This window comes from Marinoscillum sp. 108, assembly GCF_902506655.1.
Taxonomy (GTDB): domain Bacteria; phylum Bacteroidota; class Bacteroidia; order Cytophagales; family Cyclobacteriaceae; genus Marinoscillum; species Marinoscillum luteum.
In genome coordinates this window covers 1,787,815-1,903,157 of the sequence record NZ_LR734808.1, presented here as the reverse complement: position 1 = coordinate 1,903,157, position 115,343 = coordinate 1,787,815, and the positions used below count along the sequence as shown (strand labels likewise).

Genomic DNA, 115,343 nt, shown 5'->3' with positions numbered 1-115,343 from the left:
TGAGGTACATCACCAGTGAGTATTTCCGGCCTTTGTCACTCTTAAACTGGTCTAAATGCCGCTTGTAGAAGCTGCCCTGCTCATAGTAGGCATAGTGAAATTCAAAATCATTGATGGCCGTATAGCAGGTTCTGTTGAGGTAGGTGATAAAGGCCTGAATCCTGGAGAGCACCAGTAATTCAAATACGTCCGAGGTGTCATTTTCGATCCACCTGATCACATCACCTCGCACTTCGGCGTTTCGCTGATAATCAAACTGCCGGGAGATGCCCGCCGGGCGCATGTCGCCACTTTGTTTGTGGCCGAGGAGATTGCTTCGGAGGCCGTTGGCGGTGAGGGAGTCTATGAAATCAGCGCATGTGCCATGACCTTCAGAGAGTAAACCTTGGATAAGTGCTTCAAATCGGGCTTCCTCTTCGGTAAGCACCAGGTCGTTGGTCATGTGCGATATGTAAACTGCGGCGAAGCTAGATGAAAGGAAGGAGAGTTGAGCAAGTATTTTTCCGGGCAGATGAGGCTGCTGCGGGGGTGAAATAAGCCGGGGGAGTGGGTGGAGAGAAGGTGCTGCTCACCCTATAGCCGATAATGGTTTGTTTGGGTGTGAAAATCTGCTAGATTTGGTAGGCCGCTGGCAGCCAGGTGGTTGTTGGGCGGTTGTTACATGCAAGGATCACACAATAACGTAATATTATGAATGGAGATGAATTTGATGAAATAGACGAGCCAATTATTGATGTGGAAGATTCTGAAGAATCTGCTGCTCCAATGATTTATGACATTTCAAGTTATGGTGCTGATCTTGATGTTGAAGGATTAGTTAAAAGATTAAAAAGAGGGGATATTTTTATTCCACCATTTCAAAGAGACTATGTTTGGAATCAGGCAGAAGCTTCAAGGTTAGTTGAATCTCTTCTTCTTGGCTTACCTGTGCCAGGTGTTTTTCTTGCTAAAGAAGGTGAATCCAATAAAATGTCTGTAATTGACGGACAACAAAGACTCAAATCTCTCCGATTTTTTTACGATGGCTTTTTTAATCCCAAAGATGGAGATACTAGAAAGAGAGTTTTTAAACTTAAAAACGTTCAACCTCAATTTGAGGACAAAACATATGAAACCTTAGAAGAGGAGGATCGCATAAAGCTTGATAATTCAATAATTCACGCAACCATAATCAAACAAGAATCACCTAATGACAATAACACAAGTATCTATCATGTATTTGAAAGACTGAACACCGGAGGTCGAAAATTAACTCCACAAGAAATACGATCTGCAATATACATTGGCAAGCTAAACGAGATGATTTCTGAATTGAATGATCATCCTTCATGGAGAGAACTCTTTGGTAAAAAGAATAATAGACTCAAAGATCAGGAAATGATTTTAAGGTTTTTTGCCATGTATTCGTTACAAAATGAATACAGCAAACCACTAAAGGAATTTTTAAATAAATTCAATGGTCGCTACCGTAATCCAACAGAGTCCGAAATTGAAAGACTGTCCGATATTTTTAAGCAGACAACTGACCTTATTTTGGACAAACTAGGAAAAAATGCTTTCAGACCAGATAGAGTCTTTAATGCAGCAGCCTTTGAAGTCCTTATGGTCGGAATAGCGAACAGACTAGATCAAAACATAAACTTTGATTCTTTAATCCAGAACCTTGAGACTTTATATAAAACTCAAGATTTTATCGATTCAATAACGAGAGCAACCTCAGATGAGAAAGTTGTAGAGCAAAGACATAAGTTGTTCAATGAATTTGTAGAAGAGTATGTTCAATAATGCCGAGCTAAATAAGCAATACAATCGAATTGAGAAATTAATAAAAAAAACAAAGCAGTTCGAACCAGATGATGAACTCAGGTCACATCTAACGAAATACATCTGTGTGCTTTGTTCTGGGTTTATTGAAAATTCAGTTTACCATGCATTTTGTGATATAGCGGATAGGTCTTGTGCACCATCTGTAGTACTGACTTATTCAAAGGCTCAATTGTATAAAATACAAAACGCCAATGCTGAAAAAATTAGAGACCTAACAAAGTCATTCAATCCTGATTGGCACGATGGTATCCGTGATTTTCTACAAAAAGATAACCGAGGTTCTGCCATAAATTATATACTGAAAGACCGCCATAATATTGCTCACGGGAGGGATTCTGAAATTACAATTGGTAAACTTGAGGACTATTTGAAGAAAACTGTTGAGGTTATTATCTACCTCGAAACACAAATGGATAGAACCAGTGCCTAACAGATGCTATGAATGAATGGGGTTTTAGTAGGTAAGGAAAGTGTTGTAGCCGTTGGAAAGTCCGCCACAATTTATAATTTTAAAACGAGGTGTGGCTATGTGTGAGTAGAAAGGTTAGCTCTTTCTAATCCCCTCTCATCATAGCGGGTCGTTGTAGAGCATTTCCGAAACGAAAAAATGGATTTAACCAAACATTGCCAACTTTGCGAACGCCAACTCTATGATATTCAGAGTGGAACTAAATGCGGTCTGACAAACGAGCGCCCAAACTTCTCTGGGAAGTGCCCAGACATCAAATTCGAAACAAAATACGAGGATAAAATCAAGGAGATTAACATTGAGTACGAACTTGTCAAACGGACAAAGGTTATTTCCATTGGCAATTTCATTTTCTTCATTACAATTAGCATTGCCGTAATTGTCGGAGGTTACCTTTTGGGAACATATGCATTCGACAAAGGAGTAATTTCAACTGTCCCGCTTATTATTATGGGAACTGGAGTATTAATTCTCCCCTTGGCATCTGGCCCACTTAACAAGTATAGATGGGGAATGAAAATCGCAAGGAACAAGAAGAACGAACTGGATGAACTTCTTGCGAACTACAACATTCAATATTCCATTGAGGTGATTGTCAACAAAGACCTTCATGGCAACCAAGATATTACCACGAACCTGACTTTCCAACGAAAACACTACCGATAGATACGCTCTACAGCAAGCGCTAGCGGCGAATGCACCTCCCGATGGCTATCGGGAGCCACTTGACAGATTTTTGTGAGAACATCACCATGAATCAGCCGCTGGGTTCTTTGCCCACATGTCCTATCTTTAAAGAGCATCCATGAGTTTCCTTGGAATGGTCATATGAAGGGAGCTAAAGGTGAGCCGGTTACATAGCCGTACTTTTTACCATATGTTAAATCATCAAAATTGAAGTTTGATCAACTTGCCATTATGGAAGAACTGATGGAATATATCTTGCAAATTGGTAACCTGAATCAACAACAATTAAACCTTGTAACACGAGGTGCAATTGAAATTGATCTTCAAAAAGACAAGTATTTCTCAGAGGCAGGAAAAGTCCCAAGACAAGTTGGTTTTGTAGTAGGGGGTGTCATAAGAGGTTGTTATTACAACAAAGATGGAGAGGAAATCACTCGATGTTTTATAAGCGAGAATAGCCTGGTGGTAGATTATGTCAATTTTGAAGCAAACACGGTCTCTACTGAATATTTGCAAGCATGTACCGACTGTAAGCTCATTGTTTTTCCTAAGCAACACTGGGATGAACTGTCACAGATTATTGTGGGGTGGGATAACATTAAAAACAAAATGGTACAATTATGTATGTACCAAAAATCCAGAAAAGGCCCGGTGGTGTCACAAGATGCGACTACTCGCTATTTAGCATTTATGGAGAACTATCCTTCACTCATTAATCGCATTCCATTGACTTACGTCGCTTCTTACTTAGGCGTCACACAGCAGTCCTTAAGCAGGATAAGAAAAAACATCCGCTGATTGCTTTTTACCATATGGTAAAGCAGTTCATTTCTCATCCAGCGAATTTTGTTTCAGAAATTTAAAATGGAAACAAAATGAAAAAAGCACTCATTACAGGAGCGAACAAAGGAATAGGTTTTGGAACAGCAAGACTTTTATTACAAAACGGGTTTTACGTCTACATTGGGAGCAGAAATGTACAAAATGGAGTCAATGCTGTTGAAAAATTAAAAGCTGAAGGGTTGGACAATGTCGAAGTGATACAGATGGATGTAACCGATGAATCTTCAGTGCAAAAAGCCCGTGAACATATCGGGAAAAGGACGGATGTTTTGGATGTCTTAATAAACAATGCTGGCATCAACGGAGGAAACAGCCCCTATACGGCTCTTGAAGCTAAATCTGATGAGTTTCAAGCAGCATTTGATACCAATGTGATCGGCACAGCAAGAGTGACAAATGCACTTATTGATTTGCTAAGAAAATCGGACGAACCAAGGATTGTGAACCTGAGTACGAGTGTAGGCTCTCTTACCTTGCAAAGTGATCCCAACTGGCAAGCCTATGATTATGCCAAATATGCGGTCTATGCGGCCTCAAAAGCAGCACTGAATATGTATACCATTCATTTAGCGTATGAACTTCGTGATACCAAGTTCAAAGTCAATGCTGTTTGTCCAGGATTAACGGCAACTGATTTTACTTTTGGCCATGGAGGTGATGTGGAAACTGCTGCCAAAAGAGTCGTTAAGTATGCAACCATAGGCGAAGACGGTCCAACTGGTAAATTCTTTAGCGAAGAAACCAATCCTGAAACAGGGATAGTTTCCTGGTAAAAGAAATAACAAACCGCGAACAAGCACTATCATCCATAAGCCTGGCCGGCCGCACTCACTGAGCTATTTGCAAAGGCCTGTGCCATGAGGTACTTTTATAGTCCCGATAGCTTTCGGGTGAACAGTCCAGCTTACGGATGATCGTTGGGTTAAAATCCGTTACATTTGGTTGGTTTCTAGGCCGGTAACAACCATTGGTGGTTGTTGGGCGGATGTTACTTGCCATAATCGCTACTAGCCAGTTTATGAGGAATTTTCAATATTTTCTGCTCCTAACCCTTTTAACAACCTTTGGATGCAACTCTCAATCACAGAAATCGACCCCACAAAGAACGACCTACTCGAACGTTCCCGAACTATATGCACGGGTCAACGATTATGCGGATATATTAAGTGATGATGAAGAAGCCAACCTAAATCAACTTCTCAAATCTCTGGAAGACTCTATTGGTTCGCAACTCGTCATTTTATCCATTGTCTCATTAGACGAACGAACAATTGAAGAGTACTCAATAGATGTAGCTGATAATTGGAGAATTGGACGAGCAAACTACAATGATGGTATCATCATAACTCTGGCAATGAAAGATCGAATGATTCGCATTGAAGTCGGATATGGCCTTGAACTAATTATTAGAGATGAAATAGCAAAAAAGATAATTGATAGTACCATGATCCCTGAATTCCGAACGGGGAACTTCAACGCAGGACTAACCAAAGCGTCTGAGAAAATTATCAACTTGATTTACAGCAATCCTGAACTGGTGGGAAAGAAATGGGAACCGAATAACAACGGCAAGTAACAGGCAATATGGCGAATGGCCAAACTGCCTATCTGATACTTCTGTGCAACTCGCCTGTGAATCTGCCCATTCTGCAGGCTTTTGTGCTTCTAGCAACTTTCTTCTTTCTGGATTGAGACTTTCAGAACGCGGTGCATTGTGGATACTGTTGCGGGGGTTGGGCAGTTTCACTACTTTAGTGCTCTTTACAAGCCTAGGGCGCACAAACTGCTAGCTAGGTTAGCCATAATCAAATCTCCATGAAACATATATTACTGCTGTTTGCTTTTGTTGCGTTCGTAGCAACTGCGGTTCAAAGTCAAATACCTGTTGAGCTTTTCGAACTGCTTGACGACAAAGACACTACTAACTTGTATTTTGGCGCGGATAAGAACCCAGAATTCCCAGGAGGATATGAGAAACTTGTCAGATTCTATCAGAACAATTTGTACTACCCAACTTCTGCACGAATTGACGGATCAGAAGGTACAGTTTACGTAATGTTTATTGTCGAACTGAACGGTAAACTAACCAACATCAAAGCAACTAATTCAATCAGTAAAGACATTGATAAGTCTGCAGAACGCTTAATCAAACGAATGCCCAAATGGATACCCGGTGAACAAGATGGTAATCCAGTAAGGGTTTTGCACGTGCAACCTGTAACATACAAGCTGGAATGAAAATGTGGCTAACATAGCGTGATAGTGCATGTGCGAACTGAGGTTAAACATTGGCTTATCCTTAAATTGGCAATGTCCAATTATCTTATCCTTGTCTAATTCTAATGCCAATAATTCTATGTATTCACAAAGATTTTTGACTTGATCTTCAATTCGCCCATCTTTCCATTTTGGTATCTTTCCATCGTAATTAGATCGTAGCTGTGCGTACACACCATAGGCAATGAGGGAATTTCTCACAATTTTTTTATACTTATTAACCTACAACATATATTCTCAGTGTGCTGAAAAGAGCTTCATTGGACCAAATCACAGAGCCACATATCTTTTGAAGTTAGCTGACTCACTTCATGAAGCACGTGGACAAAGTAAAACGAAATTTGAACACGATTTTTTTTGCTCATTTCCAAAGAATTCCCAAGAATACGAACAACTTTTTGGATATGATTCTGCTAACAACACCATTGGCCCTTTAAATGGAATGAACTCATTAGATGGGCTAAAGGTATATTCCGCTTTCTTCAACTTAACTAAAATTAATCGGACAGAATACTATGATAAATTCCTTAACATTTTTCAGGGCTTGCCTCTTCAAGACTGGCAGAACAACTGTGATCCTTCCGGTCTATCGATAAAAATTATCGAGGAACCAAAAATAATCTCTCAACTACTTGAAGAAAGAAAGGATGATCAAATCGCTCACCTTTTTGGACATATGTTAACCTGCGAACACGCAAACAGCGTCACTGAACAATACTTGATGATTTGGGAGACAACACAGGAATATCCTAAACTTCAAAGGATTTTGAATTCAATATATCCAGAGCTAGTGAATAAAGCTCCAATAGTAGACAGATAAACGGTGTGTAACAAATGCTGAAAACTCGCAGTCCAACATTAACAGCCTATCTTCTGTCCTTTTTTTGTAGTCATAATCAAACAGGTCAACCCGATGAACTTCACAGTGGCGCGCTGGCCGGAAAATGCGGAAGGATGCGCACAGTGCCGTGTTGCTGCGGGGCGTAATGGCTTTGAGCGACGGGTGCGGGATGGCCGTGGGATCCATTCATTTTCCAATGTCTTTTGCCTACTTTTTGACCAAGAAAAAGTAGGGGCGGGGCCGCCTAGGCCCTCCGACCTGAGGAGGTGGGTAAACCAACGGTGTGTCAGAACGAATCATAACACGAATTCAGTATTACCCGCCAGAGCTTCTTTTATCTCCCTTGCCTCACTCAAGTTCGGCATGCTTAGTGTACCTGGACTTCTCGCCAAGTTTTCCAGACTTGAACGGAAGCTCAAAAAGCGCTAGATTGGTGGTAACCTATGTAAGGTGGCACACACACTTACACGGGCGTTAGACACCATCGCGTAAATGGACGATTCAGATAAATTAATAAGAACAGAGATAAAGAGACGGGTTGTCATTACCATTCACATTTACTTGCAACGATCATAACAAGTCAGTGTTGATCATTGAAGGAGTGCGTAACAACTGGAAACCAGACCCTGTTCAAGTGGTGGATTATAGCTTTGACTTTTTGAACAGATCAGCATTCAATACAGCGAAACTCGCTAGTACTTTTGAGGTTAGAAATATCCCATATCATTGGAAAAAAGGGAAACTTGAAACATGGCAGTAGGAAGAAGTCCATTTCAGGGTGTTTCAAACGTATTACGCTTTAACTGGCATTTCTATGTAGTTGCAGCAATTGGAATAATGATTTCGCTTCTTTCAACTCAATACTTAATCAAAGACTGGATTTGGATTCCATTAGCCGCTGCAGGTTTAATATTACTATCCACACTAGTATCATTATTCGTGACATACTATATCTATGATCTTTCTACACTCTATGAATTTACATGGCTTGATGGAACCGTAACAAATAGTAAAATAAAAATACTTAACATCAATGCTGGATTTGATGAGACCAGCCAAATCTTAGCATCTAAGTTTAAGGATTCCGAACTACATATTTGTGATTTCTATGACTCAAAGAATCATACTGAAATTTCCATAAAACGGGCAAGAAAAGTTTACCCACCGCACCCCAACACCTTAGAGGTCAAAACTAACTCCTTGCCCTACCCTGATGGAGCATTTAATGTGGTGTGCGTGTCATTTGCTGCCCATGAGATTAGAAACCTAGAGGAACGAATTCGATTTTTTCAAGAACTTGCAAGAGTGACAAGCCAAGAAGGAAAAATCATTGTAACAGAACATTTAAGAGATACTTATAACTTCTTGGCTTATACAATCGGATTCCTCCATTTCTATTCGAAAAAGACTTGGATGAGCATTTTTAAATCTGCGAAGCTGAACCTCATTCAAGAAAGGAAAATCACTCCCTTCGTTAGTACATTTATCTTAGCATCAAATGGAACTACATCTTAAAATCATTGGAATGCTGTTGATCGCTTTGGGCTTGGTTCATGTGATCTTCCCAAAGTACTTTAACTGGAAAGCTGAGCTGAAGTTTTTGTCATTAATCAACAGACAAGTAATGATGGTGCATACTTTTTTTATTGCCTTAACTGTGATCCTAATGGGTCTGCTTTGTTTGACCTCAGCTAATGAACTTGCACAAACATCACTAGGAAAAAAAGTCTCGCTCGGTTTTGGGATTTTCTGGAGTTGTCGACTTCTTATTCAACTTTTCGGCTACTCATCTCAACTATGGAAGGGTAAGAAATTCGAAACGTTAGTTCACATAGTCTTCACATGCACCTGGATATATCTGAGCGTTGTATTTCTAGCTGCTGGACTATCGGACTAACTAACAAGAAAGTAGGTGACAGGCGCTAAGCCCAATCGGCTAACTTAGTTACTTGCAAAGGGCATCTGGATAAGATACTTTTGAGATATTTGAAAGGCTGAGCCGACTGTGCTTAGCTGATCGGTATGAGCAAATGTGCTAATCGGAGAATTATGAGATACCTGAACTTTATTACGATTATTTGGCTCATGAACTCTTGTGGTAATCCGAACTCCAGAAACATCAACGAAGAAACTCCTGTAGATACGGTAAAAGTTGAACAGATAACTCCGACCGAACCAACGAGGGAATTTGATACGATAACCGAGCAAGAAATCGAAGAGGAACTTGTAACTGATGTGGAACCACTAACATTCGATTCAGCCGGAAGACCAAGCCGTCCTATTCTCAGAAACCTTCAAGTCGACACCTCTCTACTGTTTGGAGTTTGGGCGAACGAACATAGTGCTCCAAACGCCGCATTTCTAATTGACAAAGACAAGTATTACATCGCTGATTTTGACGGGGATCCATATGTTCCTTACATTCTTGAGGGTGACTCTCTAACTCTCTTTTTTGAGTGGGGCGAACAAACAAGCCGAATATCCCTTCCAACACCTGATTTACTGATAATGTCCAGCCGGGACGGTCTAACTTCACAATACGAGCGCTTCGAAAATTAACGCATAACAGACACTGATCGGGCATATGCCTCCTGATGGCTATCGGGAGCCACTTTACAGACTTCAGTGCTAACTTCATCATGAATCAGCCGATGGTTCTTTGCCCACATTTCCTATCTTTAAGTTAATCAATCAGTTTCTTGGAATAGTAATATGAAGGGAAGCTAAAGGTTAGCTCTCATATCTGCATTTACTCATGAACCCGTATCAAACAATCTGGTTAAACCCTAAGAGAACCTTTGAAGATTTCGTAGTGAAGAATGAAACTCAATCTCTTTTTGTCGCACCTATCATTATCCTGGGTTTCATTTTTGGCCTGAATATGACACCAGATATCAACGCTATTATTGACGATGAATTTGTATGGTGGAGTCTGCTAATAACAATGCCGGCAGGAATAGGGATCGCATTTCTTGTATTCGGATTCTTAATGCCAGGTTTGGTCAAGCTTGTCGGACGAATATGGAAAGGGGAATCTACCATGAGGCAAATGGTTAACGTCTACTCAATTTCTTCAATCCCATACGGTTTACTACTCATATACCAGCTTTTACTTTTCGTGTCTGGGGAAGATCCTCTGGTTGAGAAGGTCAATGCTGGATATAGCTATATTCTCTGGTTGTGGTCATTTGCGCTTCTAATCATTGGAATCTCTAAAATTCAGAGATTCAGCTACAAAATGGCACTTCTTAACATTCTATTGAGTTATTTGCCAATCATTATAATAGGAATACTCCGGTCAACTTAAATGAGAGATAACAGGCGCTGAGCGATTGTATGCCAACTTAGCATTCTGCCAGTGACGTGCGAATCGACCATGAACCAGTCGCTGGGTTCTTTACCCACATTTCCTATCTTTAAGTGTATCCATAAGTTTACTGGAATATCATATGAAGGGAAGCTTATGGTTATCAGCAATACTCTCCCATGACTCACGAAGATATCTTAGCAAAACTCAACTCCACCAAATCAGCAGATAGAAAAAGAGGTGCCAGGGAAATAGGCAAGATGAAGAGTACTGCACTAGGTTCAGACCTGTTTGAGGCTTACCTCAAAGAGAAGCGGGATAAACGAACCTGGGAAACCCAGGTGGAGATGATCAGATCTCTGGGGATTATCCAACACAAGGAAGCCATATCTGAAATGGAAGAAACCGTAATGAAGAATAAACCGCATGATATGGTTACTTCTGTGGCATCAACGACTTTCATACAACTTGCCACAGAATCAGTAAATGATGCCCGTAAGGTCATAGAGCTGCTAAAGTTTGGCAGTGTCTCCGTGATTTCAGGTTCTTTGCTAAGTCTGCCAACAGACAGGATGATTCCATCAAGGGAAGAAATAAAAGAAGTCATTGAAAGAAGTTGGGATATTAACAAACACCCTGATAGAATAGGACATGAATTTGGTCTCATCGACTCCCGAATCTATTTGGCTCTGCAATGTGCTGATTGGGACATTGAATTCACTTCAGATTTTCTCAATCACTGTATTGAAACGGCATTTGATATCAGCAGATTTGGGAAACCTGTAGCCAACCAAAACTTGATTGCAGTTTGCGAGAACTCCCTGAAAGGAAAATTCAGCAAAGGCTACATTTAAGAAGCTGGTAACCCGCGACGTGTGAATGGTCTACTCGAACCAAACGGTGATAATGGAGGGGACAGGCAGGAAAACCTATGCGATATGACCATGAATAATATCTTACCTTTTTTGGCCAGCCTACTATATAACCCGTACCAATAATTTACCGTTAGGTTTTGTTAATCCAATTGATCATACCTTCTTTAAGAAGCTGAGCCATGATAACATATCAAATTGAAAAGGACCTGTCACCAGAAGAGTTTATTTCCGTACTGAATCAATCCACTTTAGCAGAACGGAGACCAGTGAATGAACCTGATAGAATTCAGAAAATGTTGGATCACGGTAATTTGATTGTCACAGCACGTGAAAACAACGTCCTCATTGGTGTTGCAAGGTCTTTGACAGACTTTTTGTATTGTACGTACTTGTCGGATTTAGCGGTGGACCAGGCCTACCAAAAACGAGGAATTGGGAAGGAATTAATCAGGCAAACAAAATTGCAAACGCCCAAAGCAAAATTGATATTATTAGCGGCACCCAAAGCCGTGGCATACTACCCAAAGATTGGAATGAAACAGTGGGAACAGTGTTTTTACATGGACGATATCAATGAACTCATTTAAACCGGCCCATTGAAATAGATTTCAAATTCGGCTGCTTTTTGACTGGGAAAAGTAGAGAGCGGGGATCTATTCATAAAACGCAGGTTCCTTTCATTTTCCATAGCTATGGTCTCTCTGCTGGCGTGAAAGTAAAAACTGAATAATGAAAATTTAACTTTGCCCTTTTGCCAAAATACTTCTGTACTTTCACTGGAAGGTGCGATTGGGTGTAGTTTTCATTTGGTGATTATTAACCCCTGCACTTGCTACCCACAGGCAAAAACAAGAGATATGATTAGGTTCTTCAGGCGCATCCGACAAAAGTTGTTAACTGAAAATCAGTTCAGTAAATATCTGCTTTATGCCATTGGAGAAATAGTACTCGTAGTAATTGGGATTCTTATTGCTCTACAGATCAATAACTGGTATCAGCAACACCTGGAGCGCGAACTGGAAGAAGACTACTATTGTCAGTTTTTAGAAGACGTCAATCAAGATCTCATTCAGCTCAATGAACAGGTACAGTACACCCAAGACCGCTTACATCATGCCAATAAATTATTGGGATTGTTGCAGATTGGTGATGGTGATTTTGAGGAAATACTTGAACATACAAAAGGTGCTGTTTCTAAAACGGATGCCATCATTACACCCAACATGAATGCTTTTGAAGACTTAAAGTCAAGTGGTAACCTGAGGCTTATAACTGATAAAAACATTAAAAAGCAGCTGACAGAGTACTATGCATATGAACAAGGTTTGTTAAATGTTATAAACAGTAATGCGATTTCAATCACTACCAGATTTAAGGAAAAAGCTGACAGAATAAATAATGGCTGGGTATATCTTATTGAAAGTCAAAACGGTTTTGACTCTACACTCGTCTCGGTTGAAAAGTTGAAAGCACTCTCGGTGAGCAATGAAGAGATCACTCTTAAGCACATGAACGATGCACTTGCTTATATAGCTTCAAATTCAAGAAATTTGGAACACCTCAAGTCTCTGGAAAGCAATATTTTTTTAATGAAAGCTACTCTGGAGACCAGATGTACTGGCAAGAATTAAAGGCTTTCTAAGTTGCTTCAGGGGAAAGGATTTAGGCGCTCCGTGAGCGCCCTATGGCCAATTATGGTTTTGTTGGGGATAATTATCGCAGTTTTCGTTGCCATAATTCTTGGTGGAATTTTCGCAATCTATAGGTGGGGAAACTGAAAGAGAGCATGTAGCAGCCTTAAAATCCATAGACTTATGAGTTATTTGAAAGGGAAATGCTAACAAGGAAGTTCAGTGCATTTAGCGACTGGGGGCATACTCATGTGAGTTGGTCGTCACCAAAACTGAGAATAAAAGCAAAGGAAAGGGGGCAGAGCCCCCTTTGAAAATATCAGTCCTGACCACCTTCGTCGGTCACACTCCACGGTGGGGTGATGCCATTGGTGCGGCAGTAGGCGATCAACTGGCCCATGTGCTCACTGGAGTGCGAGACAGCGATCAGCGCCGCTGACATAGAGGTAAACTCTCCCGGAAAGGGGAACTCTACCTTCTCCTCCAGATCAGCCTTGGAGCTGTTTTTCACCACGTCAATCACCACTTTATAGGAGTCCTGCAGGGCGGTTTTCAGTTGCTCTTTGGTTTTGAGGGTTTTTTCAATACCCATCATATCCACTGTCTCTGGTATCACGGCGCCCATTTTCATGGCAAAGAAATAATTGGCAGAAACAACATGCGCCAGCACTTCGCCAAACGTGCGAACGCCTTCTTCTGGTGACCAGCTGTATTTGTCGGCAGGCACCGCGTCTGCCAGCTGCATGATCCGGTCAGAGTAAAAGGCCAGTGTGCCTGAAGCTTCATTTTGAAATTGGTTTTGAGCCTGTAAGGATAAGCAGGCCACCATAGCGGACAATAGGAGTAGGGTTTTCATGGGGTCAATAGGTTTAGTGATTAAAAAGTCTGTAATGAATTTAAGCTTTTTGATCCACTTTTCTGAGTGATAGAAACAAATACATGAAGGGCGCTTACCCCGCTGGTACGGATTCCAGTTGCCCTTTTTTGATTTTAAAAGAAAAGTAAAGGATGCTCACCCCTGTGATGCCCAGGATGACAATGGTGGTCCAGCTGGTCCAGTTGGCCATTTCGTTTTGATTGAGCACCAGTATGAGGGCTATGGCCATAAAGGCAGTTCGGAGCACTTCCAAAGGAATAGACCATGTTCGTGCCTGCAGGAGTCCACCCCAGCTAATGATGGTCATAAATACTCCGCTGGATAAAATGAGCCTGTCCAGGGCAGAAAGCGGTGAAGACAAATTGATGACCACCATCAGATAAGCCAGTGTGATGGCCACATGCGCCATCAGGTAGGGTTTGAGGTTTTTGTATTGGGCGCTGTGGTATTTTACCTGTTCGGCTTTGGTGTAGCCTATGCGATCCTTTTTCTCTGTTTCCAGTCCCCGGGGACGCCAGCCCAGCGGCATAAACCACAGCCTGATCTTGTCCCACCAGTAGGGGGCCGCTACTGCATCGTCCCAGAGCTGTTTCCAATACTGAAAGTTGACGAAAATAGGATCCCAGGTGCGTGGCGGGTGGGTCACCCCATAGCAGATCTCTTCATCCTCTTCCTCAAAGGTGCCAAAGAGTTTGTCCCAGATGATGAGGAATTCGGAGTAGTTCTTATCGATGTACTGCGGGTTCACCCCATGGTGTACCCTGTGGTGTGAGGGGGTTACAAAGTACTTTTCGAACCAACCCAGCCGCTTGATGACCTGAGTATGGTGCCAGTAGGCCAGCAGCAGGTGCACGGCTGCTATCGCATAGACGGCTTCAGGAGAAAACCCAATGAGTACCAGTATCCAGTCGAAAAAGACAAACTGGAAGAGGCGCTGGGTAAAGCTGGCACGAATGCCCACGGAAAGGTTGAGCTCCTCAGAGGAGTGGTGTGGCATATGGGCGGCCCAGAAGACGTTGATGGTATGCCCGGTGCGGTGAAACCAGTAGAAGACAAAATCCTGTAGCAAAAGCAGGAGCAGCAGGAAGTACCAGGTGTTGGGAATCTGCCATGGTGCAAACTGATAGAGCCAGCCGTACCATTTGAAGACAAAAAAGGCCACGGCCAGGTTAACACATTGGTTGCCTATGCCGGTGGCCAGATTGGTGATGGTATCCTGAAAGTCGTAATAGGGCTTTTTAGTCCTTACGCTGTAGATGATTTCGGCCAGGAGCAATACCAGCACAATGGGGGTGATGAAGGTATAAACATTCATAGCGGTTTTAGGAGTGTTTGAGCAAAACAAAATCCGCTGAAAATCTGTTCACCACTGCGGAACTTTTTTAGGTGAGTTGATTCATAATCGTTCGGAAGGTGAGATTCACCCTGGGGGTGCTTACTTTTTTGGTGGGTGGCAGTCGGTGCAGCCAGTGTGTTTGTGTGGTGCCGGTCATCACCAGCAGGCTGCCATGCTCCAGGTTCACGTCCACCCGCTGTTTGGTGACTTTATGTTTGAAGGAGAATTTGCGCTCAGCGCCAAGACTTATGGAACCGATGGCCCCGTTTCTTTTCAGGTCTTTTTCTCCATCACTGTGCCAGGCCATGCCCTCCTCACCACTGTGGTAGAGGTTGAGCAGGCAGGAGTTGAAGGTCTCGTGCGTAGCGTTTTCGATGATTTGCTTCAGCGCCAGCAGCTCTTCTGTCCATGGCAGGGCCTGTTTGGTGGTATTGGAGTAGGTGTAATCAAATGGGCGGTCTCCGTACCAGGCCACCTTTCTTTTGGTGGTGATGTGCTTGCCAAAAATGACGGCCTCATCGGGTCGCCACTCGATGTGGTGCAGGAGTTGATGCAGGTAATGATCGGGTTCCGGGATCACCTTTCCGTAGTAGTTCACTGTGCCGTCGTGGGGCAGCAGGTTGCGTTTGGGATCAATCAAATCTTTAAATAACTCCATGTTTCCATTTTTTGAAAGCAGCAGACATACAGTGACCGCATGGGCGATAGCCGAGGGTCAAAGCTTCGGGTTCATGCTCAAAAAAGATCCGGTTTTCACGTTTCATTCGCTTGCCTGAGACACAGCTCAGCTTCCCGTAGATCTTCAATTTACGATTGCCTGCGAGTCCAATCTTCCCGTTTCTGATCATCAGTTTCAGCTGCCTGTCTGTAATGCTGGTATGCAATTCTGGTATCATCTTTCGGTGATTTGTGCTGCCTCCCAGCCGATCATGGCCGTTTTTCGACTGCTACCCCAGTGATATTGCCCAAATCTGCCAGTAGACTGGATCACACGATGGCAGGGAATCAGGTAAGCCACGGGGTTGTCACCAATGGCTGTGCCTACCGCTCGTGAAGCCGTGGGCTTGTCGATTGCACTGGCTATCTGTCCGTAAGTGGATAATCTTCCGGAGGGGATCCTGATCAGGGACTCCCAAACCTTCAGCTGAAAATCAGTGCCTTTGAGGTGTAGCTTGATTTGATCCAGTTGGGTCCAGTCGTGCGTGAAGATGAAGAGGGCATTTTGCTGAATCAAATCCAGACGTTGCTCATAGGAAGCATTCGGGAATTTGCTTTTTAGCTCAGAGAAGGCCAGGCTGGGATCATCGGCAAAGGCCAGGTAACAAATGCCTTTGGCGGTACTGGCCACGAGGATATTTCCAAACAGGCTGTCTGCATAGCTGTAATTGATCTTCAGGTTTTTACCACCATTTTTGTATTCAGCGGGGGTCATGCCTTCGATGTTAATGAAGAGGTCGTGCAGTCTGCCGGTACCAGATAGCCCCGTTTGGTGGGTAGCTTCCGAGAGGGTGGCCTGACCATCTTTGAGAAGCGATCGGGCATGCGCAATGCTGATGTATTGCAGAAATTTCTTGGGGCTTACGCCGGCCCATTCGGTAAAGAGACGCTGAAAATGAAAAGGGCTGAGGTGTACTTGCTCCGCTACCTCATCCAGGTTGGGTTGGTCGCGGAAGTTGGCCTGTATGTAATCGATCGCCTCGGCGATGCGCTGAAAGTTGATGTGATCCTGAGTGTTCATCTTTCTTTGGTTGAGTAAATATGAGGTAAAAGTAGGAGAGTGTAGTGGGCAGTACCACCCGAAAATTGCGGAGTTGATCCCGGCATTGTCCCACTGAGCCTTGTCACGCTGATTCTGGCATTGTCACGCTGAGCCTGTCGAAGCGTAAGACAATGCCATGAAAGGCTCTGATTAGGTGGCTACAAGGCATTTCAAAACCATTAAATTTGCTTCTAAATCTGAACATACCCTGACCAATGACGAAGAAGTCTGAGCTGTCTGTCTCCAATCATGTTTCCAACGAGCGACTGTCTGAGTTGAAAGATCAGATTGATGCCCTCCGGGCAGAACTGGAGCTGATCCGGCAAAGCACTCACGCTTTTGAGACCCAGCTGCGGGCTCACCTGATCAACGAGCTCATAGAAGAGCAGGAGCTCACCGTGCTGTACAAGCAGCAAAAGCTGGCCAAAAAGGAACAACGTCTAGCGCAAAAGAGGAGGGGTAAAAACTATGTGGCTCCTGAAGGGCTGAAACCTGTGGTCAGAAACAATAAGCCCGGCCATAATGAATCTGATCAAAAGGAGATGAAGCGGATCTACCGGGAAGCGATGATGCATGTACACCCGGATAAGTTTTCTATGGATGGTCAGAAAATGGAGGTGGCTACCGACGTGACCGCACGTTTGATCAGCATTTACCAATCAGGAGACCTGGCAGCACTTCGGGCGTATCATGCGCATATCTTCAGTGATCAGGAGTTGGTGTCCATGATGGCGCCAGCAGCTGCATCGGTGCAGCCCACCGCTCCGGCATATGATTATCTGGAGCAGGAAAAGTTGAATGTGGAACAAGAACTGGCTCGAGCCAAAAGCCGACAGACTTATCGGGTGCTCACTACATATGATGACCCAATGACTTTTCTGGAGGAGTTGAAAGTCTATTATGATGATCGAATAGCCAAACTCAGGAGACGAACCAGGAGTTAAACTTGCCCCGTTTATGCTTCTTCGATCTCCATGGTCCAAACGTTTTGCCGGGGCAGTCCACACGCCTTACGGGCCTTGTCTACCACCTGCTGAATGAAGCCTGTCTTGGCGCGGGTGTAATCTTCCAGACTAGCCAGCGGCATGGAAGACAGGTGCTTTTTGAGGCGGTTGTATTCCTGTATTAAGTCGGGGTTTTTTCTGAGGTAATTCCGAAAAAGAATTTCATTTCGAAGTAGAAAATCCGGGCTGTATGGGAGAACATGCAGGTTGTGTGTCCACACTCCTTCGGGAGTATGGCTTGACAGCAGATACCGTTCGGTCATTCCCGTAGGCACATAGTGATAACCCTCAGATTGAAGCCTTTCTTCGTAAAACTCTACCTTTCTGAAAGGAGATACGGCCATGAAAATATCAATGACCGGTTTGGCGATAAGTCCCGGTACAGCAGTGCTCCCAACGTGCTCGATGGCCCGTGCCTCTTCAGGAAAAAGCTGCAAGAGTGCTTCTTTCATGGTTTCGAAATGGGCCGGCCAGGCTTCTGAATAGGCTGAGAGATGAAGAGTCATTTTTTTCAAAAAAAAGTAGACTTTCCTTTATTCGAAATTTCAGGAGCTTGGGTTATTTGATTTAACCAGAAAACACCAACACTCAACGAGTATTCTGAAAAGGCATATTGGAGGACCCTATGTTTGAGGCTTTAACAACAAAAAGATGTTTGAGAAATTATTTGGTAAGAAAAGTGGGACATCTCTAAAGATGAGATATAGCAGTTCTGAAAGACAATGGCAGGTCTATTCAGATGGTAATCTGGTCTTTGTGGGGGATAAGTTGGGATGCGAAAATTTCATCACCAATTCAAATTTCGCTTATCAGCAGAGATAATACCTGGTTAGAATGGGTTCTTATATTCAATGTGAACCCTTATTATGCTGATAGTCGTGCCTTTTCACTAATTTCATCGGGTGAAAAGACAGTTCTATTTTGCACTATGGATGATCTCCTGCTTCGCGTATGGGCAAAGTAGCATTGATCTATTCACCCTTTCCTACAAACATGGCTTTAGCCAACCCGTCTCAGGACAGCAGGCGAATGCTGCAGAAAATGTGGCGCTCCTCAATCTCAAAATACCCATTGTCTTTTCTGAATCCACTATTTGGTATAACGACCTCACCTATCAGGGATTTGTCGTGGACTATGACGGAGCCTCCGGTGTTATTGATCCTACCCGCCTTCATGGCTTGATTTTACAAACGGGTCTGGTGCGAAAGCTCAGCGAAACTACAGGGTTTCAGTTGCTACTGGCACCACGGTTCATGTCTGATTTCCAGCAGCTGGATTGGCAGCATGTTCAGCTGGGCGGAATTGGCTTGTTTGAGAAAAAATACAGCGATCGGTTGCTCATGCGCTATGGGCTCATGTATAATCGGGAGCTCTTTGGTCACATGTTCGTGCCACTGGTTTTTGTGGATTGGAAGATTTCGGAGCGGTGGTCAATCAACGGTCTACTCCCTGTTTTCGGTAAACTCAACTATCAGGCTCATCCCCGATTGGGTATGGGGCTAAGCTTGTTTGGTCTGATCACCTCTTTTCAGCTGGGTGATCCGGTATATGATGGGGATTATATTGAGCGAAAGAGTGTGGATTTGAGCCTGTATGGTCGCTATCGACTAGCTGGAAACCTGCACTTTGAGGCGCGCTTCGGCTATGCACTGGGCAGGAGCTACAGACAGTTTAATGAGGGCGATGAGGTTGACTTTCGCATCACTATTGCGAGCTTTGGTGATGATCGGACTCAGCAAAATGTGGATTTTTCTGCCGGACCTATCTTAGATATCCGGCTGGTATATAATTTACCGTTGGATTAAAAGAGGCACCACTTTCTGACTCAGAATTCAATTTAATAAGTCTCTCGTCCCGTATCTACCCGTTCAGAAGACTTATTGTCCATTCAAAACAGACCTTAGGCTACCTCCAATTATTTCTGTTAATTTTAGAAAAAAAACCATTAACCATGAGAAATTATCTAGTAGCCTCTATGGCTGTATTACTGCTGGCTATGGGGTGTACACCTCAGCCAGACACCCCAAAGGAGGAGGGCATATTCCCTTATCCCATCCAGCAAACCAAACTGGACAACGGATTGAATGTGGTCACAGTACCCTACAATAGCCCCGGACTTGCTTCATTTTTTATTGTAGTGAGAGTGGGTAGTCGTGACGAAGTAGAAGAAGGAAAAACAGGTTTTGCCCATTTCTTCGAGCACATGATGTTTCGTGGCACCGATAAGTATTCCAAAGCAGAATACAGCGAAGCGCTGAAAGCCATAGGTGCAGCAGCCAACGCCAACACCTGGTGGGACCGCACAGTCTATCACATGACAGGAAATGCGGAGATGCTTGACAAGATGTTTGAATTGGAATCGGATCGATTTATGAACCTCAAATATTCCGAGGAAGATTTCAAAGTAGAAGCGGGTGCTGTGAAGGGAGAGTATACCAAGAGCTATACCAGTCCGTACATGAAGTTGTACGAAAAGACGTATAACACTGCCTTTACTACCCACACCTATTCTCACACCACCATAGGGTACTGGGAGGATGTAGTGGACATGCCCAATCAGTATGACTACTCGCTGGAGTTTTTTGATCGCTACTACCGACCCGAATATTGCACGGTACTCGTGGTGGGAGATGTCACCAGCGACAAGGTGAACGACCTGGCGCGTAAGTACTTCGGTGAGTGGGAGCGAGGCACCTTTACTCAGGAGATCACTCAGGAGCCCGAGCAGACCGAAACCAGATTTGCACACGTACAGGAAGCCAATTTCCCCCCGATTCTTAACCTGAATTACAAAGGCCCCGGATTTTCTGTTGAGAATAAAGACATGGCCATTCTGGACGTCATTAGTAGCCTAGCGTTTTCGCAAAAGTCTGACATCTATAAGAAGCTGGTAGTAGAAGAGCAAAAGGTTCGGGAGCTTTCTGCCGGAGGGTTGAACACCGTAGATCCAGGCTTGTGGTCAGTAGATGCCATGCTCGTGGACAAATCGGATATGGCTTATGTAAAAACAGAAATTGATAAAGTGCTGACAGACCTGAAGACCAATCCGGTTGATTCTATAGCGCTCACCCAAACCAAGAGTTTCATTAAGTACAGCTATGCCATGGGTATAGACAACCCCAGTGATATCGCCAATTCGCTATCGTGGTACATATGGCTTACCGGTAATCCTGCAGATGTAAATAAGGCATTTGCCAACTACGATGCAGTGACCGCAGAGGATATCATGCGTGTAGCCAACAAGTACTTTGTGGATGAGCACCTTACTGTAGCTACCATTTCTCCAGATGAGGAATTGCAGGTGTCAGAAGAATTGAACATCAAACTTTAACCCGATCAAAATGAAGAATCTAGTATATATGTTTTTGAGCCTGTTGAGTTTGACTGCTACAGCTCAGAAGGTGGTGGAGTTGCCTATGGCTTCTACCAAGATTGTTGTGAAAATTTCCTTTGAGAATGGGTCGATGAGTGACCCGGTGGGTAAAGAAGGACTCACCAACCTGACAGCTACTGTCCTCACTGAGACAGGGAGTGATCAGTATACCAAATCAGAAATTGATGACCTGCTGTATCCTATGGCCGCTCAATACAGGGCCTTCACTGACAAGGAGATGACCACATTTACCTTCGAAGTACATAAGGATTTTCTGAATGAGTTTTACACCATTTTCAGGAGCCTGCTTCTTAACCCCAGTTTTGCCGAGCGTGATTTTAGTCGCGTAAAGTCCAATACGGAGGTGTACGTGAAGGAAGTGATCAAAGCCAGCTCTGATGAGGACTTTAGTAAAATGGCCCTGGAAGCAAGACTTTTTGCCGGTACCCGGTACGCACATATGAAGCGGGGCTCCATCAACGGGCTTGCAAACATCACCCGAGAAGATGTGGTGAATCACTACAAGGCTTTCTTTACCAGAAATAACGTGACCATCGGGATTGCCGGGGACTACCCAGCTTCTTTTTTGGAGACCCTGAAAGCGGATATCAATAGCCTGCCAGATACTCAGCCTACGGTTCCCGAGTTGGGAGAAGTAGCCATGCCTGATGGCATTCAGGTGCAGTTGGTGACCAAACCTGATAATCTGGGTACGGCTATTTTCACGGGCTACCCCATCAGTATCAACAGAGCTTCCGCTGACTGGCCAGCCATGTTGGTGGTGAACTCTTATCTCGGCGAGCATCGCAAGTCTTATTCCAAACTGTATCAGCTGATCAGGGAAACCAGATCTATGAACTATGGTGACTATACCTACATAGAGTGGTATGAAGCCGGGGGGAGCAATCAGCTTCCGCTTACGGGCTTCCCCAGAAGTCAGAATTACCTGGCCATCTGGATCCGACCTGTACAAACAGCCTATAGCCTGAAAAGCCAGTATCCTGAGCTCGGCGATATCAAAATCGGTCATGCACACTTTGCCATGCGCATGGCACTGAACGAAATAGACCGGGTGAAAAATGAAGGGCTGACAGCCGATGAGTTTGAATTGACCAGACAGTTTCTCAGAAGCTACATGAAGCTATACATTCAGTCACCTGAGCGGCAGCTGGGTTTCCTGATGGATTCACAGTTTTACGGTATGGAAAACTACATCGCAGAGATGGATGCCAAACTGGCTAAACTGACGCTGGAGGAAGTGAATGCCGCGGCTGCCAAGTACCTGCAGACCGAAAATATGTACATCACCATGATCACGGATAGCAATGAAGCTGAGCCACTCAAAAAGAGCCTGATGACCAATGCTCCGTCTCCTATGTCTTATTCAAACATCATCAGAGAGAGTTTGCCTGAGCGTGTTTTTGAGGCTGATAAAAAGGTGGAAGCCTACCCCATGAATGTGAAGAAGGTCACCATAGAGTCACCTGCTTCGCTTTTCGTGGACTGATAACCTCATTTCTTAAAACGTATATGAAAAACGCGGGCCATGCCCGCGTTTTTTTGTTTTGAGGTACAGTATGAGGTGAAACTGATTTATTTAATTAAGACCTTCTTTTTGGTATTCCCAATGGAGAGTACATACAATCCTGCCGGCAGGTCTCTGAGCATCTCTGGCTCATCAGCCGGAGCGGCAGTGCCTTTTCGTTCCAGTTTATTGGTTAGCAGATTATGCACCTGATATTCCATTGGTTCATTGTCATCATATTGCATGGTATACCCACCATAAGCACAGAAAGTCAAGGTGAGGTTACAAGATGAGTTGTATGCATTGAAGGTGGCGCATCCACTGGAGAGCGAGAAATACATGTATTTTCCACCCGATCCGGTGTACCAGTAGCTGGGACTTCCGGAGGTTTTTACCCAGGTCCAGCTGGACAAATTCATCGCTACTGTATTGGAGGCTCCACTGCTCACATTGTTGAAGGTATAGAGTGCACCTCCGTTGAGTGTGCCTGTACAGTCCGCCACCACACTAACGGTCTTTTGTTTGCTGGGCTTAAATTCACCCGAACTCATACAAGACGTTCGTAAATACACTTTCACATACCCTGACCCGGCAGAGGACTTAGCCTTTACCGTGACCGAAGAGCTATTGGACGAAAGGATGTCAAAATAGGTAGTGTTCACCCCCCAATGATCTGCAGATATATTGGAAGGAGCAGAGAGTGTGTAGGTGGCAGTAGCTCCTGTGGGTACAGAAGATGGTCCGGATATGCTCACATCCGAGGTGGTAGAGTAAAACTTGTGACTACAGGCATTGGTAAATGACCGGGCATGACCATGGGTGTAAACTTGTGATCCGAACCCCGGTGTGCTGGCCAAATTGCCATAATCATATGAGTACATCCCACCATTGAGTACCACCGCCGAGTGATCCGCATTGTTTTGAGCGTGATTCATGGAAATGGCTTTCGCCTCATAGTTGTTGCATACCCGAATGAAATCATTGTCGGTCTCTATTGTGGCCGAGCTAAGGTTTGGAATGCTGCTTTGGTTACTTGGATAACCATTGCTCATGTTCACCCAGCCTTTGACCAGGGCTGCTTTTACGTATTGATGACAATTGTAATTGGTATTAGTACCACTAATCACCGAACCTGTCGGGTTGGTACAACTCTGAGAATACCCCGAGAGGGTATAAAACAGGAGTGAAAAAATCATAGTATACTTCTTCATTTTTCTAACATTTTGGTTGTTTACATAGGTATTGCTCATACTGTATTGATAACCAAAATGGTAAAAAAATCTGGTAAAAGGAAATACGAAGGACTCACTTAAGGCTGAGCCGTAGGTTCTTGCAGTGATAGCTCTACTTGTATGAGCTTGTGTGAGGGTTTGGGTTTGAATGGATGATTAGGTGAAAAAGGGTGGATAGTCCACCCTTTTTGCGGTTTTACGCCCAGATTTGAATCACTATTTTACCAAACTGATCGCTGGCGTCCATCCTGTTGAATGCTTCATTGATTTGTTTTAATGGATAAACGGCATCTATCACGGGGTGTATCTTTCGATCGGAAAACAGCTTCAGCATTTGTTCAAATTCCTGACTGGTACCCATGGAGGTACCATGGATGGATAGTTGTTTCCAGAAGATCACCCGCGGGCTGAGGTCTTCAATGTTTCCGGCAGTTCGTCCAAACAGCACAATTCGGGCACCAGGGTTGGCCAGCTCTGTCAGGTATTTGAAGCCCGGCCCACCGGCACTGTCTATGATCACATCAAAGCCACCCGACAAGTCCTGCAATTGGGCCGGCCAGTAGGTTTCTTTATAGTTGGCTCCACCTTTCGCTCCCAGTTTTACGGCTTTCTGGATTTTGGACGGATCACCTGAAGTCACATAAACACTGGCTTCGGCCGCCACGGCGAAACTGAGCGCCATAAGCGCGGCACCCCCACCAACACCGGTTATGAGCACGGACTGTCCAGGCTCAAATTCGCCCCGGGAGAAGAGTGCTCTATAGGCGGTGAGTCCTGCCAGGGGTATGGCAGCGGCTTCTTCAAACGATAAATGGGGAGGTTTGGTAAAGACATACTCTTCCGGGATACTGATGTATTCTGCAAAAGTGCCATCCGTGGGAAATCCGAGGATCTGATAGTCTGCACCCTGAACCCTGGGATTCGGTCCCCAATTCATTGAGGAATTAATGATCACTTCATCACCTTTTGAAAAACGGGTAACTCCTGAGCCAACACTTTCTACTACTCCGGCTCCATCTGATCCCATGATGATGGGAGCGTCCTTTTGTAGGTTCTTTTCTTTCAGTGACCAGAGTTCGTGATGATTGAGGGAGGCGGCCTTTAGCCGGATGAGTACATCTGACTTGGAGACTACAGGATTTGGCACCTCCTGATATTCCAGGCGGTTGGTTTGCTGGTTGAGGACTATTGCTTTCATATAGATTAAAAAATAAGGGGTTGTTGTAAATAAGCGATTAAACCCCGTGGACATCTTAGTTAGTTCCCGGAAAGCAATAGCGGGAGGTCAAACGTTCCTGATTTTTCTGTGTGCTTGTTTAGTCCTGGGATTTCACAGGGCTCCAGAAGAGCAAGGCTCCAAAAGCCGTAGCGAATACAGCATAAACGATGGCTACCACCCAAATAATAGCGGGTAAGTCGGAGTTGCCAGTAAGAGATTTCATGAGGGCCAGTGCGGCAATGGCATAATGGCTGGAATTGGCCACAGCCACCGGTCTGTTATAGATTCCTCCGATTCTGGCCGTTTTAGTCATCCAGTTGAGCATACCAAACCCAAAATAAAGTGCACCCAATAGTTGTAAGACAAGCGTGAGGGTGGGAGTTCCTTCAGCGCTAATGGACAAGAGGATTTCCTCTGGAGCGAATGTAAGTGCGATGCCTGCCAGGGCTAAGGTGACGGCACTAAGGGTCATGAGTATTTTTGTTTTCATCTGTCTGGGTTTATCACCAAACATACAGAAGGAGGATCAATTTCAATGTAGTTGGTGCTGTTTTTAGCTAGTAAATAGGTTTTTCATGAAAGCTCTTATCTTCTATATGAGGGGATTCAACTATTTATAGGCCCCATTCAAAGAATATATCCATTTAAACCATAAAGAAGTGCGATTTTGCATATCACAACCAAGCTTAAATTAGTGAAAAAATCTTTTCTAGTCTTAATGATATCTTTTATTACCATTGGCCAGGGTGCAGCGCAGTGCTTTGGTACAGGTAACGAAACGGACTATGGTGCCGGCAGTTGGATAGGTTATATCTATGAAGGCGCAAATAATTACACGACCAATTACAGAGGGAGGGTCAGTGCTACTGAAAATTTTGATACCGATTTTTGTGGAGGTCCTGCGTGTACCATTACCACCAACACATGTACTCTCACTGCGGAGAATTTTTCTGCAAGGTTCAGAATGACACAGACTTATGCCGAAGGAATCTATGGAATCACCATTGGTGGAGATGACGGGGTGCGACTTAGCATCGATGGAGGAGCTACGTATGTTTTGCAGGATTTTGGATATCATGCTTATCAGACAGTTTATACAGAGGTTAGATTATCAGGTACTTATAATTTGGTATTTGATTATTTTGAAGGAGGGGGAGACAATCGCGCGTCTATCCAAATCACCTATATCGGTACGGAAACTGGTGGACAGATAGGATCCGATCAGGATATTTGTGTGTCAGGTACCGGGGATCCTGATGCTTTCACCAGCAACATTGCGGCACTATACGCCTCAGGGGCCACGCCCAACTATCAATGGGAGGTATCTCCTGATGGAGGTAGCTGGTCTGATGTAGCTGGAGCTACTGCCGAAACCTATGACATTCCTGCCGGCTACACAGGACTGAACTACTACCGCAGGAGTGCAGAATCGGGTGGTGTGACTGTCTATTCCAATACCCTTACAGTTCAGCTTACCTCCAGGTCTGGAGACGATACAGCTGTGGGATCAGGTAGTTGGATAGGTCATGTCTATGATGGAGTGAACAATTTTGGGAACAACTACAAAGGAGATATCTATGAGTCGGAGATATTCGACGAGAGCTTTGGGGGCGATAATGTAACCTCCAGTACGTCAGGTTGTGACTACCAAACGGAGACATTCACGGTACGTTTTGAAATGCTTCAGACCTTTGAACATGGGCTGTATGATTTCCAGATTGGAGGCGATGATGGAGTTCGTTTGAGTGTGGATGGAGGAAGTACCTGGGTGATTGACGATTATTCTAATCACGGTTATCGGACTGCTGATGCCTTCAATGTGGAAATGAATGGATCTCACCATTTGGTATTGGACTATTATGAAGCTGGCGGGGGCAACAGGGTTACTTTTAGCTACACACAACAAACATTGTTACCAGTGACCTATTTGTTTTTGAAAGCAGAAAATGAGGGCTTTTCAAATGTAATCAGATGGGCTACAGCCACAGAGATTGATAATGATTTTTTTGAAGTACAAAAGACCGCAGATGGTGAAAGCTGGGAGGTGATAGGCGAGGTGTCCGGTCATGGTACTTGTAAGGAAGTGACTAATTATGAGTTTACAGACTCGAATGTTTCACCTGGTGTGAGTGTGTACTACCGATTAAAGCAAGTGGATTTTGATGGTCAGGAAGAATACTCAAGCCTGGTACGTGTGGGTTTGGCGTATACAGAAATATCCAGTCTGTCTATCTATCCGAATCCGGCTGTTGATCAGGTGAATATTCACTGGCCTGGTTTCATACTGAAGGAAGTAAAGATTTTCAACCTGGCAGGCGTGCTGGTCAGATCATCCAATGAGATGCAAATAGGATTGGATGGTCTGGAACCGGGGTATTACCTGATTAGAGTCACAGACCCTGAACATGAAGAAACCTCGGGCAGGCTGATCATTCGCCAGTGAGGCTAAGGGTTCAATCAAAAAAGGGCTGCCGCGAAAATCGCGACAGCCCTTTTTTGATAAGGATAGGGAGTCTATTTCTGAGTGTCTATTTTACCATCCTCTATTACATCGCCCTTCTCATTAAGGTCAATGATGTCGTATCCCAGTTTAGCAAGTTTCGGCCTGTTAGTAGCAGCATCACCCACCACCAGGATATAAAAATTATCATCTTTCAGGTATTTCTTAGCCAGAGTGTTCAGCTCCTTTTTGGAAACGTTTCGGATGATTTTATTTTGCTCATCCACAAAGGTTTTGTCGAGATCATAATGGTTAATCCTTCTCAGGAATCGAGCTTTCTGACCAGGGGTTTCATAGTCAAGTGCATCACGCTGACCAATAGCACTTCGCATAAAGGCAAGTTCACTGTCTGTCATCCCGTTGATGCGGTAGTTGGAGATTTCCTTCATGAATTCAACTACTGCACTGTCGGTGGTATTGGCCTTCACACCAGCTGAGGCAGTATATGGCCCCGGATCATCGTCAGAGGAGAAATATCCGCGGGCGCCATAAGTCCAGCCCTTGTCTTCTCTCAGATTCAGGTTGATTCGGCTATTGAAAGCACCTCCCAGTGGGAAGTTCATCAGGTAGGACTTGAAGTAGTCTCCAGTGGCATCATAAGACATATCTGTCACATAGCCGATCCTGATTTCGGACTGAGGCGCATCCACTTTGTCCACCATATAAATGGTGGTTTTACCGGAAGGCTTGGCTTTCGGAAGCTCAGGTATTTTCACTTCTTTGGCCTCCCAGGATTTCAGAAATTCCATTTTGGCCAGCACGGTTTTACGGTCTATGTCACCTATGATGGCCAGCTCAGAAACAGACGGAGAGTAGTAGTTGTCGTAGAAGTTTTTGACATCCTCAAGGGTAATGGCGGCTACTGTCTCTTCTATTCCGCTATTGGGTACAGAGTAGATGTGTTCATCACCATAGAGCAGTCGGTCAAAAACGAGGTTGGCGATCGCTCCGGGGTTTTTCTGCCCGGCTTTGATTCCTTCCAGCTGCTGGTTCTTCAGTCTGTCAAAGTCTTCCTGATTGAATGCAGGTCTTTTCAATACTTCATCCATGAGCTCCAGTGTACGATCCAGATTTTTCACCAGTGTACTGGCCGAAATGGTGGTCTGCGAAGTGCCGGCGTAGACACTGATGTCACTACCTATTTTTCTAAGCTCTTCCTGAATCTGCTCCGAAGTATAGTTTTGGGTAGCTTCATTCATGAGTCCGGCAGTAAGTGAGGCCAGCCCGGACTTCTTAGGGTCATAGGCGTCCATTTTGTGACCTCCGTTGATGGTCAGCTGGATCTCTACTACAGGGATCTCATCTGTCTGGGTGCCAATTACCTTAATGCCATTGGCCAATTCTTCTTTCCAGAAGTCAGGCACTTTGATAGTAGGATTGGGGCCGAGTTCTGGTCGCTTGCTTCGGTCAAATTTGTCTCCCTTAGGTCTGGAATAGCTGAGGCCAGAGTAGTCTGTGGTAGGAAATACACTTTCACCGGAAGTTGGTATTTCGTAATTATCCGGTTGGGCCGGAGCAGTTTCAGCATCGGGGATTACACTTTGGATCACTCCCTTTTTATTGTAGATGTATTGGTTGAAAACCCGCATCACATCTTCCTTGGTAATGTTCAGGTATCGATCCAGATCATATTTGATGGCGTTGGCATCTCCATAGATGGTTTGATAGTTGGCCAACTGGGAGACTTTGCCACTCACACTGGCCAGGCCATTGATAAGGTCTGACTCGCGGCTGGCCTTGAACTTGGTGATGTCATCATCACTCACTCCGTTTTTGGCAAATTCGTCCAGAATAGCGCGCATTTCCTGCTCAAAAGCTGACAGTGTTTGCCCGGGAAAAGGAAGGACAAACATGGTGAACTCACCGGAGAGTTCACTAGCCGGATGAAATGTAGAGGCCTGAATGGCCTTTTGTGTCAATACAAATTTCTTATAGAAGTAAGAGCTCTTGCCGGTACCCAGGATTTCAGCCAGACAGTCGAGGGGTGCCTCGTCAGGGTGGAAGGCCGGTACCGTAGGGAAGGTGAACATGATCGCTGGAAAGCGAATGTTCGAGTCTACATAAGACACATATCGGTCAGATTTTAATACAGGTGGCTCCAGTTTCATAGGCTCTACCGCAGGACCGGCGGGGATCACCCCGAAGTACTTTTCTACCATGGCCACTACCTGGGTAGGATTCACATCTCCACCCACCGTGAGGGTGGCATTGTTGGGTCCATACCAGCGCATAAAAAACTTCTTAAGGTCATTTACATCTACTCTGTCCAGGTCTTCCAGCTTGCCTATGGTGAGCCAGGAGTAGGGGTGTCCGTAAGGATAGAGTGCTCCGGCAGTCACTTCGCTCCATCTGCCATAAGGCCGGTTGTCGTAGTTCTGACCTTTTTCATTTTTCACGGTAGCACGCTGTACCTCAAACTTCTTCTGGGTCACAGAATCCAGAAAGAACCCCATGCGGTCAGCCTCCAACCACAGCATCGTGGCCAGCTGATTACTAGGCACGGTTTCGTAATAGTTGGTACGATCCCGGTTGGTTGACCCATTGAGGCGGCCACCGGATTCTGTCACTATTTTGAAGTGTTCTTCATCAGCCACATTTTCAGAACCCTGAAACATCATGTGCTCGAAGAAATGGGCAAAACCTGATTTTTGGAGCTCCTCTCTGGCTGAGCCCACATGATAGGTTACATCCACATGTACCAATGGGTCTGAGTGGTCTTCGTGGATGATCAGGGTGAGGCCGTTATCGAGCTGATATTTTTTATAGGGGATGACAATCTCATCGCCTGTTTTGGTGACTTCCTCTATGAGCTTTGTCTGGGCAAGAACCGACCAGGAGGCTAAGGAAATGAGTATTAAAAGCAGTGATTTTTTCATAATGTGGTTCTGTTTCAATGGTTTCATCATGTAGCATTTGAGGTTAAAATGCGTTGTTTAAAAATTTATCTGGGTTTCAAGTCGGTCTCTTGTAGCTCTTTCAGAAATACCGGAGACATTGTTGATTGGTTAAATTATAGAAAATTGGCATGTATCCAATCCTAAAAGTGAGGTTTGGGGGATATATGAGGATGAATGGACAAATGACGGATCAATGGCCTTCGTATGCCTGAAGAACAGGCTTTTTCGAAGGCTTACATGAGGACTTTTGACCGTCTCTTATCTGTTATTTCTGTATAAGGAGTTTTCCGTGTTGTACACCCTGCTGTGTGGTGATCTCAATCAGGTATACTCCGCTCTGAAAGGTATTCGGAACTTGCCATTCGAAAGTTACCAATCCGGTTTGCCGAAGGTGGATGGACTCACTGGTTAGCATTTTTCCGGATAAATCGAGTATGCTGAGTGTGACCATTTGATGGTGGGCCTGAAAGCTAAAAGAGACATGGTCACTCGCCGGATTGGGATAGCAAATGACTGTGGTTGATGGTGAGGGTACACTCAGGGTTACTTCCCTGTTGGCATAGCCGGGAGTGCCCCCGTTGGGATGTGCGTACCAGCTTTCGGGCTTGCTATTGTCCAGTAGTGGGTTATCTAGTGCCAAAGAGAAGCCATCACCTGCCGGCGAAGTAGGCCAGGGTGCTGAGGAAAGGTAACATACTTCATCTATGCTTTTGCCGGTAGCATCAAACAAGCGGAGGCATTCACCATCGGATGAAAAACCAAATTCCAGTTCGCCCAGAACATTACTGGCGGTACTGTGAAAGCTGCCATATGCCCCCAGGTCTTTGGCGATCACGAGGTATCCTCCGGCCCCAATGACGGTGCCATCAGGGATTTTAAAGCTGTTTTCATCATCACCGTCCCGAAACACCCAGCCTGTGAGATCCATTGCGGCATTGTTCGGATTGTGCAGCTCCACCCAATCCTCTGTATCCAGGTTTTCTCCCGATTTATAGTTGATTTCGTTAATGACAATGTCATTTCCTGAGCCTGATTCAAAAATGGCTGTAATGTTCATGTCCTGAGTGAGATCAAGGAAGATTTCAGACTGTGTGCCGGTCACATCACCTTCCCATCTGACAAATTTTCCTCCATTGGAAAACGCTGACAGGCGCACGGGAACTCCCTGAAAGTAGATCCCTTTCCAATCTTGCTCATCAATCACCAGTGCATTGACCTGTACAGCACCATGGTTGAGGTTGCTGCTGTTCACAGTGAGGGTATGCTCACCGGATAGTCCGAACTGACTCCTGATGTGCTGCCGCATATATTGCGGTCGTTTTTCGGCGAAGGTCTTCATCACGGAAACCTGATACAGCCAGTTATTGTAGTTGCCACCCCAGCGACTCATGTGATTGGCTATTTCTGTCGCTATTTCATCGCTTAGGGCATTTATTTTGGCGAGCGTCTCTCTTGAAGAGAGGGCAGTGTTCAGCTGGTCAGCAAAGGAATTGATGAACAGGGTTTTGAAATTTTCGTTTTTCAGGAGGTTTCTGAGGAGAAATGTGGACCATGCCGGGTTTGGCCATCCAGGTCCATTGGGGTCCATGGCAAAGCTGAGGGTATTATTGTAGTAATTCTCTGCGCCATATACTCCGAACCCAAAATCAGTGTCGTAGGTAATCCACCGCCATTTGGCACCGGGTTTATTTTCCTTCCAGAACTTGATGTTGTTGCCGGGCCAGTCGGTATTGTCAATAAATATGTTGCCGATCTGGTATTGGGCAAAGTTGAATACATCCATATGATTTTGCACGTATTCGTAATGCTCGTCTTTGGTAAGATCGTTATTTTCAATGTAATTGATGAGTTCCCAATAGCTAGCCGGATCACCTTCTACCGATGCTCCGTTGGCTTCCAGGATGATGATGTCGTCAGGATCCAGGTGATGGTGATTGGCCAGAAAGTCTTCATTCACCTTCTCCCTGATGTTCTGTATGCCCCAATATTCACCGTTCAGGTAGAGCACAGCCGGCCGAAATGCCTGATGGTCTACCGTTTCGTGAAACAAGGAGGTCATGAATCCGTCTCGAAACATAGAGGAGTTCCAGTCGTTGCCTGAATTGCGCAGGACGAGGCTGTTGAAGTGATCCATAGAGTGGTCAGGAAATACCTGATAGTCAATGGATGCTGCCCCGTATGACTTTCTCGCAAAGATGGCCAGCGACTTCTGGGCGCTTGCCCGGGACCAGGCCCCAAAAATTTTAACCCCTGCTGCCATACTAAAGGCCTGGGTTCCATTGGGTTCATAGAGTTCGATGTGAATAGGTTTTTCCCAGTCCTGCCAGAAGTTAGCTCCGTAGTGTGGATTGTTTGGGTCGGCGTTTGGCCCCATTACATAGATGCCTTCCTGCTCATCCCAGAGGTGGTACGGATCGGTGGATACAGAGATTACTGGTAACGAATGGTTTGCATTGAAGAGGTAGGTATTGGCCGAAACATTCACCGGGATACTGTTTTCTTTGATCACCACAGCTTTCACCACGGTAGTTTGTTCAATGGTGATGGGGCTGGAGTATAGTATGGCATTATCAAGGGTCGGGTCAGCTCCGGTGGTGGTGTAATAGATGTTTTCAGAGCTCCCCGCAGAGGAGAGGGTCAGCTGAAAGCCATTGGAGAAGACTCCCCCTTTTTTGGAGAAGCTCACCTCTTCTGAGAAGTATTGATAGCCCTGCGTACTGTTGGGGGTTCCCGGTGTTGGTTCTGTAAAATAGCTCAGGGTTTCCAGGTCGCCTGCAGGGTGTCCTATCGAAATATTGGATCGCATAGGGCCGGTGACCAGGGAGTCTACAACAGTTCCATCTGCCCCAAATAAGTAAATGGTTTCACCATCCGCAGAGATTTTAAAGTCCGTGTGAAGACTATTGGAGGGAGCCGTGAGAAACGCAGATAATCCAACCTCTGAGGGACTTTTTTTGCCCACTGATAAGAAAGGGATGGCTGTAAGGTCGGAGGACGTGGCGTTAACATTGTGCACCTGTACGCAGAGTACATTTTCTCCGGCGGTTAGTATTGAGCTAAAGTCCGATAGGTCAAAGGCTTCGGGACTGCCACCTGAATACAACTGAGCTTCATGATCAGGAGAGGCAAAGGCATCAAAATCCGAAGAAGCGAGATTGCTCCTGGCGATTTCCGTCCCGTTGAGGTAAGCGATAAACCCATCATCATAATCCATGTGTAGAATAACCTGCTCTAGATCTGCCAGATTGCCTATCTGAAAAGTCTTTCGCAGAAAGACGGAACTAGCCTGAGAAAGTACAGTGTTGTCATCATTGTCACCATATCCAAATCCGCTTGGGCCACTCAGCCAGTTGCTGTCATCAAATGATGCAGCGGTCCAATCAGCGATGGGAGCCTGCGGAACGATGTATTTCCAGGTGTCACCCTGGTCAATAAGTGTTTCCCAGTAGAGGGGTGGGGTTTTTCGGTCTTTGTCCGAAGCGAAAATCAATTGATATCCACCCGCCGCGATGCTGACATTGTCAAAAATCCAAGCCTTTTCTTTTTGGTCTGATAAGCCGAAACCCATCAGGTCAACGGCTGTTGTTCCGGCATTGAAGAGCTCCAGCCAGTCAGGAGTGTCACCGTCTTCATCTCTGAGTGTGGTGTTGGAGGCCATGACTTCATTGATGACGATTTGCTGAGCATGGAGTATTTCCGGAAAAACGAGTGCGACGAGCAGAGAAAAAACGACGGTTTTTGTACCAGCAGAGAAGTGTGAAATCATTGAGGATTGAAATATGAATTTCGAAATTTTAAGAAGATAATTTTATAAATCTAGTGAAATGCGCGAATCTTTTATGTGTACATTATACACATTAGTAAAAAAATAGTGATTGCTGGTATCTTCTTTTGACCAACTAATTGACTGGTAAAATGAGATAAATCCGAAGAAAGTTTCATTTAAAGACTGGCTCCTTTGCGGAGAATAGGCCAAAAGTCAGTTTTGCCGTTTTCTGAAGATAGTTCATCACCGGTATGAGGTACTTTATCGAAATCCTCTTTCAGTTGTATATAAGTTGAATTATCTTGATCTCTCCTTACCAACCAAATCATGAGGTCTATACTTGCCATATTCATTACGTTATTCTGCTGGGGTGCCTTTGCTGCTTGTCCCAGCCCAACCACTACAGGTAATTTTCTGAACCCATCTGGCCGAATAGATGATCATACTGATCTCGTTTCTGACGACTGTACACTGGATCCTGATGATTATTCCAGTTTAAGAATTAACAACAACCGAACCCTGACGGTGAATGGCAACCTGCTGATAACGGGTAACTTTACTATATATGGGACTTTGGTGGTTAATGGAACGGTGACCATCGAGGGAGATCTCACCATAGATGGAGATGGACAGTTGATATTGAATGGTGGGTCTAGTATGGAGGTGCAGGGAGATATTGACAATGGCGGATTTTTCTCGGCGCTCTTCGCTCCGGCAGGCCAGGGAGGATCAGTAGCGGGAGCGCTTACCGTAGGCAATGACTTTAACAACAACAATGGGGGAGTGATGAATGTGGGCGATGGAGGCGTGATGGATATAGGTGGTGCATTGAATGCCAATCCGGGAAGCTCCATGACCGTGGCAGATGGAGGAACCATGTCTGCCACTACGGTAAATGATCCGGGCGCAACGGTGAGTGGGCCGGATGACTGTAGTGATGGATGCTGTGGGGTGGGATGTGGTGCCTTGCCGGTGACTCTTTTGTCATTTAGTGGAGCGTATGAGGATTCTGCGGTAGTACTTTCATGGTCCACGGCATCCGAAACGAACAATGATTTTTTCCAAATAGAGAGGTCTGAAGATGGCGCTGAGTTTGACATAGTGGCTAGAGTGTCTGGCCACGGCAACTCCAAGAGTCTTATTGAATATGAATACAGAGATGAGCATGTGTCGGCCACTGCTTATTATTACCGATTGCTGCAAGTAGATTTTGATGGGGAATACGAATATTTTCCGGCGATTGCGGTTGCCGCCGCTGCAATTCCTGGTGAGCGCTTTTCGGTATTTCCCAACCCCATTACCAGGGGGGATTTGACCATAGTTTGCCCGGAAATATCTCAAAATGAGGTACCCAAAGTCTATCTCTATGATGCCAACGGATCTGTGGTTCTTCACAAATCTCTGGATGCTGAAGGAAGCCGAATGGTACTTGCTCAAGCAGATGAGTCACTCATTCCAGGAGTATACCTGCTCAGGTTGGTTACAGATTCTCAGGCTTATACCAGACGTTTAGTGGTGAAGTGACGGCCTTAGCTGTTTTTCAGAATCATCGCACTTCCCTGCCAGTCCGGCAGCTCCAGTAAAGTTTCAGGAATGGTAGGCATAAACTCATCGAGCGCTTTTCGGATGCCGTCCCAGTTGTGATTGTAATCGTGAATGATGATCACCCCTCCCGGAGAAAGTTTGGGATAAAAGTACTCCAAAGCAGCCAGGGTGGGTTTGTAAAGGTCAGCATCGAGGTTTACAAAGGCGTATTGCGATTCCTTCAGGCCTGCAGCTGACTCAGGGAAGTACCCCGGATGAAACTCCACATTTTCATTACCATTGATATAGTCTTTGACCCCCTCCAGAGAGGTATTCGAAAAGGTGGTGGTGCTGTATTTTTCTTCATCATTTTCCGAGTGAAGATCCGCTTCATGAAAGCCTTCAAAAGTGTCGAAAAGATGCAGCTTCCTTTCGGGATCCATTTCGTGCAATATGTTGGCAGTCTCCCCTTGATAAACCCCCAGTTCTGCAAAAGCACCTGGCACTCCCTGTTTGCGCAGGCGCTCCACCTGAAACCAGAACGTATAGAACCTTACTTTGTCCCGGTAGGTTCTTTCCAGTGTTCGCAGATTCGCAGGGATCTCGCGCTGGCGGATGGCTTCCTCCCATTGATAAGGCTTACTGATCTTGTAAGACCACTTGAGGGAGAGTAGGTTATAGCCAAGAAACAGGAGGATCAGGATAAGTAAAATACTAATCAGGTCTATGAGCTCCAGGGTAATGGCAGTGTGCATATGTCCGGCTTTGGTACCCTGCGAAACTAAGGGTTTTAATGGGAATTTTAAGGTAAAAAATGGATCTGCCTGAACCGTATGATTGAGCACTGTCACTTGGCCATAGCTGCCTGCTCCTTTTGGATCTGGAGCAGGCAGGAGGCTGTACATGCTTAATTTCTATGGGTGTCCAGGCCAACGGGTACTGTGTATTGCAGGCCGAAAATGGGGCTGATTTTTCTAACAAGATAGGGGTTTCCCTCCATCCAACCTGCAGATTTGGAGACCAGCTGAAGGGTAAGGCTCACCTCATCCGAGATGGCGTATTTAGTGGTTAGCTGCACGGCACCTCCGAACTTTCCTTTCGCGGAATAGAAGGATTCAGGTTGTTTCCAGAGTTTGATGACACATGAGATGCTAAGATGCTCTGTTGAGCTGGTTTTAAAGTCATATACCCCAATGTCAATCCCATAAAAGTGGTGATGATAATTATTGTACTGAGTGAGTCCGAGGTAGTAGCCATTTTCCTCATAGGTAAATGGCATATTCAGGGAGAGTGCATTGCCGAAGTGGGTGGGCTGATACTGAAAAAACGGCATGATAGTCATGGCCTCAGAGATCCGGATCCGGTTGATCATCACAATGGAAGGATTTAAAAAATTGAGCAGTGAAAGTCTGCGCTGCCTGCGAAGGTAGCTTTGACCCTCAGGGGTTAAATCATGAAATCCGACTCTTCTGTTTTTACCGCTGCCATCCGGGAAATCATCCCGATCGTAGTATGAGGCGCTGGGGCTGAACATATCAAAGGCCCAGGCAGTAAGATCAGCCCCGGCATAGTCACGCTCGCTGGCTATATCCGACTCATATTTGGGTGCAATGACTTTCACAGAATCCGAAAGAGTGCTGGTGGAAAACCGGAAGTAATTCCAGACATAGTAGGCATTGTATAAGTACAGCGGGTTTTTGTAAAAGCCTCGGGGATGATAAAAGTCGAAGAGTACATTTTCTTTGGTCAACTGTGTTTCGTATTGTACGCCAGCTACATAGCTATAAAGGAGCGCGTTGACGTCCCGGGTTTTCAGATCAGCAAGTTCTTCGTCAGATGGTCCATATACAGTACCATCCCACCTGTGAAATATCCAGTTGCCGTTCTTGCTGGCGACTCCATTTACGCCAAGTACGGATCGGTGGTACTCTTCGTGCGCCCACACCCCAAGAGGAATGGGTAGCTCACTCCCATACTTGCTGAAAAACAGTCCGGCGAGATAGCCACTGGTTCTGGATTTCCAATTGTCGGTACGAAACAGGGAATTGTTGAGGGCGTCGATACCCCAAAAACTGAGGTCGTAGAGGGTGTTGCTATAGCCCATAGACTGACTCATTGATGGATATCGGTGCTCCTTTTGTGTGTTCTGTGGAATGTCCAAAAGCGGGAAATTGAACGCAAGCCTGGTTTGGCCCTGTCCGGCTAGTGCCCCAATGACCATTAGAAGAGTGAATGCAAAGACTTTCATGAGGTGAACTTTTTCCCTCAAAATTCGACATGGTGTTATTTCAAATCGTCCGAATTGATCAATTCGGACTCCTTTTCCACTACCTTAGACCTTAGGTAATTGGAGGGTGTGGTCTCATAGTGCTTTTTAAATACCGCATTGAATGTGGCTTTGGAGTTGAACCCAGCTTCGTAGGCCAGGCCCAGCAGTTTCAGGTGATGATAGTCAGGGTTGTCCGATAGGAATAAAAATTCCTGAAGTCTGTATTCATTCACAAAATCATAGAAGTTTTTGCCAAAGGTTTGATTGATGGTTTCGGAAATATATTGCTTGTTAGTTTGCAGAAGGGTGGCCAGATCCGCCAGTGTGAGGCCAGGAGTTTTGTAGAGTTTCTCCTCTTCCATCAGGTGTTTCAGTTGTTCGGCCAGTTCTACATTGGTTTCCTGTACTTTGCTTTTTCCCGGAGCTTTTTGGTTGCTAATGAAGAGGTCTTCCTCATCTGGTGATTGGAAAATCACAGGCTGCCTGATCAAGCAAAAGGCACACCAATAGATGAGCGCGAGCAGCCCGAGAAAGTGATAGGGGTAGAGATGGCGCAGCATGGGCCAATCAAATTTTTTGGAGTAGAAGGCCAAAATACCGATGGCCACCACGATCAGGGCAAACCTCAGGAAGTGCCCCAGCCACAACAGCCGGGCTTCTTCATTGGCTGCAAAATCAAGGATTTTCAGTTGATAGGCTTTCAAATACCATAAAGCCGTACCAAAATAGGCTACATGCAACCAGGCAACAGCCTGGTTAATCAGCCCAAAATCATCAACGACTGATCGCTCGAAATCCGCTATGTACAGAGACTTGGCTGATGCTGAAGACATGAAAAACGGAAAATGGTAGGTAACCAGCAGTAGAAAGGGCAGGAAATAAATTACCTCCACCTTACTGAAGTGCACCCCTAACCGGGTAATTCGCCGAACAAATATCAGGATCAGCGGGCCATATAGGGCCGGAATAACCCAGGTGATGTGTAGCAGGTGTGGAAACCGAAGAAAAAAGGCCTGGTTGTCATTGGCTACCAGATAGAGATGAAGTGCCATGACGATGAGCAGCAGACCAAATAAACGAATGCCTCTCAGAGAGGAATAAAAGAGGAAATAGCCGGCAAGTAATAGCGCCTGAATACAACTGGCAAAAAGTAGAACCTGCAGAAGACTCATAGTTGGGCCGGTGGATGATCGAATTCTGAGTAATTGTTGCCAAATATAATTATCCGGGAGGTAGGAGTACTAATCGGAGATCAATCAATGGTAATACTTTAGAGTCTATCAAAGCAGTTTCCCTTGCCACCCTTCAGATTCAGAGGAGATAATCTGGATATTCCTGGAGAGATAATTTTGTTTATATTCTTTTGCTTAGAAGTTGTTCTAAAAACTCATCGAGATCAGAGTCACTGGGTCTATGTACATTATTAATGATCAGTTTGGCTGAGGAATCAAACAAACCATGATATGGGTACTCGAAAATTTGATCACTGAGTTCATGATCAATATCAAAACAATGTGTTCCTGTGTCTCCGAACTTTGCAATAAATCTATCGAATCTTTCTCCAGGGCTACTTGTGCAAATATTTAGAAACTGTATCTCCGTTCCATATTTTTTCACGAAGTATTCCTGATGCTCAAAATCAAGCGCACAACCACGACACCCAACAAACCACATGTTGAGGTATGTGTATGGGAACTTGCTGATTTGCTCGCTAAGGTTGAGTGCCTCTCCATCTCGAGTGTAGACGGTGATGTTTTTATCAAGCGTAAATTCAAGCGACCTTAAGGAATCACTCAAATATGCATAGTAATCGAGAAGCTTATTGTCATATCCTTTTGATGCTAATAAATGCCTCAAAGAATCAAAAGAGTTCAAATCATATCTCGCATAGTTATCAATAACTTTCGTTTCGAAAATCTCCCTTATCTGACCAACTAAATTGGCCTCCGAGAACCTAAAGAGAACTCTGAGAAAGGCGTCTAATCTGGGTATGCCAACTTGCTCTGGTATATATTCATCGATATTAGATTCAGCAGCATTCTTTAGAAAATCATATAATAAATGGCTGTTTTGAAAGGACGAATCTTTATAATCAACCCTATCTAAATAGGAATAATACCCCTCTGGGAACCCGGTGGTATCAAACCTTTGATGTCGTCTGATTGCTGGTTCGCTGGTCTTTTCTATTAAATGCCGATATCTTAAACGGTTTAACTCATAGTGGATAAAATCCTCATGCAGCCCGAGCCCACTAGTATCCTGATCAAACTGGTGTAATTCTAAATCATAAGCTGAATCCATTAATAATAGGAAATCCTCATAGGAACTATCCCTTGCCTGAAATCGAATGAGTTCTATTTCAGATGAAAGAGGGTTTAGCGCCTTGTTTTGGAAGTACTTATACTGATTGGCTTTCTTTCCCTCAAAATTTATCTGCCTGATAAAGTCATCATTGTCAGATTTGATTTGAGCGGTCAGGTAGACCGAATCTCCCGGATATACCCATGCCTTAAACCTGTTAGGCCCCACAGAGAGCTGTAGTTCACTTGGTGTAGATTTTTTAAATCTAAAACAGAAATACTCTGTTGAATCGGGTTTGTATTCGAATTGCTGGTATTGACTTAATACATCCTGAACTACTTGTATTTTGACTTCTCGCCAAAATGATCCTTTAATGTTTCCACTAATTACTACTTCATCAGGGGCGATGGGTAAGTTTCTCATTGTTTGTTCACAGGAAAGGAAAATGAGAATAGCGAAGAAGAAGATGATTAAGCTTTTCATTTACCTGTTATAGATTTAGATCGAAAGGTGCGGTAGTTTATTTACACATCTCACTAATAGAATCATCCAAGCTAATAGAATAACCATTGCGAGTCAAGTATTATTTTTAATCTGCCGGCAGAAAGGTTTTTGAGTCAGCCATCATTTTGGATCAAGCAATATTTGTGTGGTTATCCATTTGAGGAATTTGATCACAATCATCACTATCTACCTTTAATATACTCATAACAGGAATTTCGTTTAATCCACAAAAAAAAACCCACCTCAGGGAAGTGGGCCTTTTTACCGCTCATTTACTGCTTTTATATGATTATTTTCTTGCGTCTTAGGTTCGTAAGTTATGACCAGCGAAGCCCCCGAAGATCCCAAACTCAATGAGCAGGGCTTCAGACCGGCCATAACGAATCTGCTAATGGTAAATGCTCACCGCTGGTTGTGAATAATGCATTTGTTTAGCTTAGACTAAGCTAGCCACTGAATCTGGAGACAATCTGTAGAAAATATACAAGTCAGCGGCTAGGCCATGTTACAGGCAGTTACAGCCCCGCTCTGCGGGACCGCAACTAACCTGAAGAGCGGATTTTGAACACTTATGAAACAACCTTTTGCGTAGCGGCAATACAGTTTCTGATCTGCTCATTGCTGACATTGGAGATACTCAGCTTTTCAAACTCATATTCCAATTCTTTCTGATGACTGAGCGATGAGGTCCGAGAGAAAATGAGTGCATCGTGAAGGTAATGCTTGGCTTCTCGCACAGATTTCTTCACACCATATGCCTGATGCTGTGCCTCAAAGCCTATGGCATCTTCCAGTTCTACCTGGGCCAGCTCCACCAGTATCCTGGCAAACTTCCTGTGGTACATGTCCACGTCTATGGTGCGAAACTCTGCTTCATTTTGCAAGGCTCTCAGCTCCATCACGGCCCGGGCTACAGTCTCATTGCTGTTGTCTGCATACTGGTGTATGTGCACCGAAATGAGTTCGATCAGCTTATTGAAATCGTCCTGCGCTCTTAGGGTTTCGCTAGATGCTACTTCATTACACAAATCTCTCATCAGGCGGGCTTCTTTGGTTTGTTCGTAATGGCCCGGAGGGTTCCAAAAGAGGAGTATGACGGCCGGGGCCAGTATGATTCCTAGTGAGATCAGGATGAATTTGTTCTTTATTTCCATAATCTAAGTGACGTTAAATTCTAAGTGAACTTACAAGTAGATTCTGGATGAATTCTGTAAAAATGACTATCGCAAGTGAAAAAATGGTTTTTATTCTGACGAATGCACAGAACAATACGGGTGGTGGCTTTTACCTCAGGCGGGTTTCATAGCATTGTATCCATTCTTCTGCTGTTACTTTGCTCACCAGTTGGCCGATCAGTTCAAAGGGGATATCATTGACTTTCTTGAAACGAATGCAACTCTTGCCCATGTCCAGCCGGGTTTTGCAATGTAGCGGATAGGCTGTCGTAAACCACTCCATGAGGTCAGGGTTTGCGTAGATGCCCATGTGGTAGAGGGCGATGAAATTCTTCTGCGAGGCAATATTAATAAAGGGGAGGGGCAGTTTGGGGTCGCAATGATAGCCCGCCGGGTAGCGCTCATGTGGTACCACATACCCGATCATTCCGTAGCTCATCCTCTCTTCAAACCCTTCAGGGAGATGGTCCAAAATGGTCTGTCGGAGTTTTTGGAAAGCTTCCTGCCTTTCATCTGGCAGCTGACTGATGTACTCCCCGGGGTTGTTAGCGTTGATCTTCATGATTTTGATGTTTTTGGGAATTGAAGCTGATTTTTATCCGGTGCCACCCATCCTGGTATGTATAGAGGATGGTCATGTCGTAAAGATCGGCAATTCTCTTGATGATGGACAGCCCCAGTCCGGTAGATTCATGCCCTTCGCCAGACCTTTTGAACCGATCAAAGAGGGATGCTGTGGGGAGACCCGGGTCTTTGCCTGTATTTTCAATGACCAGGTGATTTTGAGTCAGTATGATCCTGATGGTGCCATCTTGAATGTTGTGCTTGATGGAGTTGCTCAGGAGGTTGGTGATCATCATGTACATGAGATCATTGCTAAAGTTGAGTATCGGGTTCCCTTCAAATCTGAGGTCTACTTTCAGGCCTTTGAGGTCAACCAGCTCATCAAAACCGGACAGCCGACTCATGATGAAAGCTTTCAGTTCGATCGGCTCTGACTCTACAAACTGGTTGTTGTCGATCTTTGTAAGGGTGGATAGCCCTTCCTTGAGTCGGGAGAGCCTTCCGGCTGCTTCGTAGATTTTACTCACCTCATTCAGCTGGGCCTCAGACAGAGGTTCCTGCAAGAGCATTTCAGCCTTGTTTTTGATAATGGCCAGAGGTGTTTGGATTTCGTGGGAGGTGTTTTCGGTATATTCTTTCAGGGTTTTATAATCATAGATACTCTTGGAGATCATTTTGTCCAGTACCTGTCTGAGGTCATTAAACTCCTCCACATGAGAAGGCTCTATGGCCAGCTGCTCAGGGTGGGTGATCTGGAATTTGTGCAGCTGATCGATGATCTGGTGAAAAGGATGCCAAAGCTTTTTGAAAATGAATCGGTTGAGAAGCCCCAAAGACACCATCAGCATGAGCGCGATGCCCAGCATGATTTCGCTCACACCTTCCATGAGGTCCTGATTGGGTAGGAGTGATTTGGAAATGGTAATGACATAAAACCTGGATTTGATCTCACTGGAGAAGGTCAGCAGTCTGAAGGGCAACTCTTTCTTTTCATAGGGATCATACATCACCGTATCGATCAGTGTAGGTGGAATGTTGGGATTTTCGGCCACTTCATTGATCTCAATAAGGTCTCCTATATTCAGGTAATAGGTTTTTTCCAGGTTCTCATAGTTGCGGAGCTCATACAGGAGTTGATCTTGCTCAGCAAACAGCTTTTCATTGAACTCCTGGTTGATGATTGATTTCAGAATCAGGTAGGCCGCCAGGCTGCCTGCCACAAAAACGATAATCAGTGTGGCCAGGTAATACCGGTTGGCTATGGCGAGGAGTCTCAATGGTTAGTGAATTTATAGCCAATACCATAGACGGTTTCGATGTAATCATTTCCTCCATGCTCCTGTATTTTCTTCCTCAGGTTTTTCAGGTGTGAATAGATAAAATCGTAGGAGTCAGCCATGTCCATGTCGTCTCCCCACAGGTGCTCGGCAATGGATTCTTTGGTAATCACCCGGTTTTGATTGGAGATGAAAAAGACCAGCAGGTCAAACTCCTTTTTGGTGAGGCTTACGAATTGTTCGTGAATGATCACAGAGCGGTCGTAGGGCTTTACGGTGATCTCTTTGAACACGATTTCGTTTTGGGCATCAAAGTTCCTTCTTCTGATGACAGCCTTCACACGAGCATTGAGTTCGGACAGATCAAAAGGTTTGGTGATGTAGTCGTCTGCGCCTATGTCCAGGCCCTTGATGCGGTCTTCTATGGAATTCCGGGCAGAGATGATGATGATCCCGGAGAGGGACTTGAGTTTTTTGAGTCCTTCGATGACATCCAGACCGTTGCCATCCGGAAGGGTGATGTCTACAATCACACAGTCGTAGGAATAAGCCCAGGTTTTTTCACTGGCTTTGGAGAAGTTTTCTGCCCATTCGCAGTGGTAGCCTTCCTTGCTGAGGTAAGTGATGATGGATTCTCCAAGGGAGCGTTCATCTTCAACTAAAAGTATATTCATGTGCTAGAGTTCAGACTAAAAGTTAATGATCTCATGTGGAGAGCGCCAATTTCGGTGTTTTCAAATCACATTCTAAATGTATAAACAATAGGAGTGAATTGGTATTGGCCAGATGCAAAGTTGGATCGAAGGGAGATAAAAATGAATAGGGGTAGGGCGGTATAAGGGAATTTCGTGCGACGTACTTCCCAGATAAATGGGCAGAGTTGGTAAGAAAATGCTTATGTTTCACTTATTGTTGCACAGGAGGTGCAGATTCCTGTAATTCACGTTTTCTACAGTACTAATCCGCAGTTTTGAGATTTTATCTTACATGTATTTGCCTACTCATTGGCAGCCTGGCCCTCACCTCACAGGAGCTCAGCGACGAGGTGAAGTCTGTTTACAACTTCAACAGTACAGACCGCTTTATACATGTGTGGGATAGCCTGGAGCAATCAGGTCACGGTGTCTTTCAAAATCCGGTAGGAGAGTGGCTGGCGCCAGCCGAATACTTCTACGAGCAGGCTAAACTCAATCAGGATACACTGACACTTCAAAAGCTAGATTATCCATTGGCCATAGTCTATCATACCCTGGCTTTATACGAAAAGTGTATCCCGCTTCTGGTGGAATTGCTGGAGCAAAGGGAGTTGCTATCTGAAAAACGTTATCAATATGCAATACTCAAGCTGGAGGAGGCCTACAGACGAACCGGAAACCTGAAGGAGGCCATCCCCTTGAGAAAGCAAAGAATAGAAGCCGGATTTGACCATAGTTTTTGGGAAATCTACGCGGAAGCAGACCTGTTTACGGAAGCCATTAAGGATTTTAAGCATTCTGTAGAATTCCCAGCTCAGGGGTGGAACAGAATGGTGTATTTCATGGACCTGGCCTCCCTTTATAAAGAAAATGGCGACTATGACAGTGCCATCTACTATTACGATAAAGCTTATGAAGATGGACAGTACATCATGGCACGAGTGGAGTACGATGGCAAATCGCCGTACACAGAATCCAATAAACATTACTGGACAGCCTACTCCAGAGGCATGATTGGCCAGGTGTTGGTGGCGCAAGGTAACTATGAGCCTGCCATACCACTTCTGATCAAGGACATAGAAGTGAGCAAAACCATTCATGAAGTGGATAACACTCTCAACAAGCGTCTGGATCTGGCCGAATGTTTCATTCATCTGGGGGATTTGCCTCGGGCCGCCAGCTATATTGATACCGTCAAAAACCTGCTGGGAAACAGAGGCTGGCTGGCTACCAAATTGAGACTTTTGGAAGTGGAGGCGGAGTATTTTTATGAGACCGAGCAGTACGGAAACGCTGCCAAATACCTTAAGGAATTCAATAAACTCAACGATTCACTGAATGAACTCAGCAACAGGAACAACCTTATTGCCATGACCACCCTTCTGGATTCAGATCAGCAAAGGGCGATACTGGCAGAACAGAAACTGGAAATTGAGAAATCCAATTCGATTAAAAAAGTCCAAAATAATCAACTCAACCTATTGATCTCCGGAATAGTGATCCTGGTTCTGGTCATTGTGGTTTTGTTTCTCAACTATAAGCAAAAGCTAAATAGCAAATTGGAAGCCGAGCGCAAGTTGGAGCAGAAAGAAATTTTCCTGAGAGAATTGCACCATCGGATCAAAAACAACCTTCAGATCACTTCTGGTTTATTGCAACTCCAGGCAGATAAGTCCAAGGATGATTTTGTGAATTCTGCTCTCCGGGAAAGTAAGGGCAGAATAAGGTCCATGGCACTGATTCATAATTTACTGATTGGTGACAATAGTATTTCTTCAGTTTCTTTGAAGAAGTACATTGAGGAATTAGTTGAGCTTGTCGAAGCAGGACTTGGCCAGCCGAAGGATACCCGAGTGACCACTTCCATAGAGGACCTTGAGGTGAGTGGGGAGCTGGCGGTTCCCCTGGGATTAATTATCAATGAGATATTGACAAATAGCTATAAATATGCCTTTGATTCCTCGCCGGGTGAGATTTCCATTCGGTTTTATAAGGGTGAACATGGGGGTGAAACTTTAGAGATTCGTGACAATGGAAAAGGGTTTCCGGAGCATTTTTCAATTGAAAAATCCAATTCACTAGGCATGCAACTAATCACAATGCTCTGTGGTCAGATCAGGGCCAAACTGAATATCTTTTCTGATCATGGAGCTGTCTATGTGATTCAACTTAATGAAGGTTAAAGAATGAGTGAGAAAATCAACATATACATAGTGGAGGATGAGGCCATCACCGTGGCCACCATCAAGAGTTATTTGCATCAGGTTGGATATGAGGTATGTGGAGTCGCCGATGAGGCTACTGCCGCCTGGAAGGATATTCAGTCCATGGAAGTGGACCTGGCCATTTTAGATATCAACCTGATTGGCGAGAAGGACGGCATTTGGTTGGCTCAGAAAATCCACGAACTGGGGACCATTCCCTTTGTTTTCCTTACGGCCTATGGCGACCGAAAAACCGTAGAGAGTGCGCTCACTTTTAAACCTGACGGCTATCTAATCAAACCCTTTGAGGAGATGGAACTGTACACAGCCATTAAAATTGCCCTGGAGGCATTTGCCAATAGATCTACCTCACCGCCGCCTGCCGAGACGGACAATATGATGGTCAATGAAAGTCTTTTTATCAAGGACGAGCATATTTTGGTCAAATTGACCGTTGATGAGATTCAGTTTGTGAAGTCAGACGGTAATTACCTGGAGTTACACCTGTCAGGGAAAAGGCACCTGATCCGAAGCAAGCTTGTGGATTTTGCTCAGAGGCTGCCCGCAAATTTCATTCAGGTGCATCAGCGCTACCTGGTCAATTTATCCAAAGTAGAAGTGATCGGCAATGGCTATCTGACAGTTGTAGGGAAAGAAATCCCGATTTCAAAAACATTCAAAGACAACCTCTTTCGTAGCATTAAGACCATTTAAGGGCATTTATTTGAGTTGGTCGGCACTCGCTGACCATACTTCACAGCATTGGTGCCATACTTCACTTTTTTTCAGCGATCATGTCTTTTGAACATTAACTATGGTGATTGATAACCTTAGTTCATATTCAAAATTCACCGACATGAGAAAACTTTTCGCCTTAGTATTGTTCTTTTTACTGACCCATTGGTCATGGGCCCAGACAACTTACACAGTGACCAATACCAACGATGATGGTGCTGGTTCACTTCGCGAGGCAATGACCCTTGCCGAAGGCTCATCCGGAGCAGATGTGATCGACATGACCGGAATTTCTGGGACCATCACTTTGGGGAGTGCGCTTCCTGACATCACGCAAGACCTGACGATTAATGGACCAGGATCATCTGATCTGGCCATAGATGGTGCAGATACTTATCGCATTTTTTTTATTGTGAATGAAACTGCTCCAACGGTTGTGATCAACGATCTCACCCTTCAAAATGGATTAGCCAAAGGCCAAGACAAAAATTATGCTGGAGCCGGGGCTGGCATGGGGGGAGCCATCTATGCAGATAATGCAACCCTGAGTTTAGAAAATGTCATCTTTGATGGCAACACGGCCCAAGGTGGAAATGGTGGTGTGGCAGGAGGAACCCATAGTGGTGGTGCAGGACCGTTTGATACTGGCGGGGCTCCAGGTTCTTCAGGACCCAATGGAAACCCTGGAGGCACTGGAGGATTTGGTTCTGGTGGTGGTGTTGGTGGTGCGGCCACTGTCTATGGTGGTGGAGCCAATGGCAGAGGCGGAACAGGTGGATATGGTGCCGGAGCAGGTGCACCTGGGGTGGCGAACTTTCAAGCACCAGGTACATCACCAGGAGGCACAGGCGGGATGTTCGGTGGAAGCACAAATTCATTCAACGGAAGCTCAAGCTCTAGTGCAAGATCCGGTGGTGGAGGCGGAGGGCTCGGGGGAGCACTGTTCGTCAGAGCTGGATCTGCAGAATTTACAAATGTGACGTTCTCCAATAACCAGGCTTCAAAAGGTCTGGGTGGAGCCTATTCCGGTGATGGCCAGGGCAAGGGCGGAGCGCTCTTCCTAATGGATGGCGTGACGGCAGAGGGAGTAGGAGTTTCTTTTAGCAACAACACTGCTTCAAATGCTGGAGAGACTGATTTCGATAACAATAACAACTATGGTACACTGAGTATTATCACCAATATTGTGATTGAATCCAATCCGGAAGATGATGAAATATCGGAAGGTGAAGATGTCGTCTTTTCGGTGGCCGTGACTGGAAGCGGCGCCACCTATCAGTGGCAGGTCAATGACGGCAGTACCTGGAGCGATCTGGAAGAGGATGATCAAATAAGCGGGTCAGATACCGAGGAGTTAAGCCTTACTTGTCTTGATATTGACTGGGACCAGTACCAATTTCGATGCGTAGTGGAGGGAACACTGAATACCGAGACTTCCGAGGTAGCTACCCTTACAGTGAATCCTGCAGCTGCACTTGAGGTCACCATTACCGGACAGGATTTCATCTTATGCGGAGCACAGGAGATTACGTTTACTGCAGTTGCGGAAAATGTCGAAACTACGCCAGCATATCAATGGGTGGTCAATAGTGAGGAAATAGCTGAAGAAACCGATGAGACTTTCACTTATGAAGTTTCTCCCGGAGACGAAATAAGTGTCATTTTAAGCGAGCCAGGCGCTTGTTATACAAGAGCTGCTGCGACCTCTGAGATCATAACAATAGAAGAAAGTGACACCATAGCGGTCACTACCGATGCTTCTTCAGGGCAAGGCAGTTTCGCATGGGCAGTTGCATTGGCTAACACCGCAGCCTGTGATCAAACGATTACAGTGGATTTGACTGGCTTGCCGGACAATTCCACCATCAACATCAGTGGGATATTGATAACTGCCAGCCGATTGAAGATCGTGGGGCCAGGACGGGATCTACTTAGATTTGAAGACACGACTCCTTCAGGTTATTCCTTAAGTTCTCAAGGCATGGAATATCTTGAAATGTCAGGATTTGAACTCTACCATGATCAGGAAAATACTGATGATGGGTTGAGGCTTGAGTCAAGTATGATCGTTCTTTCAGAAATAGCAGTATCAGGTTATGGACAGAACGGAATAAGCACCGTATCCATGGACAATGATTTCGATCAGTTATTCTTATCTGATAACCGCACCGCCATTTTATTCTATAGCTCTCAGCTAGGTGGTCAGACTTCCTCGGAAGTACCCGCAAGAGTTTCACTGACAAACTCTGAGTTTGATAATAATGAAAAATCCGTATTTATTAATGACTATCAGTCCTTCACCACTTCAACCATTGAGAATGTAGTGATCAAAAATAACCAGGATGAATACAGCGGAGGATTACAAATTAATCTCTACAATACATCTGGAAGCTTCACTACCACGCATTACATCACCAATGTGTCCTTTATCAATGCATATGGAAATGGGGCCAACCTAAACGCATCGGACGGAAATGATCAAATCATCGCTCATTTTACTAATTGTACTTTCTCAGAAAATGGTATTCGATCGTATGATGACAACCTAGACGATACAACCATCGATATCGCGGCACTGGCCAATAAGAATTCTGAAGTAATTCTTACCAATTGTACTTTCGCGCAAAATGCCATTGCCATTGGCTATGATGAAGTTTCCGGAGGAAGTGCCCTGGCAACTATCAAGAACTCCATTTTTGTGGGGAACACGATTAGCAACGTTTATACATCTGCTGGTGCGGCCACAATCACAGAATCCAACAATATTGGCTATCCTACCTTTTCAGGAGTAGCCGCTGATGTGATCAATACGACCCTGACCGATCCAAACGGGACCGGACTTTTGGTGCATGAATTGGTTGTTTGCACGTCTTCAGCCCTCGATGCGGGAGATGATTCAGTGGCCCCTGAGACGGATCAGCTGGGAAATACCAGATCGGGCATTTCAGATCTTGGAGCGGTCGAATCACAGGGATTTATTAACACACAACCACAAGACCTGAAAGACTTCCTGGGAAATGAAGCCTCATTTTCTGTGGTGGCTAGTGCGGATGCTCCTACCTATCAGTGGCAGGTCAGCAGTGGTGGTGAATACACGGATCTGGCTGATGATGCCACTTACTCAGGTACTCAGACCAGCGAGCTTACCATTGCAGAGCTAACAGATGATCTTGATGGAAATAGCTATCGCGTGGTGATTAATGGGCTGTGCGAAAATATTTCGAGCGGTGCGCTGTTGGACGTCATCCACTACCCAACGTCCGATGATGGCTCGGTGACGGCTCTGGAGGACGCCACTTACTCCTTTCAGGAGTCAGATATTGTATTTGCTGATAGTGATGAAGACCTCTTTGCTGGGATACAAATCATCTCGGATGTCTCTTTGGGATATCTGTTATATGACGGTGATGCTGTGAGTACGGATGTTACCTATTCTGACCTTACGCTCCTGACTTTTACACCAGAGGCCAATGCCAATGGGGAGGATTATGCTACTTTCACTTTCAAAGTCGCTGATGATTCCGGAGAGGATGTGCTCAGCACACTCACCTATACCATGACCATCGATGTGTCGCCGGTAGGTGATGCTCCCACGGATATGTCACTTTCCAAAAGTGACATAGATGAAGACGCAGCAGTGGGTTCGGCCATCGGTACGCTGACTACCACCGATGTGGATGCAGATGATACCTTTAGCTACGAAGTGCTGACTTCCATTGAGATCGGAGGACAAACCATTTTTCCGATTGTGGCTAGTGGTGATCAGTTGGTCACTACCGTGCCATTGGATTTTGAGCAGGTTCCTCAGTATTTGATCGAGGTGGAAGTTACCGACGGTTACGATTTGACTTTTACGAAATCATTTTTGCTTTCGACCAATGATGTGAACGAAGCACCCACTAATCTGGTACTGAGTGTTAGTACAGTCGATGAAAACACGACCGTGGGGGGCAAGGTAGGAGACTTTAGCTCGGATGACCAGGATACTGGTGCAGCTGAGGCCACTTTTAGTTTGAAAGATGGCGCTACGGATAATGCTGCTTTCACCATTACAGACAATGCCCTTTATGTGGCTGAGGTATTTGATTTTGAGACCAGGTCTAGTTATGAAGTGACCGTACTGGCCAATGATGGCAACGGAGGAGAAACAGAAGGAGTATTTACCATCACAGTAAACGACCTCAATGAGGCACCAACTGCCATCACACTTTCTGTGGCAGCCATCGATGAAAATGAAGCTTCGGGTACGTTGATCGGGGTACTCAGTGCAGCTGATACAGATGCAGGGGATTCCCATACTTTTTCATTGGCCTCAGGGGTGGACGACAATGATTCATTTACCGTGTCAGGAAGTGACCTCTCTGCTGCCGAGTCATTTGATTTTGAAACAAAGGATACTTACACCATTACTGTCACAGCCACAGATGCGGGCGGGCTGACTTATGATGAATCCCTGACGATCTCTATCACAGATGTGTTTGAGAAATTGGATCAGGTCATCACCTTTGACGTTTTACCAGCCAAGGCCTTCGGGGATGCTGATTTTACACTCACAGGTTCATCCAGCAGTGGTTTGGCTCTGACTTATGCATCATCGGATCCGTCAATCGCTGAAATAAGTGGTACCACGGTGAGTATTCTCAAGGTGGGATCAGTGACCATTACCGCCTCTCAGGCCGGGGATGATACGTATAATCCTGCCACTGATGTTACTCAGACCTTGACCATCGGCAAAGCCAGTCAGAGCATCACTTTTGGAGCTTTGGAGGATAAGACTTTTGGAGATGCTGCCTTCGACCTTACGGCCACTGCCAGTAGCGGATTGTCGGTAAGCTACGTATCGTCAGATGAGTCCATTGCTACCATCTCTGGATCTACAGTGACCATTCATGCTGCGGGCACTGTGGAGATCACAGCCAGTCATGGAGGAGACGACAATTATGCAGCGGCCGGTTCGGTTACTCAGACTTTGACTATCGGCAAAGCCAGTCAGAGCATCACCTTTAGCACTTTGGAGGATAAGACTTTTGGAGATGCTGCCTTCGACCTTACGGCCACTGCCAGTAGCGGATTGTCGGTAAGCTACGTATCCTCAGATGAGTCCATTGCCACCATTGCAGGGGCTACAGTGACCATTCATGCTGCTGGCACTGTGGAGATCACAGCTAGCCAGGCAGGAGATGACAATTACACAGCAGCGGGTTCGGTCACCCAGACCTTGACCATCGGCAAAGCCAGTCAGAGCATTACTTTTGGAGCTTTGGAGGATAAGACTTTTGGAGATGCTCCTTTTGATCTTGCGGCCACTACCAGTAGCGGATTGTCGTTAGACTATGTATCGTCAGATGAGTCCATTGCCACCATCTCTGGGTCTACAGTGACCATTCATGCTGCGGGCACTGTGGAGATCACAGCCAGCCAGGTAGGGGATGAAAATTACACAGCGGCCGGTTCGGTCACTCAGACCTTAACCATCGGCAAAGCTAGTCAGACCATCACTTTTGGAGCTTTGGAGGATAAGACCTTTGGAGACGCTGACTTTGACCTCACGGCCTCTGCCAGCAGCGGATTGTCGGTAAGCTATGTATCGTCAGATCCGGCTGTTGCCAGTGTGAGTGGAAGTACCATCACCATTCATGCTGCTGGTTCAGCGACCATCTCAGCTGCACAGTCTGGAGACGGCAACTTTTTAGCAGCTGCAGATGTGCAGCAGGTCCTCTCGGTTAACAAGGCCAGCCAGTCTATTATTTTTGAAGATATGGATGATATTCCAGTAGATAGCGCACCCGTGGCACTCACGGCCACTGCTTCATCCGGTCTGGAGATTACCTACACGGTCACCGGGCCTGTCACCCTTTCGGGTAATGAGATTACAGCGACAGGTGCCGGTTTAGTCACTGTGACGGCCAATCAGGATGGGAATGAAAACTATCTGGCGGCGACTCCAGTGGTGGTTTCCTTCGAGGTATTAGCAGGTCAGTCTGTGGTGCTCAGTGTACTTCAGGAGGAGTTGACGATTTATCCTAACCCATTTACTGATCGGTTTACCCTGGATGTATCCAGTCCTTATCAAGGGGAAGTACACCTGAGTTTGTCTGATCTGAGTGGAAGAGTGGTGTTTTCCGCCAGGTATGAGAAATCTGCCGGGCGATTGGTTATGGAAGAAAATGTGGTGCTGGCTCCGGGTATTTACACGATGATCCTCACGGTGGGCAATGAGCGGGAGCTCAGAAGGGTGATCAAAGAATAGAAATATAAGTACTAAGGCGGATAGACTTTCAGGTCTATCAAGGCAGCTCCAAGGGAGCTGCCTTTTCAAGAATTCACCGCTGATTGGAGCTCACTTCTTTAGAAGTGGGCTCTTTTTTTATTAGTTCATGGAAGGAGAAATGGTGAGGTTGGCGAGGTTTACCCGAAAGTCAAAGTCGCACAATCCCTGAAGGTCCATCCCCATTTCATAGATTTCTGTGTTGTATTTCTCAGTAATCCAGTTGATGGTAATATGCTTACCCTGAGCTACAGCCGCATTGAGAGTCTTGATGGTTTGGAAGAGAAACCGTGTGGTAAACGCATTGAAGATTTTATATTCAAAGTTGATGGTGATGCCTTCGTTTGCAGCCAGGTGATCCTGGATTTCTTCCAGTATCACGCTGTAGCAGATTCTCAGTTCTGGTTTGAGTGACCACCCTTTGATGATCAGCAGACTTTGTTTCTCAAGGAAGTTGATGCTGAGTGGTCCGTCGACTTTAAGGTTTCTGTTTTCTAATTCCTGGAGCAGCGGATAGTGTAGTGAGTATGCGTTCATGGTTCTTTGTTTAGCTGTGTAAGTAGTAAAGGTTCTTATTGAAATTTGCTGATTTTAATGCTGATAGAGGCCTGTAGTGTAGGCTGGAACATTCTGGTCCCCAGGCCAAGTCCTAATTTGACCGCCGGAATAGGGTTGACATATCCCTGCAGCGTAGGTGTGATGGCAAAATTTTGTCCGTTGGTAACACCTGTTCGGATGTTCAGGTCAAAGCCTATGAAATCATAATGCTTCAAGGGCAGGTTAAGGTACATGCCAGTGAATTTCTTTTCGTAAAATCTATAAGGCAATTCCTGGTTGTCAATGAATTTGGCAGGCTCTTGGTGAAATCCACCTATTTCCACATTGCAGGGGAAAATATATCCGATGGCAGTACCTAGTTTGATGCCCACCTGAGTTTGTTCAATGTAGGATTTGGCTGTGATTCCCTGAGCATAGATTCCCTGGGCCAAAAAAATCGTAAAAGCGAGTGTAAATAGTTTTTTCATGTGAGTACGTTTTGAGTTCTTTATGATGATGTAAAGTTGAGCTTATCGTGCCTCTCATGTTAGAGTGTCCCACGTAATGTGATATTTCGGTTATTCACACAACGGGATGCGTGTTTCGCGCAGTACGATTTACCTATAGTGGTATGAGGTATGCGAAATGCATGATTTTTGGAAGGTAATAGCCCTGAGGGGAGGGTATGAAGGTGGATTGTTTTTGGGAAGCGTGATCAAAGCGGTGGAGCTTTACGAAAAAAGGCAGCTCGAGAGGGCTGCCTTTTCAAATCACCGCTGATTAAGGCCCATTTCGAGGGCGCTATTTTGAATTAGTTGAGGGAAGGAGAAATGGTGTGATGTTTCAGGTTCACATTGAAATCGAACTCACAAAGTTCTTTAAGGTCCATTCCCATTTCGTAGATCTCTGTGTTGTATTTTTCCGCAATCCAATTGACGTTGACTTGCTTGCCCTGAGCTTTGGCTTGATTCAATGTTTTGATGGCTTTGAATAGAAACTGCGCTGTGAAGGGGTTAAATATTTTATAGCCAAAGTTGATGGTGATGCTTTCATAGGAGGCCAGGTGATCCTGGATTTCTTCGAGGAGTACAGCATAGACTACTTTGAGTTCAGGTGTAACTGACCATCCTTTGATGCTTAGAAAATTTTTCTTTTCAATAAAGCTGATCTTCAATAGCTTCTTATCTTCAATGGCTGGGGTTTGGGTGGCTGGGAGGATTTGTGCTAGAGTGTTCATGGTGATTGCAATTGTAATGAGTAAAAGCTTCTTAATGATGATGTAAAGTTGACGCTTTCATAGCTCTATAGTTAGAGTGTCCCACGTAATGTGATAATTGAGTTATTCACACAACGGGATGCGTGTTTCGCGCAGTACGATTTACCTATAGTGGTATGAGGTAGGCGAAATGCATGTTTTTTGAAGATAATAGTGCTAGAGAGGAGGGATAGGGGGTAGACCACACTTGGTAGTGTGACCCTAAGCGATGGGCTTTACGCAAAAAGGCAGCCCGAGAGCTGCCTTTCCAAATCACCGCTGATTAGGGCCCTGTTTCGAGGACACTTTTTTAAATTAGTTGAGAGAGGGGGAAATGGTGTGATGTTTCAGATTCACATTGAAATCGAACTCACAAAGTTCCTTAAGGTCCATTCCCATTTCGTAGATCTCTGTGTTGTATTTTTCCGCAATCCAGTTGACGTTGACTTGCTTGCTCTGAGCTTTGGCTTGATTCAATGTTTTGATGGCTTTGAATAGAAACTGTGCCGTGAAGGCATTAAAGATTTTATATTCAAAGTTGATAGTGATGCCTTCGTTTACAGCCAGGTGGTCTTGGATTTCCTCGAGGATCACTGAATAGACCGTTCTGAGTTCAGGTGTCAATGACCACCCTTTGATGATGAGCAGACTTTTGTTTTCAAGGAAGTTAATACTGAGCAGTTTTCGGTTGCTATTTGTGGTGGGGGATACTTCGTTGATTGATGGAGAGAGTGAGTAAGCGTTCATGATTCTTTGTTTTAGCAGTGTGAGTACTGAGGTTCTTATTGAAATTTGCTGATTTTGATGCTAATAGAGGCTTGTAGTGTAGGCCGAAACATTCTGGTGCCAAGCCCCAGGCCTAATTTGATGGCTTTGACGGGACTGTAAGATCCCAGTATCGATGGTGTGATGGCAAAGTTTTGTCCATTGACCGCCCCAGTCCGGATGTTCAGGTCAAAATTGAGTTTACCATAGTGCTTCAGGGGCAGGTTGACATACATGCCGGTGAATTCTTTTTCGTAGAATCTTTCAGTGATTTCCTGAGCATTCATGAAGTCGGCGGTTTTCTGATAGAAGCCACCTATTTCCACTTTGCATGGAAAGGTGTAACCTATTGCGGTTCCCAATTTGTTTCCAACCTGAGTTTGCTCAATGTAGGACTTGGTAGTGATGTCTTGTGAATAAATAGCCTGGGCTAATAATAGGGCGATTGAGAATGTAATTAGTTTTTTCATTTGTTCAGCGGTTAAATATTTAATGATGAAGCAAAGTTGGGGCAAGGGGGGCTCCTGTGTTAGAGTGAGTCACTGAATTGGAATATTGGGTTATACACATAATGAGATGTGTGTTTCGCGCAGGATAATTTACCTACACTGTTTTGATTGGGAGCCTTGGAATGGGCAGGGAAGGTCTTAGAGATATTGTACATATGATGTCCCTCAAAGGGAGATCATTACGCTAAAGAGGTGAGGCGTTAATAATAGCGCCAATGAGAAGAGATGTGCTGAAGTTAGTCCAGCAGAGAAGAGAGGGTGGTGCTTGGAAGAGACAGGTCAAAGCTGAAATGACTAAGTGCTTTGAGCTCCGTCCCCAGTTCGATCAGTTGCTCATTATATTGATCAATAACCCAATAGATTTTTACACGCTTTCCAAGAACGTGAAATTGGTTGAGAATTTGGACGATGTTATAAAGAAACCTTGTGGTCACAGAATGCAATAGTTCGTAGGAGAAATAAATGGTCAGCCCTTTATTGATAGTCAGGTGTCGTATGATGCCCTCCCGGGTAGCCTGATAGTAGGTGTTGAGTTCGGGTGTAATGGACCACCCCTTAATAATGAGCAGGTTGTGGGGTTCTACAAATTTGATGCTGAATAATTTCTCATCCTTTTCGTGCTTGGGATTGGTGATAAGGTTCATAATTTGTCTGCTGGTTAAGTGGATATAAATTTTGGGCGGTGTGAAATATGGAGTATGACTAATGGAGCTTACTAAGCCTTATGGATAAAGCGGCTTGTAACGTAGGACGAAACATTCTCGTGCCCAATCCAACCCCCATTTTGATGGCTTTTACGGGCCTATAGGATCCGAGGAGTGATGGAGTGATGACAAAGTTTTTTCCATTCACAGCTCCCGTGCGAATATTCAGATCAAAGTTGATTTTTCGGTAGTGCTTCAGTGGCAGGTTGAGGTACATTCCTGCAAATTCCTTCTCATAAAATCTCTTGGTGATTTCATGGCCATTCATGAAATCGGCATTTTTTTGGTAGAATCCTCCCACCTCTACCTTGCAAGGGAAGATGTAACCTATGGCAGTTCCCAATTTGCTGGCAACTACCGTTTTTTCTATGTATGTCCGGGCAGTGATGTCCTGGGCACTTAAGGTGTGGATGAAAAGAATGGTGAGTGCGATTACGGCTAGCTTTTTCATTTTCTGTTGGGGTTAGTTCCAAATGATAAAACAAAGCTCAGAAAACCGAGAGTCTTAGATTAGAGCATCTCACGCAAAGAAATAATTGGGTTATTTACGCAAAATCCTGCGTGATTCACACAGGATTTTATCGCATACATCGGGCTTTTAAAAAATGTAACGTTGTGCTCATTCGTCTTGGAAAGACACTCTAAACGATGTTTCGCTCTACGGCGTACATCACCAAACCAGCCACATTCTTGCAACCTGTCTTTTCCAATAGGTTTCGCTTGTGTGACTCTACGGTACGGGTGCTGATGAAAAGCTTGTCGGCAATTTCCTGATTGGTATATTCATTGACGATCAGCAGGAGGATCTCACGCTCTCTTTCCGAAAGAGGCACATCGATGGTGAGCCTTTGTTTGGGGGCTTTACGGGCTATGCTATTAACAATGGTTTTGTACACCGCATCTGCATAGTAGTCCTCACCTTTCATGATCTTATTCAGGGCATCGCGCATTTCTGACTTAGAGGTGTTTTTTAGGACATATCCGGAGGCTCCCAACGCAATCATTTTGTTGATATAGCTGGCTTCGTTGATCATGGAGAGCACCAGCACTTTCAGCTCTTTATGATTTTGCCGTACACTTTCCATCAGCTCTATGCCGTTCATTTCGGGCATATTGATGTCAGTGAGCAGGATGTCTATTTTCTTTGTTTTGAGTATCTCCAGAGCCTCAAGTCCATTTTGTGCTTCTTCACATATTTCATAGTCAGGATCATCCTTAAAGTAGAACTTTATGGCGTCACGGATCATATCATGGTCATCTACTAGAAGTATGGTAGTTTTCATTTTGGCGTTATTTAATTGGGAGTTTAATGTCAATAAAGGTTCCTTCATTGATTTTTGAATCTATATGGATCAGTCCATTGCATTTTTTTACTCTTTGCTCCATGTTTCGAATGCCATTACCCCTCACTCCGGCATTGATGTCAAAGCCTTTGCCATTGTCTCTGATTTTGAGCGTAATCACACTTTGGGCCTGAGCAATGTCTATTTCTATCCTTTTGGCTTCACTGTGTTTTTGAATATTATTGATGGCTTCCTGAATGATGCGAAACGTCTGGGTACTGATAAACTCAGAGATAGAACTCTCGTCTACAGAGTAATGAAGCTCAAACTCTATGGAGAGAGGAATCTGATCCTGAAGCTGTCTCAGTGAATCCTCCAACCCCATCTCCTTGATGCTGCTCAGCGAAAGCGTATTGGAGAGGGATCTGATTTGCGTGAGGGAGGTATTGATCATATTGGCCACTTTAGTGAGCTCAGTGTCTTCGGGATATTTAGACACCAGGCCATCCAGAAAAAGTGCTGAAGCGCTCATTTTCTGACCAAGGTTGTCATGGAGCTCATTGGCAATGTTGCTTCTTTCCAGCTCCTGAATGTTGAGCAGCGCCATGTCATTTTCATAGTCGGAGGTAGTATCCACAATGGTGCCATAGAAGATGCTGGCATTGCCGGTACTGTAGTCTGGACTAATGGTGGTACGGCCATATCTTATCTGTTTGGAGCCGTTAGGGATGTATCTGTGGTCAATGGTGACAGTGACTTTTTTATCCAGCACTTTGTCTATTTCGTCATTGAAAATCTTGTGATCATCTTTATAAACCAGACCCAAAAATTTCATAAGGGAGATTTTGTTGATATTTCCAGGTATACCCATCATCTTCACAAAATGAGGGGAGCAGCTAAGTATATCCACTTCCGAATCGTACTGAAAGCTTCCTGAATAGGTGAGCTGCTCGGCCTGGTTGAGGATGTACTGGCTTTTGGCATTTTTCTCTTCCAGCATTTTTCGTTCGGTAATGTCTCTGGAGGAGCCTACCACTCCGGTGACCTCATTGCCATCCAGTACCGGGTATTTCACCACTTCCAGTATTCTGCTGACACCATCTGTGCCCGTAAATAATATCTCGTAGGTGATAGAGAGTTTGTTGTTCCGGACGTGCTCGTCAGTTTCCTGTGCCTTTTCAGCAATGTTTTTGTCGAATAGGTTTCCATCTGTCATTCCCAGGATAGCCTTTTCGGTAAAGCCGAAAAATCGTGAAAAAGCGGTGTTGACTTTCAGGTAAGTGCCATTGGTATCTTTCAGGAATACCATGTCCTCGAAACTATTAAAAAGTGAATCAAGGATGAGGTTTTTATTAATGAGCTCCTTTTGGAAGTTTCGGCGCTCGTCATCAATCATCTTATTTCTGAGTACTCTTTCGATAATGATGGGTAGTTTTTTTACATTCTTCTTCAGTAAAAAATCGCTGGCGCCGTAGTGAAGCAGAGAGACGGCCTGCTCTTCCCCAACAGTGCCTGAGATCACCACGAATGGAATGGACTGGTCTTTTTCACGCAGCATTTTGAGCGCATCAGTACCTGTGAAACCCTGCAGGTTATAATCCGAAATGATAATATCATAATGGGTTTCCAGAGCTTTCTGGTATTGTGCCTTGTTTTCAGCACGGTCCAGGGTAAACTCCAGGTTACTTTTCTGTAGAGACAGGTCCAGTAGCTCATAGTCACTGGTGTTGTCTTCTAAATAAAGGATCTTCATAACAGATTTACTTAAGAAGTAATGACGCTTAATTAGGCACCTGATTGACCAGTAGCCAGTATAAGCCAATATTTTTGGTGGCTTCTATAAATTCTTGATAATTGATGGGCTTGGTGACGAAGCTGTTCACACCGAGCTCATAGCAAGTCCTTAGGTCCACAGATTCATTAGATGAAGTCATTACCACCACGGGCACAGTTTTCATCTGGTCATCTGACTTTATTCTTTTCAAAACTTCAATACCATTTACTTTTGGGAGCTTGAGATCCAGTAGGATGAGTTTAGGTCGGTTAGATACTCTACGTGATTGGTCTGGTTGTTGGCCAAAAAGATAGTTAATGGCTTCTGCTCCATCTTTCAGCCAAATGATCTGATTGCCGAGTTGCAATGAGTTGAGAGACCTCATGGTCAGCTCTGCATCGTCAGGGTTATCTTCTACCAGAACCACTGTATCGTATTGATTTTCTCTTATATCCATGGCAATGGCTTTATCTAATATAATTGATTATCAATACTTTTCTTGGGTAGCGACACACAAAAAGTGCTGCCTTCTCCGACTTTACTTTCAGCCCATATCTTACCATGGTGTTTCAATATGATTTTTTGGCACAGTGCGAGACCTACTCCTGATCCTTCAAATTCCGTTTCGGTATGGAGTCTTTGAAAAATACTAAATAGTTGGTCGTAGTATGCCATATCAAATCCTACTCCATTATCGGAAATGATGATTTCATCCGAATCTTGATGAGAGATCTGCTTAATGTGAACTTTGGGGGCACTTTCCCGGGATGAATATTTGATGGCATTAGAAAGTAGGTTTTGAAAAACATGGTCAAGGAGCATGCGGTCTCCATAGACATCACCCAGATTTTCCTTTGTGATTTTACAATGTATGGGTGGGTCAATGCTGTGGATAATTGAATCGATTCTTTCCTCCAGTCCGAAACTTTGAAATGATGTCTGGGATCGGGAGAGCCTGCTGAAGCTGAGCAGCGAATCAATGAGTTTACCCATTCGGGTACTGTTGTCAGAAATTCGGGTCAGGTAGCGTTGGGCTGTATCTGGAAGAATATCCAGGTAGTCCTCAGTCAGGGCATTGGAGAACCCGTCGATGGCTCTGAGTGGCGCCCTCAGATCGTGTGATACGGAGTAGGCAAAGGCCTCCAGCTCTTTATTGACATTCTCAAGTTGTCTGGTACGTTCGCTGACTGTTTCTTCGAGTGTTGAATTATAAAGCGCCAACTTAATATTGGCTTCTTTCACCTCCGTGATGTCCTGGAGGATCCCTCTTAGCCCTAGCATTATATCATTGTGGGAAACAGGTTGGCCAATCGTTTTTACCCATTTTTCAGCACCGTCCCTGGCGATTATTTTGAGGTCGACATTCCAGGCGCCTTTCGTTTCTATACATTTAGCTATGATTTCCTGGGCAGCGGCTCTATAGTCCGGGTGAAAAAAACCAAATGCCTTATCCATATCAATGGCCTCTCCGAAGGGTACCCCATGGATTTTATAGATGGGCTTACTCCAAATAACTTCTTTGGTCTCCAGATTCGCCTCCCAGGAGCCAATTTTGGCGATTTCCCAGGTCTCCTCCATCAGGTTGTTCAGGTCTTTTGCCCGCTGATTCGCCGCTTTTATTTTTTTACTTGTTTTCTCTTGGATGGAAATATCTTCTATCAGCGCAATGGCATGCCATGGACCTTCTTTTGTACTTTTTACAGGTGTCACGTGTATTTTCACAGGTGTCACATGGCCTGCTTTCGAGATGTACCTTTTCTCAATTGAGTAATGATCTATTTCATTTTTTCTGAGTTGTTCAAAAAGTTTAAGGTCTCTGTCCACGTCCTCAGGATGAGTGAATTGGCCAAAGCTCATAGAGGTAAGCTCGGTTTCTGAATAACCTATAATCTGACAAAGTCTGGCATTGACAAGAAACGGAATACCCGTGTCATCCACCATAGCGATACCATGAAGGGAGTGATCAAAGATTCCCTGGAGATAATTAATGAGGTTATGTTTAGCGAGGCGTTTCAATTCCGATTATGCAGAATTTAAAGATTAAAACAAGAGCGGTTCAAAATGGATGTTGGGTGTGCGGTCTTGGGAAACATGATTTAGTAAATGCGTTTTTTGTAATAAATTAAAGAAAATGAAGGTGACTTATGGTCAATTGGAATATTTATTTTATTGAGATGCTGATTAAGGTTCTTTGGCGCTTAAGAGTAGCCGGACGTCAACATATGTCAGGAAGGACCTTTCTCCAGGAAGGTGATCACAATGGTGAGAATAATCATAGTGCCGATCAGGATGTCTATCACCCTGATGGCAGCCGTTTTGTTGAATCTATTCATTGGCGAATGAATTTTTGGTGAATTTCGTAAAGTTAGCACACTGTGTTATCTGTTGTGAGGGGGATATACGCAATCTAAAAAATACGTGATTCACGTAGAGAGCCTCAGCTATGGGGGTCTTATTTCCCTTCCTCTGGAGATTCTCTTATAATCATGTAACTCTATCCTTTTATTGTGTAAATCTCTGTTTCAAGCTTTCCGTATATTTGTAAGGTTGAAAAAGGTCACTTCCATATCGCTTATCTTCATGTTGCTACTCGGAAACCTGGGTATCACCTTTGGAACTCACTTTTGCGGTGGGCGTGCGATAGTAAGTGAATTGATGTTTGGAGAAAAGCACCTGGATTGTGGTATGGGCATGATGGATATGCCCGAAGCAGAGCATGACTCTCCACACTTCTCTAAATCCCCATGCTGTGAGAATCAGTATGTCTCTGCAGAGGTTGATGAGACTTTAAACAAGGAAGTCTCTAATGAAGCAGCTCAATTCTTCGTGGCTATAGCTATAGCGACTATCCTTTATTCTATAGAATTTGAGGAGACTTTTGATCAACCCATTCCGGTTGATACCTCCCCACAACTTGGCAGTCCGGACTATCAGGTTCTGCATCAGGTTTTCCTTATATGATTTGACGATTTGATTCATGTCCCCAGCGCAAATGAAGTGTTGAGGCTGTCATGTTTATTCTAGTCTTTCAAATCATAGTATGCTAAATCAAATCATAAAATATTTCCTTGAGAACCGTTTGGTGACGGTACTCATACTGATCATGCTGGTAGCGTGGGGGATTGTTACTTCCCCTTTTAGCTGGAATACAGGTTTTCTCCCAAAGGATCCGGTTCCTGTGGATGCGATTCCTGATATCGGTGAAAATCAGCAGATTGTGTTTACCCAATGGCCGGGACGCTCTCCACAGGACATTGAAGATCAGATTTCCTACCCAATGACCACTTATTTATTGGGTATCCCAGGAGTGAAATCGATCAGAAGTTCCTCCATTTTCGGGTTTTCAATGATCAATATCATCTTCGATGAAGAAATTGAATTTTATTGGTCTCGCTCCCGAATCCTTGAAAAGCTAAATTCGATTCCTTCAGGACTACTCCCTGATGACGTTCGACCCACCTTGGGTCCGGACGCGACTGCTTTGGGGCAAGTGTTTTGGTACACCATTGAAGGGCGTGATAAGGAAGGCAATGTTACCGGCGGCTGGGATTTGCATGAAATCAGAACGGTTCAGGACTTCTATGTGAAGTATGGCCTGAATGCGGTAGAAGGAGTTTCAGAAGTTGCTTCAATCGGTGGATTCGTTCAGGAATACCAGATCGATGTGAATCCAGATGCTTTAAAAGCCTACGGCATACCACTAATGAAGGTGATGGACGCTGTTCGCAAGTCGAATCGTGATGTAGGTGCCAAAACGATTGAAATCAACCAGGCAGAGTACCTGGTTAGAGGTTTAGGCTATATCAAATCAGTGGCCGACATAGAGAAGGCCGTGGTGTCAGTTCAGGACAATGTCCCTATCCGAATCAAGGATGTAGCAGTAGTATCCCTTGGGCCTGCAGCCCGCCGAGGAGCACTCGATAAGGAAGGTGCTGAAGTGGTTGGAGGTGTGGTGGTGGCCCGATACGGTTCCAATCCTTTGGAGGTGATCAATAATGTAAAGGCCAAGATCAATGAGATTGCTCCCGGCTTGCCGAAGAAAACATTAACAGATGGTACAGAATCTCAACTGACTATTGTTCCATTCTACGACCGCACTCAGTTGATCCATGAAACTATTGGTACGCTGGAAACAGCCTTATCTCATGAAGTGCTGATCAGCATCATCGTTGTGCTGGTGCTGCTACTCAATCTTCGTGCATCGATCATTATTTCGAGCCTGCTACCTGTAGGCGTATTGATGACATTCATAGTCATGCGATATACTGGTGTGGACGCTAATGTTGTCGCTCTTTCAGGAATAGCTATTGCCATTGGGGTAATGGTGGATGTAGGGATTGTTTTCGTGGAGAATATCATACGCTATCTGGAAATGCCTGAAAACCACGGAGTGAAAGGAAAAGACTTACTCCGGGTCATTTATGAGGCTACAAAAGAGGTAGCATCCGCTATTACAACCGCACTGGCTACAACAATTGTCAGCTTCGTCCCTGTTTTCGCTATGGAATCGGCAGAAGGCAAGCTCTTCAAGCCTTTGGCTTTCACAAAGACGTATGCCCTGCTTGGATCCTTTGTTCTTGGGCTTGTTGTGTTGCCCACGCTGGCTTATTTCATTTTCGGCATACGATACGACAAGAAGAACGTTCGGAACATCTGGAATTTCACTTTCATAACTGCCGGTATTCTGCTAGTAGTCTATACTCAAATGTGGCTTCCTGGGGTACTGTGCCTTATTGGTTTCAATAACATGCTGGAAAGCAAATGGCCAGAGCGATTTAAGAAATTCCCTGAGTATATCAATATAGCCTTGGCCCTGTTTATTGCCAGCTTCTTTCTCGCTGAAGAATGGATGCCTTTAGGTGTTCAAACCTCACTTACTGTGAACTATCTATTCGTACTGGGGCTCATTGGAATTATCCTGGGAGCACTATTGTCAGTCGTTCATTTTTATGAGCCCATTCTGAAATGGTGTCTGGTTAACAAAGGCAAATTCTTGTTGCTTCCGTTCTTCACTATTCTGCTGGGTGTTGTCATCTGGATTGGATTTGGTAAATCCTTTGGGTTCTTAGGGGATGGGATAAAGGAAACCCAAGCCTGGAAATCGCTGGATAAAACCTTTCCGGGTATCGGATCGGAATTTATGCCTTCATTGAACGAAGGAAGCTTTCTGCTTATGCCTACCTCCATGCCTCATGCAGGGATGGAACAAAACCGAAGGGTGGTTGGACAGCTCGACATGTTAGTGGCTCAAATCCCGGAAGTGGAAATGGTGGTGGGAAAGCTTGGCAGAGTGGAGTCAGCGCTTGATCCTGCACCTATCTCCATGTATGAAAATGTTATCAACTATAAGCCGGAGTATGTCATTGATGGAGAAGGTCATCGCAAGCGATTTAAGGTAGATGGGAAAGGAAATTTCATATTAAAATCAGGTGAGTCGTTGTCCAATGAGGAAATCCTGGCTGCTAATATCTCCACTTCTGATCTTCTCCCTGACCTCAAAGGACAATACTTCCGAAACTGGAGGGAATCAATTAAATCTCCAGACGACATCTGGGATGAGATAGTCCGGGTGACTAAAATACCAGGCGTGACTTCAGCTCCAAAATTGCAGCCCATAGAGACACGATTGGTGATGCTTCAGACAGGCATGCGAGCACCCATGGGAATCAAAGTGTATGGTCCTGACTTAAAGACCATTCAGGATTTTGGTTTCCAACTTGAGAACATTCTTAAAGACGTTCATTCCGTAAAATCAGAAGCGGTGTTTGCTGATCGAATTGTGGGCAAGCCTTATCTGCACTTAAATATCAATAGGAATGAAATCGCCCGATACGGACTTAGCATTGAGGATGTACAGCAGACTATCGAAACGGCAATAGGGGGCATGAAAATCACCTCTACAGTGGAAGGGCGTGAGCGTTTTCCTGTAAGGGTGAGATACCCACGGGAGTTACGTGATGATCCCGAATCACTTGGCAACATTCTGATCCCCACACCTACTGGTGCTCAAATCCCCATGAAGCAGCTGGTGGATTTTGAATATGTCAGAGGACCACAAATGATTCGTAGTGAGGAGACGTTTCTGGTTGGCTATGTGCTGTTTGATAAACGAGCAGGTTTTGCGGAGGTGGATGTGGTAAAGGCCTCTCAAGAGGCTATTCTGGGTAAAATTGATTCAGGTGAATTGATTGTTCCGGCCGGAATTAGCTACAAATTCTCAGGAACCTACGAAAATCAGGTGCGCGCCATCAAGCGGCTATCTATTGTGATACCAATCAGTTTGATTGTCATCTTCCTACTGCTCTACTTCCAGTTCAAGACGGTCATTGCCTCATCAATCCATTTCTCAGGCGTATTTGTGGCATTTGCAGGAGGTTTTATCATGCTCTGGCTGTACGGTCAGGATTGGTTCCTGGATTTCTCCATTTCAGACACCAACATGCGAGAGCTATTTCAGATGCACCCCATTAATCTGAGTGTAGCGGTTTGGGTAGGCTTCATAGCACTTTTTGGAATCGCCACAGACGATGGAGTGATCATGGGAACGTACATCCATCAGGTATTTGAGGAACGGAAGCCAGGTACCATACCTGAGGTAAGAGCAGCGGTACTTGAAGCCGGTAAAAAACGAGTACGCCCTGCGATGATGACTGCCGCGGTGGCAATAATCGCCTTGCTTCCGGTACTGTCATCAACAGGTAAAGGATCCGACATTATGGTGCCAATGGCCATCCCGACCTTTGGTGGAATGGCCATTCAGATCATGACCATGTTCGTGGTGCCGATCCTTCAGGCTTTCTGGCGAGAAACGGTGATTAACAACCAAAACAGGAAATTGAGATGAGATATCTAACTATAGTATTCTTATTATTGGGTTCGCTTGTTAGCGCACAAACGCTTCAGGAATACCAACAGGAGGCATCGGAAAACAATCCCATGCTTCAGTCCAAATACAAGGAGTTTGAGGCGGCCCTGCAGCGCGTGACTCAAGTGAAAGGTTTTCCAGATCCTACACTGTCAGTAAGTGCATTTGGTCGGATGACCGAGACACGGGTTGGGAGACAGATGGCCAGGTTTACACTCTCTCAAATGTTTCCGTGGTTCGGGACTTTGAAGGTGCAGGGGGAAGCAACAGCTCTTATAGCTGATGCTGCTTTCGAACGATACATTGATGAACAAAATAAACTATGGTTCCAGGTTTCCAGAGCGTACTACCCATTGGTAGAGCTGGAGGATGTCTTATCGATTCAACGAGGGAACCTGGATATCCTGAAATCATGGAAGACCCTGGCCACTTCAAAATACGAGAATGGTAAAACCAGCCTGGCAGATGTTCTCAGGGTTGATCTCATGATTCAGGATATGGAAACCGAAATCATACTCCTTGAAGGAATGAAAAGACCTTTGACAGCTTCCTTCAATCAGCTCCTCAATCGGCCAGACTCAATGGAGGTTTTTACTTCTCCATTTGATTCTGTGAGTGTGCCCGTCTACTCTGAGCAGGTAAATTGGAACGACCACCCGTTATTGAAGGAAATTACACTGAAAAAGCAGTCTAAGGAAAAGCAGTATATGGCAATCGAAAAACAGTCCATGCCAAAGTTGGGTGTGGGATTGGATTACATCATCGTGGCGGAAAGAACAGACTTGGCGGCCGGACAGGCAGGTATGAATGTTCCAGGAAACGGACAAGATGCCATCATGCCGATGATTACTGTTTCCCTTCCGCTGTACCGCAGGAAATATAAGGCTGCTTTGAAGGAGAATAAGCTTCAGACAGAGAGCATTGAACTCATGGCGCAATCCACGAGAAATGAATTGAATGCCTCCTTTGAAAACGTGAAATATGATGTGATGCGTGAAATTGAAATGCTGAATCTCTATGAAATACAAATTGAAGAGACACAGCGAATTCAGTCACTCTTGGTTTCGGAGTTCGGCAATTCAGGAAAAGACCTGGTAGAGCTGCTGCGCATTCAGATGCAACTACTCAACTATCAGAAACTAGAAATTAAATCAAAAACGAAGCTATTCATAGCCCTCGCTAATTTGGATTATATCCTGGGCGGTACTCAATAAAATATTACTGAAATGAAAAAGTTACTTCAAAATAAATATGTGCTGATTGGCCTTACCTTGATCATTGGTGGTTTGATCGGATGGATGTTAAAGCCTTCAACACCCGCCTCAGAAATGAGCGAAGATCACGAACATGTAGCTGACGAAAATGGCGTTTGGACTTGCTCCATGCACCCGCAAATCCGCAAGAACGAACCCGGCTCTTGTCCCATTTGCGGTATGGATCTGATTCCTCTTGAATCAGATTTGGGCATGGACGATCCGATGGCTATTCACATGTCTCCAACTGCGTTGAAGTTGGCCAATGTGGTTACCCAAAAAGTGGGGGCTGGTGAAATTACCAAAACGATTCGGCTAAACGGGAAGGTGATGGAGAATGAGAAACTGGTTTATACCCAGGCCTCTCACATTCCCGGTCGGGTGGAAACATTGAACGTGAATTTCTCTGGAGATTTTGTTCAAAAAGGCCAGGAGATTTCCACTATCTACTCACCTGAGTTAGTTACCGCTCAGCAGGAGTTATTTGAGACTCAAAAGATCAAAGACAAGCAGCCTGAGCTCTTCGCTGCAGCCAAGAGGAAGCTTACAAACTGGAAGCTCACGAATGCACAAATCGACCAGATTTTGGCTAATGGCAAACCACTAGAGACCCTGCCCATCCGATCTGAGCGATCGGGTTATGTAAAGGAAAAGCTGGTCATGCTTGGGGATTACATCAAGCAGGGAGCACCTATCTACATGATCGCCGATCTGTCAAATGTATGGGTGTTGTTTGATGCTTATGAATCTGACCTGGCCTGGATCAGGGAAGGGGCTTCGGTTTCATTTACGATTAGTTCACTTCCTGGTGAACAATTCACGGGTAAAATCTCCTACATAGATCCTGTCATCAATCCGAAGACTCGCGTATCCAAACTACGAGTAGAGATGAATAATCCGGGTTATCAACTAAAGCCTGAAATGTTTGCTTCAGGAGTGCTGAGTGTGACAAGTCACGCCAATAAAGAAGGGCTCATTGTACCCAAATCTGCTGTGATGTGGACAGGTAAAAAGTCTGTGGTCTATGTGAAAACTGCCAGTGATCAAAGCATATCTTTCCGTATGCGCACGGTAACACTCGGGCCATCTCTCGGAGAAAGTTATGTGGTGAAAGAAGGGTTGGAAGCAGGTGAAGAGATTGTTGTAAACGGCACATTCAGCGTGGATGCTGCAGCTCAGTTGGCTGGCAAACCCAGCATGATGTCACCGGAAGGTGGAGCTGCCATGACTGGGCACAATCACGGCACTACTCCAGAATCGAAGGAAATGAACCACTCTGAAATCAATGTTTCAGACAAGGAGTATGAATCCGATAAGGCCTTCCAAAACCAGATCAAGTCAGTGTTTGAAAGTTATCTGCCGGTAAAAGATGCATTGATTGCTGCAGATCCGGATAGGGCTAGCTCCACGGCCAAAGCATTATTGGAATCACTGGGTAAAGTGGATATGAAACTGGTAAAAGGCGAAGCCCATATGGAGTGGATGGCGGATTTGACTGTGCTAAAGGCAGCTGCCAATGCCATTCAAAAAGGGAGCGAGTTGGAAACCATGAGAATGATGCTTTCTCCTCTGAGTGACCAGCTTTATCATACGATTAAGAAATTCAAGATTGAAACCAGTGGCTTCCGTCAGTTCTGCCCCATGGCCATGAACAATAGAGGAGCCTATTGGCTCAGTGATTCTGAAAAGATTTTAAATCCCTATCTCGGTGATGCCATGCTCTCCTGCGGGAATGTAGAAGAAGAACTTTAATAATTATGAACCATATAAATTTTGTAAAAATGAAAAAATACATCTTATCTCTTGGGTTGGTGTCCTTGCTGATGGCATGTTCCAATCCTAACAATGAAAGACAAAATGAGTCACAAGTATCAGCTGTTCCAGAGCTGGAGGAGGTTCTTGTGGCACAATCCAGTGCGCTCTCCGATTATATGATATTGAAAGATGCTCTGGTAAAAACCGACAGAGATCAGGCCAAAAATGCCGCAGGAAAATTAGCTAAGTCGGCAGCTTCTGAAAACTGGAATACGGACATTATTAAGGCCGCAGAGGTCATTGCTACCAGTGAAGATGTGGAAACCCAGCGGACAGCATTTAAAAAGGCCAGCGACAGCCTCATTGTTATGCTTAAAGCAAATGGCGCTAATGATGGGATTTATGTCCAGTATTGCCCAATGGCATTTGGCACGGGCGCTAACTGGCTGAGTATGTCTGAGGAAATCAGAAATCCATATTTTGGGGATAAGATGCTGAAGTGCGGCAGGGTAGAAGGTAAGCTTTAAACAATACAGAGAGGGGGCCCGCCTCCTCCTCTCTACATCCCCATCATCAGAGGGCTTTTATTAATGATATCAGTCTTCTGCTTGGTATGCTGGAGAAAAACAGCGCATAAGGCTCGTTAAATTTTAGTATTCACTAAAATACTGAACCTTTCTTTTGCTCTCACGTTTTAGTAATTACTAAAATATTAAAAGATGAGCAATACATGTATCAGAGTACTTGCAGATCCAGTGCAAATAAAGGAGTGTAAGGAAACCCTTAGTCGTCTGGAAGAACAACTGGATTTAACTACTAAAATTTTCAATTTGGCGGGAAATGCAGCACGGCTGAAGATCCTTTTTCTGCTTCATAAAGAAGGTGAAATGTGTCCCTGTGATCTTAGTGATATCCTGGATATCTCTGTGGGCGGGGTTTCTCAGCACCTACGAAAATTGAAAGACGGTGGGCTCGTAAAAGATAAGAAGGTTGGTCAGACGGTCTTCTATTCACTGGTAGAGGCTAATCTGGAAATTATTAAACCCGTACTGGAAAGCTTATCGATTCAAAATCAAAAAGAATTAACATCATGAGCACTACAAACCATGCCTCACGGCAGACAAGTTTGTCCTCAAAAAGTGCGGGCGCTGGATTGTTTGCAGCAATTGTAGCCTCGCTGTGTTGTATCACACCTGTATTTTCATTGCTGGCTGGTATTGGTGGCATAGCAGCCACATTCTCCTGGATGGAACCCTTCAGACCTTATTTAATCGCACTGACAATTGGCGTATTAGGATTCGCCTGGTATCAGAAACTTAAACCACGAACCAAAGAAAAAATTGAATGCGCCTGTGAAACAGATGAAAAGCCGTCTTTTTGGCAATCCAAAAAGTTCCTCGGAATAGTTACTGCGTTTGCCGCTTTGATGCTTGCTTTTCCAAGCTATTCGCGCATGTTTTACTCTAATGGCTCAAGTCCAAATACTTCAGTTATCCTTTCACAAGACACAACGAAAACACACAAGATTGTACTCGATGTAAAAGGAATGACTTGTGCCGGATGTGAGGCGCACATTGAGCATGAGGTTCGATCACTCCCGGGGATAAAGTCTGTAGATGCCATCTACACTGAAGGCTCTGCCACCATTGAGTATTTGCCCTCAAGACTGGAAGAAAAGACCATCATAGAGGCCATCAATCAAACAGGATATACGGTAATTGAAAAGCCAAAAGATCAATAAAATGGAGAAAGCAGCAGAGTTAAAATCAACCATTACCTGTCCGAAATGCGGACATCAGAAAGAAGAAACCATGCCAACAGATGCATGTCAATATTTCTATGAATGTGAAAACTGTCATGAGGTATTGAAACCCAAAGAAGGCGACTGTTGTGTGTACTGCAGTTATGGGAGTGAGAAGTGCCCACCGGTGCAAAATGGAACTTGCAATTGCTAAAGAACGCCAAAGACCAAAGGCCTGTGCTTCAATGCACAGTCCTTTGGCTTGTTTAAGAAACTTTACTTCCCTGATTTGATCCCAACCAGGGCCACCAGGGTTCCAAGCACACCGATGACGGCAGCCGTGCGGAACGCACCCTGAAAACCCGCAGTTAATGACTCAGTAGTTACTTCTCCGTCCGGTGCCAGTCCATTGGTGATGGCAATGGCTACCGCCACCACGATGGCCAAACCAATAGCGGAACCCACCTGATAAGTAGTGTTAACCAAGCCGGAGGCTAATCCGGTTTCTTCAGGTTTGGCACCCGACATGGCGGCCATGGTTCCCGGAATGTACGCCAGCGACATCCCAACAGCGCCCAGTAAAGAGGCACCCAATACATCCACAAGGAAATTTCCGTCCACAGAGACAGTCGAGAACCACACCAGTGATGCCGTAAGCACACTTAGCCCAGCCACCAGGTTGTTCTTCATTCCGAACCGTTCAATCATTTTGCCACTCACACCCACCATCAGGATCATGATGGCAATGGTCATCGGGAGTAGCGCCACTCCAGACCAAAAGGCGGTGTAGCCAAGGGTTTGCTGGAGGTATAAGTTCAGATAAAACCACATGGGAATCCAGGCTCCCGCCATTAGCGCCATCACCAGATTGGCCGCAGACAAATTCGGTGCTTTGAAAATGCTCAACGGAAGCAGTGGAGATTTGGAGCGCTTTTGGATCACAATGAATAAGATCAGTAGTGCCAGTGCAATGGCAAACAGACCAATGGTTGTTAAAGAAGTCCATCCATTTTGCTCTACCATGACAAGCGTGTATACTATCAGCATGGTAGCGGCGGTTACGAGCAGGGCACTTAAATAGTCAATTTTGCCTCGTAGCTTGCTTCCATTCGTGAGCAGTGAAACACCCAATAGCATCACCAGTATTCCCAGGGGGATGTTGATGAAAAAGACCCATCTCCAGGACATATACTCTGTAAGTACACCGCCGAGGAATACGCCTGCAGAACCACCGGCTGCAGCGGCTGCTCCCCAGAAACCAAAGGCCTTGCCCAGTTCCTTGGGATCCGTGAAAATGCTCATGAGCAAGTTAAGTGCAGCAGGAGCAATGAGGGCCGATCCTAGTCCTTGTAATGCTCTTCCCACATTCATGGAGGTTTCAGACCAGGCCATGCCGGTGAGTAATGATGCGAGTGTGAGCACTCCAAAACCCCATAGAAATACATTCTTGGAGCCATACAGGTCGGAGAGTTTTCCGCCAAGAAGCAGCATCCCGCCCAGCACGATCACATAGGCATTGAAGATCCATTGTAGTCCTGATGGGGTGTAGTTCAGCGCACTTTGTATGGCAGGCAAGGCCACCCCGATGATGGAGGTATCCATGATTACCATAAACTGTGCGGTACACAGAACCGCTAAAGCTGCCCAACGTTTCTCGTAGAGCGAGCTTGTGTTTAATGACATTGAATTTGACATAGTTGTGAAATTTATTTTCACAAAATTCTGACGACCCCAGATCGTACACTTTATACAATTGCGGCTATTGCTTGCACAATTTTGTCGCAGAGAAAGAGATTTCTTTTTTCCATTGTGAAATGCTCCATATCTAACCCCCGATTCAACACTGTTTATTAACATTGGCCAGATAAAACAATAAGGACGTGGTTATAGAGAGTAAATAGCCATAATCAATTATCAATGGATCATCTAAAAAAACCGTCGTTTAAAGAAGCATGCTGGTTCTGGTTGAAGCTTGGATTTATCAGCTTTGGTGGCCCGGCAGGTCAGATTGCCATCATGCACGAATTTCTGGTTGAAAAGAAGAAATGGATTTCTGAAAGTCGTTTTCTCCATGCGCTAAATTATACCATGATATTGCCTGGACCTGAAGCTCAGCAACTTGCTACCTACACAGGTTGGCTGCTGCACGGGACTAAAGGGGGCCTCGTAGCGGGTGTGTTTTTTGTGCTTCCTTCCATGTTCATCTTATGTGGACTATCGGCTTTATATGCTACTTATGGCAATATCCCCTGGGTATATGCCATGTTTAGTGGATTGAAGCCGGCGGTAATGGCCATTGTCATTCTGGCGCTGATAAAAATCGGCACTAAATCATTGCATACCACCTTTCACTTTCTACTGGCAGGAATGGCCTTTGTGCTAATGTTCTTTTTTAATACTCCCTTTCCATATATCATCATTGGAGCTTTGCTGTTGTCTTTTGTGGTACGCAAAATGCTTCCATCGCTGTTTAAGCAGACCACTTCTGCACAAGAGCAACTGACAAAGGATGAGGAGCAGTACTTTATCAACCGCAATCATTTTTTGCCTGATGCCGGTTTTAAAGTTGGAAGGTTGGTTAGGCAGGTGTTCGCAGCGGCTTTGCTTTGGGTGATTCCCATCGGACTATTTTATCTGTTCAGTAGTGATTTTTCCTTCTGGAAGCAGCTTTCACTCTTTTTCACACAGGCCGCATTCGTCACATTTGGTGGAGCTTATGCAGTATTGCCCTATGTAGCACAGGTAAGTGTGGAGCAACTCAATTGGCTGACCGAACTCCAAATGATTGATGGCCTGGCACTTGGTGAAACCACGCCCGGACCATTGGTTATGGTGTTGGTATTTGTTGGTTTTATGGCGGGATACAACCACTATGACGGCTCTGTGTTGATGGGGGCATTAGGGTTGGTTGCTACGACTTTTTACACATTTGTTCCATGTTTCCTTTTCGTCTTTGCAGGGGCACCCATTATTGAAAAAACACGCGAAAATGAAAAGATCAAACAAGCCTTGACACTGGTGACAGCAGCAGTGGTAGGAGTGATCCTTAACCTGACCATTTATCTGGGTAAGGCCATAGTGTTTCCTGAAGAAATGACTTTAGGAGGAATTGACTACCCGATTTTAGGATGGGTGGTGGTTTCATTTGTGGCGATGTACCGATTTAAACTGAACATGATCACCTGGATAGTGATCAGCTCATTATTCGGACTGGTAAATCACTTCATCACTCAACTGCTTTAATCCATAGATTTGTGAAAATGATGGAAGGTTTTAGTTGTTACGATGAAGTTAGCAGTCTTCATAGCATTCCTCCATCTATTTTCTTACCTTAACTATGCAATTTGGAATGACCTTGGAAATCCCTCAGCTACATATCAAAAACATGGTTTGCCCCCGCTGCGTCATGGTGGTCAGGCAGGCTTTTGAGCAAATCGGGGTAGAGCCTATATCTGTTGATTTGGGGGAAGTGAAACTCAAAAAAGAGCTGTCAGGAGATGAGTTGAAGCAATTGGATGACCTACTGGCCAAAAATGGTTTTGAGCGAATCGACGATCGTAAAGTGCAGTTGCTGGAGAAGATCAAGACCCTGGTGATTGACACCATTCATCATCGTGATCCCTACGATACCCACATTCAGTGGTCGGCTTACCTGTCGGACCAGCTCCATTACGACTACAACTATCTCAGTAGCCTGTTTTCAGGCATGGCAGGGATCACGCTGGAGCAGTACATCATTCGCCAAAAGATGGAAAAAGTGAAGGAGTTTCTATTTTACGACGAGCTGTCAGTGAAAGAAATTGCCTACAAGATGGGTTTCAGCAGCGTGGCGCACCTGTCCAATCAATTCAAAAAGATCATCGGGTTGTCACCCACCGAATTCAAGAAAAGTATTCAACAGACCCAATCCAGGAAGCCGCTGGATCAGATCATATAATCATGTAAGCCTTCCGGGTGATTGTGTAATGCATCCAATGCAGATTGTTCCCAATTTTGATTAAAAATTGGAACGATGGAAAGCACTCAGGTCAATATCAAAGGGATGGTTTGCAGTCGCTGCATTTTCACTATCCGGGAAAGCCTGCAAAAGGCAGGAATGTTTGTCAGGGATATTTCCCTGGGGAAGGTCACCTTCTGCAAGCCTATAGACGATCCGCAGAAAACAACAGTTCGGTCCATCCTCTCAGGGCTGGGGTTTGAGCTGGTTTCTGATAAGAGGGAGACCAGATTTCTTGAAATCCGCGAATTCATTCACCAGTGGATAGCAGCAGGAAGTGGCCGTGAGCAGGGTGTTACCCTCTCCGAAAGTCTGTCCCGGCATTTCATGCAGAACTACGACACACTCAGTGAGCTGTTCTCACAAATGGAAGGGAAGTCCATTGAAAAGTATCACATCGAAAAGCGGATAGAGGTAGTCAAGGAATCCCTTGTGTACACCGGCAAGTCCCTCTCACAGATCGCTTACGAAAGAGGATACAGCAGTGCTCATCACCTTTCTGCCCAATTCAAAAAGGTGACCGGCCTCAATCCTTCTCATTTCAAGCAGATTCAGAGGAGTAAGGGCCTGATAGTGCCGGATCACTCCAATGAAAAGGTGTAACCCATAGCCGGAATTGTATAACAATCGCACTACCCCGGCTGAATAATTTTGCAGAGTAAAAACAATATAAAATGGAAACGGTAATAGAAAAATCATCCGCGACATCTCATCAGGTCATCAAGGAAAGCTTTCCGGTGACCGGGATGACCTGTGCAGCATGTGCCTCCAGTGTGGAGTCCATGATCAGTCACACTCCGGGTGTGAAAAAAGCGAGTGTCAACTTCGCTACTAATTCGGTTTTGGTGGAGTATGAAGATTCAATCACTCAGGAAACCCTGCGTCAGGCGGTCCAATCCATCGGTTATGACCTCATTGTGGGGGAGGACGATCCTTCAGCAATGCAGCAGGAGCTTCAGCAGAAGCATTATCAGGACGTGAAAAAACGAACCATCTGGTCTGCCCTGCTCACACTTCCTGTGTTCATCATTGGGATGTTCTTTATGGAATGGACCGAGGGAAGGTGGATCTCACTGGCGCTCACCATACCCATCCTTTTTTGGTTTGGGAGAACCTTCTTCATCAATGCATTTAAGCAAGCCAGACATGGAAAAGCCAACATGGATACTTTGGTGGCTCTGAGTACAGGAATAGCCTTTATTTACAGCTTGTTCAATACCCTGTTCCCAGAGTTTTGGCATAGTAGGGGCATCCACCCGCATGTGTACTATGAAGCGGCGGTGGTGATCATCACTTTTATTTCGTTGGGTAAGCTTCTTGAGGAAAAAGCAAAATCCAATACTTCATCCGCCATCAAAAAGCTCATGGGACTTCAGCCGAAAACCCTGAAGGCTTTGATTGAAGGGGAGGAAGTAGAGATTCCCATTTCATCGGTTCAGGTGGGCTATACCATCATAGTCAGGCCAGGTGAGAAAATTCCGGTAGATGGCGAAGTGATCGGGGGTGAATCTTTTGTGGATGAGAGTATGATCACAGGTGAACCCATCGCCGTTTCCAAAGCGAAGGGCGACAAGGTGTTTGCCGGCACCATCAACCAAAAAAGTTCATTTCAGTTCAGAGCTGAGAAAGTAGGCGGTGAGACCCTGCTCTCGCAAATCATCAAGATGGTACAGGAAGCCCAGGGCAGCAAAGCTCCTGTACAGAAGCTGGTCGATAAAATCGCAGGCATTTTTGTACCCATTGTGATGGGTATTTCCATCATCACCTTCATTACCTGGATGATTGTGGGTGGAGATGATGCTTTTACACATGCCCTGCTGACGTCTGTGGCGGTGTTGGTCATCGCCTGTCCTTGTGCGCTTGGACTGGCCACTCCCACGGCCATCATGGTAGGTGTGGGCAAGGGTGCAGAGCATAACATCCTTATCAAGGACGCCGAAAGCCTGGAACTCGCTCACAAAGTAAACGCTGTGATCCTGGACAAAACAGGGACCATCACAGAAGGCAGACCAGTAGTCACCGACATGATTTGGGGAACCAGCGAAAGCAACGTGGATCGATCCATGCAGATTTTGCTAGGTCTGGAGGCTGTCTCCGAGCATCCACTGGCGGAAGCCGTGGTAAATAAGCTGAAGGCCGATAACATTCAGCCAGCGGAGATAGAGGCCTTTGAAAGCATCACGGGCCGGGGTGCCAGCGCGGTGTCCGGAGAGGTCTTGTACCTTGTAGGAAACCGAAAACTGATAGATGAACATCACATCAGCATCAGCCTTCCGCTCACTCAGGCGGCTGGCCGACTACAGCAAGACGCCAAAACGGTCATTTATTTTGCGGATGAAGAGCAGGTGCTGGCAGTACTGGCCATTGCAGACCAGGTGAAGGCCAGCTCCAGACAAGCTATCCAGACATTGCAGCATCGGGGTGTGGAGGTCTATATGCTTACAGGCGATAATCATCAAACCGCTGCAGCCGTGGCAGAGCAGGTTGGGCTGCAGCATTTCAAAGCGGAAGTGATGCCTTCGGACAAAGCAGATTTCGTGAAAGCACTTCAGGCCCGGGGCAAAGTGGTGGCCATGGTGGGTGATGGTATCAACGACTCCCATGCCCTTGCGCAGGCGGATGTCAGTATTGCCATGGGCAAAGGCTCCGACATTGCCATGGATGTGGCCAAAATGACCCTGATCACTTCCGATCTGATGTCCATTCCCAAAGCACTCAACCTCTCCAGCAAGACCGTCATGGGTATTCGTCAGAACCTTTTCTGGGCGTTTATCTACAACCTGATAGGTATTCCGGTTGCGGCTGGGGTCTTGTATCCATTCAATGGTTTCTTATTGGATCCCATGATTGCCGGGGCCGCCATGGCCTTTAGCTCGGTGTCCGTAGTGGCCAATAGCCTTAGACTGAAAGCATCTAAAATTTAAATTCAAAGGCGATGAAAACACGAGTCAAAATTGAAAGGATCATTCAGGAAACCAGGGAAGCATTTACCCTGGTGCTGGAAAATGCTCCTTCGATCGCGCAGTATCTCCCTGGTCAGTTTTTGAATTTTTTCCTGCAGATCAATGGTCAGGAAGTAGTAAGACAATATTCATTTTCCTCTTCTTCGTTTATTGGCGAGCCGCCATCCGTTACCATCAAAAAGGTAGCGGGTGGACTGGCTTCCAATTTCATTGGGGAGCAACTCCGTGCAGGCGATGAGGTATCGGTGAGCCCGCCCAATGGCCGGTTTACCACCACCTTTGGAGTGGCAAGAAGGGTGCTGATGGTGGCCGGAGGCAGTGGTATCACGCCCCTGTATGCCATGATGAAATCCATATTGGCGCAGGAACCCGAAAGCCGGGTCACTCTGCTCTATGCCAACCGAAGCTCAGAATCGATCATATTTAAGAAAGAGCTCGATCATCTGGAACGAAAGTACACCGGAAGACTGGAGGTGAGGCACTTCCTGTCTGCAGAGGATGCGGGCCTGGAGAAGCAGGAAAACACCTTCTTCCGCAAGCTCAACCGTTTTGATTTTCAAAAGTATGTGGATGCCTATTGGAAGGAAACCCCCGAGGTGTTCATCTGTGGACCAGAAGCGCTCATGAATCTTTCGGTAGAGTCTTTAACCATCCTTGGCCTGTCTGCAGACCAGATCAAAATGGAGGCCTTCTCAGGGATGCCAGGCATTGAAAACCGGGATGACAAACCAGAGGCCTATACGCAGGTGGAGATCAAAGATTTGAATGGTGAGCCGATCACTTTTAAGGCTGAGAGCAACCAGTCGGTATTGAAGTCGGCGCTGGATGCCGGGATCCGACTGCCACATTCCTGCAAAGAATCCATGTGTGGAGCTTGTAAGGTGAGGTTGGTATCCGGCCAACTGAATATGAAAACAAACTACGCCCTGCCGGATGATGAGGTGGAGCGGGGGTATGTATTGCTGTGTTCTGGCTTTCCTCAATCCGAAAAGCTAGTGCTACAGTATGGATGAAATGATGCAACCCAAAGCGGTAAAAGTGTAATATAAGCGCGCTCCGATAGCGCGAACTTTGAATCAAGTTTAAAACAATCAAAATAAAAGAACGATGAGTACATTAAAATTCAAAACCACGATCAAGTGCAGTGGCTGCCTTGCGAATGTGACTCCTCATTTGGATGCTGCCGAAGGCATAGCTAAGTGGGAGGTAGATATCTTGAATCCGAACAAAATCCTGACCGTAGAAACAGCCGGTGCTTCTGAAGCGGAGGTGATCGCTGTGGTAGAAAAGGCAGGTTACACTGCGGAGAAGGTGAGCTAACCAGAAAGCCAATCTGTTAATGAACGTACCTGATCGGTGCCAAAAACCTTCACACAAAATGTGTGGAGGTTTTTTTGTGAGGGGAGGCCTTCACATGGATCACCTGATTCTGAGCCGATGACATCCAGTGCCATGCTCGTGGTAGGAAGTGTATATTGGTATTTTGATTAACTTAATTCGAAGAGAAGAATAACTTTGATCATCCAACAATTTAGTCATTATGTGTAACGCATGGAATCATCCACCAGGATGCACCTGTGGTTGGGGTGGAGATGGACACTTAGGATTTGGGCATAATAAAATTGTGCTTCAACCATCCTATGGTGATACACTGAAATTTTTATCCTTGTGGACGGATAAAAATTCATATTCATCATATGTTAATCCAAACGCCATTTGTCCAGTTTGCGGCCGAAGAGTATTTTTCTATCAATCTCAAGTCGGGGGAAGGGTGTATTTTGATGAACTTGGGCCACCTTGGCCAAAGCACCCGTGTACTGATTCAGGTCTTTTACCTTCCGCTTACAAGGTAATGCGAGTAGATTTTGTTCCAGCTTGGGTTGGTCATGACTGGTGCCCAGCCGTGATAAGGAAGATCAAGAAGATTCAATCAGGATCTATTATTTCGTTTAAAAAGCTAACAAAGGAGGGGAATGAGTTTTTGAAAGATTATTTTCTTCCGGAAGGCCCAATTAATATTTCAGATACATTGATCTTTTACCGTGATGTAGATGACAATTTCTTTGAGTTTATACAATATCAACTAGAATCGGATATTATGGTGAAACAGCTGGGATTCAAGGAACAAAAGGTATTAGAGAATCCATTAATAGCTGAGAATATTGAATTGATTCAAAAAGGAAAACGGTTCAAGGCTCAGTATAGAGGAAATAAACATGGTCAATATCATGTGGTTCATCTACTTGGAATTGAAGAACCAAAAGTTTGTTTAGTGGAAAGTTTTAGTGGTAAGTCAAGTAACAAAATGATCCACTTGGATGTGGAAAAATTTGAGTTAGATGTTGAAGTGAAATATGTAACCCCCAATGCTATTTATTTTAAGGAAGTATGATTGATTGGTAGAAGTTAGTTTCGATAAATGTTTGAAGCATTGTTTGCTGAGTCAATGAAATTGAAAAATAATAATCAATGATCACCGGAAAACTAACATCACAAGTCGATAGTCATGGAATCCTTCTGTACGGAGGAATAGCTAATCCACTTATTAAATCATCACATTGTGATTAAAAACTATATTGTTTTAATAATTTAATTATTGATTTAATGCTTGGAATACTGATTGTTATTACCGCTGTACATATATTAATTCACGAAAAGAAGTCAAGATTAGTTTTTCTAAAAACATTAGGATTAGTCTTTATTCCCATTTTTCTCATATCGATTATAAGCATTATGGCAAGTGCTGCTTTTGAGGTGAATAATGGGCTCAAGCAATTAGACAACATTGTATGGGTAGCCCTAGGAATATCAACGGTATTTACAACTGTTTACTTTGTTTTTCAGCAAACTAGATAAGCGGAAAATTAAGATAAAGTCGGATATGGGGTATTCATCCTCTTGATCAAAAGGCTCCACCTCGGATAGCGTTAGAGGAGATCGTTACATTAAGTGTGGCAAGATGGCCCTTCCTTTCTGATTCATACCAAAGCTATTCCTGGGCTAAAAACATCAATAGCAAAGACCTCCGAGTTGACCTGAGTGCTGATCATTGAATTCTGTGAAGCCATAACCATCGATTAGGTAAATCATAACCACCTTTTTTTATTTCATGGCCATGTTTTTGGAAAACATAACCATCTTTTGAGAAAAGATGGCGGTCTTTTTGGGAAACATAGCCGTATTTTTTGAATTCATGGATAGGACAAGGTTGTGGAGGGAGGATGGGGTATTGCCTTTCCTTAAAACTAGCCTTATCTTAACGCAGCCTTCCAATCCATCCATAGGGAAAATCGCTTTTTGAAATGCACTTCTAGCTCACCATTTCTATCTGCCTAATACCATTTGTAATAGGAATATTTAAAAGCGGTTTCACCTGGATAATTTATCTTCATGTCAAAATAGGTGACGTGGAAAAACTATTTGACTCTGCCAAGAAACATATTCTCACTTTCCTAAATGAAACATTTGATTTAGAGGTAAGTGAATCTACCCTGACTATTATATTCTATTCATTATTGATTCTAGGTACTTCTGTGCTAATTCCGCTATTTAAGAAAGTCCGTGCTTGGTATTCATATAAAAGGGTTACTCAAAGACAGAACCCTTATTATCAACCTTATGAATTTAGAGATGCTTATCGTTTCTATGTCCATACCAAGTTTCAAAATATCCCCCCATCTTATGAGGAAGAGCCCTACTTCTCGCAGGCCAGTGTGGCTAGGCAAAAGCTAATCCCATTTTTCCTGAGGACATTTTCCAATGATCGCAACAAGCATAAATACTATATCATTCTTGCTGATTCAGGAATGGGGAAAACCACATTCATGATGAATCTCTACATGAGATATAAAAGAAGGTTATTCAAGCATTTTGATATGTACATTTTCCCCTTGAGTCAGCCTGATATTGAAAAAGATATAGAGAACATTTCTGATGAACAGATGTGTAAATCAATCATTCTTCTGGACGCCTTTGACGAGGACCTTAATGCCGCCAGGGATTATATGAATAGGATCGAAGAGCTCGTTAAATTGACAAGTAAGTTTCGATTTGTTGTGATCTCTAGTCGCACACAGTTCTTTCCAATCGAAGAAGTAGAACCAGGTGAAATCAGAATAAGAAAACATGGCTCAGTGGGAGGGTTTCACACCTTCAAGAAGATTTACTTATCCCCATTCAATGATTCGGATATTAGAAAATTCCTTTTGAAGAGATATCCAATTTACCGGGTCAATAAGATTACGCGTGCTTTTCGTCTTACTAGGGACTGTCCATATCTGATGGTCAGACCTATGCTGTTGAATTATATCGATGATCTTCTGGATCATCAAGATTCCTTCAATAGCATTTATAATATTTATTCCCTTTTGATTGAATCATGGATTGATAGAGAGGCAAATAGAAAAAGGCAGGTAGAGCGCGCTATTTTCAAGCAGAATCTTTACGAATTCTCAGAGAAGTTTGCTGTTGAGCTTTACAATAACTTTTACGCTGAATCATCATTAAGAGTACCTGCACAATCCGTAATCACATTCGCCCAGGAATCAAATATTAATCTTTCAGATTTAGAGCTTAAAAGTAAATCGCTGTTAAACCGAGACGGTAGGGGGAATTACAAGTTTGCTCACAAGTCAATTCTGGAATTCTTTCTAGCGAAAATTGCCTTTAGTAAGCACTTTTTTTTGCGGGAATTCAACTTCAGTAGTTTCACCTTTGCTCGTCAGATGTACCGAGATTTATGTAAAATTAATTACGATCAGAACAAGTCCAATTTATCTTATCGGCTGGACTCGAAATCACATGGTGAGTTTATCGGTAATAAAATGGGAGTTCTCACCCCCTCAACTGATTTCCTTCAGCACGTTTCTGGCGTTGTTCATAACAGAGTACTATCATTAATCCAGTTTGATTTAACAGATGATTACCTACATTTCATCAAAATGATGACGGAGGTTGTAGTCCTGAATTTATCATCCAACAGGCTAACTAACCTGGAAACACTAAATGCATTGACAGGCATTTGTGATCTGTACCTTAGGGATAATACTATTATTACTTTCTCGCTCAGATCCTTTCCAAAGCTTACAGTCTGTGATCTTAGCTACAATGCACTGGAGAGCTTCCATATTGATTCCTCGTCGATTGAAGAATTAGATTTATCCTTCAACCCCATAACTAGGTTGACCTTCTCTGATGTAAGTAATTTGAGAATCCTGAACCTTTCAAACACGCAGCTAAATGAAGTTCCCCAACTTCCAAAATCAGTACATATCATCAAGGACAATGAGTTTGACTTATTGCTAAACGATTCTAGGTCAAAAGTCATAAAATCTCGAAGGGTAAAACTGGAAATGGAGCTCAAAACCTTGGCATTTGGCGTTTTCAATAAATGCACTCATGCTCATGATCATATTGTCTATTATCGGGTTAGAATTGATGGTGTTAAAAAGCAGAGTGACTATGATGGTCGCTTTGATTATGCTGATGGTTTAGATCATAATAACCTATTAGCTATATTCAAAATACTTCCACTAGTGGAAACTAAAAATCACAAACCGCAGCTGGATGATATGAACTTTGTTAAAAAGTTGTCAGAAGGTATTCAGTTAGAGTTGGATCATCCTACTTTCAGCTTAGTACGATTTGGGATTAAAAACGAATCACTATGTATGCACCTCATGGTAAGGTAGTCTCAAGGACTACTACTGATTGAGTAGGATGTAGACACTCGCAATAAAAATGATTAGTGAACTCACTTTTATTAAAGGAGAACTTTGAGCTAATTACTTTGGTGCTTCAGGATAATCAACAGAATAATACCTTCTCAGGTGATTGGGTATCACTTCCTATTCATGATTCCCCATTACTCAGAGACATAGATCAAATGTGGACTCCTTTGAAAGAAACATACCAGAGAGAACTCTCTAAGTTAGTCTGGTCAGATGACCTGCCAAGTTCTGAGTCCATATTGGATTCTATGAGTAAGATCAAATCCTTTATTCTGGCTTATCAATTTCCAAACTTAAAATAACGTATTTAGGCATTCCTCCAGCTTGTGCCATCATCCCGATTATAAGTCGTGAATGAGGTGCCAGCTTGCAAACGCCCCTGCAAGAGTACCGCTATTTCGCTCATTCGGTAAAGTCCAGTTGAGTGACTCTCGCATAATCAAACCCCTCTTTACCGGATTCCAACCCATTAAAACATAAAAAGCCCACCGTTTCGGTGAGCTTTTTTGAGTGGAGTCGGAGGGATTCGAACCTTTAAGCTGAACTATTGAATATCAATTAGTTAAGTCTTTATAATGTGTAGTAGTTTGAAGTACTTCGGAAATGACTGCAATGTTATGGCTTACATACTCCTCACGCTATGATTATTTCATCTCACATAAAATGTTCACTCACATAACAACAAATCTTGATAGTAATGAGGTTGAGAGAATGTATGGAAGTAGGATAAGGAGTAAACTGAGAGAGATGCTGAATATTGTTTCCTTCTCACATCAAGCTGCTGATAAGAGGAATTGATAAAATTTGTTCACGTTTTTTTCTTGTTCACGTATCGTGAACAGATTATATTTGTGAACATAATGCAAAGGGAAATAGTAAATATTGCACTTGAAAACCTCGAAAAAGAAACGGGGATCACCGGAAAGTGGACTGACAGGAATGATATAGATGGTGAAGTTGACTTTGTGATAAATGATGAGAATTTCCATTATTATGTCGAAGTAAAAACGGAAGTGCGACCTCATCAGGTTAATCAGCTCCTCAAATATCAAAAGCAATTCAATAATGTGCTTTTAATCGCAGAACGGATTTTCCCAAAGGTTAAAACCGAGCTTCGTGAACTAAACATCCCCTATCTGGAAACCAATGGAAATGTTTTTATTAAGAAGGATTCATTCTGGCTTTGGATAGATACAAATAGAAGGGAAGAAACAAAAAAGGAAACCGGTAATAGAGCTTTTACCAAAACAGGATTAAAGGTTTTATTCTATTTATTACTCCATAAGGACAATGTAAATCACCCTCAAAGATTGATAGCCGAAGAAACAGGGGTTGCTTTAGGCAATATTCCACTTGTCATGAACGGGCTGAAGGATACAGGGTATCTTCTTCAAAGAGATCGAAAAACGTATATATGGGAGAGGAAGGAAGAATTAATTGATAGATGGATCACTGAATATGAAATCACCTTAAAACCTCAGCTTTTGATTGGAAGATTTCATCTGCCAACTCATTGGCAGGAATTGGAATTAAATGAGTTTGAAGAAGCATGGGGAGGTGAGCCGGCAGGAGATATTCTGACTAACTATTTGCGTCCAGAACAATACATTCTTTTCACAAAAAAGAACCGAACAGATTTCATTAAGACTTACAAATTAAGACCTGATCAGAAAGGTGAATTGGAGCTATTTGAAATGTTTTGGGGTATGAATCAAGAGAAGCAACATCAAACAGCACCTCCATTACTAGTATATGCGGATCTAAAGTTGAAAAATAATAAGCGATGCAGAGAAACTGCTGAAATGATATGGAATGAGCACATCAGGCCAAACATATAAAGAGTTAGCACTACCCTATTTTAAGGAGGTGTTCGATATCATCGATAAAGTATTGGTGAAAGAAGACATACCCTACTATCTTATTGGGGCGACAGCTATTGCCTTAGAATTCCTTAATGAAGGTAAGAAGCCTCCTCGTGGCACCAGAGATATTGATTTTGCTCTAATGCTATCTTCGATGGCTGAGTATGATCATATTGTGTCTGATCTCAAGGAATATGGATTTAACAGCGTGGAGGCACCATGGACTTTGTATCACGAGAAATATGACGTAGCAATTGACCTTCTTCCATTTGGTAAGATCGAGGAAAATGATACTGAATCATTTAACAAAAGATATTCTGATTTACATGTGTTGGGGCTAAGAGAGGTGTTGGAAGATGCCATCGAAATCCTCATAGAGGACAAAGTAGCCAAAATACCACCACTGGCAGGGATGATCATTTTAAAGTTGGTAGCTTGGAGTGATCGTCCTGAAGAAAGGGATAATGACCTAACGGATATCCTGAAAATTATAGAATTATCCTATGAGCATGATTGGGATGACATTGTCGAATCTCATTTTGATTTACTTGATCAATTGGACGAAACAGCGGGCCAGCTGAAAATCTCAGCTAGAGTGTTGGGGCGTAAGGCACGGGAGTACCTGCTTAAATCAGAAACACTTTCAAATAGAATCTTGAGCCTCATGGAAGAACAGTTATCGAATGCCGATTCGTCAGGAATTGCACGTCAGTGGGCGTTATCAAAAGATATTGACCTAGAGTTAGCCATGGCTATTTTAAAAGAATTTGAAACAGGACTAAAAGAAGATGGCGGTCTTTTTTGGATTCGTGGATAGGACAAGGTTGTGGAGGGAGGATGGGGTATTGCCTTTCCTTAAAACACAAAAAGCCCACCGTTTCGGTGAGCTTTTTGAGTGGAGTCGGAGGGATTCGCTATTCCCATTGCTTAAGTAATGATGCTATTGTTTCAAGCTCTTGATTAGAATATTTACCATTTCTCTTACTCAGACCTTGATACTTTTGGATAAACTCTATTCTCTTCAATTTCCGAGGGTGATGAATAACCAACTCACCAACTATGGCCTTAAATTTTGAAAAGTAAGAGTACCTAAGTTCAAACTGATCGGCATATCCTTTTTTCTTCTTGGTAACAATAGTACCGTTTACATTAAGCTCATCATAGATAAACGCTTTGATAAGCTCCAGGATGACTCGTTCATTGTTGTGAAAGGTCATTACCGGGCTTGGGAGCTGATTTCTATGTATCCTATTCAATTGAATAGAACCATCAGCATCAAAAAATCCTGAGATATAACTCCAATTCATTCATCGAAATTAACAGGATTCAAGCAGTTTATCTATCCAGAATTTCTTCTGGGATCGGACTATGTCATCACCTGTTCCAGGTGTTGGGCGCTGTGGGCTCACCTTAGTGTCCCTAGTCTCTGAACCTTCTTCAGTCTTCCCTGAAGCTTGGCTGCAAATTACCATATATGACTTTTCATACGTAGGCTTCTTGCAATTCACCCAATTTTTAATCTACCATCCCTGGCAGATGGGTCCGAATCTTCAAACCCTCGTCCAGCAAAGGAAACAATAGACCCTCTACATGCTTAGTTATTCGTTTGATCTCGCAGGCCAGCCGGTGAATAACAACCTACCGAACCTACCAGCCACTGGAGTTTCGCATGGGCTTAGTAGCCTCACCCACACTAGTCCTAAAGTTCGACACCCCTTATTCCAGCCTAAAGGACAGAGACTTGGAGGGATGTGGCAGGGGGAGGCTTTGGCCTCAACCCTGGTAAATCATCACATTTAAGTAATGATTAAGCTGCCATGGCGTAATTAGATTCGCCAAATGTGTTTTGGAACTATTGATCAAGGCGCTCATCCCATGCGCCTGCATGCAAGCATATCATTTACACTCCCTGTCGATTCCGGTCGACCCCAAGTGCAACCCCATTCTCTAACTGAATGGTCGGCAAAGATAGTAACATATTACTCCCCTCAAATGATTCCATTACAAGGATTTTTAGGAGAGAACCCCCATAGCCAGCACTACCGATAGTCGGGCTGTCCGCACATGCCCTGGCACTGCCCACCATCCCGTCTAGTCAGCCAGCCGATTCATTCCATAGCCAATGGCTAGCTCGGTGCATTGCCCGTATTCAGCTGCATCGCGGAGAGCTTCTCTCCACCTTTGATCCCAAAGTCCAGCGTACGAATAGGGAATGGTATCGTGATGTCATTCTGATCAAACGCGCTCTTAATAGCTTTGATCGCCTTGCTCAGCATGGTGAGATACCCCGGCTGATCCGGATACAGTATCCAAAACTTCACCTCAAAGTTGATGGAGCTATCCCCGAAGGCCGTATATGTAAAGATGAGGTCCTCCTTTCGTACCACACCTTCCAGGTTGCTGATGGTCTCTCTTACCAGTTGTTCTACCTTTTCCAGGTCATCACCATAGGATACGCCCACTGCCAGATCTATCCGGCGCTCCCCCAGTATGGTGAAGTTCTCAATAGGACTCTGCAGCACATCTTTGTTGGGGATGTATACTTCCTGACCCTGAAAGGTCCTGATCACCGACACCCGCAGGTTCGTCCGACTGACGGCACCCATGTAATCACCTATTTTCACGATATCCCCTATGCGGAAGGGTGTCCTGAAGGCGAGGATGATACCGGATACAAAGTTCGCGGCAATGTCCTGAAAGGCAAACCCGAGGGCCAGCCCCACCACCCCCACACCGGCCAACAGTGAAGTGACGGCCTTGTCCAGCTGGAGTACGCCCAGAATGATGAAAATACCTGTACCCAGCACAATGTAGTAGACGATCGTACCAAAGAGGTTTTCCAGTGCCTGGTTTTCAGAAGACTTCCTGAAGAGCTTCAAAAACACCTTTTGAAAGGCTTTGGCACAGATCAAAAAGATGATGAAGAGCACCAGTGCCACAGCCATGTTGGGGAGCATGGACAGAAAGCCATCCATCCAGCTATCCACCTTCTCGGTGATGTGCTCCACAGGCGCCTTCATTTCAGATTTGATTTCCTGCGCCATCTTTTTGGTGGCTTGGGCGAGTGAGTCGGCTTGCATAGATTGTTTGTTGGTTTACCCTTTCAACAACCCATTTCTCGCAGTAGTGTTTAGAGGTGGTAAGATTACTTAGCCTCGAACTGGGATCAAGCAATATCTGTGTGGGTAATTCCACTTTTTTTCTACAATGGGCTTTGCTGGTATTCTTTGTCTATGCGGCTTGCGGAAGGGCGTAAAGGAGGGGTGGCCATCCAAGCCTTGCCCGGCCGGGACAAGTGTGAATCCTCTTGAACTTGAATAAATTAAAGTAAGTGAGCAGAATCGAGGATGAGTTCAAGGGATTTTTTGCGTGCGACCGGCCAGGTTGGTGCCATTTTGTGGGATCACCAATTGTTTTCTTTGCCTACGCGGCCCGGGCCAAGCAAAGAAAATGAAGAGTAGATAGCTGATTAGTTGGAGATCCAATATGGTTTTTTAAATCATTCTAAGCCTCCCTTAAGGAAAGTATAGATGGTCCATGGGTAACTCAGATTGTTACTGCGACCATCTGTCTTCAATGCCTTGTCAGAGCTAATATTGTTCTATTACTTAGCCTCCTCCTTACTTCCTCTGTACATCTCGTACTTCTGAAACTTACACTCCAGAGGACCATTGAAGAGCACAATCTTCTTGGATGCCCTCAGTTTGATGTGCTTGAATGCCTCCATGTTGGAGCTCATCAGCCACGCATCAAATCCCGTAAAATTGTTTTTGAGCACATCGCCTATGGATTTGTAAAAGTCGTTGGTGTTTTCGCGGCCTATCCGCTCCCCATAGGGTGGGTTGCTGATGATCATGCCATCGGGTGTTTTGGGTCGGTGATCCCGTACATCCTGTCGGGTGACCGTCACCGAGTCGCTGAGCTTAAACTTTCGCAGCGATTTGTTCACCATCAGTACCGCATCTCCATCTATGTCTCCCCCCGTGATGTTCAGCTGCGCCTTACGGATGCCGGCTTTGGCTTCTGATACCACCTGGTTCCAAACGGTAGGGTGGAAGTTGCTCCAGTTTTTAAACCCGAAATCATGTCGGTTGATCTGTGGCGGAATGTTTTGGCCCATCATTGCAGCTTCTATCAGGATGGTGCCTGTGCCACACATGGGGTCGATCAGCGGAATAGACTTATTCCACCCTGCCAGGTGGAGGAGGCCAGCACCCAGCACTTCATTGAGAGGAGCCTCATGTCCCGGCTCACGGTAGCCACGTCGGTTCAGCGTGTCTCCGGAGCTGTCCAGTGAGATGGTAAACTGATCTTTGAAGCCATACAGGTCAAACTGAATGTCCGGGGTTTTGATGTCCACGGAAGGCCGCTTACCTGTGCGGTTTCTGAACTGATCTACTATGGCATCTTTGGTCTTCAGTGCGGCATACTGAGAGTGCCTGAAGAACTCTGAAAACACCGTGTTGTCAATGGCAAAAGTCTGGTTGATGTTCAGGTACTTAGACCAGTCATGCCGCATCACCTGGTCGTAAAGCTGCTGCTCTGTGCGGGCTGTGAAGTTGTACACGGGTACCAGTACCTTCAGAGCGGTACGCAGGTTCAGGTTGGCGCTGTAGAGAAAGTGCATGTCACCCTCGCAGGAGACGGATCGTTTCTGTACTTCCACATTTTGCCCACCTATTTTCCTGACTTCTTCCGCCAGTATCTCCTCCAGCCCAAAAAGTGTTTTTATGTGTATTTTCATCAATTGCCCCTTTTATACCTAAAAATCCAGCTGCAATGATACGAACTCTTCACTGGAGTAAGCCGGAGTACACCAATGTTTAGTGGTCTTCCCAGGCCTTTACCCCGGCTTTGACTTCCAGCGTCAGGTCATTTTCGCGTGGGGGTATCGGGCAGTTGTAGTTGGGGCTGTAGGCACAGCTCGGATTATAGGCTTTGTTAAAATCGATCATAAGGGTATTGCCCTCAGGAATTCTCAGGTCCATGTACCGGCCTCCGCCATAGGTCTCAAATCCATTGGTCTCATCCGTGAAGGGTGCAAACAGATAGTCTTTGTATTCTTCAGACTGCTGCAGTTGCAGACTCTGGTAGAGCGGAAACTCAAATGCCTGGCCCAGGAGCTCAAAGCGCGCAATGGCGTACTTCACAAATACCTTTTGCTGCTGCGAGCTGGTAGGGATGGTAAAGGGCTGCTGGTTTTGTAGAATTTCCAGTGTGGCTTCTACGCGGTAGGCCTCATTGATGGGGTAAAACTCCAGCCCTTTGAATTTCTTGATTTCTTTGGCTGTCAATGGAGAGCTGTCAGGATCAGAAAACTCTTCATTGAGCTCTTTTTGCCATTGGCGGATCTCAGCTTCGTAGGTAGATTGGGCCAGGGTGGTGAGTCCATAGCCTAGGAAAAGCGCGCAGATCAGATATTTGACGTTCATGTACATTGCGTGTGAGAGCTATCTTTATTTCACTTATTTTTAGGTTCAAATTACATACTTTCTTATGAGTAAATCATTTTTTTTCTCTGCATTTGTCCTTTTAATTACCCATTGCGCTGCTGCGCAGGATGGGGTGAAATTCAGTGACCTGTCATGGGCTGAGGCACTGGATCAATCCAAAAAGTCCGGAAAACTGATTTTCCTGGAGGGGTATGCGGACTGGAGTCAGCCCTGTGCGATTCTCGAGAAGTACACTTTTACGGATAGGGAGGTTGGTGCTTTTTTCAATTCCAACTTCATCAATATCCGCATGGACATGGAAGACATAGCGGGTGCTGTGCTGGCCGAGGAGTATGAAGTGAGCTCTTTTCCGGTGTTGTTGTTTCTGGATGGCAATGGAGAGGTCGTACATCGTGGGTGTGGGGCTGTAGAGACTGATGAATTGATGACCCTGGGTAAGGCCGCTCTCGGGGCGGGTAGCCTTTCCGAAATGGAGCAGCATTTTGAGGATGGGGAGCGTTCGTTAGATTTTTTGGTGGACTACTCGCTCATGCTGGCCGACGCCTGTCTGAATCGGACGAAGCTGGTGGAGACGTTTTTTTCAGAGTTGCCCCATTCCAAATGGATGGAGGAGAGTGCCTGGGCCATGATCAATCTGAATGTGTCGGATCCGTACAGCGAGCCTTTTCAGTACCTGATGGCCTATCACGACATGTATGGACTTAAATATGGAAAAGATACCGTAGATCAGAAGATCCATGACGTCATGTTAGATCAGCTTATCGCCATCTATGAGGGTGAGGACCTCACATTGTTTGCTACTCAGGCACTTCGCCAGCTGATGTCCGAAGTGGATTTTGATAAGAAAGGTGAGTTGCAATCACTGGTGAATCTGAAGGCGGCTGACCTCAAAGCCAACTGGCCGGTGTATGCCGAGAATGCCGTGAAAGTAGTACAGGAGCAGCAAGTGGAGGATCCTGATCAGCTGAACGAGTTTGCCTGGAAATTTTATCTGTTCGTGGACAATGAGGATCACCTCAGCCAGGCCAAAAACTGGATGCGAGGTGTGGTGGATCGTTACCCGAGTGCCACTTATTACGATAGCTATGCATCCCTGCTTTTCAAATTAGGTGAGAAAAAGGAAGCTGTGAAATACAGCGAAAAAGCACTGCAGGCTGCGGAAATTGAACTGGAAGACCTGATGTATTATAAAAACCAACTGAAGTTTTTTACAGAAGGGCAATAAACATTGCCTGCGTATCCTGTTGCTTCTTGTTTCAATAGGGAAGCCGTGAAAGATGATAGTGGATCAGAAAGTATTCTGCAATTGGTTTGAACTACTGAAGTGCTTTCACAAAGGTTATCGAAAATCGGACGCGAGTTATTTGCTGGGTTTAATGAATAGATACATGTTCAGAGCAGTCGATACGAAGTTCTTGATCCGAGAGCTTCTTTTGAAGCAGGTGACAATAATGATCCTCTTGTCGTGGCTCATAGTATTTACATGAAAGACACATCCTGTTGATAGATATGATGCCAGCAGATTGCAGGTTCGAAATAAGGTCGAGTAAACTCCTTAATAAGATGCTTTTTTTTTCTTCTGACAGACGCTCGATGGGTGAATGGAGCGGGTTAGCGAAGAAGGAAACCTTCTCGGCTACTTCTTTTCCATGTGTGGTAAGGTCAATGATGTAGCTACGTGCATCTGTTTCTGTCGTTTTTGAGATTAACCCTTTCTGCTCCAATGCTTTCACAGCGTCGCTGATTGTGGCTTTGGTGACGTTCAATTCGGAGGCGAGTCGTTTTCCCTTTCGCTTGTCTGGAGAATGAAACAAACAAAAAACCAGTATTTGCACCTGAATTGGCGTGAGTCCATGGGTTTTACTATCCTCCCATAGTAGAACTTTGAAAGCTTCTGATATGCGCTCTAATGATACAATGATCTTGCTTTCTACATTCTGCAGCTGATAGATGGTGTCAAAAACGGAATTGGCCATACGAATGAAGTTAGGAGTCGTATGTAAACATAGGACTCCTAACTATTAAAGACAAAAAATGATCAGCCTTTTACATCAGCCATGCTTGCGCCAAAGTTGATGTGTAAAACATGGCCATTTGGCGTCACCAATGCAGGGACGGATTTCACTCCGATTTTTTCGGCATCACCGATTTTTGTTTTGTCTTCACCCAAATGGATTACTTCAACTTCTTTGGGATTAAGTAGGTTGAGGATGTCATGTTCTGCGCTGACACAAACGGGACATCCCGCATGATAAAAGATGGATTTACTCATTGCTTAAGAGATTTTAGAGTGTAGCGATATTGCTAGCGCTAATATAGTAAGGAATCCTAACTAATAAAAATTGAGATGCAAAGTTCGTGGGATGCTTCAGTGTTTGAGAATGCCCAAATGCGATAGTGGTTGATTTTGTGATACAGGGGATTCTGTGAATCCAGTTATGTGCTTTAAGCGCTCTTGTGATTTTTGCTTTCTTCCATTTGAGAGGAGATAAAAGGAGTTTTAGGTGCCAGAAAATATCCTGTCAGGCTGGCAAACAGAATGGGGATGAAATAGGAAAATCCCGTGAGTGAGGCCAAAAGGATGGTCGTGCTCAGTGGTGTACGGGTGACGCACACATTGATGGCCGCCATGCAGCTGATCACTGTCAGGGAAATACTCACTCCGGGCATGAAGTGGTGGATGATCAGGCCAAGAGTGGCCCCCGTGAAGAAAAGCGGAATGATAAAGCCACCTCGCCACCCGGAGGTCACTGTGACTGAAATGGCGAGAATCTTAAATAACAGGAGGAGTACTAAAAACGATAGCGTAAACTGGCCCTCCAGCAAGTGGTTTGTTTGCTCATGCCCAAAGTATCGGGTCAGAGGAAAATAGAATGCAATGGTCCCAAGAATGATCCCTCCGATGAGTGTTTTTACATAAATAGGGAAGACTACTTTTTGAAAGAGTTCTTTCAACCCTTTGGTCAAAAAGATAAACCCCCAGCCCACGGCAGTGGCAAACAAGGCAAAGAACACTGCCAGTGCAAAATCGAATTTGTCTGCTATTTCGTAGGCAGGGAGATCCCAAATGGGGCCGAGGCCCAGGTGAACCACAAAGGCAAAGATGACGTAGCTGAAACAGCTGGCCACAAAGGCGGGGATGATGGCCTGGTAATGTTCCACCACATGTTTGTGATGGAGTATCTCCAGAGAAAAGAGACTGCCACCAAGTGGTGCTCCAAAGAGTGCTGTGAATCCTGAGGCCATACCAGCAATGCTGAGTGAGCGCAACTCTTCTCCCTTCAGTCGGAGTATTTTCCCCAGCCATGATCCCGTGGACCCTGTCACCTGTACCAGGGGAGCCTCAGGTCCCAGACTTCCTCCGGAAGCCACACACAGGAGTGACGAAAGAATCATGGAAGGGTTGTTTTTAGGGTCAAGTTTACCCTTATTGAATCGGATGTTATTGACAATCAGCTGGATTTCTCCCGGATCCCCGATGAAGTGGATGATAAGCCCTGCAAGTAAGCCTGCACCAGCCATCAGCGGAATGACCTGCCAACCCTGAAAGATTGATAGTTGATGTGTGAGAAACTCTAGGGTAATCCAGTATACACCGGCGATGAGCCCACCCACCAGGCCTAGAAATGCCCAGAGCAGGAACATCCGACTGAATACGAACGGATTGGTAGAGCTGGCACCTTCCAGTATGCTCGCCTTGTTTAATAACTTTCTTTTTCCCTTTACTTCCACTTGGCCAAATGATGCGTGAGTAATCTGTACTTCAATGTTTGAAGGCAAAAGTGAGAAAAATGAAGTGATTCACCGGATTTTGCGTGGAGAAATCTCGCCAGGCCGACCGAGCCTGATTTTATTCCCAAAAAGGGTCACTTGTGTTTTCTTCGTATGGCAGTTCCTGATGAAGGATTGCCGGGAGTTCAAGCTGATGTTTGGAGATCTGTAGTTGAATCTCCTGAAAGAGCACCCGCTCCTCAAATCGGATGTGACTTTCGAGTTCTTCCTCTATCCGGCTCAGGTTCTTTTTGAACTCATGCTCATCCGTAAACAATCTTTTGAGTCTGCGATGCTCGGCTAGCGCTTTCTTTACTGAAGGATGATCCATACCCAAAATAGGGAAGAGGTGCTGTTCTTCCAGGGAGAAGTGGGGGCTGATGTGCTGATGGAAATACCAGTCTGTATAGCGCTTGATCCGCTTCAGCTCTATCTGCTTACGAAAACCCATTCTTATTTTCCAGCAAAGGAGCAGGCTGTGATGATGTTCGTGGCTGAGAGGTTGCAGGGATTTATGACGTTTCAGGGGCATGGTATTATCGGGGTTAGGTTAAGCCATGTTGCTGTCGATAGGCAATTTTCAGTTGAAACATTTCAGCCATTTTACCAGCTCTCCATTTGGCCTCTTCGGCCTTTTCTCCTTCAAAGAGCCCATCAATGGTCTCATAGAAAAGCTGGAGCCAACGCTCGAAATGAGTATGATCCACAGGTAAGTGCGCGTGAGGAGCAAAAGGGCTCCCCAGATAGGTATGCTCTCCTAGCAAAACTGTCTGCCAGAAGCGATACATTTTCTCCATGTGCTCTGGCCATTTGTCGGCGATGCGCCCATTGAATATGGGAGCAAGCAGCTCATCCTCCTGCACCTTTCCGTAGAAGCAGTCTACTAGTAATTTGATGTCTTCAATTTGTATGATTGGTCTCATGGGTATTGTCATCTGTCAACTACTGCAGACTGCTCTTTCTCAGCGTTTCAAAAACGTGCTCCCGGTTTCCAGTTCGGTGGCCAGTCCGAGGAGGTTCGTGCTTTCGAGCATTTCTCGCAGGTCAGCACGCACTTTGGCGAATTTGTCATGAACGGGGCAGGGCTTAGACTCGTCGCATTGTTTCATTCCAAGCCCACAACCCTTGTAGATGGAGTCTCCATCTATGGCGTCTACTATCTGGCTTAGTTTCATGCTGTCCAGCTTTTGCTGGTCCATTTCAAACCCTCCGGTAGGCCCCATCACAGACTGCATCAGTCCCTTACGAACCAGGTCCTGTAATATTTTAGCGGTAAATGCTACAGGAGATTCTATCTCCGCAGCAATGCTCTTGAGGCTTGCCCGCTTTCCCTCAAGGGACTGTACCGCCACGTAGATTGTGGCCCGGATTCCATATTCACATGCTTTTGAAAACATAGTCGTTGCAGGAGACAAATATAGATGTTTTTCTATATAGGACAATTTTATCCTAGTTAAATTTAAACTCATTGAATGCGTTAGGTTAGATGTTAGTTGAGGTTGTCAAAATAGGAATACTTGGGAGCTGGAGGTCTGGCCGCAAAGATGATGTGCGTCATGAGTCCGAGAATGATCAGTAGGCCCACTTCCAGGCGTGTGGTTACATTGCTGGACGCCGCTATCCGGTGCGACTGATCAATCAATTTTTGACCCTCGTGAAGTTGAAGCATAGCCAATCCTTCCAGATCTGCGAGTATGATTTCGTACTGTGCCCTGAGTTCTGGATTGAGTAGGTTTCGATGTTCGGCGGAGCTGCTGTAAACGAACTGATTTTCAAACAGCTCGGCTTTCCCCAGACTGCTCTTGAGCTTTTTCAGCTGAAAAGCTTCATCCATGGTGAGCTTCGTCTCTTCATAGTCGGCAATGAGGAGGTTGATGGAGTCATTGATGTGAATCCGGCTCATCATGAGTCGGTCTTCATCCACGTTGAGGAGAATTTTTTTCTGGTAAATTTTCTTGGAGAGATTGAAAATGTGATTCTCAGCCATCAGTCGGTCGTCGTAGATGGTGGTCAGGGAATATTCCAGGTCCAATACGTGCCTTTTGTTCATGATGCTGATGACCAGTACCATGATGAATACTGAAACCATAGCCAGTCCTGCACTTTGTTGTTTGTTGAGGATGTTTTTCCACTTCATAATTTTATTGGATTTTGGTGTTTTCCGGTCCTTTTCTTAACCATTCCCTCAGTCGATCCTGATCGGAGGGCTCCAGGTATCTGAAGGTTTTTCGGTATTCTTTTCTAAATAGCCGTGAGTTGAAACTGAGTTTGCGCAAGAGGATTTTGAAATACTCGAGCATAGACGTTTGATGTCGATTCCCCTTTCTGCGCGCATTGGATTTTGCCTTTTGATCACCCATGTTTTACTTTTTATAGATTAAAATGACCCACAGCCTCGGGCTGGTAGAGAACTTCAAGAATTTCGAAGTGGGCTTCTCGGTCCTTGATTTTCCATGAAACCCGATCGCCTACCAGTTTGCCGAGCAGGGCGGTTCCGATTTCTGAGAATACAGAAACCCTACGTTCCATCGCATTCGAGTCTCGGGGGTAGGTGATGGTCAGATCTATCTGCCTGCCGGTATGCAACTCACGCAAGAGAATTCTTGAGTTCATGGTGATGGCGTTCTCAGAAATGTACCCGGGTTTGAGCATGTGGGCATGCATCAGTTCAGTATAGAGCTTTCTCACATTCTCTGAAGTCTCAGTGGTCAGTAGGGCAAGCTCCTTGAGGGCAAGTAACCGTTCGTAATCAATGATGGTTATCAGTCTTCTGTTCATATAGTGAGTATTTAATTACTGCTGGGGTATGCAGGAAGTGTGCCAGAATAAAAGCTCGATTGAAGGGACTGGGAGTGGGTTTTGATTTATAGTTGTGGGTAATTATTACTCCATGGGTAAAAATTACCCACTTGATGTGGAAATTTTACGAAAATGTTCACAAGGTTTCAGGAGAGGAGTCGTAGCTTTGTTGATCAAGCTATGAAAGAGAACTCCACGGAATTTCAGCTCAGGGAGCGGGTCAAAGAATTGAATTGTCTTTATGAACTTTCCAAAATTGCATGGGAAGAAGAGAACGATTTGAAAGCCATTATCGCCAAATCTTTGGTGATTTTGCCTAAGGCCATGCAATACCCCGACCTGGCCGAAGTGAGCATGACGATTCATAAAAAACAATACTCCACCCCTCATTTTTCCGATTGCAAATGGGACATCTCCACACCGCTCACAGTAGGGGAAAGGAAGTATGGAACCATCAAAATTGGCTATCGGGAGTCGGGAGATATAGCGAGCAAGGCCTCTCCTTTCCTGCAGGAAGAAAGGAACCTTATCCGAATCGTCGGCCGGGAGCTTTCGCTGTTCATCAGGCGTGCGTCTGTAGAGGAAGACAAGCAAAAGCTCAAAGCCCAGCTGCAACATGCAGAGCGGTTGGCATTTGTGGGGGAACTATCTGCGGGTATTGCTCATGAGCTCAACGAACCACTTGGAAAGATCCTCGGATTTTCCCAACTACTCAAAAAGGGTGGGGAACTCAATTTTCAGCAAGAGGAGGACATAGAGCGCATTATCAAAGCATCCCTATACACACGTGAGATCATTAAGAAGCTCATGATTTTCTCCAGGCAGATGCCCCAGCAAATCGTGCCTGTCAACCTCAACACCATTGTTTCGAGCACACTGTATTTCATTGATGTTCGCTTTCAGAGCCAGGGTATCAACATTGTAGAACGGCTGGATCCTAATCTTCCACTGATTCAGGCCGATTCGGTGCAGATGAGTCAGGTGCTCGTCAACCTGATTACCAATGCCATCCATGCGTTGCCGGAGGGCGGTCAGGTGACGGTGAGTACCCGACAAAAGGACAATGCCGTGATACTGGCTGTAAAGGATACGGGTACAGGGATGCCTCCATCTGTGCGAAAGAAGATTTTCGAACCCTTTTTTACCACCAAACCAGTAGGTCAGGGTACGGGTTTGGGATTGTCTGTGGTGCAGGGCATCATAGATTCGCATGACGGCAGCATTCAGGTGACCAGTACCAGGGGCAAAGGTTCAAAATTTGAAATCCGGCTGCCAATCAAACATGTCCAATCATGAAAACAAAAGACTCGGTTCCGCATGAAGTGTTGGTAGTTGATGACTCTTTCGAAACGGTGGAGTTAATCAAACGAAACCTTGAATCCGTAGGCTATCAGGTCTATACTGCCAATAACGTTCAGTCAGCGATAAAGCTCCTGGAGACGATCAATATCGACCTATTGATCACAGACCTGAAAATGCCTGGGGAAAATGGGCTGGCGCTGGTGCGGCATGTGTCGGAAAACTTCAAGTGGGTAGCCATTCTGGTGATCACGGGATTTCCGTCCATTCAGGGGGCGGTGGAGTCTATTAAGATCGGTGCTGAGGAGTACCTGGTGAAGTCGTTTACGGACGAAGAACTATTCAGAGCTGTCGAGAGCGCACTCAATAAGACCAATCGCCGGAAAAAGGAAGGGCAGAACCCCTCCATGCAAAACTTTGGCATTATCGGGGCATCCGATGGAATGATCGGGGTGTTTAATACCATAGCGAAAGCCCGAAGCACCAATGCCACGGTGTTGATACAGGGTGAAAGTGGCACTGGTAAAGAATTGGTAGCGCGGGCTTTGCACTATGGAGGTAGCGATTCTGCTACGCCCTTTGTACCTGTGAACTGCGGAGGGATCCCCGATGCATTGCTCGAGAGCGAGTTGTTTGGGTATGTCAAAGGGGCATTTACCGGAGCAAGTGAAACGCGGGCAGGGTTCTTCCAGACTGCTGATAAGGGAACAATCTTCCTGGATGAAATTAGCAATACGAGTTTGGCCATGCAGGCCAAGCTACTGCGTGTGCTTCAGGAAAAGGAGTTTTACATGGTAGGCTCTAAAAAGTCCCAGAAAGTGAATCTGAGGGTGGTGGCGGCTACCAATGTGGACCTGATGCAGTTGGTCAAGAAAGGCCTGTTTCGGGAAGATCTGTATTACAGGCTGAACATTATTTCCATTGATTTGCCTCCTTTGCGCGAGCGGGGCAACGATATCATTCAGCTGGTGGAGTTTTTTCTAGCCAAATACATACAGGAGCTGGATAAATCAGTGATGCGGTTTTCACCAAAAGCCATCAATGCGCTGAAGGAATACGCGTGGCCTGGCAACGTGAGGGAACTTCAAAATCTTGTTCATCGGCTCGTCATTCTGGCGGATGACACCACCATTGATATACCTGATTTGCCGGAGGCCTTCCGATTTTCAGCGTCTCAGTCAAAGGGGCTGGACAGGAAGCTTGAGGAGGTGATTCAGGAGTACATCGGTGATGTGCTGGCAGCCAATCAGAACAATATATCCCAGGCGGCTAAGGTGTTGGGCATTGACCGAAAAACGCTGCGCGAGCGGATCAAAAAAGCCTGACGGAAAAGCGGAAGGGGTTTATAGCGCGAGCTTCATGATGATGTCGGTCTGCGCATCATCACCAAGCTGAAATACATGGGTGCCAATCTCCTCAAAGCCCATTTTCTCATAAAAACTAAGCGCTTCAGGGTTTTTCTCCCATACTCCCAACCACAGATAGTCGAGTCCTTTTGCCTGTGCCTGTGCTTTGGCATGTTGGATCATTTTCCTGCCAACACCTCGTCCTTTTTGGTCAGTGCTCACATAGATTCGCTCTATTTCTGCACTTTCGGGGTAGTCAGGTTCAGTTTGAGCTTCTGCGTAGTTGATTTTGTAATACCCAATCATTTCTTCATTCAGCTGGCATTTGTAGAATACTGAGTTTTGATTGAGGAGTTCATCTTTGAAGGACCTGGGATCAAAAGCCTCCTTGATGTAGTGCTGAATATTTTCTGTTGAATTCCGGTGGGCGTAGGTAAGAAGAAAATTCTCTTTGGCGAAGGCTAGCAACTCTTGATGATCTTCTTGTCCGGCTTTTACGATCTCCAGATGCATTGATTGAATTTTTTGAAAGCAAAAATAAGGAAGATTTAAACAGTGCCTGTCCGGTGCGGGAAATGAAAAGGACTAGTTTTGCCCAATGGGGCAATCACTTGCGGATTTTTTAGGGATGGATCAATCAACTTTTCAATGGGTATTATTGCCGCTGTTGATTTTCCTGTCCAGAATCATGGACGTGTCCATCAACACCATTCGGATCATCTTTATGCTTCAAAGCAAAAAGGCCATCTCTACCTTCCTGGGCTTTTTCGAATCGCTGATCTGGATATTGGCGATTAGTCAGATTTTTCAGAATATCACCAGCTGGCCTACCTACCTGGCATATGCTTCAGGGTTCGCATCCGGGATTTTTGTGGGGATGATCATTGAAGAAAAACTGGCCATAGGCAGAGTGGTGGTGCGGGTGATCACCCGACAGCCAGCCATGGAGCTCATTGAATATTTCCGGGAAAATTCGTTCAGGTTTTCAAGCGTGGATGCTACCTCAGAGGAGGGCGCAGTGAATATCATCTTCACGGTGATCAAAAGAGAAGCGCTCCCGAAAACCATCAAGGTGATTAAAACTTATAACCCCAAGGCTTTTTACACAGTGGAGGGTGTCAAAAAAGTGAGTGATGATGAAATCCTGGATGAGCGCAGTTTCACCACCAGACGCATATTCAGGCGCTAAAGATCACCACGAAACGGTCTCAAATCTCCCGATCAGAGTCTCTTTTTCATACAGTGCCTTAAACTGTTCGCAGAGCCGGTCATATTCTGCTTTGTTCTCAGCTATGTGGCCTTCGTATGAGGCTCTGGAGATCCACTTGTCAGTGAGTATGTAATGTCCGGTTTCTATGTTTTTGGCCAGGTCCTGCCCCAGGAAGTCGTCGCACGGTTCAAAAAATTTGAACCAGGCTCCATTTTGAGCATACTCTTTTTCAAATTCGGCGGCCGTTTCCGGTTTGCATTCATAGCTCCAGATCAACTGATATATCTTCATGGGTAAAGGGTTTGTCTAAAGCTAATTTTTTTTTCAACCAACGTCAATTCCATTTGGATTTTTTGCAGGAGAAATGTTATTAAATCATTAGAGCGTTCGTCATGCAATCCTACATTTCCTCCAAACGACCATCTGCATGTTTAGCAAAACGTCCTCGCTCACGCGGATGAACATGATCATTTTTGGGCCATGGCCATCCACCAAATTGCGTGCGCTGATAGTCCTGAAGGGCTTGTCTGATCTCATCTTGATTGTTCATTACAAAAGGACCGTACTTAGCCACGGGTTCTCCGATGGGCTTGCCCTGGAGCATTAGTATTCTGGTTTCCGATGTGCCACTTTTGAGTGTGACGGTTTCTGAGGGATTCAGCTCGATGCACTGATGGGATTGCAAGACCTCATCGTTTATCGTCAGGGGTTCTCCCTGGTAAAAATAGATGGAGCGATTGACACCTGCACTTGCCTTGGGTAATTCCCATTCGGCATTGGCATCCATTTTTATGGTCCAGATGGCTACTTCGTGGGCGGGATCAGCTGCCCATGAGTCGGGTGCAGGAGCAGGGGCTTTCACCTCCCCAATGTTTCCGGCCACCACGGTGACGGAGGTTTTTCCATCATCCGATTTGTACATCGGAATTTTCTCGTTCCAGAGCATGGCAAAGTGAGGTTCCACAAACTTGCTCTTTGAGGGCAGGTTAAGCCAAATCTGAAAGAGGAGCAGAGGGTTTTCTTCGTCTTGCTTGAGCAAAGGAAACATTTCGCAGTGATTCACACCTTTTCCGGCAGTCATCCACTGCACATCTCCATTGCCAAACCGGCCTGCAGCACCCAGCGAATCAGAGTGATCTACCAGCCCTTTGGGTACGACAGTCACAGTTTCAAATCCGCGATGTGGGTGCTGTGGAAATCCAGGCACCGTATCGCCGTGGTACATTCTCCACGCATTGGAAGTGTCAAAATCCTGACCGAGATTACGACCTGCAAGCGATGCATCTGGGCCCATTTGAGCATTCCCTTTTGGGTAATCATCTTTGTGGTATACACAAAAAAGGAAGGGATCCTGAGTTTCCCATGGGAAGCCAAGTGGCTTTATATTTTTGATGGCTTTGTTCATCGTTTTGTAAAATTTAGATTAGAACTGTGAAGAGCGGATTTTGGTTTCAATCAAACAGTCCGGAGCTCAGGTATCTTTCTCCTATGTCGCATACAATGAAAACAATCAACCCATGATCGATTTCTTCAGCTACCTGCAATGCGGCAGTGAGTGCTCCACCGCTGCTCATCCCTGAGAGGATGGCTTCTTCTCTTGCCAGCCTTCTGGCCATGTTTCTGGCGGCCGTTTCGCTCACATCGATCACTCTGTCTACTCGTTTAGGGTCAAAGATTTTAGGAAGAAATTCTGGTGACCATCGCCTGATGCCTGGGATAGAGGAGCCTTCGGTGGGTTGTGTTCCCACGATCTGTATGTCGGGGTTTTGTTCTTTCAAGTATCGGGAAACCCCCATAATGGTGCCCGTGGTGCCCATGGCGGAGACAAAATGGGTCACCTGACCTTCGGTGTCTCTCCAGATTTCCGGGCCTGTGGTTTTGTAATGCATGCCGTAGTTGTCCGGATTGGCAAACTGATTGAGCATGAAATAACCCTCTTTGGTGGCTTTTTCTTCCGCCAGCTCCCTTGAGTATTCTATGGTTCGTTCGGCAGGGGTGAGAATCACCTCCGCACCATAGGCCCTCATAGCCTGAATGCGCTCCACCGTGCTGTTTTCAGGCATCAGCAGGGTCATGTGTAGTCCTGCCGACTGTGCAATCATGGCCAGCGCAATACCGGTATTGCCACTGGTGGCTTCTATCAGTCGGTCGCCCTTTTTGATGTCACCCCGTTTGAGGGCTTCGCTGATCATACCAAAAGCCGCCCGGTCTTTGACACTACCGCCCGGATTTTGACCTTCCAGCTTACCGAAGATTTTCACTCCGGGTTTTTGATTGATTTTGGTAATCTCCACCAGGGGAGTATTTCCTATCAGGTCTAGTAAATTCATGGATCAGGCTTGCTTTACGATGATGAGGTCTGGTTTGGATTCATTGTCTTCATGCATCAGGGCCTGATAATACACTCTCGAATTGGCCGGGATGCTCTTGGTGAGCCATACGTTTCCACCGATAATGGAGTGTTTGCCTATGCGCGTTTTTCCTCCCAAAATGGTAGCACCCGCATAGATGACCACATGGTCCTCAATGGTAGGGTGACGTTTTACTTTAGCGTCTTTTTTATCCACACTGAGTGCTCCCAGAGTTACTCCCTGGTAGATTTTTACGTGCTTGCCGATCACGGTCGTTTCCCCGATTACTATCCCGGTGCCATGGTCAATGCAAAAGTGCTCACCAATGATGGCATTGGGGTGTATGTCTATTCCGGTTTTGCTGTGGGCATGCTCCGTGATGATCCTCGGGATATTTTTTACCCCCAGGAGCGCCAGCTCATGAGCCAGGCGGTAGGAGGCAATGGCATAAAAGCCAGGATAGGAGCGAATGATCTCTGAGTGATCAGAAGCAGCAGGGTCGCCTTGAAACATCGCTTCGATATCCAGCGCCAGCCGATCATAGAGTACCGGAAGACTGGTGAAGAAAGCCTCAATGATTTCCTGTTTGTTGTCTCCGGACAATGATATGTTATTGGTGAGAATACTCTTGAGTTTGGTTTGAAGCTGTTCGAGAATCTGTCCTACCTGCTCTTCAGATTTGGCTGGGTGGCTGGAAAAATCAGGAAACAATACACCGAGCAAATCATTGAAAAATCCAATGATGGATGATGTGGCCGGGATTTTAGTGTATTCCTGATGTGAGTGAAAAATCTTATGGATGAAATTTTGGTCCATCATGTGTCTTTGATTACATAATTAAAACTCGAACGTGGGGTGATGGATTAATGTTTATTTCAAAAAGTCGTGCAGCGCACATTTCCGGGGTTTTCAGATTTTATCGATTGTTATACAAGGATAAAATTTCCTGATCAATTTCCGGTTCTATTTTCAACCATTCTGTTGATTTTTCCTTGTCCCACCGATAAAGCCAGCTGATGCCCCATTTGCCCAAATAGTAATCCTTGCGCTGGTAGGCCTCATCTTGCAATACTTCTTTCAATGAGGTAAACTCATATCCACGCTGCTTTAGTTCCTGATAGAGGATGCCCATATAGTCGGCATTGATGGCATTGGCATGGCACAGATAAACGTGGGCAATGTTTCTTCCTATCACTTCTTTAGCCACTTCTTCCATGAAGTCAAACATCCGAAGGGTGTGGGCTACATAGGCGGCGCCTGTTCTTTGCATGAGGGAGGTGTCTCCGGCCCTGAGCGCATCCACATATGCTGTATTGAATATGTAGTCTGAACCATCCACGGTCACCGGAGCTATTTCATAAGCCCTAGCACTTAGAAAAGCTTCGAAGGAGGCCTTGGTGGTACTGTCCGGGCCGGTATGAAGGTATGGATGCCGGAAGTATCTCAGGGTTTGTCCACGTTCTTCCATGAGCGCCTTTGTGACCTCCTCACCTTTGATCACATCATTTTGATATTCCTCCAGAGGGGTTCTGGAGAGCGAAGGATGACTATAGGTATGATTGCCGAGCTCGAGGCCCGCATCCAGCCAGGACTTCAAAATGTTTATTCTGGTGACTGTTTCACCAGTGACATCAAGTTTCTTTTCATTGACAAAGCCTACTGCCGGGACACCAAACGTTGCGCAATCAGCGATGATTTGTCTATTAACCGCTATGGTATGCTCCAGAGAAATATAGGGCCCATTGAGGACCAGGTCATCATAGGTGATGGCTACCTGTTTTTGAGCTGCCACCTGGAAGAAGCCCAGGGCGGCAAGCAGAAGGGCTAACGCTTGTTTCATGAGTTAAAGCTAGCGACAAAAAATAAAGCAGGGCCAGAAAGCAATTCTATACTTCCAGGCCCTGCTTCTGTCACTTGACTTATTCGTATTTCAGGTTCTCGGCAGGATTACTACTGGCGGCCCGCAGCGCATGGTATCCGGTGGTGACCACCGTGATGGCTGAGATGATAATGAGCACCAGTATATAGAGCAGGTAATTCATCTCTACGTGGTATTCGAAGGTGTCCAGCCATTCACCCATGAAGTAGTAAGCAAACCCAAAGGCCGGTAAGGCTCCCAATGCAACAAGGATGATGAAATCCTTAACCAGCAGGGTCACCAGACCAGAAACATTGGCACCCAGCACTTTTCTGATACTGATTTCCTTGGTGCGCTGCTCCGCAATGAAAGAAGCAAGGCCCAGGAGCCCCAGGCAGGCGATGAAAATCATCATCACCGAAAAACCAAGGAACAGGCGTCCTCTGAGCTGGTCAGTTTCATACTGCTCCATGAAGTCTTCATCCAAAAAGCTGTATTCAAAGGGCATATTAGGAAATACCTCATTCCAGATAGTCTCTATGCTGCGAATGGAAGCGTTTAAGTCGCCACCTACTTTTATCAGCACATTGGAGTTGTTCAGGCTCGGAATAAAGAGAAGCGCTTCAATGGGGTCGTACAGAGATCTTTGGTGGAAGTCTTTGACCACTCCCACGACCTTGTGAAATTTGGTGCTGTCCCGGTCAAACTGAAACTTTTTTCCGATAGGGTCTGACCACCCCATGCGGGCCACCATGGCTTCGTTGATCATTACCGCTGAAGCAGTGTCTGTGGGATAATTGGAGGAGATGTTTCTACCGGCAGCTAGATCAATCCCTAATACCGGCAAGTAGTCATAATCGATTCCGTAAGAATCGACACCATACTGTTCCATTGTGCCATCGTTGGTCTCCACGCTCATGACATTTTTACCAAATCCACGTCCGGGGGAAGTGGTGGAGGTAGTAGCTCCCTTGATGTTGGGGTTTTCCAGTAGTTTGTTTTTGAGTACTGGCCATTTCTCACGGGCAGGATCATTGTCCAGTACCAATCTCAGTACCTGGTCTTTGTCGAATCCCAGGTCTTTGTGTCGGAGATACTGCATCTGATCGTAGATAATGAGTGTGCCCACCAGCATGAAAATGGAAATAGCAAACTGAATGCCCACGAGGATACTTCTGAGTACTTTGTTGCCTGCGCGGCCTCCCTTTCCTTTGAGTACCACAATGGGCTTGAAGGCTGAAAGATAAAATGCCGGGTAGCTACCACTGAGCACACCTGTGATGAGAAACATGATGCCAATGGCTAGAAGTACACCCGGGGCTAGCAAATTGCCAATGCTGAGGTTGGTTTGCAGCTGATTGTTCAGCAAGGGTACGAGAATTAGTAGGAGCAGCAGGCTGAGAAAAAGCGCGAAGACTGTGAGCAGAATGGACTCAGTCATAAACTGCCGGATGAGCATGCCGCGCTGAGCACCCATTACCTTTCGGATACCGACTTCCAGTGCGCGTTTCATAGACCTGGCCGTGGAGAGGTTCATGTAGTTGATGCTGGCGATGAGGATCAGGAAGATGGCTACTGCCCCGAAAATGTAGATGTATTTGATATTGCCGAGGGGCTCGGGCTCTCCCTGAAAAGTGGAGTAGAGGTGAATGTCGGCAATATTTATCAACTCGTATCGAATTTTGATACCGAACTGATCAAAGATGACGGCCACATACTTTTCTATGATGTCATTGAGTTTGGCCTCTACTGCAGCAGGGTCGGCTCCTTCGTTGAGTAATACATAGGTGTATATCCCAAATCCGCCCCAGTTTTGAGAATTGTTTCGATCTGCGGTGCTTGCCGAAATCATGGCATTAGGCCGAATGTGGGAATTTTTGGGTACATCAGCGAATACCCCGGTAATCTCCAGACTGTTGCGATCTGTTTTGAGCAGTTGTCCTATGGGGTTTTCTCCCTTAAAGATTTTATCGGCCATGCTCTGGCTGATCACTATGGAGTTGGGGCCCTCCAGTGCAGTTTGAGGGTCTCCGGAGGTCAGATTAAAGTCAAAAACATTGAAGACCGTACTGTCCACCATGAAAATGTTTTCTTCATAGTAGCTGATATCGTTTTTCGAAAATCGGGTGCGTCCGTTTCCGATAAACCTCACATATTGTTCCACTTCGGAAAATTCACTTTTCACAGTTCTACCCAATGGAAGTTGGGTCACTGCCCATCTGAAGGCATTATCTGGCTCCTTGATGTCTGAAGAAATCCGGTAGATGCGATCAGCTTTGGTATGTTGCTGATCGAAACTGACCTCATGGTAGAGGTAGAGTACAATGAGAAGGCTGGACACAATACCGATGGTGAGGCCCAGAATGTTAAGAGCGGCGTAGCCCGGTTGCCTCAGTAAATGTCGGAGGGTGATTTTTAGGTAGTTCTTGATCATGACCTTTAGGTTTGGTTGAGTTAACTGAGAGTACCGACCTAAGGATGCGGAAGTTACATGAGTGGCAGTGTCTTTAGCTTTTTTTAACAAAACAGGGCACATTGTGGATAAGACTGTGCAAAAGCCGGGTATAACCAGGGTATAAGCCTATGGAAAACTGGTGGAAAACATTGATAATCAAAACTTTGTGATTGTAAATATTGATGCTACCTTAGAATTACCAAACGAGGGATAGGAAGCTGAAACGTCAGTTTCTTGGCCAGTAGGGCAAAAGTTAGGTGAACGCTAAGGCATCGCTTAGCGTGGCTCGAAGGTCAATTTTGAAGAAAATTTCGGGGTTTCCCTGGAATAAACTTTAGAGGGCATCCGAACAGTAGTTTGGCATTTGATAGGGGCTACGGTGCCTATGAAATGAGAAGGGTAGGTTTCGCAAGAGGCCTGCCCTTTTTGTTTGACTACTCAACTTTCTTCATTCGCCACGGGCGAAAAATGGATTTCCTGTCTTACCTTTCTTCCTGATCATGTGAAAGAGCAAATAGCTCCTTATTTTGGAGTATGTCTGCTCTTGAAACCCTTCAAATTATCAAAGTCATGAGAAAACTTATTTTCACTGTCATAACCTGCCTGAGTGTATTGGTTGTACAGGGTCAGCAGGATTCCATTTTTCAGGCCATGAAGCTCTTTGGGCTGGATTTTACTCAGGAGGAAGTGGATTCACTGCGTGGAGGGTTGGAGGATAACCTTTCGGATTTTCGAAAAATTCGCATGCAACCTCTACCCAACGACCTCCCATATTCGCTGGTGTTCGTGCCCCCTGTAAACCTCGATTATATTTCATCTGAACAGTTGGAGGTGGATTTTCAGCAACCTGGCCAAGTGGAGATGCCCGCCAAAATAGAGGAGTTGGCGTTCTACTCGGTGGCCGAACTTTCAGTGCTACTGCAAACAAGAAAAGTAACCTCACTGGAGCTGACGAAGATGTATCTGAGCAGATTGAAGCGATTTGGGGATACCCTGCAGTGTGTGGTGTCGTTGACTGAAGAACTCGCCATGGAGCAGGCCAAAAAGGCAGACGAGGAAATAGCAGCAGGAAGGTACAGAGGCCCATTGCACGGCATTCCCTATGGAGTGAAGGATTTATTGGCGGTAAAAGGGTATAAAACCACTTGGGGAGCTATGCCTTTTAAAGATCAGGAAATCAACTATACTGCCACAGTGGTGGAGAAGTTGGAAGCAGCTGGCGCGGTGCTGGTAGCCAAGCTCACTCTGGGCGCATTGGCCTGGGGAGATGTGTGGTATGGTGGTGTCACCAAAAATCCATGGAATCTGGAGCAGGGCAGTAGTGGCTCATCCGCTGGTCCGGCTTCTGCCGTGGCTGCCGGTCTGGTGCCTTTTGCCATCGGCAGTGAAACGTGGGGATCTATCGTGTCACCATCCAACAGATGTGGGATCATGGGATTGCGACCAACCTTTGGTCGGGTGAGCAAATATGGTGCGATGGCACTGAGCTGGAGCATGGATAAGCTCGGGCCCATGTGCAGGGATGCTACGGATCTGGCCCTGGTTTTTGATGCCATCAGGGGATCAGATGGCAAGGACCTGGAAGTGCTAAAGGACTACCCATTCAATTATGAGTATGATGTGTACAAGGTAAAAAACCTTAGAGTGGGCTATTTGAAAGGGCTTTTTGAAGCCTCCGATTACAACAAAAGTAATGATAGTACTACATTGGCTCTGCTCAGGAATCAGGGACTGAAAATGATCGAAAAGGAGCTACCTACAGAGATCCCCACAAGCGCCCTCGGATTCATCCTCTCGGCAGAGGCTGCCGCGGCTTTCGATGAGCTTACCCGGAGCAATCAGGATGATGAACTTACCCGGCAGATCATCAATGCCTGGCCAAATGTCTTTAGGAGTGCCCGGTTCATCCCTGCCGTAGAGTACATACAAGCCAATAGATTACGCTATTTACTGGTTCAGCAATTCAATGAGATGATGGCCGATATCGATGTGCTGATTGCTCCGAGTTTTGGCGGTGATCAGCTCCTGATGACCAACCTGACGGGGCATCCGTGTGTAGTGCTGCCTAATGGATCTTATGAAGCTGGAAGTTCGGGAACAATTACTTTGATAGGAAATCACTTTGATGAAGCAAGTATCCTTTCTTTTGCCAGATATTTGCAAGCACTTACACCTTTCGAAGACGAACACCCACAAATGTTTACCCCATGAAGGAACAAACTGATGATATGGCCCGATCACTCCGTGTGATCAAGAATATTTTAGTGGTTTTTTTGGCCATTGTAATTCTTTATTTGCTCAAAATGTTGAGTAATCTATTTGTGCCACTGGCATTTGCATTGTTTTTTGCCATTCTGCTGCAGCCGCTGGTGAGTCTTTTCAAGCGAAAGTTTTCACTGAATGTGAGCGTGGTTTTGACTACCATTTTTTCAGTAATTGCTTTTTTACTCATCGGATTTCTGTTTTACAATGCGGTGAGCGCATTTGTCAGCAATAGGGATGATATCCTGGCAGGAGTGACCGCCGAACTTAAACCTATGATTGATCGGGTGACCTCTCTCATGGGCAGTGAGCTGAAGGAAGACGAACTAAAAGAATACCTCTCCAGAGTAGTACCTACAGATCAGGTATTATCACTTTCAGGATCTTTTCTCAATACGCTGAGTGGGTTTGCAACGGAGCTTCTCATGACCATTCTTTATTTCGCGGGGCTACTGGGAGCCATTGCCCAATACGAAAAGGTGATTAACTATATCATGGGCAAAAATGGAGCAGGAGAGGAATCTTCCGCATCGGATACTTTTCGGAGAGTCAAAGATTCGATTAGTATTTATATCAAAGTGAAAACCGTGGTGAGCCTGATGACAGGCCTGGGTATAGGGCTTATTAGCTGGGCTTTTGGTATACAGTATGCTTTACTCTGGGGTATTTTAGGTTTTGTGCTCAACTATATTCCTTATGTGGGATCCCTCATTGCCATCGTGCCCCCGTTGATTATTGGGGGACTGACGGCCACCAGTATTTCCGAGGTGTTCTTTCTGTTTTTAGCGCTGGAAGGCGTACAAATCGTTATGGGCAGCATCGTAGAGCCCAAAATGACGGGAGACTCACTCTCCATCAATACTGTGACTATTTTATTTAGCCTGGTTTTTTGGGCCTTTATGTGGGGAACAGCAGGCATGTTGCTGTCTGTTCCACTGACCTTCCTGATCAAAGTGATCCTTGAACATGTATCGGACGCAGGTTTTTTGGTGAGATTAATGGAGAAGAAATCGGGCGAGCAATTTCGTGATTAACTTTTTTTAATAATTTAGGTAACGGTCTGGTATGCTCTTTGCGGGAGTTAGGTTTTTTCACCTCCTAAAAACCCGTATATGAGCCCTTTTCGAGCCAAAAAAAATACTGCTGCGTTTGTTCTTGTTTTTTCATGTGCCCTCACTTATTCTCAAAGCTCCCTTGAAATGGGAAACCGAATTTTGGGAGGAGGAATCTCTATCAACTTTTCAGAAACGGAAAGTAATAATCCTGAAAACGTGATAGGATCCTTCTATGGTGATGAATATTCAAATCAATCCAGCAACTTCTTCATTTCACCCTACTATGCCCGCTTTTTCAAGGATTATGTGATGGTGGGTATTGATATGGAGCTTGGATCAGCCAATCATAGTCAGCAAAGCCAATATTATAACCGAAATTATGAAAACAATAGCAGTAGCGTGAGCTTTGGTTTTGGAACCTTCCTGAAATATTATTTTCCTATCCATGGTGATTTTGGTGCCTATGTGCAGCCTGGAATGGGCTATTTGAGGACAATTCAGAAGAACTCTTACCATCATTATGATACCCTGGGAGGAGAATCCTATGCTAGGGGGAGGAATGAAATCCGGACCAATGCCATTCACATGGATATGAAGATGGGGCTGTATTATTTCATTTTTGATCAGCTCTCTATAGAGACCAATCTGGCTCAGGTGGTCATGAGTGCCAGTCAGGGAAAAAGGAGGGAAGAGGATCAGCAAAATGGAGAGATATCAGAGGGGGAAGAGCGAGGTAGTCGACTCAATCTGAGATGGGCCAACAAGATATCTTTTGACCAACTTTTCACTCTCAACTATTATTTTTGAAGGAATTGAGGACATAAAAAAACCGGCCCAGGCCGGTTTTTTGAAGCTTTTCTATAAAGTGGAATTAAGCCAGTTGCTTATCCAGCTTTTCGCTCAGTGCAGTTTTCGGAACCGCTCCGATTTGCTTGTCCACGATCTCACCGTTCTTGAATACCAAAAGGGTAGGGATAGAGCGAATGCCAAACTTTGCAGAAATCTCAGGGTTTGAGTCCACGTCTACTTTGCCAATCACAGCTTTGCCTTCATAGTCAGCAGCCAACTCTTCCACTACAGGGGCGATCATTTTACAAGGTCCGCACCATTCCGCCCAGAAATCCACAAGTACGGGTTTATCGGTATTGATTATTTCTTCGAAATTTTGATCAGTTAATTCTAATGGATGTGCCATTTTTATATCAGTTAATAATTATAATTCAAGTTGATAACGGCAAAGATATGCTTTTTGTTGATCCACTTTTTATTTAAGTATTCATTTGTTGTCTCTCGGACAATAGGGATAAAGATCAGCTGGTCAGCACCCGGTAGCTGATGTCTTCCAGCCTGTCCAGCTCCTTGATGAGGTCGTCATTGATGTCCACAGATATTTTCCTGCTCATCATCTCCAGATTGATCATTCGCTCCTCAAAAGCACCCATGATATTGAGCTTGAATACGTTGTTTCCGGGATATTTCTGGCCATAGCGCTCCAGCTCTCCGATGAGTGCCGGACTCACATCGGATAACCGCATTTGCAGTTCTATCCCTTTGGCCATGCGCTCACGAATATCGCTGAGTGGCTCCATGCTGGTGATTTTAAACTCCAGATCGGTGCCGCTCCATCTGTTTTGCACAATTCCCGTCATGTAGATGAACCAACCCTTCTCCAGGTATGCCTTGAAATCCAGGTAGCTGGGCGAGAATAGAAAAAACTCATGGCTGTCTGAGTAGCCAGTGATTTTGAAGCGCCCATAGGGCTTCCCTTTTTTGGTGGTGAGATGTGCCACTTCAGTGATCATACCCCCTAATTTGATCTCTTTACCCTGAAGCTTCTCCAGGTCCACCAGGTCGCTGAGTTTGGTGTTGGTGAAGTATTTCATCTCAAACTTGTACTGATCCAATGGGTGCCCCGAGATGTAGAGGCCCACCATTTCCTGCTCTATGTTGAGCTTTTCTATTTCTCCATAGGGCTCTATTTTGCCAATGCGCGGGCGCATCACTACATTGGACTCACTGCCTCCCCCAAACAGGGAAGCCTGCGCACTGTCCTCTTCCTGCTGAAGTTTATTGGCGTAGCGAATGGCCTTTTCGATCAGACTGGCCCCTTCTTCATCAGGCTCCACGTACTGTCGTCTATGAAACTCATCGAAACAGTCGAATCCTCCGGCTTTAGCCAGACTTTCGAATGATTTTTTATTCACAGCTCTGAGGTTTACCCTCGAGGCAAAATCAAACAGATCACTGAATGGGCCATTGGCATCTCGTTCTTCAATAATTGCCAGCACGGCAGATTCACCAGTACCTTTGATGGCTCCCAGTCCAAAGCGGATTTCGCCGGCGGCATTCACTTCAAAGTTGAGGCCTGACTCATTCACGTGAGGTCCCAACACTTTGATGCCCTGATTACGGCATTCTTCCATGAAGAAGCTCACTTTTTCAATGTTGCTTTGGTTATGCGTGAGCACAGAGGCCATGTATTCAGCCGGATAGTTGGCTTTGAGGTAACCGGTCTGATAAGCCACCACAGAGTAGCAGGTACTGTGTGATTTATTGAAGGCATAGGCTGCAAAGGCTTCCCAGTCTTTCCAGATTTTCTCCAGTTTGTCTTCTGGGTGTCCTTTTTCCTTGGCTTGCCCGATAAATTGGGGTTTCATCTTATCGAGCACCTGCTTTTGCTTCTTACCCATCGCCTTACGCAAAACGTCAGCTTCACCTTTGGTGAAGCCGG

At 45.1% G+C, this 115,343-nt stretch carries 102 protein-coding genes and 1 other RNA gene (2 of these 103 only partly in view); 48 read left to right on the top strand and 55 right to left on the bottom strand.

What is annotated here, in order from left to right; genetic code table 11:
- Positions 1-442: the 5' portion of a 2OG-Fe(II) oxygenase gene (locus GV030_RS07895; RefSeq protein ID WP_159581519.1), read on the bottom strand. The gene continues 185 nt to the left of window position 1, outside the view; 442 of the gene's 627 nt are visible here — the first part of the coding sequence; its start codon is at positions 440-442; the stop codon falls past the left edge of the window.
- Positions 443-690: 248 nt separating this feature from the next.
- On the opposite strand from GV030_RS07895, the gene GV030_RS07890 reads away from it, so the two are divergent.
- The 14 genes from GV030_RS07890 (at position 691) to GV030_RS07825 (ending at position 12,757) form a co-directional block, all read left to right on the top strand.
- Positions 691-1,785, top strand: coding sequence for a DUF262 domain-containing protein (locus GV030_RS07890; protein WP_159581517.1), 1,095 nt, complete (start codon positions 691-693; stop codon positions 1,783-1,785).
- The gene (locus GV030_RS07885) at positions 1,775-2,257 is read left to right on the top strand and encodes a HEPN domain-containing protein (protein ID WP_159581515.1); all 483 of its coding nucleotides are present in this window, start codon (positions 1,775-1,777) and stop codon (positions 2,255-2,257) included. The genes GV030_RS07890 and GV030_RS07885 overlap by 11 nt, the downstream gene beginning before the upstream one ends.
- Before the next feature lie 177 nt (positions 2,258-2,434).
- The gene (locus tag GV030_RS07880) at positions 2,435-2,962 is read left to right on the top strand and encodes a hypothetical protein (protein ID WP_159581513.1); all 528 of its coding nucleotides are present in this window, start codon (positions 2,435-2,437) and stop codon (positions 2,960-2,962) included.
- Between the two features lie 228 nt (positions 2,963-3,190).
- A complete protein-coding gene (locus GV030_RS07875) occupies positions 3,191-3,781 on the top strand; it encodes a Crp/Fnr family transcriptional regulator (RefSeq protein WP_370519062.1) in 591 nt (196 codons plus the stop codon).
- Positions 3,782-3,858: 77 nt separating this feature from the next.
- Positions 3,859-4,599: an SDR family oxidoreductase gene (locus GV030_RS07870; protein ID WP_159581511.1), complete on the top strand. Its 741-nt coding sequence runs from the start codon at positions 3,859-3,861 to the stop codon at positions 4,597-4,599.
- Between the two features lie 245 nt (positions 4,600-4,844).
- A complete protein-coding gene (locus GV030_RS07865) occupies positions 4,845-5,402 on the top strand; it encodes a YgcG family protein (protein WP_159581509.1) in 558 nt (185 codons plus the stop codon).
- 239 nt (positions 5,403-5,641) lie between these two features.
- Positions 5,642-6,064 carry an energy transducer TonB gene (locus GV030_RS07860; RefSeq protein WP_159581507.1) on the top strand — a complete coding sequence of 141 codons (423 nt, stop codon included), beginning with the start codon at positions 5,642-5,644 and terminating at the stop codon, positions 6,062-6,064.
- A 328-nt stretch (positions 6,065-6,392) separates the two neighbouring features.
- Positions 6,393-6,923 carry a hypothetical protein gene (locus GV030_RS07855; RefSeq protein WP_159581505.1) on the top strand — a complete coding sequence of 177 codons (531 nt, stop codon included), beginning with the start codon at positions 6,393-6,395 and terminating at the stop codon, positions 6,921-6,923.
- 771 nt (positions 6,924-7,694) lie between these two features.
- Positions 7,695-8,459, top strand: a complete 765-nt coding sequence (locus GV030_RS07850; protein WP_159581503.1) for a class I SAM-dependent methyltransferase — start codon at positions 7,695-7,697, stop codon at positions 8,457-8,459.
- 534 nt (positions 8,460-8,993) lie between these two features.
- Entirely contained in the window at positions 8,994-9,503 is a 510-nt protein-coding gene (locus GV030_RS07845; protein WP_159581501.1) for a hypothetical protein, read from the top strand.
- Between the two features lie 196 nt (positions 9,504-9,699).
- Positions 9,700-10,251, top strand: a complete 552-nt coding sequence (locus tag GV030_RS07840; RefSeq protein ID WP_159581499.1) for a Yip1 family protein — start codon at positions 9,700-9,702, stop codon at positions 10,249-10,251.
- A 179-nt stretch (positions 10,252-10,430) separates the two neighbouring features.
- Positions 10,431-11,105 (top strand): hypothetical protein, encoded by a 675-nt coding sequence (locus tag GV030_RS07835; RefSeq protein WP_159581497.1) that lies wholly within the window; start codon positions 10,431-10,433, stop codon positions 11,103-11,105.
- A gap of 200 nt (positions 11,106-11,305) precedes the next feature.
- Positions 11,306-11,713, top strand: a complete 408-nt coding sequence (locus GV030_RS07830; protein WP_159581495.1) for a GNAT family N-acetyltransferase — start codon at positions 11,306-11,308, stop codon at positions 11,711-11,713.
- A 270-nt stretch (positions 11,714-11,983) separates the two neighbouring features.
- Positions 11,984-12,757 (top strand): DUF6090 family protein, encoded by a 774-nt coding sequence (locus tag GV030_RS07825; protein WP_159581493.1) that lies wholly within the window; start codon positions 11,984-11,986, stop codon positions 12,755-12,757.
- 319 nt (positions 12,758-13,076) lie between these two features.
- On the opposite strand, the gene GV030_RS07820 is transcribed toward GV030_RS07825, so the two are convergent.
- From GV030_RS07820 to GV030_RS07800, 5 genes are all read right to left on the bottom strand, one after another.
- Positions 13,077-13,613 carry a DinB family protein gene (locus tag GV030_RS07820; protein WP_159581491.1) on the bottom strand — a complete coding sequence of 179 codons (537 nt, stop codon included), beginning with the start codon at positions 13,611-13,613 and terminating at the stop codon, positions 13,077-13,079.
- A 94-nt stretch (positions 13,614-13,707) separates the two neighbouring features.
- Entirely contained in the window at positions 13,708-14,949 is a 1,242-nt protein-coding gene (locus GV030_RS07815) for a sterol desaturase family protein (protein WP_159581489.1), read from the bottom strand.
- 67 nt (positions 14,950-15,016) lie between these two features.
- A complete protein-coding gene (locus GV030_RS07810) occupies positions 15,017-15,628 on the bottom strand; it encodes an alpha-ketoglutarate-dependent dioxygenase AlkB (protein ID WP_159581487.1) in 612 nt (203 codons plus the stop codon).
- Complete coding sequence (locus GV030_RS07805) at positions 15,615-15,866, bottom strand: Ada metal-binding domain-containing protein (protein WP_159581485.1); 252 nt, start codon at positions 15,864-15,866, stop codon at positions 15,615-15,617. The genes GV030_RS07810 and GV030_RS07805 overlap by 14 nt, the downstream gene beginning before the upstream one ends.
- A complete protein-coding gene (locus GV030_RS07800; protein WP_159581483.1) occupies positions 15,863-16,708 on the bottom strand; it encodes a methylated-DNA--[protein]-cysteine S-methyltransferase in 846 nt (281 codons plus the stop codon). Before GV030_RS07800 ends, GV030_RS07805 begins: the two co-directional genes overlap by 4 nt.
- Positions 16,709-16,944: 236 nt before the next feature.
- Here GV030_RS07800 and GV030_RS07795 point away from each other — a divergent pair, with 236 nt between their 5' ends.
- A complete protein-coding gene (locus tag GV030_RS07795) occupies positions 16,945-17,673 on the top strand; it encodes a hypothetical protein (RefSeq protein WP_159581481.1) in 729 nt (242 codons plus the stop codon).
- A gap of 11 nt (positions 17,674-17,684) precedes the next feature.
- On the opposite strand, the gene GV030_RS07790 is transcribed toward GV030_RS07795, so the two are convergent.
- Positions 17,685-18,239, bottom strand: a complete 555-nt coding sequence (locus tag GV030_RS07790) for a GrpB family protein (protein WP_159581479.1) — start codon at positions 18,237-18,239, stop codon at positions 17,685-17,687.
- Between the two features lie 396 nt (positions 18,240-18,635).
- Between GV030_RS07790 and GV030_RS07785 the strand changes: the two genes are divergently transcribed.
- The 3 genes from GV030_RS07785 (at position 18,636) to GV030_RS07775 (ending at position 22,613) form a co-directional block, all read left to right on the top strand.
- A complete protein-coding gene (locus GV030_RS07785; RefSeq protein ID WP_159581477.1) occupies positions 18,636-19,538 on the top strand; it encodes a DUF6268 family outer membrane beta-barrel protein in 903 nt (300 codons plus the stop codon).
- Between the two features lie 146 nt (positions 19,539-19,684).
- On the top strand, positions 19,685-21,064 hold the full coding sequence (locus tag GV030_RS07780; RefSeq protein WP_159581475.1) for a pitrilysin family protein: 1,380 nt from the start codon (positions 19,685-19,687) through the stop codon (positions 21,062-21,064).
- A 10-nt stretch (positions 21,065-21,074) separates the two neighbouring features.
- Positions 21,075-22,613 (top strand): pitrilysin family protein, encoded by a 1,539-nt coding sequence (locus GV030_RS07775; protein WP_159581473.1) that lies wholly within the window; start codon positions 21,075-21,077, stop codon positions 22,611-22,613.
- An 86-nt stretch (positions 22,614-22,699) separates the two neighbouring features.
- Here the strand turns inward: GV030_RS07775 and GV030_RS07770 are convergent, their stop codons facing one another.
- From GV030_RS07770 to GV030_RS07760, 3 genes are all read right to left on the bottom strand, one after another.
- Complete coding sequence (locus GV030_RS07770; protein ID WP_159581471.1) at positions 22,700-23,842, bottom strand: hypothetical protein; 1,143 nt, start codon at positions 23,840-23,842, stop codon at positions 22,700-22,702.
- A 217-nt stretch (positions 23,843-24,059) separates the two neighbouring features.
- A complete protein-coding gene (locus GV030_RS07765) occupies positions 24,060-25,061 on the bottom strand; it encodes a zinc-binding dehydrogenase (protein ID WP_159581469.1) in 1,002 nt (333 codons plus the stop codon).
- A 118-nt stretch (positions 25,062-25,179) separates the two neighbouring features.
- Positions 25,180-25,572 (bottom strand): hypothetical protein, encoded by a 393-nt coding sequence (locus tag GV030_RS07760; RefSeq protein WP_159581467.1) that lies wholly within the window; start codon positions 25,570-25,572, stop codon positions 25,180-25,182.
- 228 nt (positions 25,573-25,800) lie between these two features.
- Here GV030_RS07760 and GV030_RS07755 point away from each other — a divergent pair, with 228 nt between their 5' ends.
- Positions 25,801-27,525: a T9SS type A sorting domain-containing protein gene (locus tag GV030_RS07755; RefSeq protein WP_159581465.1), complete on the top strand. Its 1,725-nt coding sequence runs from the start codon at positions 25,801-25,803 to the stop codon at positions 27,523-27,525.
- 71 nt (positions 27,526-27,596) lie between these two features.
- Here the strand turns inward: GV030_RS07755 and GV030_RS07750 are convergent, their stop codons facing one another.
- Together GV030_RS07750 and GV030_RS07745 are read right to left on the bottom strand one after the other, a co-directional pair.
- Positions 27,597-30,458 (bottom strand): pitrilysin family protein, encoded by a 2,862-nt coding sequence (locus GV030_RS07750; protein WP_159581463.1) that lies wholly within the window; start codon positions 30,456-30,458, stop codon positions 27,597-27,599.
- Positions 30,459-30,744: 286 nt separating this feature from the next.
- Positions 30,745-34,245 (bottom strand): CotH kinase family protein, encoded by a 3,501-nt coding sequence (locus GV030_RS07745; protein ID WP_159581461.1) that lies wholly within the window; start codon positions 34,243-34,245, stop codon positions 30,745-30,747.
- A gap of 327 nt (positions 34,246-34,572) precedes the next feature.
- Between GV030_RS07745 and GV030_RS07740 the strand changes: the two genes are divergently transcribed.
- Positions 34,573-35,769 carry a T9SS type A sorting domain-containing protein gene (locus tag GV030_RS07740; RefSeq protein WP_159581459.1) on the top strand — a complete coding sequence of 399 codons (1,197 nt, stop codon included), beginning with the start codon at positions 34,573-34,575 and terminating at the stop codon, positions 35,767-35,769.
- Positions 35,770-35,774: 5 nt separating this feature from the next.
- Here GV030_RS07740 and GV030_RS07735 read toward each other — a convergent pair whose 3' ends face one another.
- The 8 genes from GV030_RS07735 to GV030_RS07700 all read right to left on the bottom strand — a co-directional run bounded on the left by GV030_RS07735 (position 35,775) and on the right by GV030_RS07700 (position 44,533).
- Positions 35,775-36,674 (bottom strand): TylF/MycF/NovP-related O-methyltransferase, encoded by a 900-nt coding sequence (locus GV030_RS07735; protein WP_159581457.1) that lies wholly within the window; start codon positions 36,672-36,674, stop codon positions 35,775-35,777.
- Between the two features lie 2 nt (positions 36,675-36,676).
- A complete protein-coding gene (locus GV030_RS07730) occupies positions 36,677-38,017 on the bottom strand; it encodes a hypothetical protein (protein ID WP_159581455.1) in 1,341 nt (446 codons plus the stop codon).
- A 35-nt stretch (positions 38,018-38,052) separates the two neighbouring features.
- Positions 38,053-39,210, bottom strand: coding sequence for a helix-turn-helix domain-containing protein (locus GV030_RS07725; RefSeq protein WP_159581453.1), 1,158 nt, complete (start codon positions 39,208-39,210; stop codon positions 38,053-38,055).
- 181 nt (positions 39,211-39,391) lie between these two features.
- Positions 39,392-40,822, bottom strand: coding sequence for a hypothetical protein (locus tag GV030_RS07720; protein ID WP_159581451.1), 1,431 nt, complete (start codon positions 40,820-40,822; stop codon positions 39,392-39,394).
- Positions 40,823-41,412: 590 nt separating this feature from the next.
- Positions 41,413-41,997, bottom strand: coding sequence for a hypothetical protein (locus tag GV030_RS07715; RefSeq protein WP_159581449.1), 585 nt, complete (start codon positions 41,995-41,997; stop codon positions 41,413-41,415).
- Positions 41,998-42,127: 130 nt separating this feature from the next.
- Positions 42,128-42,580, bottom strand: coding sequence for a DUF1801 domain-containing protein (locus tag GV030_RS07710; RefSeq protein ID WP_159581447.1), 453 nt, complete (start codon positions 42,578-42,580; stop codon positions 42,128-42,130).
- Entirely contained in the window at positions 42,564-43,859 is a 1,296-nt protein-coding gene (locus tag GV030_RS07705) for a HAMP domain-containing sensor histidine kinase (protein ID WP_159581445.1), read from the bottom strand. The genes GV030_RS07710 and GV030_RS07705 overlap by 17 nt, the downstream gene beginning before the upstream one ends.
- On the bottom strand, positions 43,856-44,533 hold the full coding sequence (locus GV030_RS07700) for a response regulator transcription factor (RefSeq protein ID WP_159581443.1): 678 nt from the start codon (positions 44,531-44,533) through the stop codon (positions 43,856-43,858). Before GV030_RS07700 ends, GV030_RS07705 begins: the two co-directional genes overlap by 4 nt.
- Before the next feature lie 296 nt (positions 44,534-44,829).
- Here GV030_RS07700 and GV030_RS07695 point away from each other — a divergent pair, with 296 nt between their 5' ends.
- The 3 genes from GV030_RS07695 (at position 44,830) to GV030_RS07685 (ending at position 53,743) form a co-directional block, all read left to right on the top strand.
- Positions 44,830-46,737, top strand: a complete 1,908-nt coding sequence (locus tag GV030_RS07695; RefSeq protein ID WP_159581441.1) for a histidine kinase dimerization/phosphoacceptor domain -containing protein — start codon at positions 44,830-44,832, stop codon at positions 46,735-46,737.
- 3 nt (positions 46,738-46,740) lie between these two features.
- Positions 46,741-47,472 (top strand): LytTR family DNA-binding domain-containing protein, encoded by a 732-nt coding sequence (locus GV030_RS07690; protein WP_159581439.1) that lies wholly within the window; start codon positions 46,741-46,743, stop codon positions 47,470-47,472.
- 142 nt (positions 47,473-47,614) lie between these two features.
- Positions 47,615-53,743 (top strand): cadherin domain-containing protein, encoded by a 6,129-nt coding sequence (locus tag GV030_RS07685; protein ID WP_159581437.1) that lies wholly within the window; start codon positions 47,615-47,617, stop codon positions 53,741-53,743.
- Positions 53,744-53,863: 120 nt separating this feature from the next.
- On the opposite strand, the gene GV030_RS07680 is transcribed toward GV030_RS07685, so the two are convergent.
- From GV030_RS07680 to GV030_RS07630, 11 genes are all read right to left on the bottom strand, one after another.
- On the bottom strand, positions 53,864-54,298 hold the full coding sequence (locus GV030_RS07680; RefSeq protein WP_159581435.1) for a SiaC family regulatory phosphoprotein: 435 nt from the start codon (positions 54,296-54,298) through the stop codon (positions 53,864-53,866).
- Between the two features lie 35 nt (positions 54,299-54,333).
- On the bottom strand, positions 54,334-54,786 hold the full coding sequence (locus tag GV030_RS07675) for a hypothetical protein (protein ID WP_159581433.1): 453 nt from the start codon (positions 54,784-54,786) through the stop codon (positions 54,334-54,336).
- A 323-nt stretch (positions 54,787-55,109) separates the two neighbouring features.
- Positions 55,110-55,535 carry a SiaC family regulatory phosphoprotein gene (locus GV030_RS07670; protein ID WP_159581431.1) on the bottom strand — a complete coding sequence of 142 codons (426 nt, stop codon included), beginning with the start codon at positions 55,533-55,535 and terminating at the stop codon, positions 55,110-55,112.
- Positions 55,536-55,868: 333 nt separating this feature from the next.
- Positions 55,869-56,300, bottom strand: coding sequence for a SiaC family regulatory phosphoprotein (locus tag GV030_RS07665; protein WP_159581429.1), 432 nt, complete (start codon positions 56,298-56,300; stop codon positions 55,869-55,871).
- Positions 56,301-56,335: 35 nt separating this feature from the next.
- Complete coding sequence (locus tag GV030_RS07660; RefSeq protein ID WP_159581427.1) at positions 56,336-56,788, bottom strand: hypothetical protein; 453 nt, start codon at positions 56,786-56,788, stop codon at positions 56,336-56,338.
- Between the two features lie 275 nt (positions 56,789-57,063).
- The gene (locus GV030_RS07655) at positions 57,064-57,471 is read right to left on the bottom strand and encodes a SiaC family regulatory phosphoprotein (protein ID WP_159581425.1); all 408 of its coding nucleotides are present in this window, start codon (positions 57,469-57,471) and stop codon (positions 57,064-57,066) included.
- Positions 57,472-57,529: 58 nt separating this feature from the next.
- A complete protein-coding gene (locus tag GV030_RS07650) occupies positions 57,530-57,982 on the bottom strand; it encodes a hypothetical protein (protein WP_159581423.1) in 453 nt (150 codons plus the stop codon).
- Positions 57,983-58,172: 190 nt separating this feature from the next.
- The gene (locus GV030_RS07645) at positions 58,173-58,814 is read right to left on the bottom strand and encodes a response regulator transcription factor (protein ID WP_159581421.1); all 642 of its coding nucleotides are present in this window, start codon (positions 58,812-58,814) and stop codon (positions 58,173-58,175) included.
- Between the two features lie 7 nt (positions 58,815-58,821).
- A complete protein-coding gene (locus GV030_RS07640) occupies positions 58,822-60,567 on the bottom strand; it encodes a PAS domain S-box protein (protein ID WP_159581419.1) in 1,746 nt (581 codons plus the stop codon).
- Between the two features lie 28 nt (positions 60,568-60,595).
- Positions 60,596-61,045: a response regulator gene (locus GV030_RS07635; protein WP_159581417.1), complete on the bottom strand. Its 450-nt coding sequence runs from the start codon at positions 61,043-61,045 to the stop codon at positions 60,596-60,598.
- Between the two features lie 14 nt (positions 61,046-61,059).
- Positions 61,060-62,604, bottom strand: a complete 1,545-nt coding sequence (locus GV030_RS07630) for a PAS domain S-box protein (RefSeq protein WP_159581415.1) — start codon at positions 62,602-62,604, stop codon at positions 61,060-61,062.
- Between the two features lie 564 nt (positions 62,605-63,168).
- On the opposite strand from GV030_RS07630, the gene GV030_RS07625 reads away from it, so the two are divergent.
- From GV030_RS07625 to GV030_RS21590, 8 genes are all read left to right on the top strand, one after another.
- The gene (locus GV030_RS07625) at positions 63,169-63,549 is read left to right on the top strand and encodes a hypothetical protein (RefSeq protein WP_159581413.1); all 381 of its coding nucleotides are present in this window, start codon (positions 63,169-63,171) and stop codon (positions 63,547-63,549) included.
- A gap of 79 nt (positions 63,550-63,628) precedes the next feature.
- A complete protein-coding gene (locus GV030_RS07620) occupies positions 63,629-67,432 on the top strand; it encodes an efflux RND transporter permease subunit (RefSeq protein ID WP_159581411.1) in 3,804 nt (1,267 codons plus the stop codon).
- Positions 67,429-68,667 carry a TolC family protein gene (locus tag GV030_RS07615; protein ID WP_159581409.1) on the top strand — a complete coding sequence of 413 codons (1,239 nt, stop codon included), beginning with the start codon at positions 67,429-67,431 and terminating at the stop codon, positions 68,665-68,667. The genes GV030_RS07620 and GV030_RS07615 overlap by 4 nt, the downstream gene beginning before the upstream one ends.
- A gap of 12 nt (positions 68,668-68,679) precedes the next feature.
- On the top strand, positions 68,680-70,458 hold the full coding sequence (locus GV030_RS07610) for an efflux RND transporter periplasmic adaptor subunit (protein WP_159581407.1): 1,779 nt from the start codon (positions 68,680-68,682) through the stop codon (positions 70,456-70,458).
- Positions 70,459-70,487: 29 nt separating this feature from the next.
- Positions 70,488-70,988, top strand: a complete 501-nt coding sequence (locus GV030_RS07605) for a DUF3347 domain-containing protein (protein ID WP_159581405.1) — start codon at positions 70,488-70,490, stop codon at positions 70,986-70,988.
- Positions 70,989-71,180: 192 nt separating this feature from the next.
- Complete coding sequence (locus GV030_RS07600) at positions 71,181-71,555, top strand: helix-turn-helix transcriptional regulator (RefSeq protein WP_159581403.1); 375 nt, start codon at positions 71,181-71,183, stop codon at positions 71,553-71,555.
- Positions 71,552-72,202, top strand: a complete 651-nt coding sequence (gene merTP / locus GV030_RS07595) for a mercuric transport protein MerTP (protein WP_159581401.1) — start codon at positions 71,552-71,554, stop codon at positions 72,200-72,202. The genes GV030_RS07600 and merTP overlap by 4 nt, the downstream gene beginning before the upstream one ends.
- 1 nt (position 72,203) lies before the next feature.
- Positions 72,204-72,416 (top strand): GDCCVxC domain-containing (seleno)protein, encoded by a 213-nt coding sequence (locus tag GV030_RS21590; protein ID WP_159581399.1) that lies wholly within the window; start codon positions 72,204-72,206, stop codon positions 72,414-72,416.
- Positions 72,417-72,478: 62 nt separating this feature from the next.
- Here GV030_RS21590 and GV030_RS07585 read toward each other — a convergent pair whose 3' ends face one another.
- Positions 72,479-73,885, bottom strand: a complete 1,407-nt coding sequence (locus tag GV030_RS07585; RefSeq protein WP_221413299.1) for an MFS transporter — start codon at positions 73,883-73,885, stop codon at positions 72,479-72,481.
- 234 nt (positions 73,886-74,119) lie between these two features.
- On the opposite strand from GV030_RS07585, the gene chrA reads away from it, so the two are divergent.
- From chrA to GV030_RS07535, 10 genes are all read left to right on the top strand, one after another.
- The gene (chrA, locus tag GV030_RS07580; RefSeq protein ID WP_159581395.1) at positions 74,120-75,445 is read left to right on the top strand and encodes a chromate efflux transporter; all 1,326 of its coding nucleotides are present in this window, start codon (positions 74,120-74,122) and stop codon (positions 75,443-75,445) included.
- 106 nt (positions 75,446-75,551) lie between these two features.
- Positions 75,552-76,139 carry an AraC family transcriptional regulator gene (locus GV030_RS07575; protein ID WP_255465211.1) on the top strand — a complete coding sequence of 196 codons (588 nt, stop codon included), beginning with the start codon at positions 75,552-75,554 and terminating at the stop codon, positions 76,137-76,139.
- A gap of 75 nt (positions 76,140-76,214) precedes the next feature.
- Positions 76,215-76,802: an AraC family transcriptional regulator gene (locus GV030_RS07570; RefSeq protein WP_159581391.1), complete on the top strand. Its 588-nt coding sequence runs from the start codon at positions 76,215-76,217 to the stop codon at positions 76,800-76,802.
- Between the two features lie 71 nt (positions 76,803-76,873).
- Positions 76,874-79,123 (top strand): heavy metal translocating P-type ATPase, encoded by a 2,250-nt coding sequence (locus tag GV030_RS07565; protein WP_159581389.1) that lies wholly within the window; start codon positions 76,874-76,876, stop codon positions 79,121-79,123.
- Positions 79,124-79,134: 11 nt separating this feature from the next.
- Positions 79,135-80,175 carry a ferredoxin--NADP reductase gene (locus GV030_RS07560; RefSeq protein WP_159581387.1) on the top strand — a complete coding sequence of 347 codons (1,041 nt, stop codon included), beginning with the start codon at positions 79,135-79,137 and terminating at the stop codon, positions 80,173-80,175.
- A gap of 94 nt (positions 80,176-80,269) precedes the next feature.
- The gene (locus tag GV030_RS07555) at positions 80,270-80,482 is read left to right on the top strand and encodes a heavy-metal-associated domain-containing protein (protein ID WP_159581385.1); all 213 of its coding nucleotides are present in this window, start codon (positions 80,270-80,272) and stop codon (positions 80,480-80,482) included.
- Between the two features lie 220 nt (positions 80,483-80,702).
- On the top strand, positions 80,703-81,554 hold the full coding sequence (locus GV030_RS07550; protein WP_159581383.1) for a hypothetical protein: 852 nt from the start codon (positions 80,703-80,705) through the stop codon (positions 81,552-81,554).
- A gap of 1,015 nt (positions 81,555-82,569) precedes the next feature.
- Positions 82,570-84,852 (top strand): hypothetical protein, encoded by a 2,283-nt coding sequence (locus GV030_RS07545; protein WP_159581381.1) that lies wholly within the window; start codon positions 82,570-82,572, stop codon positions 84,850-84,852.
- Positions 84,853-85,751: 899 nt separating this feature from the next.
- Positions 85,752-86,729, top strand: coding sequence for a type IV toxin-antitoxin system AbiEi family antitoxin (locus GV030_RS07540; protein WP_159581379.1), 978 nt, complete (start codon positions 85,752-85,754; stop codon positions 86,727-86,729).
- Positions 86,704-87,570: a hypothetical protein gene (locus tag GV030_RS07535; protein ID WP_159581377.1), complete on the top strand. Its 867-nt coding sequence runs from the start codon at positions 86,704-86,706 to the stop codon at positions 87,568-87,570. Before GV030_RS07540 ends, GV030_RS07535 begins: the two co-directional genes overlap by 26 nt.
- A gap of 97 nt (positions 87,571-87,667) precedes the next feature.
- Here the strand turns inward: GV030_RS07535 and GV030_RS07530 are convergent, their stop codons facing one another.
- From GV030_RS07530 to GV030_RS07510, 5 genes are all read right to left on the bottom strand, one after another.
- Complete coding sequence (locus GV030_RS07530; RefSeq protein WP_159581375.1) at positions 87,668-88,060, bottom strand: LAGLIDADG family homing endonuclease; 393 nt, start codon at positions 88,058-88,060, stop codon at positions 87,668-87,670.
- 247 nt (positions 88,061-88,307) lie between these two features.
- Positions 88,308-88,676: a transfer-messenger RNA gene (gene ssrA, locus GV030_RS07525) on the bottom strand.
- A 203-nt stretch (positions 88,677-88,879) separates the two neighbouring features.
- Positions 88,880-89,833, bottom strand: a complete 954-nt coding sequence (locus tag GV030_RS07520; RefSeq protein ID WP_255465209.1) for a mechanosensitive ion channel family protein — start codon at positions 89,831-89,833, stop codon at positions 88,880-88,882.
- Positions 89,834-90,357: 524 nt separating this feature from the next.
- Entirely contained in the window at positions 90,358-91,497 is a 1,140-nt protein-coding gene (locus GV030_RS07515; protein WP_159581373.1) for a class I SAM-dependent RNA methyltransferase, read from the bottom strand.
- A gap of 79 nt (positions 91,498-91,576) precedes the next feature.
- A complete protein-coding gene (locus GV030_RS07510; RefSeq protein WP_159581371.1) occupies positions 91,577-92,185 on the bottom strand; it encodes a DUF1684 domain-containing protein in 609 nt (202 codons plus the stop codon).
- Positions 92,186-92,249: 64 nt separating this feature from the next.
- Here GV030_RS07510 and GV030_RS07505 point away from each other — a divergent pair, with 64 nt between their 5' ends.
- Positions 92,250-93,431 carry a thioredoxin family protein gene (locus GV030_RS07505; RefSeq protein WP_159581369.1) on the top strand — a complete coding sequence of 394 codons (1,182 nt, stop codon included), beginning with the start codon at positions 92,250-92,252 and terminating at the stop codon, positions 93,429-93,431.
- Between the two features lie 148 nt (positions 93,432-93,579).
- On the opposite strand, the gene GV030_RS07500 is transcribed toward GV030_RS07505, so the two are convergent.
- The 9 genes from GV030_RS07500 to GV030_RS07460 all read right to left on the bottom strand — a co-directional run bounded on the left by GV030_RS07500 (position 93,580) and on the right by GV030_RS07460 (position 98,755).
- Positions 93,580-94,182 carry a MarR family winged helix-turn-helix transcriptional regulator gene (locus tag GV030_RS07500; protein ID WP_159581367.1) on the bottom strand — a complete coding sequence of 201 codons (603 nt, stop codon included), beginning with the start codon at positions 94,180-94,182 and terminating at the stop codon, positions 93,580-93,582.
- Positions 94,183-94,244: 62 nt separating this feature from the next.
- Positions 94,245-94,478 carry a thioredoxin family protein gene (locus tag GV030_RS07495; RefSeq protein WP_159581365.1) on the bottom strand — a complete coding sequence of 78 codons (234 nt, stop codon included), beginning with the start codon at positions 94,476-94,478 and terminating at the stop codon, positions 94,245-94,247.
- A 173-nt stretch (positions 94,479-94,651) separates the two neighbouring features.
- Complete coding sequence (locus GV030_RS07490) at positions 94,652-95,986, bottom strand: chloride channel protein (protein ID WP_255465207.1); 1,335 nt, start codon at positions 95,984-95,986, stop codon at positions 94,652-94,654.
- Positions 95,987-96,056: 70 nt separating this feature from the next.
- Positions 96,057-96,509, bottom strand: a complete 453-nt coding sequence (locus GV030_RS07485; RefSeq protein WP_159581363.1) for a hemerythrin domain-containing protein — start codon at positions 96,507-96,509, stop codon at positions 96,057-96,059.
- 13 nt (positions 96,510-96,522) lie between these two features.
- Positions 96,523-96,900, bottom strand: coding sequence for a group III truncated hemoglobin (locus GV030_RS07480; protein WP_159581361.1), 378 nt, complete (start codon positions 96,898-96,900; stop codon positions 96,523-96,525).
- 39 nt (positions 96,901-96,939) lie between these two features.
- Positions 96,940-97,419 carry an Rrf2 family transcriptional regulator gene (locus GV030_RS07475; RefSeq protein ID WP_370519061.1) on the bottom strand — a complete coding sequence of 160 codons (480 nt, stop codon included), beginning with the start codon at positions 97,417-97,419 and terminating at the stop codon, positions 96,940-96,942.
- A 47-nt stretch (positions 97,420-97,466) separates the two neighbouring features.
- Positions 97,467-98,114 carry a hypothetical protein gene (locus tag GV030_RS07470; protein ID WP_159581359.1) on the bottom strand — a complete coding sequence of 216 codons (648 nt, stop codon included), beginning with the start codon at positions 98,112-98,114 and terminating at the stop codon, positions 97,467-97,469.
- A 4-nt stretch (positions 98,115-98,118) separates the two neighbouring features.
- Positions 98,119-98,337: a hypothetical protein gene (locus GV030_RS07465; RefSeq protein ID WP_159581357.1), complete on the bottom strand. Its 219-nt coding sequence runs from the start codon at positions 98,335-98,337 to the stop codon at positions 98,119-98,121.
- Positions 98,338-98,347: 10 nt separating this feature from the next.
- Positions 98,348-98,755: a GreA/GreB family elongation factor gene (locus tag GV030_RS07460; RefSeq protein ID WP_159581355.1), complete on the bottom strand. Its 408-nt coding sequence runs from the start codon at positions 98,753-98,755 to the stop codon at positions 98,348-98,350.
- 201 nt (positions 98,756-98,956) lie between these two features.
- On the opposite strand from GV030_RS07460, the gene GV030_RS07455 reads away from it, so the two are divergent.
- Positions 98,957-100,072 carry a sensor histidine kinase gene (locus GV030_RS07455; protein ID WP_159581353.1) on the top strand — a complete coding sequence of 372 codons (1,116 nt, stop codon included), beginning with the start codon at positions 98,957-98,959 and terminating at the stop codon, positions 100,070-100,072.
- The gene (locus tag GV030_RS07450; protein ID WP_159581351.1) at positions 100,069-101,400 is read left to right on the top strand and encodes a sigma-54 dependent transcriptional regulator; all 1,332 of its coding nucleotides are present in this window, start codon (positions 100,069-100,071) and stop codon (positions 101,398-101,400) included. The genes GV030_RS07455 and GV030_RS07450 overlap by 4 nt, the downstream gene beginning before the upstream one ends.
- An 18-nt stretch (positions 101,401-101,418) precedes the next feature.
- Here the strand turns inward: GV030_RS07450 and GV030_RS07445 are convergent, their stop codons facing one another.
- Entirely contained in the window at positions 101,419-101,934 is a 516-nt protein-coding gene (locus GV030_RS07445; RefSeq protein WP_159581349.1) for a GNAT family N-acetyltransferase, read from the bottom strand.
- 85 nt (positions 101,935-102,019) lie between these two features.
- Here GV030_RS07445 and GV030_RS07440 point away from each other — a divergent pair, with 85 nt between their 5' ends.
- Positions 102,020-102,610, top strand: a complete 591-nt coding sequence (locus GV030_RS07440; protein ID WP_159581347.1) for a DUF2179 domain-containing protein — start codon at positions 102,020-102,022, stop codon at positions 102,608-102,610.
- Between the two features lie 3 nt (positions 102,611-102,613).
- Here GV030_RS07440 and GV030_RS07435 read toward each other — a convergent pair whose 3' ends face one another.
- From GV030_RS07435 to GV030_RS07410, 6 genes are all read right to left on the bottom strand, one after another.
- On the bottom strand, positions 102,614-102,922 hold the full coding sequence (locus tag GV030_RS07435; protein WP_159581345.1) for a hypothetical protein: 309 nt from the start codon (positions 102,920-102,922) through the stop codon (positions 102,614-102,616).
- A gap of 109 nt (positions 102,923-103,031) precedes the next feature.
- Positions 103,032-104,036, bottom strand: a complete 1,005-nt coding sequence (locus tag GV030_RS07430; RefSeq protein WP_159581343.1) for a pirin family protein — start codon at positions 104,034-104,036, stop codon at positions 103,032-103,034.
- A 46-nt stretch (positions 104,037-104,082) separates the two neighbouring features.
- Positions 104,083-104,961, bottom strand: a complete 879-nt coding sequence (gene cysM, locus GV030_RS07425; protein ID WP_159581341.1) for a cysteine synthase CysM — start codon at positions 104,959-104,961, stop codon at positions 104,083-104,085.
- Positions 104,962-104,964: 3 nt separating this feature from the next.
- On the bottom strand, positions 104,965-105,801 hold the full coding sequence (locus GV030_RS07420) for a serine O-acetyltransferase (RefSeq protein ID WP_370519060.1): 837 nt from the start codon (positions 105,799-105,801) through the stop codon (positions 104,965-104,967).
- Positions 105,802-105,898: 97 nt separating this feature from the next.
- A complete protein-coding gene (locus GV030_RS07415) occupies positions 105,899-106,822 on the bottom strand; it encodes a polysaccharide deacetylase family protein (RefSeq protein ID WP_159581339.1) in 924 nt (307 codons plus the stop codon).
- Positions 106,823-106,901: 79 nt separating this feature from the next.
- Positions 106,902-109,274, bottom strand: coding sequence for an ABC transporter permease (locus GV030_RS07410; RefSeq protein ID WP_159581337.1), 2,373 nt, complete (start codon positions 109,272-109,274; stop codon positions 106,902-106,904).
- 591 nt (positions 109,275-109,865) lie between these two features.
- On the opposite strand from GV030_RS07410, the gene GV030_RS07405 reads away from it, so the two are divergent.
- From GV030_RS07405 to GV030_RS07395, 3 genes are all read left to right on the top strand, one after another.
- Positions 109,866-111,506: an amidase gene (locus tag GV030_RS07405; protein WP_159581335.1), complete on the top strand. Its 1,641-nt coding sequence runs from the start codon at positions 109,866-109,868 to the stop codon at positions 111,504-111,506.
- The gene (locus GV030_RS07400; protein WP_159581333.1) at positions 111,503-112,591 is read left to right on the top strand and encodes an AI-2E family transporter; all 1,089 of its coding nucleotides are present in this window, start codon (positions 111,503-111,505) and stop codon (positions 112,589-112,591) included. The genes GV030_RS07405 and GV030_RS07400 overlap by 4 nt, the downstream gene beginning before the upstream one ends.
- Before the next feature lie 165 nt (positions 112,592-112,756).
- Positions 112,757-113,419: a hypothetical protein gene (locus tag GV030_RS07395; protein ID WP_370519059.1), complete on the top strand. Its 663-nt coding sequence runs from the start codon at positions 112,757-112,759 to the stop codon at positions 113,417-113,419.
- Positions 113,420-113,483: 64 nt separating this feature from the next.
- On the opposite strand, the gene trxA is transcribed toward GV030_RS07395, so the two are convergent.
- Both trxA and dnaE read right to left on the bottom strand, forming a co-directional pair.
- A complete protein-coding gene (trxA, locus tag GV030_RS07390) occupies positions 113,484-113,807 on the bottom strand; it encodes a thioredoxin (RefSeq protein WP_159581329.1) in 324 nt (107 codons plus the stop codon).
- Between the two features lie 115 nt (positions 113,808-113,922).
- Positions 113,923-115,343, bottom strand: partial view of a DNA polymerase III subunit alpha gene (dnaE, locus tag GV030_RS07385; protein WP_159581327.1) — the 3' portion only. Its footprint extends 2,809 nt past the window's final position; the window shows 1,421 of its 4,230 coding nt (coding positions 2,810-4,230); the start codon falls outside the window, past its right edge; its stop codon occupies positions 113,923-113,925.

Coding starts and splice junctions, on each gene's coding strand:
- GV030_RS07515 (WP_159581373.1), bottom strand. CDS start 91,497: ATGAAAATACACATAAAAACACTTTTTGGGCTGGAGGAGATACTGGCG.
- GV030_RS07455 (WP_159581353.1), top strand. CDS start 98,957: ATGAAAGAGAACTCCACGGAATTTCAGCTCAGGGAGCGGGTCAAAGAA.
- GV030_RS07505 (WP_159581369.1), top strand. CDS start 92,250: ATGAGTAAATCATTTTTTTTCTCTGCATTTGTCCTTTTAATTACCCAT.
- GV030_RS07610 (WP_159581407.1), top strand. CDS start 68,680: ATGAAAAAGTTACTTCAAAATAAATATGTGCTGATTGGCCTTACCTTG.
- GV030_RS07430 (WP_159581343.1), bottom strand. CDS start 104,036: ATGAACAAAGCCATCAAAAATATAAAGCCACTTGGCTTCCCATGGGAA.
- cysM (WP_159581341.1), bottom strand. CDS start 104,961: ATGAATTTACTAGACCTGATAGGAAATACTCCCCTGGTGGAGATTACC.
- GV030_RS07865 (WP_159581509.1), top strand. CDS start 4,845: ATGAGGAATTTTCAATATTTTCTGCTCCTAACCCTTTTAACAACCTTT.
- GV030_RS07810 (WP_159581487.1), bottom strand. CDS start 15,628: ATGGAGTTATTTAAAGATTTGATTGATCCCAAACGCAACCTGCTGCCC.
- GV030_RS07795 (WP_159581481.1), top strand. CDS start 16,945: ATGACGAAGAAGTCTGAGCTGTCTGTCTCCAATCATGTTTCCAACGAG.
- GV030_RS07620 (WP_159581411.1), top strand. CDS start 63,629: ATGCTAAATCAAATCATAAAATATTTCCTTGAGAACCGTTTGGTGACG.
- GV030_RS07780 (WP_159581475.1), top strand. CDS start 19,685: ATGAGAAATTATCTAGTAGCCTCTATGGCTGTATTACTGCTGGCTATG.
- GV030_RS07600 (WP_159581403.1), top strand. CDS start 71,181: ATGAGCAATACATGTATCAGAGTACTTGCAGATCCAGTGCAAATAAAG.
- GV030_RS07840 (WP_159581499.1), top strand. CDS start 9,700: ATGAACCCGTATCAAACAATCTGGTTAAACCCTAAGAGAACCTTTGAA.
- GV030_RS07410 (WP_159581337.1), bottom strand. CDS start 109,274: ATGATCAAGAACTACCTAAAAATCACCCTCCGACATTTACTGAGGCAA.
- GV030_RS07645 (WP_159581421.1), bottom strand. CDS start 58,814: ATGAAAACTACCATACTTCTAGTAGATGACCATGATATGATCCGTGAC.
- GV030_RS07520 (WP_255465209.1), bottom strand. CDS start 89,833: ATGCAAGCCGACTCACTCGCCCAAGCCACCAAAAAGATGGCGCAGGAA.
- GV030_RS07870 (WP_159581511.1), top strand. CDS start 3,859: ATGAAAAAAGCACTCATTACAGGAGCGAACAAAGGAATAGGTTTTGGA.
- GV030_RS07400 (WP_159581333.1), top strand. CDS start 111,503: ATGAAGGAACAAACTGATGATATGGCCCGATCACTCCGTGTGATCAAG.
- GV030_RS07675 (WP_159581433.1), bottom strand. CDS start 54,786: ATGAAAAAACTATTTACACTCGCTTTTACGATTTTTTTGGCCCAGGGA.
- GV030_RS07770 (WP_159581471.1), bottom strand. CDS start 23,842: ATGAAGAAGTATACTATGATTTTTTCACTCCTGTTTTATACCCTCTCG.
- GV030_RS07655 (WP_159581425.1), bottom strand. CDS start 57,471: ATGAACCTTATCACCAATCCCAAGCACGAAAAGGATGAGAAATTATTC.
- GV030_RS07745 (WP_159581461.1), bottom strand. CDS start 34,245: ATGATTTCACACTTCTCTGCTGGTACAAAAACCGTCGTTTTTTCTCTG.
- GV030_RS07565 (WP_159581389.1), top strand. CDS start 76,874: ATGGAAACGGTAATAGAAAAATCATCCGCGACATCTCATCAGGTCATC.
- GV030_RS07485 (WP_159581363.1), bottom strand. CDS start 96,509: ATGCCCCTGAAACGTCATAAATCCCTGCAACCTCTCAGCCACGAACAT.
- GV030_RS07540 (WP_159581379.1), top strand. CDS start 85,752: ATGCAAAGGGAAATAGTAAATATTGCACTTGAAAACCTCGAAAAAGAA.
- GV030_RS07690 (WP_159581439.1), top strand. CDS start 46,741: ATGAGTGAGAAAATCAACATATACATAGTGGAGGATGAGGCCATCACC.
- GV030_RS07845 (WP_159581501.1), top strand. CDS start 8,994: ATGAGATACCTGAACTTTATTACGATTATTTGGCTCATGAACTCTTGT.
- GV030_RS07660 (WP_159581427.1), bottom strand. CDS start 56,788: ATGAAAAAACTAATTACATTCTCAATCGCCCTATTATTAGCCCAGGCT.
- GV030_RS07555 (WP_159581385.1), top strand. CDS start 80,270: ATGAGTACATTAAAATTCAAAACCACGATCAAGTGCAGTGGCTGCCTT.
- GV030_RS07395 (WP_370519059.1), top strand. CDS start 112,757: ATGGGAAACCGAATTTTGGGAGGAGGAATCTCTATCAACTTTTCAGAA.
- GV030_RS07850 (WP_159581503.1), top strand. CDS start 7,695: ATGGCAGTAGGAAGAAGTCCATTTCAGGGTGTTTCAAACGTATTACGC.
- GV030_RS07740 (WP_159581459.1), top strand. CDS start 34,573: ATGAGGTCTATACTTGCCATATTCATTACGTTATTCTGCTGGGGTGCC.
- GV030_RS07635 (WP_159581417.1), bottom strand. CDS start 61,045: ATGGATATAAGAGAAAATCAATACGATACAGTGGTTCTGGTAGAAGAT.
- GV030_RS07640 (WP_159581419.1), bottom strand. CDS start 60,567: ATGAAGATCCTTTATTTAGAAGACAACACCAGTGACTATGAGCTACTG.
- GV030_RS07685 (WP_159581437.1), top strand. CDS start 47,615: ATGAGAAAACTTTTCGCCTTAGTATTGTTCTTTTTACTGACCCATTGG.
- GV030_RS07825 (WP_159581493.1), top strand. CDS start 11,984: ATGATTAGGTTCTTCAGGCGCATCCGACAAAAGTTGTTAACTGAAAAT.
- GV030_RS07605 (WP_159581405.1), top strand. CDS start 70,488: ATGAAAAAATACATCTTATCTCTTGGGTTGGTGTCCTTGCTGATGGCA.
- trxA (WP_159581329.1), bottom strand. CDS start 113,807: ATGGCACATCCATTAGAATTAACTGATCAAAATTTCGAAGAAATAATC.
- GV030_RS07405 (WP_159581335.1), top strand. CDS start 109,866: ATGAGAAAACTTATTTTCACTGTCATAACCTGCCTGAGTGTATTGGTT.
- GV030_RS07820 (WP_159581491.1), bottom strand. CDS start 13,613: ATGAAAACCCTACTCCTATTGTCCGCTATGGTGGCCTGCTTATCCTTA.
- GV030_RS07480 (WP_159581361.1), bottom strand. CDS start 96,900: ATGAGACCAATCATACAAATTGAAGACATCAAATTACTAGTAGACTGC.
- GV030_RS07805 (WP_159581485.1), bottom strand. CDS start 15,866: ATGATACCAGAATTGCATACCAGCATTACAGACAGGCAGCTGAAACTG.
- GV030_RS07730 (WP_159581455.1), bottom strand. CDS start 38,017: ATGAAAGTCTTTGCATTCACTCTTCTAATGGTCATTGGGGCACTAGCC.
- GV030_RS07615 (WP_159581409.1), top strand. CDS start 67,429: ATGAGATATCTAACTATAGTATTCTTATTATTGGGTTCGCTTGTTAGC.
- GV030_RS07530 (WP_159581375.1), bottom strand. CDS start 88,060: ATGAATTGGAGTTATATCTCAGGATTTTTTGATGCTGATGGTTCTATT.
- GV030_RS07445 (WP_159581349.1), bottom strand. CDS start 101,934: ATGCATCTGGAGATCGTAAAAGCCGGACAAGAAGATCATCAAGAGTTG.
- GV030_RS07755 (WP_159581465.1), top strand. CDS start 25,801: ATGATATCTTTTATTACCATTGGCCAGGGTGCAGCGCAGTGCTTTGGT.
- GV030_RS07775 (WP_159581473.1), top strand. CDS start 21,075: ATGAAGAATCTAGTATATATGTTTTTGAGCCTGTTGAGTTTGACTGCT.
- GV030_RS07495 (WP_159581365.1), bottom strand. CDS start 94,478: ATGAGTAAATCCATCTTTTATCATGCGGGATGTCCCGTTTGTGTCAGC.
- merTP (WP_159581401.1), top strand. CDS start 71,552: ATGAGCACTACAAACCATGCCTCACGGCAGACAAGTTTGTCCTCAAAA.
- GV030_RS21590 (WP_159581399.1), top strand. CDS start 72,204: ATGGAGAAAGCAGCAGAGTTAAAATCAACCATTACCTGTCCGAAATGC.
- GV030_RS07575 (WP_255465211.1), top strand. CDS start 75,552: ATGACCTTGGAAATCCCTCAGCTACATATCAAAAACATGGTTTGCCCC.
- GV030_RS07415 (WP_159581339.1), bottom strand. CDS start 106,822: ATGAAACAAGCGTTAGCCCTTCTGCTTGCCGCCCTGGGCTTCTTCCAG.
- GV030_RS07720 (WP_159581451.1), bottom strand. CDS start 40,822: ATGAAAAGCTTAATCATCTTCTTCTTCGCTATTCTCATTTTCCTTTCC.
- GV030_RS07750 (WP_159581463.1), bottom strand. CDS start 30,458: ATGAAAAAATCACTGCTTTTAATACTCATTTCCTTAGCCTCCTGGTCG.
- GV030_RS07470 (WP_159581359.1), bottom strand. CDS start 98,114: ATGAAGTGGAAAAACATCCTCAACAAACAACAAAGTGCAGGACTGGCT.
- GV030_RS07435 (WP_159581345.1), bottom strand. CDS start 102,922: ATGAAGATATATCAGTTGATCTGGAGCTATGAATGCAAACCGGAAACG.
- GV030_RS07765 (WP_159581469.1), bottom strand. CDS start 25,061: ATGAAAGCAATAGTCCTCAACCAGCAAACCAACCGCCTGGAATATCAG.
- GV030_RS07535 (WP_159581377.1), top strand. CDS start 86,704: ATGAGCACATCAGGCCAAACATATAAAGAGTTAGCACTACCCTATTTT.
- GV030_RS07725 (WP_159581453.1), bottom strand. CDS start 39,210: ATGAGTCTTCTGCAGGTTCTACTTTTTGCCAGTTGTATTCAGGCGCTA.
- GV030_RS07510 (WP_159581371.1), bottom strand. CDS start 92,185: ATGAACGTCAAATATCTGATCTGCGCGCTTTTCCTAGGCTATGGACTC.
- GV030_RS07700 (WP_159581443.1), bottom strand. CDS start 44,533: ATGAATATACTTTTAGTTGAAGATGAACGCTCCCTTGGAGAATCCATC.
- GV030_RS07650 (WP_159581423.1), bottom strand. CDS start 57,982: ATGAAAAAGCTAGCCGTAATCGCACTCACCATTCTTTTCATCCACACC.
- GV030_RS07890 (WP_159581517.1), top strand. CDS start 691: ATGAATGGAGATGAATTTGATGAAATAGACGAGCCAATTATTGATGTG.
- GV030_RS07880 (WP_159581513.1), top strand. CDS start 2,435: ATGGATTTAACCAAACATTGCCAACTTTGCGAACGCCAACTCTATGAT.
- GV030_RS07885 (WP_159581515.1), top strand. CDS start 1,775: ATGTTCAATAATGCCGAGCTAAATAAGCAATACAATCGAATTGAGAAA.
- GV030_RS07670 (WP_159581431.1), bottom strand. CDS start 55,535: ATGAACACTCTAGCACAAATCCTCCCAGCCACCCAAACCCCAGCCATT.
- GV030_RS07550 (WP_159581383.1), top strand. CDS start 80,703: ATGTGTAACGCATGGAATCATCCACCAGGATGCACCTGTGGTTGGGGT.
- GV030_RS07500 (WP_159581367.1), bottom strand. CDS start 94,182: ATGGCCAATTCCGTTTTTGACACCATCTATCAGCTGCAGAATGTAGAA.
- GV030_RS07710 (WP_159581447.1), bottom strand. CDS start 42,580: ATGAAGATCAACGCTAACAACCCCGGGGAGTACATCAGTCAGCTGCCA.
- GV030_RS07860 (WP_159581507.1), top strand. CDS start 5,642: ATGAAACATATATTACTGCTGTTTGCTTTTGTTGCGTTCGTAGCAACT.
- GV030_RS07460 (WP_159581355.1), bottom strand. CDS start 98,755: ATGAACAGAAGACTGATAACCATCATTGATTACGAACGGTTACTTGCC.
- GV030_RS07420 (WP_370519060.1), bottom strand. CDS start 105,801: ATGATGGACCAAAATTTCATCCATAAGATTTTTCACTCACATCAGGAA.
- GV030_RS07465 (WP_159581357.1), bottom strand. CDS start 98,337: ATGGGTGATCAAAAGGCAAAATCCAATGCGCGCAGAAAGGGGAATCGA.
- GV030_RS07625 (WP_159581413.1), top strand. CDS start 63,169: ATGTTGCTACTCGGAAACCTGGGTATCACCTTTGGAACTCACTTTTGC.
- GV030_RS07715 (WP_159581449.1), bottom strand. CDS start 41,997: ATGGAAATAAAGAACAAATTCATCCTGATCTCACTAGGAATCATACTG.
- GV030_RS07560 (WP_159581387.1), top strand. CDS start 79,135: ATGAAAACACGAGTCAAAATTGAAAGGATCATTCAGGAAACCAGGGAA.
- GV030_RS07790 (WP_159581479.1), bottom strand. CDS start 18,239: ATGACTCTTCATCTCTCAGCCTATTCAGAAGCCTGGCCGGCCCATTTC.
- GV030_RS07680 (WP_159581435.1), bottom strand. CDS start 54,298: ATGAACGCATACTCACTACACTATCCGCTGCTCCAGGAATTAGAAAAC.
- GV030_RS07735 (WP_159581457.1), bottom strand. CDS start 36,674: ATGTACAGCCTCCTGCCTGCTCCAGATCCAAAAGGAGCAGGCAGCTAT.
- GV030_RS07585 (WP_221413299.1), bottom strand. CDS start 73,885: ATGTCATTAAACACAAGCTCGCTCTACGAGAAACGTTGGGCAGCTTTA.
- GV030_RS07570 (WP_159581391.1), top strand. CDS start 76,215: ATGGAAAGCACTCAGGTCAATATCAAAGGGATGGTTTGCAGTCGCTGC.
- GV030_RS07760 (WP_159581467.1), bottom strand. CDS start 25,572: ATGAAAACAAAAATACTCATGACCCTTAGTGCCGTCACCTTAGCCCTG.
- GV030_RS07440 (WP_159581347.1), top strand. CDS start 102,020: ATGGGGCAATCACTTGCGGATTTTTTAGGGATGGATCAATCAACTTTT.
- GV030_RS07450 (WP_159581351.1), top strand. CDS start 100,069: ATGAAAACAAAAGACTCGGTTCCGCATGAAGTGTTGGTAGTTGATGAC.
- GV030_RS07815 (WP_159581489.1), bottom strand. CDS start 14,949: ATGAATGTTTATACCTTCATCACCCCCATTGTGCTGGTATTGCTCCTG.
- GV030_RS07830 (WP_159581495.1), top strand. CDS start 11,306: ATGATAACATATCAAATTGAAAAGGACCTGTCACCAGAAGAGTTTATT.
- GV030_RS07665 (WP_159581429.1), bottom strand. CDS start 56,300: ATGAACGCTTACTCACTCTCTCCATCAATCAACGAAGTATCCCCCACC.
- GV030_RS07800 (WP_159581483.1), bottom strand. CDS start 16,708: ATGAACACTCAGGATCACATCAACTTTCAGCGCATCGCCGAGGCGATC.
- chrA (WP_159581395.1), top strand. CDS start 74,120: ATGGATCATCTAAAAAAACCGTCGTTTAAAGAAGCATGCTGGTTCTGG.
- GV030_RS07835 (WP_159581497.1), top strand. CDS start 10,431: ATGACTCACGAAGATATCTTAGCAAAACTCAACTCCACCAAATCAGCA.